The following is a 115,343-nucleotide window of genomic DNA, read 5'->3' as shown; positions in this document are numbered from 1 at the left end:
TGATTCATGGCTGGCTGAATCTCACCATTCACCAGCATTTTAGTGCGAGCTAATGCGTGATGGATTGCGTCATCCATTAAATTTTGTTCATTGCTTGGTGCTTTGCTCAGGACATGTCCTGAAACACGTTCTTTTGAGCCTGGATGGCCAATTCCAATGCGTAAGCGATGGAAGTTTGGGCCGATATGAGGAACTATGTCACGTAAACCATTATGTCCACCATGACCACCACCTGTTTTTAGGCGAATGACACCAGGGTTCATATCGAGTTCATCGTGAGCAATCAGTATTGCTTCTGGAGCAATATTGTAGAATTTTGCGAAGGGAACAACACTTTTACCAACAAGGTTCATAAAGGTTGTGGGTAATAACAGACGGACGTCTTGACCTTCGATATTACCACGCCCACTCATTCCATTGAATTTTGGGTCTTTTTTTAGCGTAATGCCATATTGTTCTGCAAGGCGTTCAACAAACCAAAAGCCTGCATTATGGCGGGTTTGGGCATACTCAGAACCTGGGTTGCCCAAACCAACAATCAGTGAAATATTTGACACTAATTACACCAATAACACTTATGCGCGAACGAAGTCAGCGTGCATAGGTGTGTTTTTAGCTGGGTGACGTTGTAACGCTTTGATTTTAACGCTTTCAACTTTATCGCCAACTTTGATTTCAACAACTTCTTCGAAGAAAGCATTGCTTTCTAAAGCTTTAACAAGCTCACGAAGTTCTAAAGTAACAGCTACAGGTTCAGCAGCACCACCGTAGATGATTGCTGGAACTTGAGCAGCATGACGAAGGCGGCGGCTCGCACCTTTCCCTTGGTTAGCTGCTTCACGCGCTTGAGCGTTTAATACGAAGTTTGCCATGATAGACATCCTTAATTTAAGTTTTAAATAAACTAGATCTGCGACCGACCTAGTGAGACAAAGCCCTGCACAGAGCAGGGCTTTTAAAATTCAGCGCTATATTATAGATAAGAATCAAACATTGCGCTAATAGATTCTTCGTTGTTAATACGACGAATTGTTTCAGCAACCATACTCGCAACTGAAACTTGGCGAATCTTACCAAGAGCTTGAGCTTCTTCAGAAAGAGGAATGGTGTCTGTAACAACCAATTCATCAATCACAGAATTTTTCAAGTTTTCGATAGCCTTACCTGATAAAACAGGGTGAGTTGCATAAGCAACCACTTTGCGCGCACCAAATGTTTTCAATGCATCAGCAGCTTTACATAACGTACCAGCAGTATCCACCATGTCATCTACGATCACGCAGTCACGGCCTTTAACATCACCAATCAAGTGCATGACTTGTGATTCATTTGCCTTTTGACGACGTTTGTCGATGATAGCAAGGTCAATATCGCCCATTTGTTTAGCAACAGCACGGGCACGAACGACACCACCAACGTCTGGAGAAACCACCATGAGGTTATCATGTGATTGTTGACGAAGGTCAGCTAAAAGCGCTGGTGTACCGTAGATGTTGTCTACAGGGATATCGAAGAAACCTTGGATTTGGTCAGCGTGAAGGTCGATCATTACCACACGGTCAATTCCTACAGTTGTCAGCATATCTGCGACAACTTTTGCAGTAATTGGAACACGTGATGAACGAGGACGACGATCTTGACGCGCATAACCGAAATAAGGAATCACTGCGGTAATACGGCCAGCACTTGCACGACGCAAAGCATCGGCCATGACGAGGATTTCCATAAGGTTATCATTCGTTGGGGCGCAAGTAGGCTGTACGATAAATACGTCTTTACCACGAACATTTTCAGTAATTTCGACAGCAATTTCACCGTCAGAAAATTGACCTACAGATGCAGCACCTAGAGGGATGTGCAGGTGGCTTACGACTTTTTGGGCGAATTGTGGATGTGCAGATCCACTAAAAACGACAAGATTGGGCATGAAGCACCCTTGGCGGTTGGCAATTTGGAAATTAGATGGCAGGGGTAGCTGGATTCGAACCAACGGATGCCGATATCAAAAACCGGTGCCTTACCACTTGGCGATACCCCTAATGCGGCAGAACTTTAATATTTTTGCGTCTTTTTGTCAAGGTAAATTAACAGTCAAACAGCAAAGTGATGCTCTGTCTTTTTTAGAAAATGGCAGGGGTAGCTGGATTCGAACCAACGGATGCCGATATCAAAAACCGGTGCCTTACCACTTGGCGATACCCCTAAATTTGATCACTGTAAAATGGCAGGGGTAGCTGGATTCGAACCAACGGATGCCGATATCAAAAACCGGTGCCTTACCACTTGGCGATACCCCTAGTACAGTCATCTACAGGTGAAATAAATGGCAGGGGTAGCTGGATTCGAACCAACGGATGCCGATATCAAAAACCGGTGCCTTACCACTTGGCGATACCCCTATCAGGTAACTTTGAAATGTCGCATTGGTGACTCGTTCAAACTATTGACCAAGTAAGCTTTACATGGTGCATTTGCCAGAACATCATCAATGTTTATATCATTCGTTACTTCAGTAAAAACACAAGCACCTGTACCTGTAAGTTTTGCAACACCGAACTGGTCGAGATATTGCATCGCTTCATCTACTTCTGGATATAAACTTCTTGCCAAAGGCTCAAAATTATTTCCAAAATCAGACGGCTTTAACTGATAGGCGCAAAATGTAGAGCTCTTCGTGTTTCTTGTCAACGTTTTTTGTGAAAAAAGCAGTTGAGTGCTGATAAAACAGTCAGGTTTTAACACAATGTATTGTTTTTGATCTAAGTCTATGAATGTTAAGTGTTCACCGATGCCTTCAGCCCATGCATTTAAGCCATGTACAAAGATGGGAACGTCCGCACCCAACTGAACGGCTAAGTCTGCTAATTGTTCAGTATTGAGTCCGCACTGCCACAGTTGATTGACCACGATTAATGTCGTTGCAGCATCCGATGAACCTCCACCTAAGCCTGCACCCATTGGAATATTTTTTTCAAGATGAATAGATAAACCCGTAGGTGTTTGTGCATACGGTTTAAGTATCTGCGTCGCTTTATAAATCAAATTTTGATTCAAATCGACACTGTTTAAGCCTTCAATATAAATCTGTTGATCCGGACGAGACTCAAATTCTAACCAATCACATAAATCGACCAGTTGGAAAATACTTTGCAACTCGTGGTAGCCGTTTTCACGTCGACCTGTAATGTGCAAAAACAAATTCAGTTTTGATGGAGCTGGGACACGGATCATAACGAAGCAAATTAACGGTTTTGAATGACCATTGTAATACGGTTTTCTGCACCATTTTCAAGTGCTTGTTTTAAAATCAACCGATTTGGCATTTTAGCTTGCTCGTTATAGCTCAGTTCCACGTTCCAGCCATCTTCAACAATTTGAGTTGCACGTTTTTCAGCATCTCTTTTTATTTGAGCCTGAACTGTCGCAGGTTTGGCTTGAACCCAATTGACCAAATGGGTGATCGGTGCTTGCCAACCTGTGGCTATTTTTAAGAGTTCTTCGGGTGTTTCTGCTTGAATCAACCCAGTTTTAGCACTATTGAGGCTGACTTCACCCGGACGGCCTGTAATTTGTGTTTTACCCACACCTAAAATGCCACTCAGTTCAATATCAAACTCTTGTTGCTGTTGTACCCAGGTAAAAAAAGCACTACCTGTTTGTTCAGGTGTACGTACCCCAATTTTACCTTGTAAGCTAAATTGTTGATCTGTTTCGGTTTGTATGGTGTTTGGATCAAGCTGCGGTTTGGTAAATTGTTGACAGCCTGTTAGTGCCAAGCTACTTGCAGCAAGTAGGCTTAAACTCAGATTTGAGAAAATACGCATAAAAACTATGAGCTCTTTTTCAGTTGTTGGGGTAACAATAAAGTATTGAGTTGATCCAATTGAGGATCATTTGGATGTTTTTGTTTGAGTTGTTGTAACACCGTAGAGAATTTTTGCAGATCACCTAACATATATACAGAACGTGCATAACGCACTCCAATATTGACACTGCCACTGAGAATGTAGGCTTTTTCTAAGACTCTGGCTGAGGTGCTAAAGTCATTTTGTAAATAACAAATAAAGCCTAGAGTATCTAAGATGGAAGCTTGCTCAGGTGCATACTCTAAAGCGTGTTCAACAAATCTTCGAGCATCATCTAAGCGTCTGTTTTGTAATGCTAAAGTGTAAGCGTATGCATTTAAGTATGTCGGGCTATTGGGCTCAATGCTTAAAAGTTGATTGAGCAGTTTTTCAAGTTTTTCCTTGTCTGTATGTGCATCTAGCATCAGCACTTCAGAATAGACCAGCTCAGGGTCATCTGGTATGTTTTTAATCGCTTCATCCAATAGACGCATAGCAGCAGCTTTGTTATTCATACGCTTTAATATATCGGCTTGTGCTTGATACAAAAAACTTGCATGTTGCGGATAATTGACCCGTTCTTGGGTTAAAAAACGCAGTGCGTCATTGAGTTTATTTTGTTCACTATAAATGCTGATGAGGCTACGACGTGACACCGTATACAAGCTACCATCGACTAAACGATAGTAGGCCTTTGCTGTTTCAAAGTGTTGCTTTCGTTCAGCATTTACAGCAAGGTAGTAGTAGGCTTCATTTTGATATTCGGCTGAATTCCGTAGTTCAACCAAATATTTTTCTGCTTTTTCGTACTGTTTTAGGTCAATACTGGTTAAACCGGCAATAAATAAGGCATCTTCATTATCAGGCCACTTTTTAATAAGACTTTCAAGTTTGCCTAAGGCTTCATTGGAAGCATTTACTTTAATTAAGTATTTAGCTTCTGCTAAGCGAACTTCGACATTGTCACGATGCTTACGACTCGATTTTGCATACCAATTACGCGTTTCTTCCTCTAGACCCAGAGCACTGAGTAAATTGGCTTTCATAAGAATATAGCCTGTAACACGACCACGCTTTTTTAGGGCTTTATTGATCGTGATTAGTGCTTGTTCAAGCTGCCCATTTTGCGCTTCTAAACCTGCAATCAGAGCTAAAATAGAGGGATTGTTGCGCTCTTTACTTGAACGCAAGGCTTGAATTAAGACTTCTTGATCTTCAGGTTCTTCTGGGGCAATTCCTGCAAAAATTTGTTCCAAATCGGCATTTGCGTCAATATTGAGAATTTTGTCTAATGTTTCAGCAGCAAGCTCATATTCATGCGCTTTCAGTGCAATGTGGGATAGATAAAATAATGCAGGAACGTCAGTGGGTTCTTGCACCACCCAATGCGTCGCAATGTCGAGTGCGGCACGTAAGTCATTTTGTTCAAGGGCAATATTTAAAGCGCGTTGTTTAATGGTCGTGGAATTACTTTTAATTGCAAGGACCGTATAATTATGCAATGCCGTTGCATTATCTTGGTAGGCCAGTGCAAATTCGGCAATCATACTTTGTTGAATTGCATCATAATTAGATAGCGAAAATTCTCCAGCTGCTCTAAGATGAGCACTAGATGCCATGCTACCGACGAGTAAGAATGTGGTAGAATATTGCTTAATTCTCGCGCCGCTCAGTCGGCAATGTGTTTGACGCAATTTTTCTTGATCCAAGTATGCTTTTTATGACACCGTTATTGCACAATAGCATAAATTTAGCGAAATGATGATCTGATATGTCTTTCTTTGCATTGGGTGTCAACCATCAAACCGCCTCCGTAGAGTTGCGTGAACAAATTGCATTTAACCCTGAAAAGTTAACGCAACTGCTTGAGCAACAAGGCCAAAACCATGACTTAAATGAAATGGTGGTGGTGTCTACGTGTAACAGAACAGAAGTGTATGCTATGTCTGAAAACTCAGATATGGTATTAAACTGGCTCGCCCAAGCAAATGGTATAGATGTTAAACAACTGTTGAATCATGTATATCGTTATGAAAATGCGCAGGCCGTGACACACTTAATGCGTGTTGCAAGCGGTTTAGACTCACTTATGCTTGGTGAACCGCAAATTTTGGGACAGGTTAAATCTGCACTGTCGCTCGCTAAATCGGCACATACAGTTTCCCCTCACTTAAACCGAATTTTTGAATATGCTTTTTATGCAGCGAAGCGTGTACGCTCGGAAACAGCCGTTGGCAGTCATGCTGTATCCATGGGTTATGCTGTTGCTCAGCTTGCTTTGCAAGTTTTTAGTAAACCTGAAAAGTTGACGGTCATGGTGGTTGCTGCGGGTGAAATGAATAGTTTGGTGGCAAAGCATTTGGCTGAAATGGGAGTCGCAAAAATCCTGATTTGTAACCGTACCCGTGAGCGGGCTGAAAGTTTGGCTCAGGAAATTGCACATCGGGTAGATGTTGAAATTATTGAGTTTGATCAACTGGCGAACAATCTTTCACGCGCAGATGTCATTTCTAGTTGTACGGGAAGCTTGCATCAAGTCATTCATTATCCAGATGTGAAGGCGGCCTTAAAAAAGCGTCGTTATCAACAAATGTTAATGGTGGATTTGGCTGTTCCGCGTGATATAGACCCGAAAGTTGAAAGTTTGGATGGCGTCTATTTATATGGCGTGGATGACTTGCAATCGGTGATTGATGAAAACCTTGCTCAGCGTCGTCAGGCGGCGGTTGAAGCTGAGGTGATGGTGAATCAACTGGCAACGGAGTTGGTGACACAGCAAAAAGTCAATCTAGCAGGCGAAACCATTCATGCCTATCGCGAGCAAGGTGAACAGCTAAGACTAGAAGAATTACAACTCGCATTAGCTCGTATTGCAAAAGGGGAACAAGCAGAACAGGTGATGCAGGATTTTGCACATCGTCTGACACAGAAATTACTGCATCCAACCTCGATTATGCTACGTGAAGCAGCTAAAGCTGAAGATCCAAGTTATTTTGAACATATGCAAAATTGTTTAAATGAGACTTTTGCTAAACGACGTAAAACTAAAAAGTAAATCCAAATACAAAAATCTAATAGGTTTAAGTAATCAGTCTCAAGCCTATTTTTTTGGTCAGTTCAAAGAGTTTATGTTTTAAATTTCGTGTCTCAATTAATGAATTTGGGGCTTTAAGTTTAAGTTTTAAATATTTTTCTTCAAGCGACAGGGCATATTCACTAGCCAGTTTATCCGCCAGTTCTGGTGTTTTGGTTAGTTCTTCAATGTTGGTGCGCTGCATAATATCGGCAATTGCATTCGCATAACGGCTACACGCACCCAAAACATAATAGGTTGCCAGTTCTTGGTCATCGGGCAAATCATCAAAGATACCATCTAAGACTTGTAGCACATGTGCCAAAAGTTCATCTTCAGGTAGATAAGCGCGCAAAGTTTCAAAGTGAATATACAAAAATGGATGGTGGATCAGAACGGCGAGCGCGAAGTCTTCATCTTTGGTGCGAATATTAAAAGACAACGAGGCATCATTGCTAACTTGAGGTGTCCAGCGGCGACCAAAACCGAGTTTTTCTTTGAAGGATTGATTCAGCAAATAACGGAAAGAGCCCGTTTTCGGCAATAAGTCCGTCAGTTGACGCAACTCACTCATAACCTGACTTTTGCCTTCAGGACTACTGATGTCATGGTTCTGCGTCAGGTGGGCAAAAACAAAGTCTGAAAGTAGAGGAGCTTGTTGCAATAGTTTATTAAATTTTTCAATACCTTCACGACGAATCAATGAATCAGGATCATGATCACTCGGTAAAACAAAAAACTTCAGTTCACGACCATCATTGAGTAAAGGCAACGCGATTTCTAAAGTACGACGTGCTGCTTTTTGTCCTGCCAAGTCACCATCGAAGGCGATGGTAATACGGTTGTTTTGCTTAAACAGAATATTTAAATGTTCGGTGTTACTGGCAGTCCCTAAAGTCGCCACGGCACCTGCGATGCCATACTGCTGTAGCGCAATCACATCCATATAGCCTTCGACCATTAGCCAGTCTTGAGCCTTTTGTTTGCGACCTTCATATAAACCATAAAGTAACTGGTTTTTATGAAATACCTCAGAGTCTGGTGAGTTGATGTATTTGGGTTTGATTTCGTCATTCAGGGCACGACCACCGAAACCCACCACGCGGCCTTTGGCATCACGAATTGGGAAGATGACGCGGTCACGGAGTAAGTCAAAGTCCCGTCCACTGTCACTAGTACGAATCAATCCGAGTAGCTTTAAGCCTTCGATATCTTGCGGGAAGGCTTTTTCTAAGTGTTGCCAGTCTTCAGGTGCATAGCCTAAACGCCAATATGCAATAGTATCTCGACTGAGTCCACGTTGTTTAAAATACTGCTGTGCTGTACGACTATGTGGGAGTTGTTGTTCATAGTACTGTGCAATATTTTCTAATAGGTCGTATAAATTACCTTCTTGAACAGGGGCGGTGTTAAAGCCCTCAAAAGCTTCAAAATCTGCATAGCTCTCTTGGTAGTCCATGGACTGAAATTCAGCAAATGGATCATGTTCAACCTGAAATTCGGCTTGTGCAGGAGTACGTTCAAGCTTAGCTTCCGTCGCTTCTACTTTGGGTTGTTCGACCGGTTTGGCTTCGCGTTTATATACCAGTTTTTTCGAGTCACGATTGTCTTTAGGCAGTTCGATGCCTGTTTGACTCGACAAATCCTTCATCACATCTATAAAACTACGACTGTCGATGTCCATTAAAAAACGAATGGCATTTCCATTGGCCTGACAACCAAAACAGTGAAAATACTGTTTGTCACGGTAAACGTGAAAAGATGGTGATTTTTCCTGATGGAATGGACAACAACCTGAATAGGTACGACCTGACTTTTTAAGTTTCACCCGTTGACCAATCAGGTCGACAATGTCGGTCCGATCTAGAATTTGATCAATAGTATGTTGAGGAATAGCCATGTCGAGTCGTCAATCGCTGAAGTCTTTAGAAACGTGAAAAAAATAGAGAGATGGATGCTTTAAAAATGCAAAAAACCATCAAAGTTAAATTGTTTTGTATACCTTTTGAGCGTTTTGATCAAGCGAAAACAGCATAAAACAAAAGGGCAAGTATGATAACTTGCCCTTTGTAAAATAGCGAATATTTCAAATGAATTATTCAGCTCCAGTGCTTGCGTTGTCTGGTGTTTTAGGACGGTCGAGTAAACCGAAGCTGATGCGGTTGGTAAAACTGCGCTCAGTCATTTCTTTCGGTTGTTCAATTTTTTGCTCAGAACTATTTTGCTCTTCACGACCAAACACACCTAGAGTTGCACGGTTGATCCAACTTGCTTCTTTACGTGCTGCGCGTAAGTTTACTTCACCATTTGATTTTACTAAATTTGGATAATTCAGTTTGAGTACATCAATGTACTGTTGAGCGGTTTGTTTATCGCCCAATTGCGTATAAGAGTATGCCACTGTCGCTAAAGCTTCAGGTATTTGCGGGCTTTGAGGATAATGTTCAATCACCCATTGCGAACGCTCTAATGCTGCAACCCATGCTTTACGTTTGATATTAAAGCGTGCTGCATTCATTTCACTTTCAGCCAACTCATTGCTGATAAACTTCATACGCTGAGCTGCATCTACCGCATAAGTGCTTGAAGGATAGCGACGAATGAAATCTACAAAGTTTTGATAAGCAACTTTCAAATAACTCACGTCACGGTGTGACTGCTTTAAAGAGGTATAGCGTAGTAAACCATCATAGTTTTGCTCCATATTGGCTACACCACGTACATAGTAGGCATAGTCCACGTTTGGATGTTGAGGGTTTAAACGAATAAAACGGTCAGCCAGTGCAATGGTGCCTTCATAATCTTTCTGCTGGAATTTCACATAGAGCAATTCAAGTTGTGCTTGTTGTGCGTATTCGCCTGTTGGATAGTATGTATCTATGGCTTCAAGGTGTTTCGCAGCGTCGGTATATTGACCACTTTTTAGTGCTGTTTCTGCTTTTTGAATATAAACCTGTTCACTCGATTGTGGACCGGTATCTACCACTTCTTTCTTGGGATTGCTGCTACAGCCTACCATTGCCGATGCAATGCCAACCGTAAGAGCAAGCATTGTCATTTTATAATGTGGTAGCGACATAAAAATTCCTCTGTTAATGCGGGCAATGAGCTACAATTGCACTATTAAATCACTTTTGTTTGAATGATCAAATGACTCAAGCACAATCTTCCGATCCAAATTTCCCTGAAACTGATTTCAATTTACTTGAAGATTCTGAGGATGCAGATAACCATACTTCAAGCTCTACTGCAACACGTTTATCGTTGCAATTTCAACTGGATGAATCTTATCTAGGACAGCGTATAGACCAAGTTGCAGCACTGATTTGGAGCGACTTTTCGCGTGAAAAGCTCAAACAGTGGCTGAAAGAAGGCCATTTGTTGGTAAATGGTAACAGTGTCAAACCTAAATATAAATGTGAAGGATTTGAACTGTTAACCCTTGAAGTTGAACTAGAAGCACAAACTCGTAGCCTGCCTGAAGATATTCCACTGGATATCGTCTATGAAGATGATGACATTATTGTCGTCAATAAACCCGTTGGTATGGTGGTGCATCCAGGTGCGGGCAACTCATCAGGAACCTTGGTTAATGCATTGTTACATCATTATCCAAAATCGTCAGAACTGACTCGTGCGGGCTTAGTACATCGGATTGATAAAGATACGTCTGGTTTGTTGGTCGTTGCAAAAAACTTAGAAGCACAATTTTCACTGAGCAAGCAGTTGGCTAAAAAGTCGGTCTATCGCGTATATGACTTAATTGTATATGGCAATGTAATTGCGGGCGGTACGGTGGATGAACCGATTAAACGTCACCCTGTAGATCGTGTCAAAATGGCGGTATTGCCAGGCGGTAAAGATGCTGTAACACATTACAACGTGAAAGAACGCTTCCAACATTTCACCCGCATCCAAGCTCGTCTTGAAACTGGACGTACGCATCAAATTCGTGTGCATTTTAGTTATATTGGTTTTGGTTTAGTTGGTGATCCTGTGTATATGCCACGTGTACGTGTGCCTGCAGGTGCATCGGAGCTTTTAGATGAGACTTTACGTGGTTTCAGACGCCAAGCGTTACATGCAGCAGAGCTCGGTTTGAAACATCCTCGTACAGGGGAAGAAATGCTGTTTAAAGCGCCGTGGCCAGCAGACTTGGCGACCTTGGTCGATGTACTACGCACGGAAAATAAAGCTTACTGATTTATAGCTGAATCATCATAAGGACAGTATATGCAATTTGTTCAAGGACTTCCGGCAGGTGTTTTTGTGGGACAAACCCGTGTGCATCATGATCGTGCTTTAGAGACCACTCAAACTGAATTGCAAGGTTTTAATTTGGCTTTGCATGTACAGGATGATGCCGCACGTGTGCAACAGCATCGTATGATTTTGCTTGAAGAGTTTGCAGGCTATGGGGTCGATAAAATCACATGGATGACGCAAACTCACAGCACTATATGCCGGGTAGTGAATGAGCAAATTGACTTTGATGCTCAAGAAGGGGATGGTTTGGTGACACAGCGAGCAAACCATGCCCTGATGATGATGACTGCAGATTGTTTACCCGTAGTTTTAGGCAATGCTGACGGTACCGAGGTTGGGAACTTACATGCAGGTTGGCGTGGGTTGGCGCATGGCATTATTGAAAATACCATTGCCAGTATGAACACTCAGCCGACATGGGCTTGGTTGGGTGCAGCTATTAGCCAATCATGTTTTGAAATTGGCGCTGAAGTTAAAGATGCTTTTTGCTCAAAATATGCTGCGCTTGAATCTGCATTTCAAACAGGTGAGCAAGCTGGAAAGTATTATGCTGACTTATATGCAATCGCAAAATTCATTCTAAAACAGCACGGTGTTGAAGTAGTCTCTGGCGGTGATCAGTGTTCCTTTAGCCAGTCGGATGAGTACTATTCTTATCGACGTCATGCCAAAACTGGGCGTATGGCGACTTTTGTGTTTATGCAATAGTTTTGGCGTGTGATCAAGTGCTTGGCTGTTTTAATCCTTGTACTTACTCCCCACTCAGCGAGTGGAAGTGTTAAACTTAACTCAATTCTTTGCTCTTAAAAATTTCCATGTCTGTACCTGATCTTGTTTCTGTTGCACCTGTTCATGTGTGTGTGGTTTATCATAGCGCCTATGGTCATACGGCGAAAGTCGCTCAGTATATTGCACAAGGTGCAGAGCAGGCGGGTGCTGACGTGCATTTGATTTCTGTTGCTGCAGTACAATGGGACTTGTTAGATCAGGCCGATATTATTGTAATGGGTTGCCCAACCTATATGGGGAGTCTCACAGCGGCACTAAAACAGTTTATGGAAGATTCCTCTAAGCGTTGGTTAGCACGGGCTTGGCAAGGAAAATTAGCTGCAGGCTTTACCAATGGTGGTGGCTTAAGTGGCGATAAACTGGCGGTATTACAACAGATTAATCTATTTGCAATGCAACATGGTATGTTGTGGGCAGGTTTACCGTTTATGCCGACGGGACGTAGCCAACACGATATTAATCGGATGTCGAGCTTTTTAGGTTTGATGACTCAGTCAGACAATGCCAGTGTTGAAATAACCCCACCCGAAGGCGACTTGGAAACTGCTCGAAAGTTCGGAAAATATTTGGTCGAGCTAAAAGCGGATTATTAACAGTTCCAATAAGAAAAAACCTCCACATGGGAGGTTTTTTCTTACTTATGCATAATACGGGCTTTATCGCGTTGCCAGTCACGATCTTTTTCCGTGGCACGTTTGTCATGTAGCTGTTTGCCTTTCACTAAAGCGATTTCTAATTTCGCACGTGGCCCTTTCCAATAAGCAACAAGCGGAACGCATGAATAACCTTTTTGATTCACTGCGCCGAGTAACTTATCGAGTTCACGACGGTTCAACAGTAACTTACGGGTACGGGTCGCTTCAGGAACAATGTGCGTAGATGCACTGAGTAAAGGCTGAATTTGAGCACCGAACAGGAAAGCTTCGCCATTTTTAAAGGTAATATAACTCTCAGACAACGTCATACGACCTGCACGTAACGATTTTACTTCCCAGCCTTGCAGTGACAGGCCAGCTTCAAATTTTTCTTCAATAAAATAGTCGTGACGTGCACGTTTATTCTGTGCAATCGTCCCGCTGGTATTTTTTTTAACTACAGTTGCTTTCGCCATAATCAATTACTTCCAACAATGTACCTATTGTGCCTTAAAGCAGGGTTAAGGTGAAGTTTTTTCAAATTTATGGAGTTTCTTCACCTATAAAACAAGTTTTTGCTAAAATATGGCTCTACAAAATCAACAGAGTAAAAATGGATGTCTAAAACTCGCGTCATTTATCCGGGGACTTTTGATCCAATTACCAATGGTCATATTGATTTGGTCACACGTGCATCACGTATGTTTGATGAAGTGGTGGTTGCCATTGCCATTGGTCATCATAAAAACCCTGTCTTTAGTTTAGAAGAGCGTGTGAGCTTGGCTAAAGCATCATTAAGCCATCTTGATAATGTTGAGTTTGTAGGTTTTGATGGTTTGTTGGTGAATTTCTTCCGTGAACAAAAGGCAACGGCTGTGCTGCGAGGATTGCGTGCAGTGTCTGACTTTGAATACGAGTTCCAGTTAGCTAATATGAACCGTCAACTTGATTCACACTTTGAGGCGGTGTTTTTAACGCCGTCAGAGCAGTATTCATTTATTTCATCGACGTTGATTCGTGAAATAGCACGTTTAAAAGGTGATGTGACCAAGTTTGTACCGCAAGCTGTGGTTGCAGCTTTTGAGCGTAAACATCAACAAGGTTGGTAGAGTGTCTTTATATATAACCGATGAATGCATCAATTGTGATGTTTGTGAACCTGTGTGCCCCAATGAAGCCATCTTCATGGGGGAGCTGATTTATGAAATCAATCCAGACTTATGTACAGAGTGTATCGGACACTATGATAAACCCCAGTGTCAATTGTTCTGTCCAGTGGATTGTATTCCGCTTGATCCTAATCATGCGGAAACTGAAGATGAGCTCATGGACAAATATAAAAGGCTGATTGCTCAAAAAAGCGCAAGCAATTAAGTCTAAGATTTGATACTATGCGCCTCGAAGTGAGCCAGACGATCGCTGCTGTGGAGATCTCCGTGATTGAAGCAGGGGAGGAAAGTCCGGGCTTCATAGGGCAAGGTGCCAGGTAACGCCTGGGCGGCGTGAGCCGACGGAAAGTGCAGCAGAGAGTAGACCGCCTTCATTATGGTTTCGAGCAATCGAAATCGGAGGTAAGGGTGAAAGGGTGCGGTAAGAGCGCACCGCATGGCTGGTAACAGTTCATGGCATGGTAAACCCCACCGGAAGCAAGACCAAATAGGGATCCTTTAGGCATGGCCCATGCTGGATCCGGGTAGGTCGCTTGAGCGTATGAGTGATTGTACGCCTAGAGGAATGATCGTTCTCGACAGAACCCGGCTTATCGGCTCACTTCAACAAATTTTGATCAATTAAGCGCGCAAGGTACTTGACGTACTGGTGAGAACACCACATAATGCGCGCACAGTTTACGGCTATGTAGCTCAGTTGGTTAGAGCACCGCACTCATAATGCGGGGGTCACAAGTTCAAGTCTCGTCATAGCCACCATTTTTATAGATCATGCTCTCAGCATGATCTTTTTTTTTGTGGGAAATAAAGGCTGTAAAACTGTTTTTATTGACTGGTTATTTCTGAAGTGGCTTTGTGGTTTGTTGTACTGTTATTTCGATATTTAAAGCAAAGCTGTGACTACTGATATATTTTATCTTCTAAAATTTTCCCTCGCAGTTCATGTTTTCAGGCGTTAAATTGATCTGCATCTGTAAGTTGTGAATGTGTTGCCAGTTGGCTTGATGTTCGGGCAATGCAAAAATTTGATGATCGACTAAATTGAGTTTTTTTAAAGAGATGTGCTGACTTGCACAGTAGCGTCCTTCGGCTCTTTCTAAAGCTAAGTTTTGCTGTGCTGTTGGACTTAAGCGATCTGCGGTTAGTATTTGTTGTTGTCCTTTGGCATAGTTGACCAGTATCTCTCGGTCTTTTAGGCTAAAGAGTAGATTTGAGTTGATATAGGCCGCTACATCACGCCGTACACCGTTATAGTTGGTGATCATGGGGGAAATCAGCTGACAACTGCTCAATGCTACAGTGCTCAGGATGATGAAAAGACTAAAGTCTTTTTTCATTATCTTTCTCGTAAATATGTTTAAGTTAAATACAGCTTGCAGCATAAAAATAAGTTTAAAAAGAGTGGTTTGCTGAAAAATTGCTAGTTTAAAGTGTATTTGTTTATGGAATAACCATTTGTGTGTAAAAAGGGTTGACGCTTGTCTTTGAACTTTGCATAATGCGCGCACAGTTTACGGCTATGTAGCTCAGTTGGTTAGAGCACCGCACTCATAATGCGGGGGTCACAAGTTCAAGTCTCGTCATAGCCACCATTTTTATAGACCAAGCTCTCAGCTTGGTCTCTTTTTTTGTGTGTGAAAAATATATTTTTATTTTTTAAATGAAAAATAGCCCAAACATTTGTTTGGGCTGTTTTGATTGGGAGATAGCTTATACGCCAGCTTTCCATCCATTTACGATTGGGTAGCGACGTTCACGACTAAATGCACGTGAGCTGATACGTGGCCCAATTGCACCTTGGCGGCGTTTGTATTCATTGAAATCGACCAAACGAATTACTTTTGCAACCACTTCAGCATCAAAGCCTTTGGCAATGATGTCATCTTGGCTCATATCTTCTTCGATATATGCATACAAAATGGCATCCAGTACATCATACGGTGGTAAAGAGTCTTGATCTTTTTGATCTGGACGTAGCTCTGCTGAAGGTGGACGAGTAATCACACGCTCAGGAATCACAGGCTTGTCGGAAATGCTGTTACGGTATTTTGCAAGTTCAAACACAATGGTTTTATACACATCTTTCAATACGGCAAAACCACCCACCATGTCGCCATAGAGCGTGCAGTAGCCCACAGCCAATTCTGATTTGTTGCCTGTAGATAGCACTAAATTACCAAATTTGTTTGATAAACCCATCAGCAGTGTACCGCGGGCACGTGCTTGCAAGTTTTCTTCAGTTGCATCCGCAGGGCTGTTGCCAAAGAACGGATAAAGTGTTTGCATAAAGCTGTTCACAATCGGGTTGATTTCAGCAATCCCGAAAGTTACCCCCATACTTTTTGCTTGTTCAGCCGCATCTTCTACACTGATTTGAGCGGTATAGGTATATGGCATCATTACGGCTTGGACTTTGTCTGCACCAATTGCATCGGCAGCAATGGCAAGAGTCAGAGCTGAGTCGATCCCGCCTGATAAACCAAGAATCACTCCAGGGAAACCTGAGCGCTGTACATAGTCACGGGTCGCCATCACTAAGCTTTGGTAAATCTCGGCCATAGTGTCTAGAGCAGGCGGTAGCGCATTGACCTTAAAGGCTTGTTGTTCTGCTTCATATTCCGCGAAATATAGGGCTTCTTTAAAGCTTTCTGCTTGAAGTGTAATAGAACCATCTTTAGCGATTACAAAGCTTGTACCATCAAAGATCAGGTCATCTTGACCACCGACTTGGTTCACATAAACCAAGTTGAGGTTCATTTGTTTCGCAAGGGCAGACATGGTTTCAATGCGATGCTGAGGTTTACCTACTTCGTATGGTGAAGCATTTAAAATCAAAGCCGTTTCAACATTCAGTTGTGCCAGTTGTTGTACGGTTGAAAGTGACCAAACATCTTCACAAATCAACACACCAAACTTATGTTCAAGATATTCAAAAACAAGGTGTTGATGTCCTTCAGTGAAGTAACGCTTTTCATCAAACACGCTGTAATTTGGCAAGTTTTGTTTGTTATACACACCCAAAACCTGTCCATCTTTCATGACCGCAGCTGCGTTATAGCGTTGACCGTCTTCAGTTTGATTGACAAAACCAAAGACCATCACAATGTCTTTTACTGTTTTAAGTTGTTCAAAAACTTGTTGCGTGCGTTTGGTTAGGCTTGGACGTAGAAGTAAATCCTCTGCTGGGTAACCAATGCTCGAAAGTTCTGGAAAAATAATTAAATCAGCATTTTGTTTTTTTGCTTCATTGGCTTGTTCCACCATTTTCAGGGCATTTGCTTCGAGGTTGCCAATGTGCGGAGAGAACTGTGCAAGTGCAATTTTAAAACTTTTCATTTCCAACTAAATCCTATACCTATAGGGATATATACACGACGATTGAGTTTGTTATAGCTATAAGTTCAACGTAGTGCAATTGACGAAAAACAAATAGAAGTATTAATCAATAATAAGTGCGAATACTATATACGAAATGCGATTTTTTTTAAGGGATATTCTAAAAAAAATCCGTAAATGTCCTTAAAAAGAACAAATTATTCTAATGTCTTTATGGAGTGTGATTGTGTGGTTTCAACCGCTTTTACAAAAAATACAGCAAAAGTTTGAACTTAAAAACCGTCCTCTGACTGAAGCTGAAAAAAAGCTCGCCAGCAGTATTTTCGGGAACAGTCTGAACATGGATTCGGTTCGAATTATCGCACATCGAGCAGTGCTGCCGCATTATGCGATTAGCCCGAATGGACATGTCTATTTTAATATCAAAGACTGGTGCGAAAACTTTGCCGACCAACCGATTCATCAACAAGCTTGGTTGATTCATGAGCTGACACATGTTTGGCAAATTCAGCAGGGACTCGCTGTAGTCCGTAAGGCGCTTTTTAACCGTCAATATCGTTATGCATTAAAACAAGGGAAGCAGTTTTTAAGCTATGGCATCGAACAACAGGCGCAAATGGTGCAAGACTATTTTCTTAAAAAACACTATGGTGAAGAGTGCTCGGCCTATGAGCAGTGTATTCCTTTTGTGGCACACAAAGCCTCGTTTTGACCCCGATAGATAAATCTGCAGAGTGATTGTTAGACAACAGATTTTAAAGTCATAAATTGCAAATTATTTGAAGAAAAATGCCAGTGGCATAGGGGAAGTGGACTCTTATTTTGAATGCAAAGCACAGGTAAAAAATCGTGAGATTGAGCCTGAAAACGAGCTAAAAATAAGAAGGAATGTCCTATGCGTATCGCTCTTCCATTAAAAGGTAAAGCCAGCCGATTTTTTGCGGGACCAGTATTCGATGCTGAAAAACAGTCTGCGATTATTCCGATTCGGCATATGAAATTTGACTTTGAAGCGGAGAAAATTGATCCCAAATTCTACTTAAATGCCGAGTTGGCGAGTGCTTACTTTGCATCACTCTCGATCTTTCTGACCTATGGTGAAGACTTGGTGATTGATACCGCCCGTTATCACCGCGATTTCCTCACAGACTCTGTATTAAAACAACGTGTGACGTCTTTGATTGGTCAGGAGGCACTGCATTCAAAGTTACATGAAGAATTGAACGATACTTTCAAACAGGTGGATTTGCCGGTTGGCATTTTTCGTTATTTAGCCGAAATCGTTTTTGACTACGGTTTTAACCGTTTACCACAACCGATGAAATTGTCTTTGATGGCGGGCATTGAACATTTTACCGCAGTGCTGTCCGAATACATGATGAATCATGAAGAGATTTTCTTCGATTCTCAAGATGAAAAACAACGGGCGATTTGGATGTGGCACATGTTAGAGGAATCTGAGCACAAAGACATTGCGTATGATGTGTTTCAATCGCTTTCCAATAACTATGCTTTGCGTATTGCAGGCTTTTTTCCAGCGCTGATCACTATTTTACTGCTGATTTCTGTGGCATCAGTTTTTGTCCCGTTTTATCGCAAACCGTCTAATTTGCTGAGTCTCAGTTATTGGAAGGATGTGCCGCGGAGTTTCAGTCTCTTGTTTGGGCTGAAAAGAGGTGTTTATGGCAGTAGTTGGATGCATATTTTTGACTATTTACGTCCGAGCTTTCATCCGAATGATTATGATACCTCTGCATTTTTAGATTATTACAAAGAGCGTTTACTACATCCAGAAACAGGAATGTTAACCCCCTATTTCACCAAAGAATTTACTCCAGTACTGAAATCATAGAAGGGGGCGATGACATGGGACTGTTGAATAAAAAAAATAAACCAAGTCAAAAAGCTTATGCGGTTGTAACGGGTGCAGGCAGTGGTATTGGTCGTAGCTTTGCACTGGAATTGGCCAAGCGTGGTGGTGATGTCATCTGTGCAGATATTGACTTAAGCTCGGCACAGGAGACGGTAGATTTGATTCAGTCGATGACATCTTCGTCAGCCTATGCGGTGCACTGTGATGTTGGATTAAAAGAATCTGTACACACTTTGGCGGAGCAAGCGGAACAGTTTTTGGGGCATCCTGTTACCTTGCTCATCAATAATGCAGGAGTTGGGTTGGGTGGCAAGTTTGATGAGGTGTCGCTAGAGGATTGGCAGTGGTGTATGCACGTCAACTTGTGGGGGGTAATCCATGGTTGCCACTACTTTGTACCCAAATTTAAACAGCAAGGTTTTGGTGCCATTATCAATGTGGCATCGGCTGCGGGCTATACTGCAGCCCCTGAGATGACAGCGTATAACGTGACCAAGTCTAGTGTTTTGGCACTATCGGAAACACTAGCTTCAGAACTTCATACTTATAACATTGCAGTCAATGTGCTGTGTCCAACCTTGGTGCCGACCAATATTATGAAGAATGGGCGTTTGCCGAGTCGCTATTCTGGACTGGCTGACAAACTGCTGATGAACCATGCGTTTACCACCAGTGATGCTGTGGTCAGAAAAACCTTGAATCGTTTAGATGCAGGCAAGCTTTATACCATTCCACAACCTGATGCCAAATTGTTTTGGTGGATGAAACGCGCATCGCCAAGCTTATACGTCAAGCTTTTAGGTCTGGGTTATCCACTGTTTAATCAAATCACAAAATAAGAACAGAGAAAAATGAATATAGAAATGCAATTAGAGATAGAGCAAGCAGATGTGCAAGAGCCGTCTGATCAAATGCAAGATCAAACGACAACGTCAAAAAGTGCGGAAGCTCAACCTAAGCAGGCTCGTAAAAAGGCTGTACTTAACCCTAAAGCCGTACATACATACGATACTATTGTTGTGGGTGCTGGGATTTCGGGCATTGCTGCGGCTTATAAAATGAAACAAGTCGGCTATCAGGACTATCTGGTATTAGAAAAAGCGGAGAGCGTTGGTGGCACGTGGCGTGATAATAATTACCCTGGCTGTGGTTGTGATGTACCCTCGGCCTTGTATTCATTTTCCTTTGCACCTAGTCATCAATGGAGCCACTTATTTGCGAAACAACCTGAAATTTTAAGTTACTTGGAACAGGTGGTTGAGCAGTTTGAGCTGCAAGACAAAATCCGTTTTCAGCATGAGTTGCTCAGCGCAAAGTGGAATGAAGAGGCGAGTATTTGGCAACTCAAAACCTCTCAGGGGGCATATCAAGCACGAACCGTGATTTTTAGCACAGGGCCGATTACAGAACCATCCTTACCTAACATTAAAGGGATAGCGGGATTTAAAGGAGAAATGTTCCATTCAGCCCGTTGGAAGCATGATTATAACTTAACGGGAAAGCGGGTTGCCGTGATTGGAACTGGCGCATCGGCCATTCAGTTTATTCCACAAATTCAACCGTTTGCGAAGGAGCTGATCGTATTTCAGCGAACTGCGCCGTGGGTTTTGCCCAAAGCGGATATGCAATTGAATGCTAGCGTGAAATCGCTGGTGGCCAAATTCCCGATGATTCAGCAAGGTTGGAGGAAGAGTGTTTCCAGTATTTTAAATGGGATCAACTTTGGGCTACGTCATCCTTCACTGCTTGAGCCAGTCAATTTTTTAAGCCGTCAATTATTGAAATTGCAAATACAGGATGACGCCTTACGTAAAGCTGTAACGCCTGACTTTTCGATTGGCTGTAAGCGACTTTTATTTGCCAATAATTATTATCCAGCACTGCAACAAGACAATGTAACGCTGTTGCCACAAGGTTTGGTTGAGATTGATGGGCAGACTGTCATTGCTGCAAATGGTGAGCGATTTGAGGTCGATGTCATTATCTGGGGAACTGGTTTTGAAGTGGCACACCCTCCGATTGGACAACGGGTATGGAATGCCCAGTGTGAGCGATTGGCTGACCTTTGGAAGGGCAGTTCTCCAGAAGCGTACTTGGGGACAAGTTTGGAAAATGTACCGAACGCATTTTTGGTATTGGGGCCAAATATCTTGGTGTATGACTCTTTTATTGGGATTGCTGAAGCGCAGATTCAGTACATTGTAGATGGTCTACTAAAAATGAAGCAGCAAGGCTTTAAACGTATGATGGTCAAGCGAGATGTTCTGCGTTATCACAATGCCAAGGTGCAAACTCATTTGAAAACCACAGTATTTAACCGAGGTGGCTGCTCAAGCTATTATTTAGATCAAAATGGGCGTAACTTCGCGGCTTGGCCGTGGTCCTTGGCTGAGTTAAAGCAACATTTATCTGCACTTGAGCTAAAACACTACGATGTTGTTAAAGCTTAGAGTAGCTTTATTAACAGTAAAATCGCCTGAATTTGCACAGACTGCGAATATTCAAATGATGTTATTGATACATTGTTGATTTGAATTACGCCATATAAAAAAACCACCCATGCGGGTGGTTTTTTATCTATCAACGCAGACCGAATTAACGGTTGATGTCGCGTTGAACTTCGCCAGTGTAAAGCTGACGAGGACGACCGATCTTGTACGGACCGCTGTGCATTTCTAACCAGTGGCTGATCCAACCAACAGTACGTGCAAGCGCGAAGATCACTGTAAACATTTCTGTCGGGATACCAATCGCTTTAAGGATGATACCTGAGTAGAAGTCTACGTTCGGGTATAAGTTACGTTTGATGAAGTACTCATCAGAAAGCGCGATACGTTCAAGTTCCATAGCAAGAGCAAGCTGTGGATCGTTGATGCCAAGCGCACCAAGAACTTCGTCGCAAGTTTCTTTCATTACTTTCGCACGTGGATCGAAGTTTTTGTACACACGGTGACCGAAGCCCATGAGTTTAACTTCTTTAGTTTTCACTTTTTCCATGAAGTCAGCAACGTTCTCTACAGTGCCGATTTCATCAAGCATTTTAAGAACAGCTTCGTTCGCGCCGCCGTGAGCAGGGCCCCAAAGTGCAGAGATACCTGCAGCGATACATGCGTATGGGTTAGCACCAGTAGAACCAGCTAAACGTACTGTAGACGTAGAAGCATTTTGTTCATGGTCAGCGTGAAGAGTGAAGATACGGTCCATTGCTTTAGCAAGGATAGGATCTACTTTGTAATCACGGTCTGCTGGAGTAGCAAACATCATGTACAAGAAGTTTTCAGCGTAGCTTAAGTCATTACGTGGGTAAACGAATGGTTGACCTACAGTGTACTTGTAGCTCCACGCAGCCAAAGTAGGTACTTTAGCAATTAAGCGGATTGCTGTAATTTCACGGTGATCAACATTTTCGATGTCTAAGTTGTTGTGATAGAACGCAGAAAGCGCACCAACTACACCAACCATGATCGCCATAGGGTGAGCATCGCGACGGAAACCATTGAAGAAACGGCTAACTTGATCGTGAACCATGGTATGGTTACGAACTTTAGCATCAAATACTTCTTTTTGCTCAGCTGTTGGAAGCTCGCCATTGAGAAGTAAGTAGCAAGTTTCTAAGTAGTCAGCTTTAGTTGCTAACTGGTCGATTGGGTAGCCACGGTGTAAAAGCACACCTTTGTTACCGTCGATGAAAGTGATTTTAGACTCGCATGCAGCAGTAGCCATAAAACCAGGATCAAAAGTGAAGTGACCTGCGGCCAATACATCCTTAACGTCGATTACATCTGGGCCCAATGTGCCGCTGTAAATTGGTAATTCAATTTCTTTGCCATCAAGCTGTAAAACGGCTTTTTTGCCAGTTGCTTCAGACATTCAATAGATCTCCTGTCCTGGTGAATGTTTTATCTGACTCGAAATACTCATCTTTTAATGCACGAATCAGACGGATTAAAAATTTGCTCTAAGAGTAGAGAGTACTGAAATTTTGTCAATTATACTTATGGATAAAATGATAACTGCCGAGTTTATAGTTAAGATTTAATCCGTTAAAATTTGCATAAAATCACAGCACCGACACACTATAATAAGTTAATTCATGGAGCAAGTGCATAAATAAAAAATGTTGCTGGTGGAATTGTAAGCAGTTTTATATTCAAAAAAGTTCTTTAAAAGAGTAAAAAATCAAGTTGCAGTGTATTTACATTTATTATGATTCTCGTAACTTACGATAAATTTTTTACTGAAAATGGTGCTTTATTACTCATTGTTAAAAACAATAAATCCACTCAAAAAAAATATTTATTTGTATAAAAAAACAGCTTATTTACCATTTCGAAAACGATATATCAGTCACTTTTTTTATTTAAATGCATAGGGTAATTTTGTTTTAATTAAAATTTATTACGAGATATTTCAAGCTTGTAAGATATTAATCCATTGCACCAACATCATGCAGATTTATACCATTATATTAAAATAAAATAATGAACATTTTATATAAAAATAAAAAATGATTAAAATAATGCGATGAAATTTGTGACTCATAAAGCCAAATTTTTTTTGTTCATCTTTAGTCTAAAGTTGTTTTTTGTCGGTTTGGAGAAGGATTGTTCTTATAAAATTTATGTTTAATTTATAAAAACCAATCATATAGCTTAATAAAAAGCATAGAAGTGGATTGAGAATGGTATTTTTACACATGTTAATGATTCTTATTTAAAGAATTTTTATGCAAAAAGGCAAAGGGCATTGTTTGTATTTTGACAGTTCACGTCTTATAATTCAGTGTCGTTTTAAGTTCAAACGCTATTTAATTTAGAGTTTTAAAGTAGCTGCTGAACAATGCCAGCTTTCCTTCGAATTAATTCCAACAAACTCCGGATGGAGTTTTTACTTACAGGATGCCCGCTGTGAAAAGCAACAGACCTGTCAATTTGTCCATGGGTCAAGTTTTAGAAGTAAACTTAAAATCCCCTGTGGCTATTGCATCAATCTTACACCGTCTATCAGGTGTCATCGTATTTTTACTCGTACCGGTACTTTTATGGATCTTAGACAAGTCTTTGTCTTCGCCTGAAGGTTTTGCTCAAGTTCAGGCTATTTTTAATAGCTTCATTGTGCGTTTTGTCGTATGGGTATTTGTAGCCGGCTTAATTTTCCACTTTATTGCGGGTGTTAAGCACTTACTTGCTGACCTAGGTTTTGCTGAAGAGCTACAAAGTGGTCGCATCGCAGCTACTATTTCATTGATCTTGTCTGCAATTGGTATCGTTGCGGCATTTGTATGGATTGTTATCTAATGAAAAGTGCTACTGGTTTAACGGGTTCAGGTTCTCGCGATTGGTTTATCCAACGTGTAAGTGCTGTCGTATTAGCGGTTTATACAGTTGTTGTTCTAGGTTGGATCCTATGCAATGGCGGTTTTAGCCATGAACAGTGGTACGGCTTTATGATGACAGCTCCAATGAAGATCTTATCTTTATTAGCCGTCTTATCTCTTGTTGCACATGCTTGGATTGGTATGTGGCAGGTATTCACGGATTATGTGACTACTCGCCAAATGGGTCCTTCAGCTTCAGGTTTACGCCTTGTACTGACTTCAGCAGTAATTATTGCTGTATTTGCATATGCGATCTGGGCAATCCAGATTTTTTGGGCGAATTGATAGGAAGAGATCATGGGCGCTATAACCCCTAAAGAAGATTACACAAATATTCCACACGAAACTTTCGATGCTGTCATCGTTGGTGGTGGTGGTTCTGGTATGCGCGCGTCTTACCAACTTGCTCAAGCTGGTTTGAAAGTTGCTGTTTTAACTAAAGTATTCCCAACTCGTTCGCACACTGTTGCAGCGCAGGGTGGTATTGGTGCATCTCTTGGTAACATGCAAGAAGATAACTGGCACTACCACTTCTACGACACTGTTAAGGGTTCTGACTGGTTAGGCGACCAAGACGCAATCGAGTTTATGACGCGTGAAGCGCCGCAAGTGGTTTATGAGTTAGAACACTTGGGTATGCCATTTGACCGTAACGCAGATGGTACGATTTACCAACGTCCATTCGGTGGTCACTCTGCAAACTACGGTGAAAAAGCAGTGCCACGTGCCTGTGCTGCTGCTGACCGTACAGGTCACGCACTTCTTCACACGCTTTATCAAAGCAACGTGAAAATGGGCACTCAATTCTTTGTTGAATGGATCGCACTTGATCTGATTCGTAACGAAGCAGGTGATGTTCTTGGTGTAACAGCAATCGACCAAGAAACAGGTAAAATTGCAGTATTCCAAGCCAAAGCAACATTATTTGCTACAGGTGGTGCGGGTCGTGTTTACCGTGCATCTACCAATGCTTATATCAATACGGGTGATGGTCTTGGTATGGCGGCTCGTGCAGGTATTCCATTGCAAGATATGGAATTCTGGCAGTTTCACCCAACGGGTGTGGCTGGTGCAGGCGTATTGTTAACTGAAGGTTGTCGTGGTGAGGGTGCAATCCTTCGTAACGATGCGGGTGAGCCGTTCATGGAACGCTATGCACCAACTTTAAAAGACTTGGCGCCACGTGACTTCGTATCACGTTCGATGGACCAAGAAATTAAAGAAGGTCGTGGTTGTGGTCCGAAGAAAGACTATATCTTGCTTGATATGACGCACTTGGGTGCTGAAACGATCATGAAGCGTCTTCCATCTGTATTTGAGATTGGTAAGAAATTCGCGAACGTGGATATCACGAAAGAGCCAATTCCAGTTGTACCAACAATTCACTACCAAATGGGTGGTATTCCAACGAATATCCATGGTCAGGTGGTTGTGCCTGAAGGTTCTGAAACTGAAGCATTTACAGCACATTATGATAAAGATAGCGATATCTATTCAACTAATGCGGGCGATCGTAACTTTACCAAGCCTGTGAAAGGCTTCTATGCAATTGGTGAGTGCTCTTGCGTATCTGTGCATGGTGCAAACCGTTTGGGTACGAACTCACTACTTGACTTGGTTGTATTTGGTAAAGCTGCAGGTGAACACATCATCGACTACGTGACTAAACACCACGGTGATGAATACCAACCGCTTCCTACGACTGTACTTGAGCAAACTGTTGCGCGTATCCGTAAATTGGATGACTCAACATCAGGTGAAAATGCTCAAGAAGTTGCAGATGCAATTCGTGACATCGTTCAAGACCATGCAGGTGTATTCCGTACGACTGCGCTTCTTGAAGAAGGTGTGAAGCAGATTCTTGCGATCGAGCCGCGTGTACGCAACATTCACTTAAAAGACAAATCTAAAGTATTTAACACTGCACGTGTAGAAGCTTTAGAAGTTGAAAACTTGTATGAAGTGGCAAAAGCGACATTGATTTCTGCTGCTGCTCGTAAAGAGTGTCGTGGTGCGCATACAGTTGTAGACTTTGAAGAGTCGCCAGATCACCCAGCTTACCCGTATGGCCGTCGTGATGATGAGTGGATGAAACACACATTGTGGTTCTCTAGCGATAACCGTCTTGAGTACAAGCCTGTACGTTACAAGCCATTATCGGTTGCTGCAATTCCACCTAAACCACGTACATTCTAATTGGGAGAAGTAAGATGAGTAGAGGTACTCGTACATTTAATATCTACCGCTACGATCCTGATAAGGATAAAGCACCGTACATGCAAACGTTTAAGCTAGAGTTGACTGATAAGCACCGTATGTTGCTTGATGCACTTCTTGCATTAAAAGTTCAAGATGAATCATTAACATTCCGTCGTTCATGCCGTGAAGGTATTTGTGGTTCGGATGGTGTGAACATCAATGGTAAAAATGGTTTAGCGTGCCTTTGGAACCTAAATGATTTACCAGAAGTGATTACAGTTCGTCCTTTACCTGGGTTGCCAGTAGTTAAAGATTTAGTTGTGGATATGAATCAGTTCTACGATCAGTACAACAAAATTCACCCATTCTTGATCAACAACCAACCTGCGCCACCGAAAGAGCGTTTACAGTCTCCTGAAGATCGTGAACACTTAGATGGTTTATATGAATGTATTCTTTGTGCATGCTGTTCAACATCATGTCCATCATTCTGGTGGAACCCAGACAAGTTCTTGGGTCCTTCAGCGTTGTTGAATGCATACCGTTTCATCATCGACTCTCGTGATACAGCAACTCAAGAGCGTTTGGCTCGTCTTGACGACCCGTTCTCGCTCTTCCGTTGTAAAGGTATCATGAACTGTGTATCAGTATGTCCTAAAGGTTTGAACCCAACGAAAGCAATCGGTCACATCCGTAACATGCTTTTAGATGCTGCTGGTTAATCTTTAGACTGATATATTGGTCACAAAAAGCACACCCATGAGGTGTGCTTTTTTATTTTTGGTTAAAAATTTTTCTATTGCGTTAAATTTTTATGAAAAGACCGAAGTTGGCATTATTTTTGTTTATGGTGTGAGACTTTTACTGGAAATGCACCAGATCAGTGAAAAGCACAGTGATTTAAAACAAATGTCATAAATAAGTGCAAGGATGAGTCTGCAAAAAAGTTATGAAGGTGTTAAGATGGGGCTTGTAAATGAGAGGGCATATTGAAAGATGGTGCTCTCTTTTCGTATGTGTTTTTTAGAGTAGACTTTGGTCTACGTTGAAACTCATTTTTATTTAAAGCACCATATATTAGATGAAATTTTGATATGTGTATTTCGCCAATTTATGAAAGGTATATGTCAAAAAAATCAATTGAAATATAGGGAGTATGCTAAAATTTTTACACGTTTATATTTAAAAAATGTGTGTTAAATATGTACATTAATTCAACATTTAAGCTGGACCAGAACGCGTATAAATGAGTGGATTAGTCGCTTTAGAAAAAATAATGTAAGGCTTTATTTTTTCTAAGTCGATTTGCAAAAAATTGCTCGGTTTTGGCCGGGTATGAATGAGTGATGATGCCGCTGAGGGCGTTATGATTCATTGTCACATTGGGTAATTCTAATGTAGTGATAACGCCTCATGGCATACGCCTTATGGGGACTAATGTCATGTTACCAATTTGACATTAATAATCATGGGGTTGCTTAAAAAGCATCCTGAAATGTTTTTGCAATAGGAAATGGGTCCACAAATGCAAGAAGTTGCTGACGCATTGCGTCTTGACACTGAACTTTCCGCTGATAGTGCAGCGTATATTGAAGAACTTTATGAGCAGTACTTGGCTGCACCAGACTCAGTAGAAGCTGACTGGCGTGCATACTTCGATAAATACCCGAAAGGTGATCAACCACACAGCAATGTACGTGAGCAATTCTTATTACTAGGTCGTAATTCAAGTCGTGTTCAAGCAGTGGTACAAAGTTCTGTTAGTACAGAACATGAACGTCGTCAAATTGGCGTACTACAACTGATCGCAGCGTACCGTAACCGTGGTCATCAAAAAGCAAAGCTTGATCCTTTAGGTTTGGCAAAACGTGAAATCGTACCTGATCTTGACCTTGCGGCACACGGCTTAACCCAATCTGATTTTGATACTGTATTCAATACAGGTAATCTTTTGATTGGTAAAGACGAAGCAACTTTAGGTGAAATGGTTCAAGCCATGGAAGCGACGTATTGTGCTTCGATTGGTGCAGAATACATGCACATTGTTGATACCAAAGAAAAACGTTGGATTCAACAACGTCTTGAAGGTGCACGTGGTCAATTCAATTTTACAGCAGATCAGAAAAAACACGTATTAGAACGTTTGACTGCTGCTGAAGGCCTAGAAAAATTCCTTGGTAATAAATACGTCGGCGCAAAACGTTTCGGCGTGGAAGGTGGTGAATCTTTTATTCCAATGGTTGATGCTTTGATTCAGCGTGCAGGTTCTGTAGGTTGTAAAGAAGTAGTCATTGGTATGCCACACCGTGGTCGTTTGAACCTTCTTGTAAACATCATGGGTAAAAACCCAGCAGACCTATTTGGTGAGTTCGAAGGTAAGAGCTTACATAAAAAAGGTTCTGGTGATGTGAAGTACCACCAAGGTTTCTCTTCAAACGTAATGACTCCAGGTGGCGAAGTTCACTTGGCATTGGCGTTTAACCCATCGCACTTAGAAATCGTTGGCCCTGTGGTTGAAGGTTCAGTACGTGCACGTCAAGTTCGTCGTAAAGACATTGGTGGCGATGATGTATTGCCAGTCATTGTTCACGGTGATGCTGCATTTGCAGGTCAAGGTGTGAACCAAGAAACCTTCCAAATGTCACAAACACGTGGCTATACAGTGGGTGGTACGGTTCACATTGTGGTGAATAACCAAGTTGGTTTTACAACATCTGACCCACGTGATGCGCGTTCTACAGAATACTGTACAGACATCGCGAAAATGATCCAAGCACCGATTTTCCATGTGAACGGTGATGATCCTGAATCAGTATTGTTTGTTGCGCAATTGGCACATGACTTCCGTCATACTTTCCGTAAAGACGTTGTCATTGATATGTTCTGTTACCGTCGTCGTGGTCACAACGAAGCGGATGAGCCAGCTGCAACTCAGCCAATGATGTATCAAGTCATTAACAAGAAAACGACAACCCGTGCATTGTATGCAGATCAATTGGTTCAAGAAAGCATATTGGACCGTGCTAAAGCAGATCAAATGGTAGAAGACTATCGTTCTGATCTAGAAGCAGGTAAGCATGTTGCCAATGCGTTGGTACTTGAGCCAAATACAAAAATGTTTGTAGATTGGGCACCGTACTTAGGACATGACTATACAGACGTATGGGATACCACATGTTCTGAAGACCGTCTAAAAGAACTGGGTCGCAAAATGCGCGAGCTTCCAGAAGGTTTCGTGATGCAGCGTCAGGTTGCAAAAGTGATTGATGATCGCTTAAAAATGCAAACTGGTGAAATGCCATTGAACTGGGGTGCTGCGGAAACTTTGGCTTATGCATCTATTTTAGATGATGGCTATTTGGTTCGTTTGACTGGTGAAGACGTAGGTCGTGGTACTTTCTCACACCGTCATGCAAAACTGCATAACCAAGTTGATGGTTCGACTTATATTCCGCTTTGCCATATCAAAGAAAACCAACCACGTACAGCGATTTATGACTCATTATTGTCTGAAATGGCGGTGTTAGGTTTTGAGTATGGTTATGCAACGACTCTGCCTAAGAGCTTGGTGATTTGGGAAGCACAATTTGGTGACTTCGCAAACTGTGCACAGGTTGTAATTGATCAGTTCATCGCATCAGGTGAAACCAAGTGGGAGCGTGTATGTGGTTTAACGCTACTTCTTCCTCATGGTTTTGAAGGTCAAGGTCCAGAGCACTCATCTGCACGTTTAGAGCGTTTCTTACAGCTATGTGCTGAAGACAACATGCAAGTGATGACACCGACTACACCTGCACAGATTTTCCATGCTTTACGTCGTCAAGCGATTCGCCCAATTCGTAAGCCTATGATTATCATGTCACCGAAGTCTTTGCTTCGTCACAAGCTTGCAACGTCTACTTTAAGTGAACTTGCAAACGGTACATTCCAAACAGTGATTGATGAAATCGACAACATCAACAAAGCAGACGTAACACGTTTAGTGCTTTGTGGTGGTAAGGTTTACTACGACTTGCTTGAGAAACGTCGTGAGCAAGAGTTGAATAACACTGCAATCGTTCGTATTGAACAATTGTATCCATACCCTGAACAACGTATTGCTGAAGTTCTTGCTCAATATCCAAATGTGAAAGATATTGTTTGGACCCAAGAAGAGCCGAAGAACCAGGGCGCTTGGTTATTCATTGCACCGCGTCTATATGATGATGTAATGAAATCTGCGAAACCAGTACGTATCAGTTATGCAGGTCGTGAAGCTTCTGCTGCACCGGCTTGTGGTTCACCATATTTGCATGCAAAACAACAAGCTCAGCTCGTAAATGACGCTTTAGCGATCGTAGCTGAATAACAGGAGATTCTTAGTAATGGCAACCGAAATTAAAGCACCGGTATTCCCAGAGTCAGTTGCTGACGGAACAATTGCAACTTGGCACAAACAACCAGGTGAAGCAGTATCACGTGACGAAGTGATTTGTGATATTGAAACTGACAAAGTTGTTTTAGAAGTTGTTGCTCCTGCTGACGGTACAATTGCATCCATCATTAAAGCTGAAGGTGACACTGTTCTTTCAAACGAAGTGATTGCAGAGTTTGAAGAAGGTGCTGTATCTGGCGCGGCACAAACTGAAGCTGTTCAGTCTGAAGCGAAAGTGGAAGTTGCTGCTGCACAAACTCAAGCAGGTGCTGCGCCTGTTGTTGAACGTGCTCAAGTTGCTGATCAAGCACCAGCAGTACGTAAAGCATTGACTGAGTCTGGTATTCCAGCAGCAGATGTTGCAGGTACAGGCCGTGGTGGTCGTATCACGAAAGAAGATGTAGCAAATCATCAAACTAAACCAGCAGCTCCAGCTGCAGCGCCTTTAAGTGTTGCTGTGGGTGAGCGTGTTGAGAAGCGTGTTCCGATGACACGTCTTCGTAAGCGTGTTGCTGAGCGTCTGCTTGCTGCAACTCAAGAAACTGCAATGTTGACTACGTTTAACGAAGTGAACATGAAGCCAATCATGGAAATGCGTGCACAATATAAAGATGCGTTTGAAAAGCGTCATGGTGCTCGTCTTGGCTTTATGTCTTTCTTTGTTAAAGCAGCAACTGAAGCACTTAAACGTTATCCAGCGGTTAATGCTTCAATTGATGGTGATGACATTGTTTACCATGGTTACTATGACATCGGTGTAGCAGTATCTTCTGAGCGTGGTCTAGTTGTACCTGTGCTTCGTGATACAGACCGTATGAACTATGCTGAAGTTGAAAATGGTATCCGTGATTACGCTTATAAAGCGCGTGATGGCAAATTGGGTATCGAAGACATGACTGGCGGTACGTTCACGATTACCAATGGTGGTACATTCGGTTCATTATTATCTACTCCGATCTTAAATACGCCTCAAACAGCGATTTTGGGTATGCATAAAATCCAAGAGCGTCCAATGGCTGTCAATGGTCAAGTAGAAATCTTACCGATGATGTATTTAGCGCTTTCTTATGACCACCGTCTAATTGATGGTAAAGAAGCGGTAGGCTTCCTTGTAACAATTAAAGAATTGTTAGAAGAACCAGCTAAATTGATCCTTGACCTTTAATCTAAAGAATAAAACATGGGCTTAGGGCGATCCTCTAAGCCCATTTTTGGAGATAAACATGTCTCAACAATTTGATCTTGTTGTAATTGGCGGCGGCCCTGGCGGTTATGAAGCAGCGATTCGTGCTGCGCAGCTTGGTTTCAAAGTTGCGTGTATCGAAAAACGTGTACACAAAGGTAAACCATCTTTAGGTGGTACTTGCTTAAATGTGGGTTGTATCCCTTCTAAAGCATTGCTTGATTCTTCACATCATTATGAAGATACACTCCATGGCTTAGACGTTCATGGCATCACAGTTGAGAATGTACAACTTGACCTTGCTAAACTTTTAGCACGTAAAGATAAAGTTGTAGATAACTTGACAGGTGGCGTTGCTCAATTACTGAAAGGTAATGGTATTGAATGGTTGCAAGGTACTGGTAAATTACTTGCAGGTAAAAAAGTTGAATTCGCACCATTAGATGGCGGTGAAGTACAAGTTTTGGAACCTAAATTTGTCATTTTGGCAACGGGTTCAGTTCCTGTAAATATTCCAGTGGCTAAAGTTGATGAAGATCTTATCGTAGATTCAACGGGCGCATTAGAATTCCAAGAAGTTCCTAAACGTCTTGGTGTCATTGGGGCAGGTGTTATTGGCCTTGAACTTGGTTCAGTGTGGCGTCGCCTAGGTTCTGAAGTTGTTGTATTTGAAGCAATGGATGCATTCTTACCAATGGCTGATAAAGCGTTGGCAAAAGACTACCAAAAGCTTTTGACTAAACAAGGTTTAGATATCCGTATCGGTGCAAAAGTTGCTGGTACTGAAATCAACGGTCGTGAAGTGACTGTTCAATACAACCAAGCGGGTGAAGACAAAACTGAAACTTTCGATAAGTTAATCGTTTGTGTAGGTCGTAAAGCTTATGCTGAAGGTTTATTGGCTGAAGACTCAGGTATTAAGTTGACTGAGCGTGGTCTAGTTGAAGTAAATGATTGGTGTGCAACGTCTGTTGACGGCGTATATGCAATTGGTGACTTAGTCCGTGGTCCAATGCTTGCGCATAAAGCAATGGAAGAGGGTGTAATGGCGGTTGAGCGTATGCATGGTCATGCTGCTCAAGTAAACTATGACACCATCATTTCTGTGATTTATACTCACCCTGAAGCGGCGTGGGTTGGTTTGACTGAAGAACAAGCCAAAGAAAAAGGTCACGAAGTTAAAACTGGACAATTCCCATTTGCTGTAAATGGTCGTGCTTTAGCTGCGAATGAATCTGCTGGTTTTGTGAAGTTTGTTGCAGATGCAAAAACTGACCGTCTATTAGGTATGCATATCATTGGCCCAGGTGCTTCTGATATTGTTCACCAAGGTATGATTGCACTTGAGTTTGTATCTTCTGTTGAAGATTTACAATTGATGACTTTTGGTCATCCTACTTATTCAGAAGTGGTTCATGAAGCTGCACTAGCAGTGGATGGTCGAGCGATTCACGCAATTCAGCGTAAACGCAAATAAGATAAAAAAAAGAGCGACTACGGTCGCTCTTTTTTGTTTCAGGTGGTTGTCTTATTTTGCAGAATCATCTAAAAATAAAGAGAAGAAGTTTTTTAAAAAATCCAAAATGTTTACTGTGATAGTAAACAGCTTCGGTGCAACAAAAAGTAAATAAGTAGTAATAAAAAGGTTAGTCGATGAATTTACATGAATATCAAGCTAAAGTGCTATTGAAAAAGTATGGTATGCCAGTCCAAGAAGGCGTACTTGCAACCACTCCACAAGAAGCAGTTCAAGCCTTTGAACAAATGGGCGGCAAGTTTGCTGTAATGAAAGCACAAGTGCATGCAGGCGGCCGTGGTAAGGCAGGTGGTGTAAAAGTTGTTAAGTCAGCAACAGAAGCTGCAGAATATGCAAAGAGCATCATCGGGACCAACCTTGTTACCTATCAAACAGATAGCCATGGTCAACCTGTCAACAGTGTGCTTGTCGCGGAAGATGTTTATCCTGTAGAGCGTGAACTGTATTTAGGCGCTGTGGTTGACCGCTCAAGCCGTCGTGTGACTTTTATGGCATCGACTGAAGGTGGTGTTGAAATTGAAAAAGTTGCAGAAGAAACCCCAGAAAAAATTATCAAAGTAGAAGTTGATCCTTTGGTTGGCTTACAGCCTTTCCAAGCACGTGAAGTTGCATTTAAGTTGAATTTGAAGGATGGACAAGTAAATCAATTCGTCAAAGTGATGTCTGCGGCATATCAAGCCTTCATTGAAAATGACTTTGCTCTTTTTGAAATTAACCCACTTTCAGTACGTGAAAATGGCGATATTTTATGTGTAGATGCCAAAGTTGGAATTGACTCAAATGCTTTATATCGTTTGCCTGAAATTGCGGCGCTACGAGATAAATCGCAGGAAAATGAACGTGAGTTAAAAGCATCTGAATTTGACCTGAACTACGTTGCACTTGAAGGCAACATTGGGTGTATGGTCAATGGTGCAGGCCTTGCGATGGCCACTATGGACATTATTAAACTTTACGGGGGGCAACCTGCGAACTTCCTAGATGTGGGTGGTGGTGCAACCAAAGACCGTGTCATTGAAGCGTTTAAAATTATTTTGGCAGATACCTCTGTGCAAGGGGTGTTGATTAATATCTTCGGTGGAATTGTACGTTGTGACATGATTGCTGAAGCGATTATTGCAGCGGTTCAAGAAGTAAATGTAACTGTGCCTGTGGTTGTTCGTTTAGAAGGGAACAATGCTGAATTGGGTGCCAAATTACTTGATGAATCAGGTTTAAAACTTATTTCTGCAAATGGTTTGTCAGATGCCGCAGAAAAAATCGTTGCTGCAGTAAAAGCGTAAGGAGTATCAATATGAGCGTATTAATTAATAAAGACACCAAAGTATTGGTACAAGGTTTTACAGGTAAAAATGGTACTTTTCACTCAGCACAAGCGCTGGATTATGGAACAAAAGTTGTTGGTGGCGTAACACCTGGTAAAGGTGGCACAACGCACCTTGATTTACCTGTATTTAACACGATGAAAGATGCAGTTGCTGGTACAGGTGCAGATGCAACTGTGATTTATGTCCCAGCTCCTTTTGTCTTGGATTCAATTATTGAAGCAGTGGACTCAGGTGTTGGACTGATTGTGGTGATTACCGAAGGTGTACCGACTTTAGATATGCTCAAAGCTAAGCGTTATCTTGAAACCAATGGTAATGGTACGCGTTTGATTGGTCCAAACTGTCCAGGCATTATCACACCAGGTGAATGTAAAATCGGGATTATGCCAGGTCATATTCACCAACCCGGTAAGATTGGAATTATCTCACGTTCTGGTACCTTGACCTATGAAGCGGTTGCACAAACGACGAAACTTGGTTTAGGGCAATCAACTTGTATCGGTATTGGTGGTGATCCAATTCCAGGCATGAACCAAATTGATTGTTTGAAACTGTTCCAAGACGATCCGCAAACTGAAGCGATCATTATGATTGGTGAGATTGGTGGTACTGCTGAAGAAGAAGCAGCTGAATATATTCAGTCTCATGTGACTAAACCTGTCGTTGGTTATATCGCAGGTGTAACAGCGCCGAAGGGCAAACGTATGGGACATGCTGGAGCAATTATTTCGGGTGGTAAAGGGACTGCTGAAGAAAAATTCGCGGCATTTGAAAAAGCAGGAATGGCTTACACGCGTAGTCCCGCAGAATTAGGCTCTACAATGTTACAAGTACTTAAAGAGAAAGGTTTGGCTTAAGCACAGACTTAAAGCTTTAGAGAATCCCCAAAATTGGGGATTTTTTTATTATTTCATAGACATATCTAATAGAGTCCCGTAAAAAATCTCCGTTTTTCTTACATTTTTCATGACGAAAATTGGTTGGATTTCACTTACTACGAAAATACAATGTGATTGAAGTCACATAATTTAATTATGTGGTGATCTTTATTTACATAGTGTGAAAAGTATATGAATTATAAAAAGCCAATATGGATGATTTGTATTTTAGCTAGCACTTGCCCTGTAACACTTTTGCAAGCAGCAGATAACATTGATCAACTCCGAGAAGAGAGTGTTGTTTTGATTCGATCAGGTCAAGTTGATCAAGGTCTCGAACGGTTAAGGGCTTTATTGGCACAACAACCACAAAATCAAAAGCTCATTGCAGATTATATGGTCAGTGCCTATGCGCATCAGAAAGTAACTGCATCAGATCTAGCCCATTTACAAGATATTAGTGTTCAACGTTTTCCTGAATATGCATGGTTAAGTGTTGTGAAGGCTCAGCGCGATTTAAGACAGTTCAATACCGCTGCAAACTGGGCTGAAATGTTTTACCAACAGAGTAAACAACAGCAATGGTTAGTGTGGCAAGTTGTATTAAATGCAGAGGCTGGACAAACGGTTCAAGCAAAAAAATTACTGGCACAAGTCAAAACAGAACAACTCAGCCCTGACTATTTAGCACAAATGTCATATGCCTACCGCGTTCTGAGTATGCCGATTGAAGCATTGGAAAGCTCAGAGGCAGCACTGAACCAACAGGTCAATCCTGATCTACAAGAGCAATATGTTTTAGCCCTGATGGTGAATAGTGCTTATGTTGAAGCTGAGGAATATATTCAAAGTCATGGTTTAAATGAATTACGTCCAAACTTACGTCATAGTGTAAAGCTTAATGAGTTTTCTCAACGTATCCAAAATGCAATTCAGTCCCAGCGTATGTTGACCTATCGTGATCAAGGTATGCAAGCCTATAACAAGCTTGATCAAGTGATTGCGGCAATGCAGCGTTATGAAACTGAGTTACCCGAAGATCAGGCGCTTCGTCGCAAGTTTTATTATGACTACAGCTATGCTTTAAATGCACGACAAGCATCTCATGAGGTTTTAGCTGAATTAAAAAAAGTGAATTTGCCAATTGCGGATATGCCTGCTTATGTACGTCATGCTGCGGCAGACAGTTATTTGAGATTGCGTCAGCCTAAGCAAGCGGAAGTGTATTATCGCAGTTTACTATTAGAAAAAAATTATCCTAATTACGACGTCTATGCAGGTTTGTATTATTCTCTGATTGAACAAGAAAAGTTTAAGCAAGCTGATCAGTTGATTGTTCAGATGGATCATTTATTACCGACTTTTAAATACAGCAATGCAAAAGGTGTAAATAGAACAACACACGATGACCGTTTTGAATATTTGGGTTTAAAAGGTCTGAACTATGCCTATCGTAATGAACATGCCAAAGCTGAACATTATTTTGAGCAGTTGGTGGCACAAGCACCTAATAATGTGAGTTATCAAAACAATCTTGCTTTAATTCAGCGTTGGCGAGAAAAACCAAAACTATCTGAAAGTAACTTATCCCAACTACAAGGGGTAGAGCCGATTGATCAGGCAACGCGTATTAACCATATGCAAAATAACCAAGCTCTTGGAAATATTCAGGCTTGGCGTGCTCAGAATGCAGATTTAATGCAACGCTCACCTTTAGATACAGGGGTTCGACTTAGCCAGAAAGAGTTGAATGACCGTAATCGACCAACTATTCAGCACCAAAGTATGCTTTCAAAAAGCAAATCTGACAGTCGTGACTTGCTTGGGCAGTTAAAAGGTTCGCGTGAGCGCGAGCATCAAACGCGTCTGAATAGCCCTTGGTTTTATGATAACTATCGTGCTTATGCCATGCAGGACTATCGTTGGTCTGAGTTTGATGACGGCAAGGTGAAAGATAATCGGATTGGACTTGGACTTGAATGGGCATCAAAACGAAAATCAGCAAGTATTGCATTATCGCAGACTACAAACGGAGATCGTCTAGGTGCTGAACTACAATGGTCACAGTGGTTGAATGATCATTGGAACTATCATTTGGCTTATAACAGCCAAGCCGATATTCCCTTACAAGCTATACGCAATGGTGATGAAGGACAGTCTTACAGCTTGGGTTTTGACTGGCAGCAGAATGAGTCTCGTAAGGCAGGGGCAACTTATCAACTGACGGATATTGATGATAACAATACGCGCCAAGAAGTGGCTGCCTATTTTAGGCAACAGATTTATCAAGCACCACATCATATTACGCAAGCCATTTTACGGGGCTATTACGGTCAAAATGATGATGTCCGCGTGGATTATTTTAATCCTGAGTCGAATTACAGTTTAGAAGTCGGCTTAGAGCATGAGTGGATGACATGGCGTCATTATGATCGCCATTTTAGTCAGCACTTTGAAGCAAGTGTAGGGACGTATAAGCAAAAAGACTATTCGGCAGAAGCAATTTATAACATTTATTACCAACATGATTGGCAACTGTCGAGAACATGGAAGCTCAATTACGGCATAGGTTGGGGAATCCATCCTTATGATGGTGATTCTGAGAAACGTACTTATGGGGTGATTGGCTTTGAGGGGCGCTTCTAATGAAAAAATTCATCAATATATTAATCGCAATGAGTTTAACGGGAACACTTGTTGTTCCAAACCTTTCATATGCAGAATTGCAAAAACCTAAACAAATTAAATTACAAGATAATCAGTTTGTGACTTTAACTTTTCATGATGTACGGGATGATGTTGCAAAAAGTGGTGATCGTGATGTGTACGCGATTAGCACCAAAAATCTGGCGCAGTATCTAGAGTGGATACAGCGTGAAGGGTGGCAGCCGATTCGTCTAGAAGATATTTGGCTGGCAAGGCAGGGAAAAAAAATATTACCTAACAAGGCTTTACTATTAACTTTTGATGATGGGGCATTGAGTAGTTATAACCGGGTTTTTCCACTGTTAAAGCAGTATAAAACGCCAGCAGTATTTGCAATACCAACCAGCTGGATTAATGGTAATACCAAAGATGCCTATGAGGCATACGGTGTAGGCAACTTAATGACATGGCCACAAATGCGTGAAATGGCTGCATCAGGTTATGCTGAATTTGTATCTCACTCTGATAATTTACACCGTGGCATTTTGGCGAACCCACAGCAAAATATGGAACCAGCAGCCATTACTCGTCAATATTTTGAAAAACAAAAAACTTATGAAACAGAGGCTGAATATCGCAGTCGAGTGGTTGCCGACTTAAAAAAATCAAAACAGGTATTAGATCGTGAGCTGGCTATAAATAGTCGCGCTATTTTCTGGCCTTATGGTGCAGTCACTGCGGAAAGTGAAGAATTGGCAGCTAAAGCAGGCTTACCGATGTCTTTTAGTTTAGGTAGTGTTGCACCCCTGGCAGACTCGGTAAAAACATATCAACGTGCTTTGATTATGGATAACCCAACACCTGAAATGATTAATCAGGAAATGTTGGAGTTTTTGAATTATGTCCGAGCACCTTATAAGCAGCGGAAGAGTTTTTTGCGTTTTGATTTAGCAGAAATGCAATCGGCCGATAATGAGCAGTTTAATCAGAAACTCGGACAGTTATTGGATCGTGTTGACGGTTTAAAAACCAATACCTTGATTCTTAAAGCCGTGTCAGATAGCAACGGTGATGGAAAAATTGATGCTGCATATTTCCCCAATCGGCAGTTGAAAATGCAGCAAGATATGCTGAATCGTGTGGTATGGCAGTCACGAACACGTATTGCTAACCGTGTTTATGCCGAGCTCCCAATCAGCTTGGAAACTGAACAGAATGTAGACCTTGCGATGTTGACGGCTGACTTGGTAAAGAATAATAGCTCGATTGAAGGGTTAATGTTGGATACGGGTTCGATGCTAGACTGCGCGATCGGTCAGCAAAAATGGACTCCTAATTGCGAAGCTCAAGTAAATCGCGTCTTTAAAATCAAAGAGCGAAGCAAGGAGCAGGCAAAGTACTATGCCAATATCAGTAATAATTACCAAACAGCGCTGAAAGTTAATTTAGAAAAAACCCAGTTAGACGGTTTAAAGCCTTTATTAGACTATACCTTAGAGTATGCAGATTTTCTTTATGTTGAGCTAGATCCTATCCAACAACCAGAGGTATTTAATGCCTTTGTTAAACAACTTAAAACTTTGAATGAAAAAGAGCAGCAGTATTTGATTGCGAGCTTTAATGTCCAAACTCCGCTTAGCACCCAACAGGTAAAACAGCTCAAAAAGAGTTATCAACAACTGAGAAGTTTAGCGATTCAAAAAGTAGGTGTAAATAATTACAGCTTTAATCTTGCGAAAGTGATTCATCAAAATTTTTATCCTGAGCTGAGTTTAAATAGCAGCCCATTGAATTACCGCGATCCATTTACTCAAAAAGTTTTGGAGAAAAAATAATGCAATGGTTATTTAATTTAAGATTTAGCGACTACTATTTTGGTTTTGCATTTTTATATCCACTCTTTATGGCTTGGCTATGGATTGCAGGCGGAATATGGTTCTATTTAAAACGTGAATATCGGGAGAATGATGTTCCACAACCAAGTGAGCATGCCTGTAGTATTTTGATTCCTTGTTTCAATGAAGAAGATCAAGTTCGAGAAACCATTAAATACGCCATGCAAACGCAATATCCTGACTTTGAAGTGATTGCGATTAATGATGGCAGTAGCGATAAAACCGCTGAAATTCTAGATGAGTTACAGCAAACTTACTCACGTTTACGTGTGGTGCATCTGGCTGAAAACCAAGGAAAAGCTTATGCACTAAAAGCGGGAGCTATGGTCAGTCAGCATGAATATCTGATTTGTATAGATGGTGACGCTTTATTGCACCCACATGCTGTGCTATGGATGATGCACCATTTAACACGATTTCCACGTGTGGGGGCTGTGACGGGGAACCCTCGAATTATCAACCGTTCAAGTATTTTAGGCAAAATTCAGGTGGGCGAGTTCTCATCTATTATTGGTCTCATTAAACGTTCACAACGGACTTATGGTCGGATCTTTACAGTGTCTGGGGTATTGGTCGGATTCCGTAAAACTGCTTTGGATCGTATTGGATACTGGCGTGACGACATGATTACTGAAGATATTGATGTGTCATGGCGTTTGCAATTTGACCATTGGGATCTGCACTATGTGCCAAATGCACTCGGCTATATTTATATGCCAGAGACCTTTATCGGCTTATGGAAGCAACGTTTACGTTGGGCGCAAGGTGGAATAGAGGTCTTATTGGCCTATAGCAAACAAATGTTTAACTGGCGTTTACGCCGTATGTGGCCAGTCGCGATTGAGTCTATGATCAGTATTCTCTGGGCCTATGTGATGTTCGGTATCATTATTTTATATCTCTACGGTTTGTTTTTTCCATTACCTGGTGAGTGGGCGATTCAGTCCTTTATCCCGCAGTGGTATGGGGTAATTTTAGGGGTTACCTGCCTTATTCAGTTCTTTGTCAGTTTGATGATTGATAACCGATATGATCGTGGTCGTATTTTGAGAAATTATTTTTGGGTGATTTGGTATCCACTGTTCTTTTGGCTGTTAACCATGATGACAACAGTCGTTTCTGTACCGAAAACCTTATTGAAAACGCAAAAGCGTGCTCGATGGGTGAGTCCAGACCGTGGTTTTAGAGGAGAGACCAAAGATGCAAAAAACTGAAAACTTTAAAATAATTACTGATGAAAACTTACTAGACATCCCTAGCTATATAGACCGACCAGAATATGTTCGAAATAAAACAGCAGGTTATAGTCTGTTGGCGCTTGGATGGATCACGTGGATGTGGTTGTTTTTACCATTACTCACAGTTCTGTTTTGGTTATTTGAAGGAAGCTTGGTTTATGAGCAATTGATTGTGGCAGAAATGCCACGGAAGCCCTTGAATCTGTTTCATTTAACAGGGTTGATTACGTTTTTCATTCTGTGTCTGTTTATTTGGGCGAGTTATAATTGGTATCGGTTTCATAATAATGAAAAGCGCTTATTTCCGAGCAATGTCATGCCATCTGAACTTGCGCATAGTTTTCGTGTCAGCACGACAGATATTAAACGTTTGCAATATGCAGACAACATTACCTTACACTACAGTGAGGATGGTGAACTGACTACTTATGATCTAAATGATCAGGCGAAAACACTGGATTCAAAGCCGCTGCGTGTGGATGTTGTTGTACAAAATCATCTGGATAATAACCAAAATGCTTAACGCCGTGTTGTTTAAGTAACTGCATGGTTTCAGCGAGCTCAGAGCTGGAAATTTTCTGATTATTTTTCCAGTTGATGGCTTGAAGTTCAAAAATAGTACGATCCAAGTTTGGGTCGTATTTTTTGGCCTGAGCAATCAGGTCCAAGTAAAATTGACGATGATTCGGACTATCCTCCATATAAGGCATCGCCATAATTGCATTATAGTCATAATAGGCTAGGGTACTGGCTTGGGATTGACTAAACCACTGTTCACTCTTTGGATTGAGCACAACTGGTGCATACATGTTACGAGCAGTGAGTAAATTCGGCTGCTGTTTTCTTAAAACTTGGCTTAAGCCCGCTGCAAACTGGTCCAAATAAGCAGTTTTATACTGTGCAAATTTAAACTGTTCAGGGTGCTTTGGATCACGGAGCATAGATAGATCTTTAAATCCCCATGCTCCATACATTTTTTCGGCTACGATAGATACATCTTCATGATCATTAAGGGTTATGTCGTCATGGTACAAAATGCCGTCGACTTTATTTCTGCTTATAAAATCATTGAATATCTCAGTAACCAATTTTATATTCTTAGGCTCAAAGGGGCTGATACGAATATAAGCATTTGAAACTTTTTGACTGTTTTCCACATATTGTAATTGGTCTTGTCGAGGAAATTCCCATGCGATGAGAGGAAGCCATGCATAGACTTGCTTTACCTGAGTTTGTTGTCGAATTTCGCGCAAAACTTGCGGGAATAAATTATCACGCGTTGGAATATGTCTATTTTCAAAATAAACTTGGTCTGCTGAACCATTAGCATCTGGGTCGGCAAAAGCTTGTAGAAAAATGGTATTCGGCTGAATCTGTTGAATGCGAGAAATTAGGGTTTGAATATTTTGCTGTTGCTGTTTTTTATTGGGGTCGAAAACATAGTCTAGATCAATATGCATAATGCGCATCTGATCAATTTTTGTTGCGGTAGAAAGTTGAATATTTTGTGCTTGATACTCTGCAACAATGGTATCTATTGGGTGGTTTTTGATCAGAACGGGAGGCGTTGGTTGATGTATAACATTACATGCGAACAGGGGCAGTGTGGTTATACAGGTGAGTAATATGTTCAGTTTTTTATGCTTTAAAAAATAAACCATGGTGTTTCATGAAAAACAGAGTATGAATAAATACTGTAATCGAAAAGCCAAGCGTGAGGGGCGTTTTTATGTATGCTTGTGTGAGCTTAAATTTGTAGGTAGATTAAACCGCAAGGCATTAGAACTCTTGCAAAAGTTAAAAAATGATCATTCATTGGCAATAAAATAAGTGTTGAACATCACTTCTCTCTTGTTGAAAAGGTTAGAATGAAGGTGGATTCTTCCTATAAATCCTCTCTCTAGCCCTTTCCTTTACAAAGGAGAAGGAACTTTCATTGTGATTTCAATACAGCTCAAAAAATGACTGATGCAAGAAATCTATTGTATGGTCATAAGCTGCTAAAGCTGTTGAACAAAAACAGTGAGGATTGCAGCTAAAGCCAAAGTCATGGATATTTTGTATTGCTTGCGATCGCTATTTTATTGAATGGCTATGTTATATTCTTTATTTATATACTAATTTTTCGTAGAACAGTATTACAGATGTTGAATTCCATTCATTTGTGCTTTTGTCGTTTTTTATTGTTGTTATGGTTACCGATTAATACGGCCTATGCTGAAAATGAAGATGTCTATTTGGTTGAGTTTATGGGCGATGAAATCTTTCATCATTATCAGGACTTAGCGGAACAACATGAAGAAGAAGAAAAAAATTATACACTGATGAATAATGATTTTTATGAGAATGAGTATATCCGAGTATTTAACTATACAGCCTACAATGTAGATAGTTTGAGCCATAAATTAGGGACTGGAGAGTTTCACAGTTCTGATTTGGATGCGCTTAGCATTTCATTTGGTTATGGTGTAGAAATTAAGGTTAACAAAAGAAATAAAATTGGATATGAGTACCTTTCAAGTTTTCCCTATGATCGTGGGCAGTTGATACGAATTTTTTGGGTGCGACTGTTTTAAAGATTACGTGTGAATACAGAGTGTAGCTCAAATAGGTTCAGCATATTCTCAATAAGAATGCTTGCATAGGCTCCGTATAGGAGACTTTAAACATCAAAAATATGATGTTAGGTTTCGGCTAAACAGTGCTTTAATTTCAGTAGGGATGAGGGCAGTTTGGAATTTAAATCAGATGTTTAGTGGATTTTTTGAAATGTCTGTTTCCCTCTTTTAAGCGATAAAGCTGTGATAACGGAATAAAAAACGCGACTCATCGTCGCGTTTTTTAGATATGAAAATTTATGCACTTTTTACATTTTGTGGTTTTAAACTTTGGGTTAAGCCATTAATGTCACCGCCTTGAATCCCTAGTTCATTCATTAAACTATCAATCAAAGGTGCTTGAGTGCGATAGCGTAGGGCACTGTTTACCACCTGATCGGACAGTGCTACAGAGGATTGTTCTGTGCCATCTGCGGATGTTGATGATACTGCGCCTACATTTCCTAAGCCATTGACTTGTAAGATCTTAATGTCATCAATGTTTTCCATTGGTTTAACGCTTTCACGAATGATTTCTGGTAAGTATTTCAATAGCGCCAAACGAATTTGCATTTCCACCTGTTCAGGGGACAGTACATTGTTAGCTTCATTCACTGCACGTGTACCATCAGCATCGACTTGGTATTGTTTTTCCATCGCCTGCGCTAAAAGAATTTTGGCATCTGATTCACCTTTAGCTTTTAAGCGAGCTTGCTCGGCTTGAGCTTCTGCTGCAATACGAACTGCTTCGGCATCATCTGCAGCGGCTTGCTTACCTGCTTCAGCAGCCACGGTAATCGCAATTGCATCTTTCTCAGCGGCTTGTTTTGCAGCGACCAATTCAACAGCTTTTTGACGCTCAGCACGTTGTGTTTCACGGACTGTAATCACTTCTTCTTCAGCTTTAACCGCTTCAGCACGAGCACGGTCAGCAGAGGCTTTGGCTTCGGATTCTTCACGCGATTTTTCAGCAATTGCAATGGCACGAGACTGTTCTGCAAGTTCAATAGTTTTCTTCTGTTCAACCTGAGCTTGTTCAATAATTTGTGATTTTTGAATATTTTGACTTTCTACATCTCGTGCAGCACTGATGCGTTTTAGTTCAACTTCACGTTCAGCTGCAATACGTGCCTCTTCTGCTTCACGTTTTTTCACAGCTTCTTGAGAAGCAATCTCGGCCAGTTGTTCTGCACGACGAACCGCAATTTCACGTTCTTGTTGTAGTTTTGCGTATTCTTCTTCGCGTAAGATCTGCAAGCGTGCTTGTTCTGCTTCTAGGTTTTTGGTTTTAATGGCAAGGTCAGCATCTTGCTCGATGTGATTTCGTTTACGACGGCGGTCTTCAATGGTTTCAGTTAGCTTGGTTAAACCCTCAGCATCGAAGGCATTTTGCGGGTTAAAATATTTAAAGCCTGTTTGGTCTAGACCTGTTAAAGACACAGTTTCAAGTTCTAAGCCGTTTTTATGCAAGTCTTCAGACACCACTTGTTGTACTTTTTGCACGAAATCTACACGCTTTTCATGTAATTCTTCCATCGCCATTTCTGCGGCAACGGCACGCAGTGAGTCCACAAATTTACCTTCGACTAAGTTTTTTAACTCATTCGGCGACATGGTTTTTTGACCCAAGGTTTGCGCGGCAATTGCAATCGACTCAGCCATAGGCTTTACACGAACATAGAATTCTGCCATCACGTCGACGCGCATACGGTCACGAGTAATTAGTGCTTGGTCATCGGCACGACGAACTTCTAAGCGCAGGGTATTCATATTGACAGGGATAATTTCATGCAGGACTGGTAGTACAATTGCACCTCCACCTAAAATGACTTTTTCACCACCAAAACCAGTACGAACAAAAGAAATTTCTTTGCTTGAACGACGGTATAAACGGGCAATAATAATGCCGATAATGACGAGGGCAGCAAAGATAATCCCTGCAAGAATAAGAATGTTATAGAGATTGTTTGTGAGCATAATGATCTCGATTTTATTTAAAGTTATAAATGAAGAATTAAAAAGTGACTAAACGGAAATGGCCTTAAAGCCAATATGGGTTTTTTGGGTCAAAATGACTTCTTGACCTTGTGAAAAATGAATATCAGCTTCGGGTTCAACCATAATATAGTGGGTTTGTCCAAATTGGTCTTTTACGCGTGCCTGCGCAGGCGAGTTGACTTTCGCTTCTCCCAAAACAATCAAAGCTGTGCGACCAATCAGCTCTTCACTATAAATGGCTGTGGTTTCATCTTGAGGTAAAATCTTGGCAATCAGCATTGCACTATAGCGAATGAAAGGCATCGAGACGACAAGACAAAGTGGTGCGATAATCCATGCACTAAAATATGTAGCAGTGAAGCTCTGAATTATGGATTGCAGAATAAAGCCAGTTAAACTATATAAAGTCAGAAAGATAATCAGCCAGACCAATAAAGGAACACGACCGATAAAGAGCCAGTCTAATAAAGCATTCAGCCAGCCCTGATCAGCATCTAAAGCAATATCAACATCTTTAGACGTACTGAGATCATCGGGTAAGAATTGGTCGAGTAAACCTTGTGAACCTCCACCAAAAACCAATAAAATCAGTTCCAGAAGCCCCAATAGAAACATGAGGCATAAACAAATGCTAAAAATTAAATTAGAAGGGTGAGTAAATAATTCCCACATTTGAAAGATTCTCTATTTTTATGCTGTTGTCTGTTAAGTATAAATTTTTAAACAAAATTGTATTAAAACTGAACTTTAGCATAGCACCCAAATTAATGAATGTCTAAGCGAGTTACAGCATAAATTGGCAAGAGTTTGCATGTGGTTTTATAAAATTCAGACAAAAAAATACGCAATGATTGGGGTTTTCATTGCGTAGAACTACGAATCTGTTGTTACACAGTTTCGGTAAAAAGGAGAAATGTTATATCTCAGAGGTTAATCTAAGCTATGAAGTTATAATAATCGCTGAGGACGGTTATTTCATGAGTATTCACGTTAAGTACTGTAAATTTAGGTTAACAAGCGACGTAAAATGTCACTTTTAAGTTGAAAATAGCTTATTTTACATTCAAAAAAAGCCTTTCTCAAAGAGAAAGGCTTTTAGTTGCTCATTGAAACGTATTTTAATTGCGAATCAATTTAGAAGTGAAATACGCCTAAACCAGATTTCACTTCATCTAAAGTTTGTTGCGTAATGTCGCGACATTTGTCTGTGCCTGTTTTCAAAATATCCATGATGTAATCAGGATCTTTTGCAAGTTCCATACGACGTTCACGAATTGGGGTAATCAGTTCCTTCAACACGCCTTCAAGGCGTTTTTTCACAGTACCATCACCTAAGCCACCCCGACGATAATGTGCTTTGAGTTCTTCAACTTCTTCTTTGTTTGGATCAAAAGCATCTAAATAAGTAAATACAATATTGCCTTCGACTTGACCTGGATCTTCAATACGTAAGTGGTTCGGATCAGTGTACATTGCATTAACTGCTTTTTTGATGTCTTTATCTGATGCATCAAGCACAATCGTATTACCCAACGATTTAGACATTTTGGCTTTGCCATCAAAGCCTGGTAAACGGCCTACGTTCGAAAGTAGCGCTTTACACTCTGGAAGTAATTCTTGACCAATTTGGCGGTTTAAACGACGCACGATTTCATTGGTCTGTTCAATCATTGGAATTTGGTCTTCACCCACAGGTACAACCGTTGCTTTAAATGCGGTGATATCTGCTGCTTGTGCAACTGGGTAGCATAGGAAACCCGCTGGGATATCACGCTCAAAACCACGCATCTGAATTTCAGATTTGATCGTGGGGTTACGCTCTAAACGAGATACGGTCACAAAGTTGAGATACAACATAGTCAGTTCATTCAGTGCAGGTAAGCTGGATTGCACACAAATGGTGGTTTTGGTTGGGTCAATACCCACGGCTAAGTAATCAGTAGCAACTTCAATAATATTGCGGCGTACTTTTTCAAAGTTATCTGCATTGTCTGTGAAAGCTTGTGCATCTGCTAAGAGTAAATGCTGATGGTGAGAATCCTGTAAACCTACGCGAGAACGTAAAGATCCTACAAAGTGCCCTAAATGAAGTTGTCCCGTTGGACGGTCGCCTGTCAAAATCACAGGACGGTTGTCTTGATTACTCATTACTTTTTTCCAAAGTCGTCTTAGCGACATGCTATTTTCAAAGAATGCAGACATTGTACGGCATAATCTTTTTGAATGTCAGTGTTAAAAAAATGGGAGCGAAAAAAATATAAAATTCAGGCAAATTTCAAAAAACAAATATTCAAAAGGCTAAATCACAGATTAAAATGTCAAAATTCTTAAGATGGATAAAAATAAATGGCGAGTAGCTTATTAATATTACTAGACGATATTGCCACGATATTAGATGACGTTGCTGTCATGAGTAAAATGGCAGCGAAAAAAACAGCAGGGGTTCTTGGTGATGACTTAGCTCTAAATGCGCAGCAGGTGAGTGGAGTTCGTACTGACCGTGAGTTGCCTGTAGTTTGGGCGGTGGCCAAAGGCTCATTTATTAATAAACTGATTTTAGTCCCTGCTGCGCTGTTGATCAGTGTGGTTGCCCCGTGGTTGATCACGCCTTTACTTATGATTGGTGGTTTATTTCTATGCTATGAAGGGGTGGAGAAAGTTTTACACAGCCTGCATCATAAAAAAGCCAAAACTGAAGAAGAAGCTAGTCATGAAATAGCAGCGATTGAAACGGATTTGGCAACTTTTGAAAAAGATAAGGTCAAAGGGGCGATTCGTACCGACTTTATTTTGTCGGCAGAAATTGTGGTGATTTCATTAGGAACTGTAGCTGCTGCTACTTTTTCGACCAAAGTCATGGTGCTATCCGTAATTGCTATCATTATGACAGTAGGGGTATATGGTTTTGTCGCAATGATTGTCAAAATTGATGATTTGGGATTGTATTTGACTGAACAGGCGTCTTCTGTGAAGCAAAGTATTGGTCGTGGTTTATTGGCTTTTGCACCGAAGTTGATGAAGACTTTGACCATTGTGGGAACGATCGCGATGTTTTTGGTGGGGGGGGGCATCATTTCGCATGGTGTGCCTTTATTACATCATTTCACTGAAGGTTCAGTGGATTATGCTGAACATATCCCAACTGTGGGTAGCATCGTAGGTGCATTGACACCAACACTGATAAATCTGGTGATTGGTTTTGTGGCGGGTTTGATTGTTTTAGCTATCATAAGTTTGATTAAAAAAGTTTGGCCGACGTCAAAAAAGGCATAAACTGAATCAGTTAGGCATGAATTAGAAAAAGGAAGCGTGCTATGCGTTGGAAGGGACGTCGAGTCAGTAGTAATGTAGAAGATCGTCGCGGTGGTGGCGGTGTTAAAGCAGGTGGGATCAGCATCTTAGGGTTGATTGTGGCATTTGTGGCATGGAAGTTTTTGGGCGTCGACCCACAGCAGGCGTATCAAGCCACCAAGCAAGTGACGGCTCAAACGGGAGCATCTGAAACTCAAGGTTTGGAGAATCCGACACCTGACCAGCAAGAGGCTATTGAATTTGTTGGGACAGTACTGGCAGATACCGAGGACACGTGGAGCCAAGTGTTCCAACAGCAGTTAGGGCAGCAATATGTCCCACCGAAGTTGGTGATGTTTTCTGGCGCGGTGAATTCAGGTTGTGGTACTGCTCAATCTGCGATGGGACCGTTTTACTGCCCTGCAGATCAAAAAGTATATATCGACACCGCTTTCTTTAAAGATATGCGTACGCAGATGGGGATTGGTGGTGAACAAAACCAAACAGAACTGAACCGTCAAGACCAAGCGGGTGACTTTGCTCAAGCTTATGTCGTCGCGCATGAAGTCGGGCATCATATTCAGACGCTTTTGGGTATTTCTGAACAGGTGCAGCAGGCACGTGCGCAGGGTTCACAAACTCAAGGCAATGCTTTATCAGTACGCCAAGAGTTACAAGCTGACTGTTTAGCGGGTGTCTGGGCGCATCATAATAATCAACGTACTCAGTTCTTAGAACAGGGGGATATTGAAGAAGCCATGGATGCTGCAAATAAGATTGGCGATGATTACTTGCAAAAGCGTGCAACTGGTCAGGTTGTGCCAGATAGCTTTACCCATGGAACCAGTCAGCAACGTATGAAATGGTTTGAGACAGGATTCAAATCTGGCCAGCTCAACAGTTGTGATACCTTTAATCAGGCAATTTAAGCTATTTGTAATAAAAAAGGCGATTAAACGCCTTTTTTTATTTCGATATATTGGATTTTTATCGGTTTAAGAATTGTTTAAAGTTTCGTGCAATACGCACGCTCACATAAAGTGCGATGAGTGCAAATAGCAATACACCAAAAATCACATACTTTAAGTTACTCACATCCGCACGGTAAAATTGTTGAATCTGCTCTGCTGTGTAACGCAACGTTTTGATTTGCTGAGTACGAGTGTCGAGATAACTGACTTGTTGGATATAATTAAACGGACCTGCTTTGAAAAGTTCAATGGATTGAATTTGACGGGTATGTTGTTCGTTGTAGTCATCCACACAAATGTCAGTTAAATAATGATCGCAACTGAGTTTAGCAATATAGCCTTGATTCGCCACATGCAAATAAATATGCTCATCTGGGGCTTTATTATTTGAAAGTAAAACCAAAGTTTGCTCAGGGCTAGAGTTCATTTTAAAAGTTTGTGTTGCGGCAAAATTCTGGTCTGCTTGCCAGATATCTTTGCCTTTAGCAAAACAAGTCAAAAACAACGCAAAAGTTGTTAAGAAAATAATCAGTGCGAAGAACATTCGAAAGACTGTTTTAAAGGTGAATGGCATAGGAGATCAAACTTTAAAAATGGGGAAGATCACGCATAAAAGACATGCATCGGCACTATGTTAATTCATCATCAAAAGAAATGTTAAAAAAATTATTTTTTTCGGGCGTTGAACTGAAAAATGATTAGAATATTTTGACGAAGCATGTTTATGGCATCATTATTTATGGTCTAAATAAGGATCTAAAGTCGTAATCAGCCCCACCGCCCAATTTGGAAGTTCAATGGGAAATTATTTTTTTCTACAAGTTTTTACCGTTATTTTTGCATTATCTATTGCAACCACTATTTTTAATAAACGTATTTTAGGTTTTCCCCAAGCCATCGGCGTGCCGATTGTTTCTGCTATTTTTGTCTTTATTTTGCAGTGGGGTGCAAGTCTGCTAAGTGGCAATCAGTTTATAACCATCAATATTCATAACATTGAAGATGCTGTACGGCACATTGATTTTTATGACTTTCTAATCAATGGTGTGATCTGCTTCATTTTGACCTCATCCGCATTGAAGTTCAAAGTTTCAGATTTACGTAGTCATTGGAAACCGATCAGTATTTTAGCCAGTATTGCGCTGGTATTGTGTGCCGTGTTCTTTGGGGTGGCGCTCTATGGTTATCAGTTCCTGATTGGGCAGCATGTCGATTTATTGGTACTTTTACTGTTGGGTGCCGCATTGGGTGCAACGGATCCGATTGGGATCAAAGGCGTGCTCAGTTCTATACGTGCACCACATCATTTAATGGTCAAGCTCGAAGGCGAATCACTGTTTAATGATGCGATGTGTATTGCCTTGTTTATGACTTTATTAAATGTCTTACAAGGTGAAAACTTTACTGTTATAGGTGTATTACAGACCTTACTCTATGAAATCTTTGTCGCTGTTATTATTGGTTGGGCATTTGGTTTAGGAATTCTACGTTTACTGCGTGGTAAGCACGAAATGGAATCCCTCATTTTAACCACAGCACTCTTGGCTTGTGGTTCGTATTTGGTTGCATTGTTTGCGCATGCCTCAGCACCGATTGCATGCGTTATAGGTGGTTTGATCGTAGGGAACAAGTGGAAAGAAATTTTACAAGAACGTGAAATACGTGAAGTAAACCATTTTTGGCATACGGTTGAAGGGATTATCAACTCGTTCTTATTTACCTTAATTGGTTTGGAACTGTTTATTTTAGATCTCAGTTTTAGTTTGATCTTTGGTGGCATCGTCGCTTTTATTATTCTGCATGCTTCACGTTTTGCAGCCAACTATTTATCTTTTGCTTTTTTCCCATCTTTCCGTAAGAAAAGCTATAACGGTAGTTTGGCTATTCTGTCATGGGGTGGGGTGCGTGGGGGAATTTCTCTAGCGCTGATCTTAGCTGTTGCCAACGTACCCGAGTTGAGCGAATACAGCAGTATCCTGATCGGCTATACCTTTATCGCAGTGTTGCTCTCAGGGGTTGTTTGTGGTTTGGGATTACCGGCAGTTATGAATGCTTTTTACTACAATCCGAATGAGGAAAAGACTGGTTTTAAGGGCTGGTATCAACGATTATGCAATAGAATGAACCGTAAAGGGTTTAAATACATCATAGGTGAAGATACGCAAGGCAATGAAACTATTATTGTTTATCAGCCAGAGGCCTTGATTGATATTAAAGCCGATGATGGTATTGCAGCAGTGCATAATCCTGAGCGAGTCCAAGAAGTGAAACGTTTGGAAAGCCCTGATAATTTTTAGTTATTTGGCTGTACTAATACCATAATTGAGACATAGATGTTCTTTTATACATTTAATAGATGATGAAACGTATTGAGTTTCATTTATATCAGGCATTTTCAGAGAATATTAAATTTCAATGAAAATGCTTTTTTGTTTGATTACTTTTGATTTGGGAAAGAAATGGATTAGATGCAGTCTGCATGTAATGGTTATTTGACTGTATTAGAGCTCTTACAAAAGTCAAAAAATGATTATTCACTGGCAACAAAATAAGTGTCGAAAGTCACTTCTCTCTTGGTGATAAGGTGAGGATGAAGGGATATTCTTCATATAAATACTATCTCTAACCTTGCCCTTTAAAAAGGAGAGAGAACGTTCATTATGATTTCAATACAGCTCAAAAAACGACTTATGCAAGAACGCTATTAATCTGCTCGTATTGTGGATGGTGAGCCGTAAATATAAGGATGAGTAAGAGAATAAAAAGATGGTATGTGAAACGAACTAAATGACACAATCGAATAAAGTGGCACTTACAGGGTTGTAAGTGCCAAATCGAGTTATTCTGTTACTTCTACAGTCACGCTATAGGTGTAGGTTTGAGCGGCAGGTTGTTTGGTACTGTCTGGGCTTGCTTCTGGATAAGCTGTCGTAATTAAATAAATACCAGCTTCATTAAATTTAACCTCCACTTCACCTTTAGCATTGGTTTTTACAGGTGGTTGGTCGCGTTTTGCATTTGGTTGGTAACTACTTGCACCTTTAAATACATCAACCTCTAAGTTAGGAACGGCTTTGCCATTCATCAAAACTTGTGCTTTTAATGATTCGCCAGTAAATAGCTCATTAGGATGAGTTAAAAACTTAAACTCAAAGCCTTTGTTTTCAACATTCGGGATTGGGCTTGGTTTGCCTTTCGTCACAAAACTTTCAGCAATATAGATATTGGTTGTTTGTACAGTTTTTGCATTTGCAGGAACTTGGTCTTCCGCAACAAAACGAGGTGGCTGATTTGCAGGGGCTTGTTGAGGGGCTTTTTGTTCAGCATTTGCTGGCGGTTGTTGCATTGGTGCTGCATTTGCAGGACGTGGTGGGCGTACACGTAGCCAATGCCCATCAACTAAAGCGTATTTGGTTGGGTTCCCCGTCGCCTCTTTTGTACGGATCCGATAGGTGCCGTCATCGTTTAAATTGAACTCAGCGATATTAAATTTTTTCAGTTCTGCTGCGGCGTTGATTGATTCAGTTTTACCATTGGGATTTGTAACTTGATAACTGGTTTTGAAGTTACGGCTTGGAACAAAGAATTTTTCTACAGTGATACTACTTTGGAAACTTACACTATCAGATTTACTATCAAATACTTCTGGCAATAAAAAAGGGCTAGCGGTATGAGCAAAACTTAATGTTGGTAGCGCAGACAGTAATGCAATCGTAATGAACTGACGCATGAGACTTCCTTATAAAGATAAATAAGCAAAAATGGCAAATATTTGTGACAATTTACTTGATAACGAGTATCAATTTCAATATTATTTCGATAAATTTTTAATCAGCCATCTGAAAAAATAGATGATCAATTAAAAGTTATTTCCCTTGTTTGTGTAGCGTCTAAATTTTGATTGATCTTATTGATTTTACTAAAAATATGGTCAGCATTTAAACTGTGATATCGCTAAACACCAGATGAGCATTAAGATAGAGTTAAGAACATTACTTTAAAATTTATACAGCACTAAATTTGAAGTAAGTCTTGGAGCATGGAACCCCTAGTATGTCATCAACTCAACAACTTTTCCGCCCAGTACAGATAATCTTCCGTTTATCACCGTTGATGGCAGCGTTGGCTGTATTCATGTCACCAATCACAGCGACTCAAGCCAATGAGCAAAGTCTCAGTGAGAATGCAATACAACAGTTATCCGAGTCAGTTCAAGCCCCAAGTTATCGTTTCCATCAAGATCATGTGCTAGGCACTTCTTTAGATGTTGTGGTTACGACATCTCAGCAACAAGATGCAGAAAAAGCATTACAAGCGATTCAGACAGAAATTGCTCGACTTGATCAAGTTCTCTCGGTTTGGCGTGATGATAGTGAAATTAGCCAATTAAATCGTGAACACCAAATTTCGGCTTCATCTGAGCTTTATGATGTTATCGCAGCTTGTGAACAATGGCGCAGTGCAACGTGTGGCGGCTTTGATGCACGTTTGGGGCAATTGACCCAGCTATGGGAACAAAGCAATCAAGTTCAACGTTTGGATGACAATACTCAAGAATCATTATTGCGTCAGTTACAAACTCAGAGTATTGAACTGAATCCTGTAACCAAGCAGATTAAAACACCATCAGCAGTTAAAATCGTACCTGATGCTTATGCCAAAGGTTATGTGATTGATCGTGCTTTGTTGGCGGCAAAACAAGCTGTGCCACATTTACAAGGGATTCTGATTGATATTGGTGGTGATATGCGTGTTTGGGGGCAATCACCTCAACAAGCAGGCTGGAAAGTCGGTATACAAGACCCGAATGAACGTTTTGATAATGTTGCACCAACTCAGGTACTCAACCTGAAAGATCAAGCAGTGGCTTTTAGTGGTCAAGGCTACCGTGGATTCGCAGATCAATCACATTTGTTAAATCCACATACAGGACAACCGATTCAGAACGTTGAACAATGTGTTGTGGTTGGACAATGTGCTGCTGATTCAGATGCATTGGCAACGGCATTAACTGCAATGCCTGCATATGAAGGCATGCAATTGATTGAACAACTCGTTGGTTATGAGGCTCAACTGATTGCAACTGATGGCACACGTTATCAAAGTTCAGGATGGTCATCATTATTAGATGCCAATCAACCTGCTCTAATGCGTCATGTTGCGGCGAATGGCGCAGCAACCGCTTGGCCAAAGGGCTATCAAGCTCAAGTAGAAGTAAATATTCCAAAGATTGCTGTCGACAACTATCGTGCACCTTATGTTTCAGTTTGGGTCACGGACAGTGATAAAAAGATTGTGCGCACTCTAGCGGTTTGGGGTAAAGATGAGAAGTGGATTAACTCTAACTATGTTTGGTGGCGTCGATATGGTCGTCAAATGCCAAACCTAGATGCAGTTGCAAAACCTTCACGTCAACCAGGACAATATAAGTTGGCGTGGGATGGTAAAGACGAAGTGGGTAAAATGGTGAAAGCGGGTAAATATATCATTCATATTGAAACCTCGCGTGAACATGGTGATCACTCTTATCAAACCATTGAGTTGAATGTCACACCAAAATCAGCGACACAAACGCTTCCTGCTCAAGCAGAAATTGGTACAGTTAAACTGAATTTCCAACGTGGTGCTTAAGCTTTAGCATCACTCCATCTATGAGGCTAGTCCCTTGTATCAACGCCGTGATTTTTACCGCCATGCACGTTATGTGCATGGTTGGCTTTCTGCCTTTGCCTTTATCGTTTTGATCTTCTTTGCTGCCACAGGCCTATTTCTCAATAACCCTGATTGGTTTAAATCAAAGAATGAAGAGCAGACCACCACATTCACTTTGCCGCCAACACTGGTTGAGTCTCTGCAAAAACAAGAGAACCCAAGTCAAAGTATTGTTGAATATGTTCGTACAAAACAACCTTTGATTGGTCGTTATAAAAGTAGCGAAGTGATGGATGGTGAAGTGATGATTCGTCTCGAAAGCCCAGCAGGTTCAACAGACTTATGGGTATTGCTCGACAATGGTGATGTTGAGATGACGCAGAAACCAGCCACTACTGTTTCACTATTGAATGATCTGCATCGTGGAAAAAATGTTGGAACAGCTTGGCATTGGTTGATTGATATCAGTGCAATCATCATTATTTTATTATCGTTAGCAGGCTATATTCTGTTCCTGACCATTAAAACCCGTTTAGTGACACATTTGCTTTTAACAGCATGTAGTTTATCGGCAATTATTTTGCTCATTTGGTCTGCTATTTAAGGTGAAAGGATGACTCAAGCTGTACTGACGATTATTGTGATATTGGCAATATTATTGAGCCTACATCTTTTTATAATCGTTTGGTTGTTATGGCAACAACGTCATGCTAAGCAAAAAGCGAATCAAGATCACCCTGCTTATTTAGTGGTGTATGCCAGTCAATCGGGACATGCTGAATCTTGGGCAAAGCATACGACTGAGCAATTACGTTTAATTGATCATCACACTACAATTCGTAATATTCAAGAATTGAGCATTGCTGACTTAACCCAACATCAACGTATTTTATGGGTAGTGAGTACTTATGGCGAAGGTGATGCACCTGATGCAGCTCAGTCATTTGTCCATAAAATATTGTCCCAATCTTTAGATTTATCGCACTTATCATTTGCAGTGCTCGCATTGGGTGATAAACGCTATGCGAATTTTTGTCAGTTTGGACAAACATTGGAACAATGGTTAGTGAAGCAGAAAGCTCAGGCTTTATTTCCGACGGTTCTTGTGGATCAACTCAATAGTCGTGATTTAGAACAATGGTTACTGGGCTTGGAGCAGTTAACCACCACTCAGTTTTCAGCGCTATCCATTGAAAAAGAGAGTGTGGAATTAAAATTTGCTCATCGCCAATGCCTGAATAAAGGCAGTATCGGGGACGCAATTTATAAAATTCAGTTGAGTTTCGAACAAGATTTGGTTTGGTCGTCAGGTGATATTTTAGAAATTCAATGTGAAAATAATACGACTGATATTCACGATTTTTTAGTAGCACAACAGCAAAAAGATGCAGTGGATTTCATTCCTCAACTACGCCGCTTAAATTTAAGAAAACTACCACCTAGAGCCTCGCTTCCATTTGCAGAATGGATTACACAATTTGAATCTCTAGCTCAGCGTGAATATTCGATTGCGAGTTTGCCTGAAAATGGTTTAATCGAATTGGTGGTGAGGCAGCAACAGACTGAATCGGGTTTAGGTTTAGGTTCAGGTTGGTTGACGGTGGGGTTGGAGCAAGATCAATCACTGCAAGCCAATATACGTCATAACCCAAGTTTCCACTTAGCTCATGATGAGCGACCACTGATTTTAATTGGCAATGGTACGGGAATCGCAGGTCTAGTTGCACATTTACGCCAACGTGAGCATTGGGGATATAAAAACAATTGGCTGATTTTTGGTGAAAGACAGCAGCAGTTTGATCATTTATACCAAACAGAGATTCGCTATTGGCAGCAGCATGGTTTTCTGGATCAGGTGGATTATGCTTTTTCACGGGATCAGGCTGAAAAAATCTATGTGCAAGATTGTCTAAGAACACAATCGGTTCAATTACAAGCATGGATTGCACAAGGCGCAGCGATATATGTCTGTGGTAGTTTACAAGGCATGGCGAGTGGTGTGGATCAAGTCCTCAAAGAGATTTTAGGGCATGAACACGTAGAACAGCTTAAGCAGCAACAGCGTTATCAACGCGATGTGTATTAAGGCGTTTGATTAGTCAGGTTGGGCTAAGACCAGTGCTTTAATCTTGTCAGCTTTCTCAAAATGATTCAGTCGATGTTCGATGATCCACCAATGAGCAGCTTCCATTAAGCGTTCAGGATCATCATTTTTATTGGCAAAAAAGGCATAGAAAGAAAGTCCAACGTTACTGCCTTTTTTTGCAATTTTTTCATCGCAGACCTGTACGATTTTGGCTTTTAGTTCGGCTCTCATATTATCCTCTAAGCACTGATGAAAGTAGGGTGTAGATCATAGCATTCCCAATATCAGGAATTTTCATAATTCAATTTTTAATATCTAGCTTGAAATCTAAAAAGCCAGCTATAAAAATAGCTGGCTTGTGTTGATCAAGAATAAACCTAGCAGAGAAATTTAGAACTTCTTCTCTAGAGAGAATTGGAAACTAGGCATGCCTTGGTTGGTTCTTGCTTGATATAAACTACCGTCAGACTGATTGGTCAATCGTTCTTTATAATCTGTACTTAAAACATTGTTCAGATTCAAGCTTGCCGCCCAACCATGAGTAAAGCGTTTGGTTGCGCTCAGATCCACACCAAAACGTTCATTGGTGGTTCGATCATAAGGTTGACCATCTAAACCACGCGTAAATTCAGGTGTATAGCTCACATTGATACTGGTAGAAAGTTGCCATGGCTTAAAGTTATAAGATAAACCTGCGCTTGTGTTGTAGGGTGCAACATCACTCACTAAACGCTGATTGTGTTGCTCATCTTCAACTTTGGCACGGATGGTTGATACTTGCCCATTCAGCATAAATGAATGACCCGCATCCGTTTGTTTCAACGCATAACGCCCAGAAAGCTCAACGCCGTAAGTTGTTGCTTCATTTTGGTTTTGTGGACGCTCAACATAGCGAGAGCCTTCAAGTGCAATCACTTTTTCGATGTAGTCCTTAATTTTACGGTGATACGCCGTTAAGCTAACACCACCACTTGCTGAGTCATAAGCCAGTGTTGATTCGGCAGCACGGATTTTTTCTGGTTTTAAGTTTGGATTGCCACCGCGATCAGGGTTGTTTAATGAACCCGCATCACTATCTGTAGAAACAGTCACATTCGAAACAAGGCGTTCAGTCTTTGGAGTGTTAAACGCTTGGCTGAGATTGGTTTGGATCGACCATTGCTCAGTCAAGTCAAAACGGTAAGCCAGTACAGGACTCAAATGTTGATCTTGATAATTGACTAAACCTGAGCGTTTCAACCATTCTTGGCGCGCACCCAAAGTGACAGTTTGACGATCTGTAAAACGCCAACTTCCCTCAGCATAGAGGGCATAGCGTTGTTCATCTAAGCTTTCGCTGACATTGCTCTCTAGATTATTACTACGTAGGTCAGTACCAAATTTAATTTGACGATCTGGGTCTAATTTACGCATACCATCATAAGCTAAACCATATTCATGAATGGTTTCATCGGTATAAATGGTATTTTGAGGTGAGCGTGTGAGTTGAGTTTCGGTTTGGCGTTCAGCAGATAATTTGATTTTATCGCTGAGATCTTTGTCTTTACGCTCATAACGTGTGTTTAAACGAATGCTATCATTTTTATCATCTTGAGTTTGATTGGTAGAAGAACCTTCTATTTTCATGTTGCGATAGGATAATTCAGCAATCAATTTTTGTTGATCATCAAGCTCATATTCTAAACGTGGCATAAACATCTGCATGGTACGGTTAAGAGTACGTAATTGTTCTCGCGTTTCAGTTGCAGTTTCAGTTTTAGTAAGCGACGTATTATCAACCCACATTTGATTTGCAGCAACACTATATGACCAAGCATTGTCACGGCCATCGGCTTGGACACTGATTTTCTGCTCACTCTTAGATTGTTTTTCAGAGTTTTCATACTTGCCATAACCGACTTTGACTGAACCGCTTAAGCGATTATTCAGAGGTTCTTTTAGAATAATATTGATCACGGCTGATGATGCAACGGAAGCTTGGGCAACACTTGGTTGCTTAACCACTTCAATGCGTTCAATCATTTCAGGGGTAAGGGTATCAATAATAGACATCCCACCACGAGGCCCCCCTTGTACTGGCTCACCATTAATTAGAAATGTGGGACCAGCACCGCCGCGAAAACGCATTCCAGAAGCACCACCACCACCGCGAGGATCTTGCCCAGGTGTTGGAAGCTGAAAACCTGCAGAGCGGCGTAAAGCATCCATGACCGATTGATCGCCATATTGCAGCATTTCATCTCGGGTAATGACTGTTTTGGCTACAGCACTAATATCATCATCTTTTTGCTTTTGTGGCTCGTCATCCGCTTTAAAAGAGAGTGTGGGTAAAACTTTTGGGGTCGATTCATTATCAGGGGGAGCACTTGTATCAAGTGCAAATATGGATGAACTGATACTGAGTAAGGTAGAGCTAAGTATGCTCAGCTTTCCATAGTAGAACGGATGTCCCATTAAAATACCCCAAAGAAAAATCAAATTATTTTGTATGTAGCGTAGTGTAAAATTATGTAGAAAAATGCAACTTTTTCTAAAATAATTATAGTTGCACACGAATTTTTAGAAAATTGTTATTCGTGACTTTATGGTGAGTTATTTTTAGTCGTCAAAAAAAGGATAGGTCTGCATGGCGGAGGCGATAGTTAAAGAATTGGCACCCATGATTTTTCAAGTGATTGCCCAAATTCCGTATGGTCGTGTAGCGAGTTATGGACAAATTGCACGCTTAGCAGGCATCCCAAAACATGCACGTTTGGTGGGCTATGTGCTGAAACATATGGATGCAGACAGTAGTTTGCCTTGGTATCGGGTCATTAACTCACAAGGGAAAATTAGCCTAAGTAAACTCAATGATCAGGGACAGAATATTCAAGCACAGTTACTTATGGCAGAGGGTATTTTAGTGGTTGGGGATAAAGTGAAAATGAAAGAGTTTCAATGGAATATTTAAAATAGACATGCTCTACCTCCGTGGAAGTAGAGCATTTGATATATTACTGACGAACAACTAAAACAGGAATGTGCGCTTCACCTAAAACACTTTGCGCAACGCTACCTAGGAATAAACGCTTTAAACCTGTACGACCATGAGAGCCGATCACAATCAAATCTGCCTTAGATGTTTCAGCTTCTCTGATAATTTCACGGTGAATCACCTGACCTTCAAGTAGTTTTGCTTCAACAGGAATATCGAGATCACTAAATTTAGCTGCTGCTTCCTCTAATGTTTTCAAAACTGAAGTACGCGCACGTTCAATTAAGTCATTGGTTTGAGTTGCAGAAATATATTCAGCCGCAATATAAGGGTCAAGTGCAAGCACCTGAACGACTGTAATTTTACCGCCAAATGCTTTTGCAAGTTCAGCCGCTTGCGCAACTGCTGCATATGAAGTTTCGGAACCGTCTACTGGGACTAAAATGTTTTGGTAAGCCATTGTTGTTTCTCCTTATTATCCACTCTGATTATGTACAAACTGCTGTTCTAATGTATCACTGTTCAAATACAGCCCATACCTTGATATTAGCTGTATTTTTTAAAGAATAAAACCTAGTAATTTCATACGGATATTTGTATATGAAATGCTAATTTTTCACTTCTAAATTAGCATAAAAGCGCGTGAATAATAATCAATTTAACACTAAAGTTGAATGTAAATGTAGCGTTTAGGAAACGTAGGCTTTGTCTAAAAAATAGCTTATATTTATGAATGGCTTATATGTCGTTCTCTGTATAAGGAGAAATCGTTCTGCATCAGTCGCGGGATAACGGCTGAAAACACTTTCGTCATCTTTGAGGCGGACTGAAGTGTGAAAATTTTAGCGCTTAACTTAGATTTGGTTAAATTATCACTAGATGGGGGAATGGCTTTCATTGACAATAAAATATTAAGAAATTGATGAAAAATTCTAGCCAAATGAATCAAACTCAGATGGTGAACAAATAACAACCTAATCTAAGGATATGTTTTTATTTTTAATTAATTTGTAGGTGAATAAAAAACAACCTCCTAAATAGAATATAATAAAAAATATTTTTAAATAATTCTCTTTCTTATATTTTTTATTGAAATATTTTTCATCATAAATAATATTGTTGTTTTTAAGGTAAAAAGCATAATTTCTTGAGAAAAAATTGCTTTGAATATATTTGATATAAATTTCTTGATCAATTTTATTATAAAATGGGCAACTTAATTCTGAAATTGAACATTCAACTAGAATTATTGATTTATCTTGTTTATTTTCTAATGTTAGACTGTTATAAGATGATGGTTCAATTACACTATCCCTTCCCGTCATACTCCCCATTTGCCGTGTTCTAACTTTTGTCTCTTTAATCAAGTAGTAACCTTCAAAGACTTGACCATTATTCCAATAATAATTGGGATTTTTATAGAGCAATGACAGACAAGCATAAATTAAGCTTAGTAGCATTACTAGAATGATAAAAAAAGACTGTATTTTCTTATTTTCTAGATAAGCGCTTACAGAAAAAAGTACACCTCCATTAAATATTAATATATATGAGAAATAACTTTCAAAAAATAAGAATGTAATAATTATTTGAAAACCAAAATAAATATAAATAATTTTATGTTTTAAAAATTTCTCCATATTGTGTAATTCCTAGTTTTTAAGCAACTGATTATTCTTGTTCTTGATTTTTAAATAAAATATCTGATTTATCATTTTCAAACATTGTTTCATTCGATACCATTATTTGGATCTATTTAAATCATTACTCTGATTTTGAAGGAATTATCTCATGAAATTCTCGAAAAAATAAAGGATTACTATACGTCTAAAGAAGATTTTTGATGTCCGATATGATATTTATGGGGCTAAAGAATGATAAAGTTTTTCTACATCATCTGTCTGTAACTGCTCACGCATTTTTAAAAACTGCTTTTCATCTAGGTCATAGAGCTTCAGTGCAAGCAGTTTTTCGATGTCTGCTTCGGGAAAGCGATATTTAATAATCTTGGCAGGTACTCCACCCACAACAGCATAGGGTGGAACATCTTTGGTCACGACAGCACCTGTTGCTACTACAGCACCTTCACCTAACTTCACACCTTGCATAATCATGGCACGAGAGCCAATCCAACAGCCATCCCCAATGATGGTATTACCTGCGGGAACAAAACTACGCGTATCAAAGGGAAAAGCTGAAATCCAGTCAGTACGATGCAGTTGGTTACCGCCCATCATAATGACGCATTCTGCACCAAAACAAACGAAATTGCCGATATAGAGCTGATCAATCGGTTTATCTATGGTTGAAGGCTTATCATGTAAATAACGCACGACACAACGTTCAAAACCCTGATCCCAATACGCTGAGTAGTAAGAATAATTCCCTTTAATGTGAATATTCGGATTCTTCACCGTTTTAGAGATGAACTCAAACTCACACCAGTGTTTGACAGGAGAATTGATCAAAGGTTCAGACATAGAATGATAACATTGCAGGGTGTAGGGAATTATAACAAATAAAAGTCTTGCTTTGAAAAAGAGAGGGGAATGAATGCTTTAAATCTAACACTCTCTTGTTTGATGTACCTCATCCTAACCGTATTCTTTAGATGGAAGGAGTATCCATGGTGAATTAAATTTTGGGTTTTGGTAGGCAGGTTTGTATATCTTAAACCCATCGCATTTTTGTAATGAAATTTCCCTTGTCCATAATAAGAGGATAAAGGAGAGGTATTTGGGGAAATATAAAAACAAAAAACCCCTCAATCGAGGGGTTTTACAGCCGTAAATATCAAAGAAACTTAGATATATGCAACTTTTACAATTTCGTATTCAACTTCACCTTGAGGTGTTTGAATTTTTACTTCGTCGCCTTCGCTTTTGCCCAAAAGGCCACGTGCGATAGGAGAGTTCACTGAAATTTTATTGATTTTAAAATCAGCTTCGTCATCACCCACGATCATATAGGTCTTTTGTTCTTCGGTGTCTAAGTTTTCGATAGTGACTGTCACCCCAAAAACTACACGACCGTTTTGTTCAAGTTCTTTGACATCAATCACTTGAGCTGCACCCAATTTGCCTTCGATGTCTTGAACACGACCTTCACAGAAACCTTGTTGCTCACGGGCAGCATGGTATTCCGCATTTTCTTTTAAATCCCCGTGCTCACGTGCTTCAGCAATTGCCGCAATAATACGTGGACGTTCAATACTTTTTAATTGATGTAATTCTTTCTCTAAGGCTAACTTGCCTTGGGGAGTCATAGGATAACGTTGCATTGTTGTCCCTCAAGTCTGTGAGTGTAAAAAATATAGGTTTATAAATGAAAAAAGCCCGCCACCGAGAGGTGACGGGACTTCTCGGTAAACGAATTAACCTACAGTTTGTAAATCTTGCAAACGGTATACATCCATTGGCAATTGAATTGCAAAAGCTTGGCATACAGCATCAGCACCGTTCAAGGTCGTTGTGTTATACACTTTCGCTTGAAGCGCTGAACGACGAATCGAGAACGAATCTTGTTGAGCTTGTTTGCCTTCAGTTGTATTGATAATGAGGTGAACTTCGCCATTTTTCAAGCGGTCCACGATATTAGGACGACCTTCAGTGACTTTATTTACACGTTCACACTCAATACCAGCAGCTTTAATAAACTCGTAAGTACCGCCAGTTGCAAGTACTTTGAAACCAAAGTCTACTAATTTTTTCGCAATACCAACAGCACGAGGCTTGTCTGAGTCACGCACAGAGATAAATGCATGCTTTACTTCGCCTTCTGTAGGAAGACCCGGTACGCGTTCATTCGAGCCTAACACAGCTTTGTAGAAGGCTTCACCAAATGTTTTACCTACACCCATGACTTCGCCTGTAGATTTCATCTCAGGGCCAAGAATAGGGTCAACACCCGGGAATTTGTTAAACGGGAACACTGCTTCTTTTACAGAGAAGTGAGTCGGGATGATTTCTTTCGTGAATCCTTGAGATTCTAAAGACTGACCCGCCATACAACGTGCAGCCACTTTCGCTAAAGACTCACCGATACATTTAGAAACGAATGGCACAGTACGCGACGCACGTGGGTTCACTTCTAGGATGTAAACGTCTTCGCCTTTCACAGCAAACTGTACGTTCATCAAACCAACCACGCCAAGCTCTTTCGCCATCGCAACAGTTTGACGACGCATTTCGTCTTGGATTTCAACTGATAGCGAATATGGAGGAATCGAACATGCTGAGTCACCTGAGTGAATCCCTGCTTGTTCAATGTGCTGCATAATGCCGCCAATCACAACGTCTTTACCGTCAGATACACAGTCTACGTCAACTTCGATCGCATCATCTAAGAAACGGTCAAGAAGAACAGGCGCTTCATTTGATGCTTGAACTGCATCACGTAAGTAGCGTTTAAGCTCTTCGTCGTTGTATACGATTTCCATCGCACGACCACCGAGTACATAAGAAGGACGTACCACAAGTGGGTAGCCTACTTTCGATGCTTCAGCCATACCTTCTTCAGCAGATTTTACGATGCTGTTGTTTGGCTGACGAAGTTGAAGACGTTGAATCATTTGTTGGAAACGTTCACGGTCTTCTGCACGGTCAATCGCATCTGGTGATGTACCAATAATTGGCGCACCCGCTTCTTCCAAAGCACGAGCCAATTTAAGCGGAGTCTGACCACCATACTGAACGATAATGCCTTTTGGCTTTTCAGTACGTACGATTTCAAGTACATCTTCCAAAGTGATTGGTTCGAAGTACAAACGATCAGATGTGTCGTAATCCGTTGAAACTGTTTCAGGGTTACAGTTCACCATGATGGTCTCGTAGCCATCTTCACGCATTGCAAGCGCTGCGTGTACACAGCAGTAATCGAATTCGATACCTTGACCAATACGGTTAGGACCACCACCGATCACCATGATCTTATCTTTGTCAGATGGGTTTGATTCACACTCGTCATCATAAGTTGAATACATGTATGCAGTGTCAGATTCAAACTCTGCTGCACAAGTATCCACACGTTTGTAAACTGGAGTCACGCCCAAGTTCCAACGGTGCTTACGGAATTGTTTTTGTGAAATACCCATCAAGTTCGCGATGCGAAGGTCAGATAAACCTTTACGTTTGAACGAACGAATGTTATTCGCATTCAAATCACCAAAACCTAGGGTTTTGATTTCATTTTCAGTTTTGATGATGTCTTCGATTTGGATTAAGAACCAACGGTCAATTTTGGTTGCTTCAAAAACATCGTCTAAGCTAAAACCGTGACGGAAAGCATCAGCTACATACCAAATACGCTCAGGACCCGGAACTTTAAGCTCTTGAAGAATCTTTTCGCGTGCGCCTTCAGCACCCACTTCGATTTTTTCGTCAAAACCAGAAACACCCACTTCAAGACCACGAAGTGCTTTGTTTACAGACTCTTGGAAGTTACGACCAATTGCCATGACTTCACCCACAGATTTCATCTGTGTCGTTAAAGTCGCGTCTGCTTGTGGGAATTTTTCAAAGTTGAAACGTGGAACTTTAGTTACCACGTAGTCAATTGCAGGTTCGAATGACGCAGGAGTAGTACCACCTGTGATGTCATTTTTCAATTCATCAAGGGTATAACCAACAGCCAGCTTCGCAGCGATTTTTGCAATCGGGAAACCTGTTGCTTTTGATGCAAGAGCAGATGAACGTGATACACGTGGGTTCATCTCGATGATCACCATACGGCCAGTATTCGGGCAAATACCGAACTGAACGTTAGAACCACCCGTTTCCACACCAATTTCACGAAGAACTGCTAAAGATGCATTACGCATCAATTGATATTCTTTATCTGTCAATGTTTGCGCAGGTGCAACAGTGATTGAGTCACCTGTATGCACGCCCATTGGGTCAAAGTTTTCAATTGAACAAACGATGATACAGTTGTCGTTTTTGTCACGAACAACTTCCATCTCGTATTCTTTCCAACCAATTAAAGATTCATCAATCAATAATTGTTTAGTTGGTGAAAGGTCGAAACCGCGTTCACAGATTTCAAGGAATTCTTCACGGTTATATGCGATACCACCGCCTGAACCACCCATCGTGAATGACGGACGGATAATCACAGGGAAGCCGAAGCGCGCTTGAATCTCTAAAGCTTCTTCCATGTTTTCAGCAATCGCAGCTTTTGGACATTCAAGACCAATTTTACGCATTGCTTCATCAAACAGTTTACGGTCTTCAGCTTTTTCAATCGCTTCTTTGGTCGCGCCAATCAATTCAACATTGTATTTTTCTAAAATACCGTTGGCATCAAGTGCAAGTGCACAGTTTAATGCTGTTTGACCACCCATTGTTGGAAGGACAGCATCTGGACGCTCTTTTTCAATGATTTGCGCAACAGTCTGCCAAGTGATTGGCTCGATATAGGTTGCGTCTGCCATCGCAGGGTCGGTCATAATGGTCGCTGGGTTAGAGTTAACCAAAATAACACGGTAACCTTCTTCACGAAGGGCTTTACACGCTTGCGCACCTGAGTAGTCAAACTCACATGCCTGTCCAATGACAATCGGACCTGCACCAATAATTAAGATGCTTTTAATGTCTGTACGTTTAGCCATGATCGCTTCCTTAATTACTTCTTAGATGCTTCGATAAGTTCGATGAAATGATCGAACAATGGTGCGCAGTCATGCGGACCAGGGCTTGCTTCAGGGTGACCTTGGAAGCTGAACGCTGGCTTGTCTGTACGATGAATCCCTTGAAGAGTTTGATCGAACAAAGACTTGTGCGTAGCTTTTAAGTTTGCAGGAAGTGTTTCTGCATCCACTGCGAAGCCATGGTTTTGAGAAGTAATCATCACCGTACCATCTTCGATGTTCTGTACTGGATGGTTAGCACCGTGGTGACCATGCGGCATTTTCACCGTTTTAGCGCCAGAAGCGAGTGCAAGAATTTGGTGACCTAAGCAAATACCAAAGACAGGTAAGTTGCGAGCGTCTTCTACAATTGTTTTTACAGCTTTAATTGCGTAGTCACATGCAGCTGGATCGCCAGGGCCGTTCGATAAGAACACGCCATCTGGATTCAACGCAAGTACGTCAGCAGCAGGAGTTTGTGCAGGTACCACAGTGAGTTTACAACCGCGGTCAGCAAGCATACGTAAGATGTTGGTTTTGACACCGTAGTCGTATGCAACAACATGGAATTTAAGTTCAGGTTGTGTAAAGCCTTTGCCTAAAACCCAAGAACCTTCGGTCCATTCGAAGCCTGTTGGGTCACAGCATTCTTTCGCTAGGTCTAAACCATTTAAACCACCAAAGGCACGAGCTTTTTCTAAAGCTTGTTCTTCAGTAATATTTTCACCAGCAAGGATGCAACCATTTTGTGCGCCTTTGTCACGTAGAATACGAGTCAATTTGCGTGTATCAATATCCGCAATCGCAACGACATTATGTTCTTTTAAGTATTCGCCTAAAGATTGCGTTGATCGGAAGTTGCTATGCAATAAAGGTAGGTCACGAATGATCAATCCATTGGCCCATACTTTATGAATTCGACCTGACTCAGCGTCTTCATCATTACAACCTGTGTTACCGATGTGTGGGTAAGTTAGAGTCACAAGTTGTTGTGCATAACTTGGGTCAGTCAAAATTTCTTGATAGCCAGTCATGGCAGTGTTGAAAACGACTTCACCAGTCGTACTACCCGATGCACCAATAGACGTTCCTTTAAAGATCGTACCATCGGCAAGGGCTAAAATTGCTGGGGTGCTCAAACCAAAGCTCCTGAAATTTAGGCTGTAAAAAAGCGAGTAGACGAAAAAAAAGGAAGGCTATCTAAAAACCTACCCTCCCTATGTCTGCTCGCTTGAACTTAACACGGCATTATACGCAACTGCACTATTAAAGTCCATGCCAATAACAAGGAATAAATAATATAAAAGACTTGTATTTTGAGGCGAAAGCTGTTTTTAAAGTTTTGTGAGGAAAATGTAACAACAAATAATTGTCTGACAAATCAAAATCTAAATTTTATCAAATCACGTTAAGCTGTCACTGTCTATATAACAACAGGAATAAAATCATGACTGAACCAAAAGCTGAACCAAAAAGAGTAGCTAAACCAAAGCCTGCGCTGAAAGAAGTCGTCGCAGAAAGTACTGAAAAGCTAGAGCAAGTGGCAAAAGAAGCATCAGAGCAAGTCACGGAAGCTGTAGTTGAGAGTAAAGAAAAGCTTGAGGCAGAAGCAAAGCAGTTGAATGCCAGTGTGCAAGAACAATTGCGTCAGTTTAAACAAGAATTGTTGCAGCGTTTAGAAACCATTAAAGGGCAGTTGGCAAATTCTCAAAAAGATATCTCAGAACTAAAAGAGTTTGTAAAAACTGAGTTTACTGCAGTTTTAGATGATTTAACTAAACTGGGCAAAGAGCTAAAAGGTGATGTCAGTGAAATTTCGGTGAAGCATAAAGATCAGTTAACAGAAACCTTTAAGCGCTCTAAAGAACATACGCTTGAGGCTTGGAATAAAGTTTCAAGTAAATAATGGTCTTTGTGCTGACTTGAATCGAAATATATCCATAAAAAAGTGAGGTCAATGCCTCACTTTTTTATATGCTTAGTTTGTGTATAGCTTAGAACTGATGTAGCCAATCACGTTTGTTGTGAAAGTCGGCTTGTTGACCGCTATGCTGCATGGCATAGAACTGTTCACCTTGTGAGGTATTCAACACTGCAGATAAGCCTAGATATAGGTCAGCCCATTTCAGTTTGTGTTGCAACATAAACTCAGTCAGATCAATACTGACATTTAAACCATAGTGGGTGCGCTTCAATTGATTGAGTTCAATATCGTAAGCGACCTGTGGTGGCATATCTTCAGGATAACGATATTCCTCAAACTGATAGGCTTGCCAAGCTTGAGAAGGGGAGAGATTAATCTCGCGATAGTAGTCTTCGCCTTTTACCCCGATAAAGACTTCAAAACAGGTGTTTTCCCATAAAAAGTCTTGACGAGGATTTGAATTCACGACTTCGGGCCAGTGCATGTACACATTAGGGTCGCGTAGCCAAAAGCCGATATTGAGGGTATACGGGCTTTGTTGTTCGATCGCACCGACAAGCGAAATTGCTTGAAAACGACGATCAAATGCACTGAGTTCGTAACTTGCCATAAAAAAATTACAACTATTTTGCTGCGTGTGCGAAACGAACTAAGTTAGACAATTTGGCATTTTGTTTCGCCGCTTTTTTGTAAAGCAATGCAATTTTACCAATCGTTTGTACTACTTCTGCACCCGTAGTAGATGCAATTTCTGCAATGATTGCAGCACGTTCTTCACGGTCTTCGCCCGCGATTTTGACTTTAATCAATTCGTGGTCATTTAAAGCGCGTAAAATTTCTTCAACGACATTTTCAGTCAGACCTGAACCGCCGAGCATAACTACAGGGTTTAAAGCATGTCCGATTTGACGCAAACGCTTGCGTTCCTGAATGGATAAAGTCGCCATAAAGATAACCTAATTTTAAAAACGGCTTAGTATAACAAACTGCGCAATTAAACGCTTTATATTCTGTGGAAATAATCGATTTAGATAATAGAAAAAAACATCTAAAACCCAAGATTTGGATACAGATGTATACTGCAAGCCTAGAGAATTTAACGTACAATTAAGTTTAAGAAATTTTAATGTTTTAGAGAGATATGGCAACACGCATTACCAACCAAAAGTTATCCAAAAGTAGCCGTGCGTGGATGAGAGAGCATCTCGATGACCATTTTGTGAAAAAAGCGCAAAAGGAAGGTTATCGTGCGCGTGCAGCTTATAAGTTACTTGAAATTCAAGAAAAATATAACATTATTCGTCCGGGCATGACCGTGGTTGATTTGGGTGCAGCACCTGGAAGTTGGTCTCAAATTGCAGGGAGATTGGTCGGTGATAAAGGATTGGTGGTTGCATCAGATATTTTGGAAATGGATGCTCTGCCAGATGTGACCTTCTTACAAGGTGACTTTCGCGAACAAGAAGTATTCGATAAATTGTTAAATATTTTAGATGGACGTAAAGTAGACGTTGTAATTTCAGATATGGCCCCCAATACATCAGGTAATAAGGCTGTTGATCAACCGCGCCAAATTTACCTATGTGAGCTAGCTATCGATTTTGCAACGAAAGTGCTCGGTCCAAATGGTCAATTTGTTGTAAAGGTATTCCAAGGTACAGGCTTTGACGAATTCCGTAAGCAAGTAGTCGATAACTTTGATGTGTTAAAAACAGCAAAACCTGCTGCATCACGTGCCCGATCGAAGGAAGTATTCTTAGTCGGACAAGGCCGTAAGAAGGCTTTCAAATAAAGTTTACTTGCCAAGTCGTTAAAAATTGTGCATTTTGTACCTTTTTATATTTTGCGAAGCTGATCTTCAGCAGAAACTTTAAGGTCACCCGCTAGGGCATGATCAAATTAGATTGATATGGGAATAAAGCTTTGAGCGATCTCTTCAAGAATGCCATATTGTGGCTAGTGATACTGGGTGTACTGATCCTTATTTTCAGTAACGTCAGTAGCAATGAAAAGCCGACAGCAATGAATTATTCAGAGTTTGTTGCTGCGGTGAATGCTGGTCAAATTAAGCAAGTGACAATTGATGGCGAACGAATTCATGGCCAAAAATCAAATGGTTCAGAGTTTGAAAGTATTCGTCCTGCGGTTCAAGACCCAGAGCTTATGCCTAATCTGATTAAAAATAACGTTGTCGTTGAAGGTACAGCACCACAACGCCAAGGTTTATTGATGCAACTTTTGATCGCAAGCTTCCCAGTACTTTTAATCATTTTGTTATTCATGTTCTTTATGCGCAACATGGGTGGCGGAGCTGGTGGTAAAAACGGTCCAATGAGTTTTGGTAAGTCAAAAGCTAAAATGTTGGCAGAAGACCAAATTAAAGTCACATTTACCGATGTGGCTGGTTGTGACGAAGCAAAACAAGAAGTTGTTGAAATTGTTGATTTCTTAAAAGATCCATCAAAATTTAAACGTTTAGGTGCAACAATTCCTAAGGGCGTATTGATGGTGGGTCCACCGGGTACAGGTAAAACTTTACTTGCAAAAGCAATTGCAGGCGAAGCGAAAGTGCCATTCTTTAGTATTTCGGGTTCTGACTTTGTTGAAATGTTCGTGGGTGTGGGTGCGTCTCGTGTCCGTGACATGTTTGAACAAGCGAAGCGCCATGCGCCATGTATCATCTTTATTGATGAGATTGATGCTGTGGGTCGTCACCGTGGTTCAGGTACAGGTGGTGGTCACGATGAGCGTGAGCAAACCTTGAACCAAATGTTGGTTGAAATGGATGGCTTTGAAGGCAATGAAGGGATTATCGTCATTGCTGCAACAAACCGTGCAGACGTACTAGATAAAGCTTTACTTCGTCCAGGTCGTTTTGACCGTCAAGTTATGGTCGGTCTACCAGACATTAAAGGTCGTGAGCAAATCTTAAATGTTCACATGAAGAAATTGCCTTCAGTGACTGGTGTCGATGTACAAGTACTGGCACGTGGTACACCGGGCTTCTCAGGTGCGCAATTGGCAAACCTTGTGAACGAAGCTGCACTTTTTGCTGCACGTCGTAACAAGAACACTGTCGATATGCATGATTTTGAAGATGCAAAAGACAAGTTGTATATGGGCCCTGAACGTAAGTCGATGGTGATTCGTGAAGAAGAACGTCGCGCAACCGCGTACCATGAAGCGGGTCATGCGATTGTGGCTGAAATTCTACCGGGCACAGATCCTGTGCATAAAGTGACCATTATGCCACGTGGTTGGGCGTTGGGTGTAACATGGCAGTTGCCTGAACATGATCAAACCAGCCACTATAAAGACAAAATGTTGAATGAACTTTCAATTTTGTTTGGTGGTCGTATTGCCGAAGAAATCTTTATCAACCAAATGTCGACAGGTGCTTCAAACGACTTTGAACGTGCAACTAAAATGGCACGTGCGATGGTCACTAAGTACGGTATGTCTGACAAACTTGGTGTAATGGTGTATGAAGATGATTCTCAGCAATCATTCATGGGAAGTATTGGTAGCCGCACCATTTCTGAAGCAACTCAACAGCAGGTTGATGCTGAAGTCCGCCGTATCATTGATGAGCAATACCGTGTTGCACGTGACATCTTGGAAAATAACAAAGATATCGCGCATGCGATGGTGAAAGCCTTGATGGAATGGGAAACGATTGATCGCGAGCAAATTCGTGACATTATGGAAGGCCGTGAGCCACAACCACCGAAAGTGTATGTTGCAGAAAATCCTGTGATTGATGTAACACCAACAGATGGTCCAAGCACACCACCACCGTTGCCATCAGCAACTTAAGATTTAAATCTTGAAATAAAGGACCACCTTCGGGTGGTTTTTTATTGTGCATATTTTTGATGTTTTAAAGAAAAATAAGCACACAGCTCTGCTACACGCGTTAAGATAATCCTAGTTGAACTGGAGTAAATTAGATGCAATTGATGGATTTACCAAAGAAAATCCTACATTGTGGTGAGCTATCACTCGATTTGTCGGTACCGCAGGTGATGGGTATTCTGAATGTGACGCCAGATTCGTTTAGTGATGGTGGAGAACATAATGGTAAAGTGCAGGCGATTGCACATGCGAAGCAAATGATTGCAGATGGAGCAACGGTGATTGATGTAGGGGGCGAGTCCACACGTCCAGGTGCATCTGTGGTTGAGGTCGAGGAAGAAATTCGTCGTGTTGTTCCAGTGGTGGAAGCCTTGGCTGAACTTGATGTGGTTATTTCGATTGATACTTCTCAACCTGAGGTGATTCGAGCCGCTGTTGCCGCTGGTGCGCACATTTGGAACGATGTCAGAGCTTTGACACGCCCGAAGGCATTAGAGACTGCTGCTGAGCTGAATATTCCTGTAATTATTATGCATATGCGTGGTGAGCCGACCACCATGAATGGCTTAGATCACTATGATGATGTCACTCAAGATGTAATAACGGAGCTTTCCCAGCGTGTGGACGATGCCTTAAAAGCAGGGGTGCGGCCAGAAAATATTATGATTGATCCCGGTTTTGGCTTTGCTAAAAACGCAAAGCAGAACCTTAAACTTTTAAAAGAATTTCATCAACTGAACCAACTGGGTTATCCTATTTTGTCCGCATTGTCACGAAAACGCTTTATCGGCGAAGCTTTAGGTGGGGCTGATGCAAGGCAACGAGCTGTGGGTTCTGTAGCAGGACATTTAATGAGTATTCAACAAGGTGCGTCTATGGTACGTGCCCATGATGTCAAAGCGATGAGCGATGCGATTAAAGTTTGGAATGCAATGAACTTAGCTTAGCAGAAAATGCAGTAATGATAGCTTGAGCTATTAGCGCAGTTGACCTGAAGCATTTATTTAAACAAGCAGGATCTTGGGGTTCTGCTTTTTTATTTGGTGATTTGTTTGGTTTATGTTATACAGACTCGTTTTTTAAGTTTCTCGTTTTGAGTGCCTGTATGTTTGCAGATTTACTTCTCCCTATGTTTGATGATGAATACTATCCAGATATTCTTGTTGCCGAAGTGAAACAACATGTTGAAGCTTTTGCCAAGAAAATTGTGAAAGCAAAGTCTGAAGATGATATTTATCAATATGCCAATGCAACTGTCGCTGAAATAAATGAAATGAAGCCCCATTTTGAAGATCTGGATTCATCTTTGGATGATACTGCTGCAGACTTTATTGCAGAAGCCATGATGATGGTGGTGCAAGGTGCAGGTTATATGGATATTGAAATGGAAGAGTTGGTGGTCAATAGAGAGTGGTGAATCACTCTCTATATTCTTATGTTCGTGAGATAGACTGGATGAACGAAAGGTTTAAAGTTCATCTAAAAGGTCACTTAGATGACAGCTTTGATTTAGGTGCTCATTTTCAATTGCATCAACCGTCATCACATATTGATCTTGAATCATTTCAGCATTTGCACTGAGATTCAGCCAAAACTTTGGATAAGTTTTTATGAGTGTGCGTATGTGTTGTTCATCACGTGTATGGTTAAAACTTAATTTAAACTCTGCATCTACAGATTTACACGCATGTAAGTAAAGCTGTTGGTCTTTTTCAATGATGGTCCCTGCGAACAGATCATAAAATTTTTCAGTATTTATCTCTGAAGTCTTTGTTTCTGCGTGAGTGATGTTTGAAAGGCTCAGGATTAAAGTAATAAAGCTTAGAATTTTTTTCATATTGTTGTGGTTTAGTGATTTTGATTTATAAATTATAGGTATAAAAAAACCAGCATTATGCTGGGTTCTTTTATTGCACCATCTTAATTGTTTTAAGAATGGTGCCCGAGGCCAGACTCGAACTGGCACGCTTTGTGGGCGGGGGATTTTAAATCCCCTGTGTCTACCGATTTCACCACTCGGGCATGAGCGCAATAATAGATGAGGAAATAAATATTGGCAAGTCTATTTGTGCTTATTTGCTTTCTTTTCAATCAATTCAGCAGTTTATGTTTAAAAACTAGCACAATCATCTGTACTGCACTCGTTCAGGCTTCATAAAAATGTCATCGACTTGAGATATGCATGTCATCTTTTTCGCATAAATTTCAAGTCCATATCGTCTTTAGGCTATCCACATGACAAAAAAAATGAACCGCCGAGAACTGATTCAAAAAACTTTGGCTGGATTTGGAGCGTTATCTTTACCGATTTCACTGACTGCATGTGGAGGAGATGATTCAGATTCCGACACACAGCCGACAACTCAAGCACAGTTTTTACATGGGGTGGCAAGTGGAGACCCCTTACAAACGCAGGTCATCATTTGGACTCGTTTGACGCCTAGCGATACCAGTGCACGTTTAGAAGTACAGTGGGAAGTAGCAAAGGACACGGACTTTAAACAAATTGTAGCAACTGGGACGGTGCTGACCACTGCCACACAGGATTTTACCGTGAAAGTCGATGCCACTGGCTTAGTTGCAGGGCAAGGTTATTTCTATCGTTTTAAATATGCTTCAAATTATTCGATGATCGGACAAACCAAGACTTTAGCAGATGAGGTGCAAGCCGTTCAATTTGCAGTTTGTTCATGTTCAAACTATCCAGCGGGTTATTTCCATATTTATAAAGAAATGTCAAAACAGGATGTGGATGTTGTCATTCATTTGGGAGATTACATCTATGAGTATGGTATGGGGGGCTACGCAACAGAAGAAGCAGTAGCGATGGGACGTGCGCTGGCGGATGATAACAACTTAGAAATTATTCACTTAGATGACTATCGTAAACGTTATGCCTTATATCGCTTAGATCTAGACTTACAAGCTGCACATCAACGCCATCCGTTTATTGTGGTATGGGATGACCATGAGTTAGCCAATGATACATGGAAAGATGGTGCTGAGAACCATCAGTCAGACACAGAAGGTGATTTTGCAGAACGTAAATTTGCCGCGCTGGCTGCGTATTTTGAATGGATGCCGATCCGTCCGCTTTCTGAAAAAGATCATTTAAATATTTATCGCCAGTTTAACTTTGGTAATTTGGTGCAGTTGAATATGTTGGATACGCGCATCTTGGCGCGGAGTAAACAGTTAGATTATGCGGACTATTTAACCGCATCGGGTTTGGATGCTGTACGCTTTACTACAGATATGCAAGACCCAAATCGAACGTTACTCGGGTTGAATCAACGCGCATGGTTAACACAGCAACTTGCGAGCTCAAAAGCCACATGGCAAGTTTTGGGTCAGCAGGTGTTGATGAGCAAAATGCTCGTTCCAGCCGAAATGTTACAAGTACTCAGTGCAATCAGTAGTGGCGCGGTAACTCCAGAAGTTTTGGTGCAGGTGAATCAACTGATTAAAGAATTGGTCGAAATAAAACTGCGTTACTTAAATAATGACCCTTCTTTAACGGTAGAGCAGTTGTCTCGTATTAAGACTGTGGTTCCTTACAATTTAGATGCGTGGGATGGTTATGCAGTTGAACGCGAGACGTTGTACGGCACACTGCAGTATTTGAATAAAAAAGTTGTGGTCTTGGCTGGTGATACACATAATGCATGGGCATCGGACTTACATGATTTAACAGGGCAGTTTGTAGGCGTGGAGTTGGCGACAAGCTCAGTTTCCTCGCCCGGTATGGAAAAGTATTTGTCTATTCCGATGCAACAACTCAAAGAGTTTGAGTTTGCTTTTACAACCTTGATTGATGAGCTGAATTATTGCAATTTAAATCAGCGTGGCTATTTGAAAGTCAGTTTTACTGCTGAGCAAGTACAGGCAGATTGGATATTTGTTGATACCATTAAGCAAAAAGAATACAGCGTAGATGAAACACGATCATATCAAGTGATACTGGATCCAAGCTTATTGCCAGTCGGCAGTTTAAAGCAAACGGCATAAATGCTGTCTATAAAAAACCGAGCATCATTGCTCGGTTTTTTTATAATTTTTCATCAATATAACTATCCAGATCGAGATGTTTGATCTGTTTGCAATAAGCCTGTTCATACTTGAGAAGTTTTACATATAAATCTGCTTCATGTCCCAATTGTATTTTTCTGGCTTGGTAATGGCTAGATTGACTCGAAATTAGACGTAATTTAAGGCGCGATTTGACCGTTTGCTTGTAGGCCCAAAAGCAGATGCGTCTAAGTTGTTGTAGTTGATAATGCTCAAGCGACTGGCTATGGTCACGAAATAAATTCTCTTTATAGAAGCGGACAAAACCAAAGTTAACGCCAAAATAAAACAAGATCCACATCAGCAAACTGCTTTCAGTGAACATTAAATTCAGCCCACTCAAGAGAATTACAACTGCAAGCTTGATTGGTGCGTGACGTAACAGTTGATAGAGCGAGTGCGATGAGTGTTTAATTTGTTTAATGACAAAGGGTAGCACCCACATTAGTACCAATAAAATACTAATAATGGCATAGCTCTGACTTTGAAATGCATCCAACTTTTCCAGATGATTTGAGAAAAAATTTTGTAAAATAAGGCTGATCGGAATAAAAATCATCACCGCCAAGACCCAAGGAACGAGTTCTCGCCAGTCATCTAAAATACCACGTGTTTTGATTTGGCTATACAATAAAAAATTGCGCTTAAATGCAGCAGGGTAAAGGGTCTCTAATTGTTGCAGTAACAGTTGGACTTGTTTAGATTGCATCGTCAAAAAAAGAGCGTATGAAAAAATAGCCTTTACTATAGAGGATTTGCGTCGTTATCGTGCAAAAAAATACGATAATCAGAATATTCAGTATGAAATGATGAAGAATTTAATTTTTTCATGCCAAATTATGCGAAAATAGACGATTCAATTTTTTTGTCTAAGGGCAGTTCATGACTGATCAATCTCCTGAATCTTTAAGTGATATCGAAATTTTAGACATTTTGCAGTCTATGAAAGACGATGTGCTTGATACAGAGGCAAAAGAAGAGATCCGTAAAGGGGGGAAAGCAGGTCGTCAAGAAGCACATAAACTTGCGATTGTGGCTTTGAACCAATCTTTTGAAAGTAAGTTTGTTGAAGCTGTAGCTTTGGCATTGGGTCTTAATGATGCCCAAGCCAAAAAAATTCGCTACAAGAAAGACCGTATTCGCATTTTAAAAGTGCGTGGTATCGACTACATGGCAATTGATGGCGCGGAAACAGCACAAGTCTTGTCACAAGTTGCGCAGGCGATTGTACGTGAAGATGCAACCGTGACCCATGATTTACACAACATCTTCCCATTTTGGAAAGAAGGCTGGCCAATGGTTCAGTTTGACAGTGCCTATAAAATCTTAGCTGAAGATATTACCATTCATTATCAAGCGACTTTAGATCAATTACTTGAATTATATGGTCGTTAAGATCGCAGGATTAAAAGCACCTTCGGGTGCTTTTTTATCGACTAGTATTTAGGAGTTGAAAATCCACGCCAATAGTAGGCTGATAGGCCAAATAAAAAGTCGCCACCATGTGATGAGTGGATTCCAAAAATATTGTCCAAAAGACAGAGTATCGTTAAAGCTTCGTTGTCCACGTTCATAAGCATAAGGTGTGATACGCCATGCCAAAATCAGTAAAACAACAGCAGCAACAATCAGTAAGGTGTGACTGTACTGGAAAAAATAGTAATAAATTAAATACAGTGCAGAATAAAAAAAGGTACATGCCAGCACAGCAGGCAATGAAAAAGACATGAGTTTGACTCTATTTGTATAGTTATTTCAACGTATTATAAATGAAAAAATACCCGATGTGATCCATCGGGTATTTATGTGTGAAGATGATTCAAAATGGTGTGTTTTGAATCATTGCATGCTGTTTATTTAGCCCAGAGTTGAATAGAGTGGGAAAATACCAAAGATCACTGCAGTGACGAGCATCACTAAACACGTAATGATTGCCCATTTGATGGTAAATTCTTGGTGTTCACCAAAGTTAATACCGGCTAATCCACAGAGTAAATAAGTCGATGGCACCAAAGGTGAAAGTAAGTGTACGGGCTGACCGACAATCGAAGCGCGCGCCATTTCCACAGGGCTGATACCATAGTGTCCAGCGGCTTCAGAGAGCACAGGCAGTACACCAAAATAGAAGGCATCATTCGACATAAAGAAAGTCAGTGGCATACTAATCACCGCCGTGATTGGCGCTAAATATGGTCCCATACTTTCAGGAATAATGGCAACCAGTTCTTGAGACATGGCTTCAACCATACCTGTACCAGATAGAATGCCGGTAAAAATACCTGCTGCAAAGATAATCCCGACTACAGCTAAGGCACTGGCAGAGTGGTTACCCACCAAACGCTTTTGCATATCCAAATCAGGATAGTTCACCACTAATGCAATACACAGTGCAACCATGAATAGAATTGCTGCAGGCAATAGTCCCATCACTAGGCAGACCATAAGTACTAAGGTCAATAGTGCATTGAACCATCTTAAGTGTGCGCGGTTGGCTTCAGGTTCTTGTGAAATTTGAATACTGTCACCATGGCTAATGTCTAATTCCACAATACCAATACGCTTACGTTCCATACGACCATACATAAAGCCGAGGAAGTATAGCCATCCAATAGCAACGAGCATTGGCAAAATCATAGGAACAAAGACATCATTTGGATCGACATGTAATGCGGTTGCTGCCCGCGCTGTTGGTCCACCCCATGGCGTTAAGTTCATGATGCCGCTCGCAAGCATCATTAAACAAGCCATGATTAAAGGGCTCATACCAATACGCTTATACAGCGGTAGCATTGCAGCGACACAGATCATGTAAGTGGTTGAACCATCACCATCTAAAGACACAATTAAAGTTAGGGTAATGGTACCGAGGGTCACTTTTAAAGGATCGCCTTTAACCTGCTTTAGAATCCATTTTACTGAAGGATCGAAAAGCCCAGTGTCGATCATGATGGCAAAATACAGGATAGCGAAAAGTAACATCACACCAGTCGGTGCAAGTTTTTTAATGCCTTCCATCATCATATCGCCAAGTTCGGCAATATTAAATCCAGCTAAATTATCAACAAAGAGACTTAAAACATAAGTAAGTAAAGCGAAAATGATAGGGATTAGAGTTAGGGCAACGAGGGCGCTCAGACGTTTAGACATGATTAAGTACATGAAGCACATAATCATGCCTAAACCTAATATGGTCAGCATGAATCAATCCTTTGAACGTGTTAAGTCTGTTTATTAATCAAGTGATAGCGATAGTATGCAATTCAACAGAATTTTTAAATGCTCTTAAACAAATGTGGTTTTCCATTCTATTTTTCTAAAAAATAATATATATCTATAAAGTATGGTAGAGATACTTAATTTGTATAACTCAAAAGATGCTTTGAGTATTTCAAAAAAAAACCTTGCACTGGAGGCAAGGTTTTTTATTAAAAGAAGAGTAGCTTATTCTTCATCACTTTTACTTTCAGATGTTTTGATTTCTTCAAGTAGGCGTGTGACTAAGAGTTGGTCAATTTTAAAATGATCGACATCCACGACTTCAAACTTAAAGCCTGCATATTCAACAGTGTCGGCAGGACGTGGAATTTTTCGCAGACGGTACATCATAAAACCTGCAAGCGTTTCATAATTCTCTTCATCTGGCATTTCATCAATTTCAAGTGCGTGCTTAATATCTTCAATGGGTGTACTGCCATCAATCAACCATGAATTATTATCGCGTTTAATAATTTGTTGCTCAGCCTCAATAGGTGTAACCCAGTCACCCATCACGGTAATCATAATGTCTGAGAGGGTAATCACACCTACGACCAAAGCATATTCGTTAATCACGACTGCAAACTTTTCTTTGGTGGAGCGGAAACGGTCTAATAACTCAGATAAGGTTAATGTGTCTGGAATGGTGAGTACATTACGAATGGTACTTTCGTTGAGTTGCAGTAAAGATTGATTATTTAGAATACGGACTAGAATGTCTTTGGCATCGACATAGCCAATCACATCGTCAATATTTTCACTGCAAACAAGAAATTTAGAATAAGGATATTGAGCTAATTTTTGGCGAATACTTTCTTCAGGTTCATTCAACGTAAAGTAAATGACATTTTCACGAGTGGTCATACTAGATGGAACATTTCGTTCTTCTAGCTCAAATACGTTTTCAATGAAATGGTGTTCTTGCTTTTGTAGGACTCCCGCTTGCGCACCAGCATCCATCACCGCAGAAATATCATCAAAGGTAATGTTATCATCCCGTGTCGTGTTGACCTTAAACAGGCGGAACAGCAAATTGGCCACTGCGTTAATAATCCAAGCAAGTGGCTTACAGACTTTAATAAAAACTTGAATCGGGTTGATCACCGCAATCGAAATTTTCTCAGGTGCAATCATAGCCAAACGTTTTGGCATGAGGTCTGCAAACAAAATGAACAGGGAGGTAACTAAGGTAAATGACAATGCAAAGCTAATGGTTTCCGCCCATGGTCCTGTATAAAAACGAGAAACAAAGGTCATGAAATAAGGACGAAAAGCCCCCTCACCTAAAATACCGCCCAAGATCGCCACTGCATTTAAGCCAATCTGCGAAGCAGCAAAGAAGTCGGCAGAATTTTCTTGTAAATTCAAAACTTTCTGTGCTCGATCATCGCCAGACTCAGCCAAGATTTTTAGCTTGACTTTACGTGCTCCTGCTAGTGCTATTTCTGTCAGAGACAAGAAACCCGCCCCAGCAATTAGGACTAGAATGATAACTATGTTTTGAAAAAGGCTCACGGAATCCACCTGTGATTCATCGTTATTATGAATATTTTTAACACAAAAAATGAAGGCAGTAATAAATTACTGCCTTCTATCATACCTGAGTATTGGTATGAAAATGAATTATTTAGAACTTGAATGCTTAATAATGTGAGAATTGTGAGTTATTGCCCAGAAACTCACGATTTTCTTCCTCAATCATTTGACGTGCCACATATAAAATGAGTTGTCTGAGCCAACGGTGCGCAGGATGATGATGGAGTAGAGGACACCATGCCATCTTGAGCTCAAACTCTGGAATGTAAAACGGAGGGTCTTTGATGAGTAGGCTTTGGCTCTTGGCTTGTAAGCGTGCAATACGTGTTGGTAAGGTTGCAACTAAGTCGACATTAGATGCCAGTAGAGCAGGCATTTGGTAGTGGCGAGTAAAGACCGAAATTTTACGCTTTTGCCCAATCCGTTCCAAAGCTTGGTCAATCCAGCCGAGTCCAGCTTGTTTTTCAGGGTTGACGCCGAAACCAACGCCCATACCAGTTTTAGAGACCCAAATGTGTTGAGCATCTAAATAGCTTTTTAAGTTCAAATTGCCAGCAGCAGGGTGTTTACTGTTAAGTAGGCAAGAGAAACTGTCACGCCAAACAAGAACTTGGTGGAAGCTTTGTGGAATTTCATTGAAGCGGTTGATGGCTAAATCGACTTTCCCTTGTTCCATGTCGCGATAGGACACGTCACTTGGGGTTAAAAAGTCTAAAACGACGTTGGGTGCTTCAGAGCGAAGCGCTTTCACGAGACGAGGAACCAAAGTTGCTTCAGCATAGTCCGAAGTCATAATACGGAATACGCGATTTGAGGTATAAGGACGGAACTCGGTACGAGGTTCCAAAATCATGGAAAGATCGGAAAGTGCGTCGCGAATGCGCGGTTGTAATTCTAAAGCACGTTCTGTGGGAGTCATCCCTTCGGAAGAGCGAATCAGGAGAGGGTCGTTAAATAAGTTACGAAGGCGACGTAGGATATTACTCATAGCTGGTTGGGTGACACCCAATTGTTCAGCAGCTCGGGTTACATTTTTTTCACGTAAGAGTACGTCCAAGTAAATTAATAGGTTTAGATCAACCCGCTCCAGATTCATAAAAAAAATACCGAGAATAAAATCATGAAATTGTTTGCATTATGCCATAAGCCATCGGGCTTGTGTGAGAAACTGATGAAAAAAAAAGCATCAAAGTGTATTCGGAATTCTTCTTAAAAGGTGCGCTAAATAGAATGTTTTTAATCTGAAAATCTATTGGAATTTGGGTCAATATTTAGATTGGGAAGGCACGATGGTTGATGGTAATTTAGGCAAAAAAAATAGCTTGAAATTACTATTATTAGTGGAATAAATGTGTGAAAAATACACTTTATCCCAAGCAAATGGTTTTTGTTATTTGAGCTAAATGAAACATTGATTTCTAGTTTAAACTGTTTTTTTGAACTGCCGAGACTTAAGTCTAATGAAGAAATATTGAACTTAATGTTTAAATTTAAAGCATTTTATATTTTATATAAAATAATAAATAACATGCACTTAAAGTGAATTGAGTAAAATATAATTCGACTTTTATCTACCCATTTTTTAAATAAATACCGAAAATTAATGCAGAATATTGGATTAATTTTTTCTGCCAATCTAATCTGTATTCATCGCAACGAAGCGCTCTAAATCTAAGCAAAAGCTCGAGGGTCTGATTTTAGCCATTCGTTGAAGAAAATCCTAATATTATTACAGGAAATATCATGACTACATACCAAACAGCGATTGATGCAATCCGCGAATTAAAAGCAAAATTCGGTAGCACTTGGGCAGACATCAGTCCTGAAGATGCTGCGCGTATGCAATTACAAAACCGTTTTAAAACTGGTTTAGACATTGCTAAATACACAGCTGCGATTATGCGTCGTGATATGGCTGCTTATGATGCTGATTCTAGCAAATACACTCAATCTTTGGGTTGCTGGCACGGTTTCATCGCACAACAAAAAATGATTGCGAACAAAAAATACTTCGGTACAACTGAACGTCGTTATATCTACCTTTCTGGTTGGATGGTTGCTGCACTTCGTTCAGAATTTGGTCCACTTCCTGACCAATCTATGCACGAAAAAACTTCAGTACCTGCTTTGATCGAAGAAATCTACACTTTCCTTCGCCAAGCTGATGCGAAAGAACTTAACGATTTATTCCGTGCACTTAAAAAAGCAAACGAAGCGGGTGATACTGCTAAAGCTGCTGAAATCACTGCTCAAATCGACGGTTTCCAAACTCACGTTGTGCCAATTATTGCGGACATCGACGCTGGTTTCGGTAACGAAGAAGCGACTTACTTACTTGCTCGTAAAATGATTGAAGCTGGTGCTTGTGCACTTCAAATCGAAAACCAAGTATCTGACGCGAAACAATGTGGTCACCAAGCTGGTAAAGTAACAGTTCCACACGAAGACTTCATCGCTAAAATCCATGCATTACGTTATGCATTCTTAGAAATGGGTCTTGATGACGGTATCATCGTTGCGCGTACTGACTCTGAAGGCGCTGACTTAACTCAAAAAATCCCAGTGGTTAAAGAGCCAGGTGACATTGCTTCTCAATACATCAGCTACTTAGACACAACTGAAATTGACATCGCTGATGCTCAAGAAGATGAAATCTTGATCAAGCGTGATGGTAAATTACACCGTCCTAAGCGTTTAGCTTCTGGTTTATACCAGTTCCGTGCTGACACTCAAATTGACCGTGTTGTACTTGACTGTGTATCTAGCCTTCAAAATGGTGCGGATCTTCTTTGGATCGAAACTGCAACTCCAAACGTTGAAGAAATCGCTCACATGGTTAACCGTGTACGTGAAACTGTTCCAAATGCTAAGCTTGTTTACAACAACAGCCCATCATTCAACTGGACTTTAAACTTCCGTCAACAAGCTTACGACCGTTGGGTTGCTGAAGGTAAAGACGTTTCTGCTTACGACCGTGCTAAATTAATGAGCGCTGAGTACGATGCAACTGAATTAGCTGCTGATGCTGATGAGAAAGTACGTACATTCCAAGCTGATGCTTCTCGTGAAGCGGGTGTGTTCCATCACTTGATCACACTTCCTACTTACCACACTGCTGCTCTTTCTACTCATGAGCTTGCACAAGGTTACTTCGGTTCTGAAGGTATGTTGGCTTATGTTGCTGGCGTACAACGTAAAGAAATCCGTGGTGGTATCGCTTGTGTTAAACACCAAGCAATGGCGGGTTCTGACATCGGTGATGATCACAAAGAAATCTTCTCTGGTGACAACGCTCTTAAAGCGCACGATGATGCTAAAAACACAATGAACCAATTCTCAGCTCACTAAGCTTTGACTTGATTCAAAAAACCCTGCGAAAGCAGGGTTTTTTTATGGTTGGTGATTTTAATTGTGATTAGATATCAACTGAGCGATCAGATTTGAAATCTTAAGGGATTAATATAAATAGCCATACAATAAAGATCATACTCAAAGAAACGAATTGTGCAGCACTGCCCATATCTTTGGCATTTTTTGAAAGTTCATGACGTTCAAGAGAGATTCGATCCACCACGGCTTCAATTGCCGAGTTGAATAGTTCAACAATGAGCGCCAGTAAACAGACTGCAACCATTAAAGCTTGTTCAAAACGGCTCACATCACATAAAAAGCTCACAGGAATAAGAATGAGATTAATCCAAAGAACTTGACGAAAAGCAGCTTCATGGGCAAAAGCGGCTTTGAAACCAGAAAGAGAATATTGCGTTGCATTTAAAATGCGTTTAACGCCAGAGCTACCTTTAAATGGGGAATATAGAGTCATAGCTGCCATTATTTTAAAATTTTAAACACAATACCCAAGTTATATTAAAAGTCGCTTAAAGATGTGATGAATGCCGTTGTGCTTTTAGATAAAGCTAGATAAAGAGTGTAGAACCATATACTCATATTTTTATTTTTTACCGAATGCCATTGAAAAACGAAGCGAGGCGCGCTGAGCAGAAAATATAATCTAATTGCTTCGGGAATGTAAATAACGAGCTTCTTTGCTTCTAAAAGCTGTGAATTGCTTTATAACCGAGAGCTGCGTAATTAGTGAAAATACAATCTAAACTTGCTTTAATAAATGTTTAAAACGTTGCCAGTGTATCTTTCTCTTATTTATAACCGAGATTGTACACCAGTCTAAAAGGGGGGAATCGTTTTCAGCGAGAAGGATATAAAGATGGACTGTTAGCCTTATGGCATGCACATGACCATAAAGTCGGATGGTGTTGCTTGTTGTATGTTGGATTCGATTTAAGTCTGGTTAGGTCGTACCTATTTTTTGCTCTCGATGCCCGATAATCAGTTATACAGCCTGAATGTATTCATTATTGATGGGGTATTGTAGCTACGACTGTACCGTTTTTATTATCCTGCTGATTGTCAGCTAAGCCTAGAGGCCTTGTAAGCGATAGCGCATTTTTAGCCTTTTGCCCTCAAAGTTTAGTTAGTGTTGTGTCGTTAGTATTTGGATTAAACATGTCAAATTCATGCCTAACTACAGAAAATTAGTGGTTGTCATCAAATGGTCAAAAATATTTCTTCATAGTTTCTTCATATTTCGCTTTAATGTTCTCTTTCATGTTGTTAGGTCTTGTTTTTTAATGATTCGTCATGGAAGATCATGCATGTAGTTACATGAAGTTTTTAGATTCAGACCCTAACCCTAGAGTAACACCATTCCATGCTCTCTAAGTTTTTTATTCATCGGCCAATCTTTGCAGGTGTGCTCGCAATTATTGTCATGGCATTTGGTTTGTTTGCCACCTTTCAGTTGCCTGTGGAACGTTATCCAGATATTGCACCGCCTAGAATTACGGTAGGTGCAACATACACAGGGGCATCGGCTGAGACTGTAGAAGAAAGTGTCACTCAGGTCTTAGAACAACAAATAAAAGGGATTGATCATTTACTTTATTTTAGCTCCAGTAGCGATTCAAATGGTCGTAGTCGAATCAGCATTAGCTTTGAAAATGGTACCGATCCTGATACTGCTCAGGTTCAAGTACAAAATGCGGTCAATGGTGTGATTAACCGTTTACCTGAAGATGTACAGCGTCAAGGGGTTAATGTTTATAAGTCTTTGGGCGATACGCATATGGTGATTGGTCTATATGACCAAACAGGAAAAAGCAATAATATTGAGTTGTCAGATTATATGATGACCCACTTAGAGCAAGACTTAGCCCGTATTGATGGCGTTGGAGAGGTTGATGTTTTTGGTTCTCAGTATGCTATGCGTATATGGCTCAATCCACATAAACTACGCCAATATGGACTGATGCCCAGTGATATTCGTGCAGCGGTTGAAGCGCAAAATACCCAAGTTGCGGCAGGGGCAATCGGCGATTTGCCAACCCTATCAGATCAATATTTGAATGCTAAAGTGACATCTGGAACACGGTTAAAAACTGTTGAAGAATTTGAAAACATTATTGTGAAATCGAACCGTGATGGCGGTTTTATCTATTTAAAAGACGTGGCTCGGATTGAACTGGGCGCGGAAAATTACCAGTCGTTTAATACCATTAATGGGTTTCCTTCAGCTGGGATTGGGATTTCTCTGTCCTCAGGTGCCAATGCCTTAGCAACGTCTGCATTGATTAAACAAGAAGTTGCCCGCTTGTCTTCTAAACTGCCTGAAGGTTATCAAATTGTTTATCCACGTGATAACACACCTTTTGTGCAAGAGTCGATTAAGGAAGTCGTCAAAACACTATTTGAAGCGGTGCTTCTGGTGATTGTGGTCATGTTTGTATTTTTACAAAACTGGCGTGCAACACTGATTCCGACCATTACAGTACCTGTCGTGATTTTAGGCACACTTGCTATTTTATACGTACTTGGGATGAGTATTAATACCTTAACACTATTTGCATTGGTCTTAGCGATTGGTCTTTTGGTGGATGATGCGATTGTGGTAGTGGAAAACGTTGAACGGTTGATGCATGAACAGAATATGAGTGCAGAGCAGGCCTCTATTACATCTATGCAGGAAATCAGCGGAGCATTGATCGGGATTACTTTGGTGTTAACTGCTGTATTTATTCCCATGGCATTTTTTGGTGGTTCAACGGGAGTGATTTATCGTCAGTTTTCCATCACTTTAGTGGCGGCCATGGCACTGTCTTTATTGGTGGCATTGGTGCTTACTCCTGCCTTATGTGCTCTCATTTTAAAACCGAATGATAAATCTGCCCGCTGGGCAACGTGGTTCAACTTAAAGCTAGATCAATTAAAACAGCATTATTTACGATTAAGCACTCAGACGATTCAACACAGTAAAATCATGTTACTCATCTTTGTGGCACTCATTACCGTGTTTGCGTTGTTTTACCGGGCTTTGCCGACCAGTTTTATTCCAAGTGAAGATCAAGGTATTTTAAGTGTGCAATTTAAATTGGCTGATGGTGCACCACTGAGTCAAAGTCGTGTCGTTGGAGAAGAGATTCGCCAATATTTCTTAGACCAAGAACAGGCCAATATCAATTTGGTAATGATCCGTTATGGGCGTAACTTCTCGGGGACAGGACAAAACTTGGGTCAAGGCTTTATTGCACTCAAACATTGGGATGAGCGTAAGGGGAAGGACAACTCAGCGCAAGCGATTCGAGAGCGTGCAATTGCTCATTTTAATGCACATCGAAATGCACAAATTAATATTAATTTGCCGTCATCGGTGAATGGTTTGGGGCAAACCGATGGTATGGAGTTCTGGATCCGAGACATTAATGGTGAAGGTCGTGCTTATTTAGAAGCACAGTTCAAGGCTTTGCAGGAAGCATCCAAGCAGTACTCTAGTTTTAGCAATTTAGATAAACGTTCTAACCCCGATAAAGCTGAACTCAAGGTTGATATTAACCAACAGCAGGCATTAGCCAATGGGCTTAGTCAAACTGCGATTAACAGTACCTTGTCGAGTGCATGGGGTGGAACTTATATCAATGATTTCATTGACCGTGGTCGGATTAAGCGGGTGATTATGCAGGCTGATGCCGCGTTCCGTTCTAAACCTGAAGATCTTCAGGCTTGGACGGTGCGCAATGATCTGAACCAAATGATTCCATTTAGCAATTTTTCCCAAGTATCTTGGAGTGGTGGTCCTGAAGTGGTAAATCGTTTTATGGGTTATACCGCCCTAGAAATGGAAGCAGATACCGCCAGAAACGTCAGTTCGGGTCAAGCCATGCAAGATGTCCAGAAAATGCTACAAGCACATGAGGGGATTGATCTGGCTTGGAGTGGTTTATCTTATGAAGAAAATAAGTCTAATAACCAAGCATTGCTCCTGTATTTGGTCTCCATCGGCTTTATTTTTTTATGTTTAGCAGCACTGTATGAGAGTTGGAGTATCCCAACGGCAGTGATGAGTGCGATTCCATTAGGGATTGGTGGTAATATTTTGTTTAGTTATCTGACGGGCTTTCCAAATGATATTTATTTCCAGATCGCATTACTCACCACGATTGGTTTATCCTGCAAAAATGCGATTTTAATTGTGGAATTCGCCTCATTGGCACAGCAAAAAGGTCAAACAGCAATTCAAGCTGCATTAGAAGGGGCCAGCCTACGTCTACGTCCGATTTTAATGACATCTTTGGCTTTTGGGGCAGGTGTGACTCCTTTGGTTTTTGCCTTTGGTGCAGGGGCGGCAAGTCGTCAGGAAATTGGAGTAAGTGTACTCGGTGGAGTGATTTTTGGAACCGTGCTGGTATTGTTGTTTATACCTTTAATGTATGTTCTGGTTCGTCATGTGTTTCATGGGCGAACTCAGCAGGATGAAGTCTAAGTCCAAGCCGAAACATGTATAGAGTTTAATATGCATAGCGGATCTTTAAACTGTAGCCACAGGAAGCTCCAGATATTTAAAGATCCTTTGCTATACTCGGACAAATAAAGAAGAACAATATTTGAGTGGTATATGCCAAATCCATCATTTTCACAGCAAGATTTTGAAGATCAGCTAAATCAGCCCGATAACCATGCTTTTATCAAAAGCCTAAAACAGTACAGCACTGCGGATTTGGCTGATATTTTAATGGGTCTGCCTATACATGCGCAAATTCAGCTATTGGAACAATTACCTCAAGCCAGTTATGTTTTTGAGTTTTTAGCGTTGACCGAGCAGCAGCAGTTAGCAGCGCAGTTACCTCGGGCTTTGCTGTTGAAGCTACTGGCTCATATGCATTCGGATGATCGTACCGATTTATTTCAAAGCTTGCCTCTCGCGCTTCAAACTCAACTTTTTTCTAAATTAGATGCGCAGATTCAAGTCCAACTGAAGACGTTGATGGATTATCCTGCTGAGTCCGCGGGCGCCATCATGACCACTGAGGTCATTACGGTACATGCTGAAATGACTATGCAACAGGCGATTCAACATATACGGTTACATGCAGCGGAAAGTGAAACTTTATATCTAATTTATGTCATTGATACATTGCATCGTCTGCAAGGGGTGATTTCGCTGAGACAAATCATCCAAGCCCCGCCTGAGCAATCTATTGGACAGGTTATGACTCACCATGTCATCACGGGTTTAGTCAGTGAAGATCAGGAAAGCATCGCACAGAAACTGGCCCATTATGATTTTATGGCTTTGCCAATCGTTGATGAGCAGCAGCGTCTATTGGGGATTGTGACCTACGATGATGCAATGGATGTGGTACAACAAGAAACCACAGAAGATATTTTAAAAAGTAGTGCGGTTGCGGCCAGTCCGCAGATGAGTATTAAAACGGCTCCAATCCTCTTACTGTATAAGAAGCGGGTGTTTTGGTTGGTATTTCTGGTTTTTGGCAGTTTACTCTCAGGGCTGGGAATTGCGCATTTTGAAGACTTGATTGCAGCACATATCGTTTTGGTATTTTTTCTCCCTTTACTGGTGGGAAGTGGCGGAAATGCAGGGTCCCAGTCCGCAACTTTAATGGTACGCGCACTAGCAACGGGTGATGTACATTTTAAAGACTGGTTTTATTTGCTCGGACGTGAAAGTCTGGTTGCGCTGTGCTTAGGTGGAACCATGGCAACGGCAGTCTCTATTTTGGGCTATTTCCGTGGGGATATTTTGGTCGCCGTGGTTTTGGCGCTAAGTATGATGGGTATTGTGTTGATGGGGTGTCTGATTGGTATGAGTCTGCCGTTTATCTTAAACCGCCTAAAACTCGACCCAGCCAGTGCATCTGCACCTTTGGTCACTTCAATTTGTGATGCATCAGGCGTGGTGGTATATCTGCTGATTGCATCGCAAATTTTAAGCTTGTCCTAAGCCTATAAGCACTTGTTTCAGCACAAAGTTAGCACAGAAAAAAGTGATAAAAACCAGCATAATTCAGTGGTTTTATGATGTTAATGTGGTTGAAATAATGGAGGTCAGTACCAACATGCCTGAACCCTTAGAACAAAAAAAAATGAGCCAGCAAGATGTCATTCGTTTAGAGCGTGATTTGGCCAAATATGCCAATATGATGGATTCGGTGGTGCGTATTCCGTTCACCAAGCAGGGTGTAGGTGCCGATGCAGCGCTGAGTACTGTTCCCATCGCTGGGGATATCGCGGGTTTTGCCTTGACTTGTTATGCCATTTATAAAGCTAAACAAATTGGCGTGCCGCAAGAGAAATTAAGTCCAGTGTTGAAGCTGGCTATGATTGATGCCGTCGTTGGTTTTATCCCTGTATTAGGGACATTGTTTGATATTTTTATCCGTCCGAGTCGTAAAGCACTGGATGTGGTTCATGACCATATTCGGGAAGAATACCAAATTCATTCAGAGCATCATGTGACTCATCCCTTTCTTCATGAAAAATTGGAAAAGAAACAGCAACAGTCCGCATTTTGGCGAAATCCAGTAATTGCATGGCTTTGGCTACACATCCCCGATTTGTTTGGCCTGATCTTTTTGGTCTGTTTTATTGGCTTATTATGGTGGGGTGGCAGTGTGATGTGGCATTGGTTACAAGGACTAAACCTAGGATAGCTGCTGATGAAATTTGAAGGTCAGATTACGGCGAATTTGCCAGTGATTGATTTGGTATGCACGGCTTCATTTTACTAAAGCTTGGGCTTTGATTTGATTTATCAGTCCGCAGAGTGGATGATTTTGCGTTTGGGTATGATGACACTGGAATTTTTCCATCATCCACATTTAGATCCAAACAGTTCATGGCATAGTGCCTGTATTCGCGCAGCGAAGATTCACCCCTATTATGAATATTGGTCTAAAGTGAATTGGGCGTTGTGGGGCACTGCCCGTATGACTGATATTCAGGATTTTGATGAGATCCGCCAGTTTTGTATCATTGACCCAAATGGTAGTTTATTACGCTGTATCGAAGTGACGATTGAATGAAGATGCTCTGTGATGCAGAGTCACAAAAAAGCCTCCAAGTGGAGGCTTTTTAAAATCTAGTGAACGAGTTTTTTATGGACAATCGAGCTGTTGTAAAGCAGCAACACGTTGTTCAATCGTCGGGTGGGTTTGGAACAAAGCGGCTAAACTAAAGCCTTGTTCTTGACCTGCCGCGATCGCAAACGCTTTCATTTCTTTAGGCATAGCATCTGGAAGTTGTGATTCTGCTTGTAAACGCAACAAGGCTGAAATCATCGCTTGTTTGCCTGCAAGACGGGCACCTGCTTCATCTGCACGATATTCGCGGTAGCGGGAGAACCACATCACGATTGCAGAAGCTAAAACACCAAAGACAATATCAAGCACAATAGTAATGGCAAAATAAGCTAAACCAGGTGCTTCTCCGTCTTCACGTCCAAAGACGTTACGATCAATAAAATCACCTGCAACACGTGCAAAGAACATCACAAAGGCGTTCACGACACCTTGAACGAGCGCCAAAGTCACCATGTCACCATTGGCCACGTGACCAATTTCGTGAGCCAAGACTGCGCGAAGCTCGTCTTTATTCATACGCTCAAGTAAGCCAGTAGAAACGGCAACTAATGCATCGTTCTTGTTCCAACCTGTAGCAAAGGCATTCGATTGGTAAGAGGGGAAAATACCGACTTCTGGCATTTTAATACCAGAACGTTGCGCCAATTGAGCGACTTCTTGTAGCAACCATGCTTCAGCTTGGTTACGTGGGGCATTGGGGTCAATTAACTCTGTACCAGTTGTTTTCTTCGCCATCCATTTTGACATGAATAGAGAAATCATTGAGCCAACCATACCAAAGACAAAACAGATAACCAAAAGGTTACCTAGATTTAAGCCACCCGCGCCATGGTAACTACCGACACCGAAGAGTGACAAGATAATGCCAGCTACAACCAGTACCGCGAGGTTGGTTAGCAAGAACAAACCAATCCGCATCATTGAGAAAATCCTCTTATAATAAAAAAATAATCTGATTTATAAATCAAAAATCATAGATCTCAATATGAGGTGAAATTCTTCAAAATTCAAGAAAAAATAATAAAACTGCTATAAAAATTATTCAGAAATATGAATACGGGCGGAGGCGGTTGCATTTGTGGTGGCATAGGAACCCGGGGCATCAGTATAACTGCCATCAGAGGCTAGAATGATTTGGCGTGCAGGCGCAGTGCGACTCACGCTCAACTGTGTGCTTGGGGCTGAGTCTTCATTATAGTTAGCAGATTGCGCAATGACTTGAGTATTGCTTGCTGGACTATTTGAACTGATATTTAAGCTGCCTGAATATAAATTGCTATATCGACTGCTGACACGTCTCACGTAGTCTTGCGTTTCACGAAACGGTGGAATGCCACCATACTTTTGCACATTGCCTTCGCCCGCATTATAGCCTGCAAGGGCAAGGCTGGTATTACCATTAAAGCGTTTCATCAACCACGCAAGGTATTTTGCACCAGCGTTAATGTTTTGTTGTGGATCGTATGCATTCGAGACATTGAAGCGACGAGCAGTTGCTGGCATCAGTTGCATTAGGCCTTGTGCACCAACAGGAGAGCGGGCATTCACATTAAAGCCTGATTCTGTATGCATCACGGCTTTGATTAAGCCTTCTGAAACACCATGGGTTTGCGCTGCTTGGCGAATAATGTGGTCAAAAGCATTTTTGTTGCGACTATAACTGGGTAATACCGAGGATTCAGATGCTCCCCAATTGCTATAGCTGTGGATGTTGCTGTCTGGATAATAGGTTTTCTTTTCGACTTTTAAATTGCTATAACGACTTTGTTTATTGGTCAACAAAGTCGTGCCGTTCGAATCTTTGAGTTGATAGATGGTTTGACCTGCGTGACAATTCAGTGCCATGAACGAAATCGTCATACACCCCAAAACATAAAAATGAGTCAAAAGCAGCTTATTTTTCATTATCTATTATTAATCGTAAAAAATCGTTTTCAGTGACTAGAATTGAGTTTAGCAAAAAAATAACAGCCTGAAACTATTTTAAGTTCAAAAAATCTATGACTTTGTAAAAATCAAGTCCAATTGCTGAGAGAGTAATCAAAAAAAATAATTAATTTATTTTTAATGAGGATTGCTTGACTAAGATAAGGTATTGAAATTAAACAAAAAATAAATTGATCAAAAAATGATCAATTTAAATAGAAGCCTTAAAGTATGGGATGAACACCTTGTCAAGCCTGCTAGAATCCACAAAGTTATCCACAGCTTTTGTGGAAAAATGTGGAAAAGTCCAAAAGATAAGCAGTTCAGCCAGAAAATGAACGCAATCGTTCAAAGTTAAACCGATTTTAATACATGAATATGACAGCAATGACAATTCATGAGAATTTACATTCTTTAGGTGCGAGATGACGACGAATCGGATAAAATTGCGCGGTATTTTTTTTAAGGTTTAACTCGTCTATGTTCTCGCCAGTTGAGTCCGATCAGGGATTTAATTTTAAACCAGAACTACCCACTAGCTCTGCGTATTATCGTTTGTTGAAAAAGCTACGCCGTCAGGTGGGTCATGCCATTCGTGATTTTAAAATGATCGAAGAAGGCGATAAAGTGATGGTCTGCATTTCAGGTGGTAAGGACAGTTACACCTTACTCGATATTATGTTGCAGTTTAAACGCATTGCACCGATCAATTTTGATGTGGTGGCGGTGAATTTGGACCAGAAGCAGCCTGGTTTCCCAGAAGATGTATTGCCGCGCTATTTAGAAGAAAATAATATTCCTTATTATATCTTAGAAAAAGACACCTATAGCATTACCAAACGCTTGACGCCTGAGGGCAAGACCTATTGTGCAGTGTGTTCACGTTTACGCCGTGGTTCTTTATATGGCTTTGCACAAGAAATAGGGGCAACCAAAGTAGCATTGGGACATCACCGTGATGATATCTTGGCGACGTTCTTCTTAAACTTGTTCCATGGTGGCAGTTTGAAAGCGATGCCACCCAAGTTGTTGTCTTCTGATAAAAAGAATATCTTGATTCGTCCACTGGCTTATGTGGAAGAAAAAGACATCATCAAATATGCCGAAATGCGTCAGTTTCCAATTATTCCGTGCAACTTGTGTGGTTCTCAGGAAAATCTGCAACGCGCTATGTTGAATGACATGCTGCGAGAGTGGGATAAGGCCCATCCAAAACGCCTACACAGTATTTTTGGTGCCTTGCAAAATGTATCCCCATCACAATTGGCCGATCGTGAGTTGTTTGACTTTGAAGCCTTAGACAGTGAACGAGAGTTCGACTTTAAAGGTGAAAGTTGTTCAACGGAAGATGAACCTGAAAGCAAACGGATTAACATGGTCAATCTTGGCTTTGTGGCAGATTAATTTTGTCATTTCAGCCAATGCAAAACACCAATCATTGATTGGTGTTTTTTTTATGTGAATGATTTTGATAAACTTTGTATAAGAAATATAAAATATGAACGGTACGTACAAAAAACTTTAGGCACATATAAGATATACATGCTATAACAATCTGCAAGCGTATTTAGCTTCACAATGATGCCGTCTGGATAGGCAGCACACAACGAACAAAGAATTGAGGAAACATCATGCCTGCTTTTTTAACTGATGATTGGTTTTCAACCGTAGAAACATTAACTGCTCAAGCGGGGAATCTAAACCTTCCACCTGCACTTGCAAATCTTGCAATTAACTTAGTTGTTGCTGACAATGCGGGTAATACCGAATTATCTTTAGATGGTGGTGCAATTAAAAAAGGCTTGTCTTCAAATGCGAAAACAACCTTGAACATGGACGCTGAAACTTTACGTAAAGTCTTCCTTGAGTTTGATATGGCAGCAGCAATGCAAGCATTCATGACAGGAAAAATAAAAGTTCAGGGTGATATGTCCCAATTAATGGCATTGCAAACGGCAAAGCCAAGCCAAGAGCAAAAAGATTTATTTAAGAAAGTACTTGAGCTAACAGCTTAAGTATTCTGAAACAAAAAAAGCTTACCTCAAAAGGTAAGCTTTTTTTTTGCGATGATGATCAATTCTGGGTATTCAAAGTTTAGATATTGACCAACTGTGGCGTGGTTTTAATGTGCTCAAGATAGGCACGGATACGTGTCACATACTGAAGCGCTTGTCGGTAGCGCCCATTTTTGGCTTGGTTATGCTCTAAATAAGCATAAAGATTGAGCCAGTTATTTGGGTCTTTACCTTGCGCTTGAATGCGTTTTTGAATCTGGCTCACCGCACCTGGCCCCATATTGTAGGCAACTAGTGCATACCAGTTGCGGTCAGGGAGCGGAATATCGGTATAGCGGCTCAGCATTTGGTCGTAGTACTTAGCACCGCCTTGAATGCTTTGTGCAGGGTCGGTACGGTTATTCACGCCCATTGCTTTGGCCGTGCTATTGGTCAACATCATCAAACCACGAACACCTGTAGGAGAAACAGAGTTCGGTTTAAGATAAGATTCTTGATAACCAATGGCCGCTAACAAGTGCCAATCTAAGTCGTATTTTTGCGCTGTGCTTTTAAAACTGGCCTTATAGATCGGCATACGTTGACGCAAATCACGTTGAATCGTATTCCAGTTTTCAGGCTTCACGACATTGCGGTTGTAAAAAGAGGCCAATTGACCAATTGAACCTGATTGTTTACTTTGACATACGAATCCGCTGGCTGTTTGGGTGAGTGGATCATTCGCATGTTTAAAGACCCAATTCAGCTCAGTATTGAGGCCATTTTTACGTAAAACGTTCAAATCACCACAAGTTGCAGAAAAAGTAGACAAATGCTTTTGTTCAATCGTTTGAACGCTGGCGGTTGTCATTGCAAAATTTGCTTTGCCTTGAGCGACCCATTTGAGTGCCGTGGCATTATCAGGAACCGTTTTGAAGTCTAGCTTTACATTTAAGCTATCTGCATAGTTACGTGCAAGGTCATAACCAAAACCATGCAAATGTTGACCATCTTTAAAAACGGTCGTTGGATTTTCCACTGAAACGACAGTCAATTTATTATGATTGACGACATTATCATATTGGTAAGTCTTACTTGCATTAATACTATGAAAAGGAATTAACAGAGTACTTAAAGCAAGGGCTTTCAACGGGAGAGAGAAAGTTAATGAATTAAGGCAAAGCCTCGATCCAGAAGTTGAACTACTGTGCATGTTGTCTCCGCTACAAGTAATTTATGCCCCAGAACGCAAAGGCAAAACCATGCCTTAAAACGAGTTCAAGTTTGCTAAATTCAATAAGGGGTTGGGCATTCATGACGTCATTCAAAATGACATGGGATTAAAGGAACTATGTAGAAAAACTACATAGATTAAAAAATAAGCAGCTAATTTAAGATGTGCGCATAATATCGGGCAAATTCTAAAGTGTCAAATTTTGTGCAATATTTTTTTAAAAAATGTAACATAACGATTTAATTTAATTAGGGAATTTATTTTATAAACTTCTGTTGTGAAGAAATAAGGGATAAAATAAATCTTTGTTGTAAATAAACCAGCTGATTTAGACGACATTCATCATGAAATCAAACTTAATTACACGTGTTGGTCACGACAAATTAGTGGCAGAATTAAAGCACCTTTGGCATGAAGAACGGCCTGAAATTACCAAGAAAGTAAACTGGGCAGCAAGCCTCGGAGACCGTAGCGAGAACGCAGATTATCAGTACAACAAACAGCTGTTACGAAAGATTGATCGACGTGTTCGTTACTTAGGGAAACGGCTTGAAGAGTTGCGAATTATTGATTTTTCAGAAGAGCAAGCGGGCAAGATTTATTTTGGGGCTTGGGTAGATATTGAAAATGAAGCAGGTGAGCAAAAAACTTTACGGATTGTGGGGGTAGATGAAATTTATGATCATCACCCACAGCATATTTCAATCGATTCGCCTATGGCACGAGCTTTACTATCCAAGCAAGTTGATGATGAGGTTGAAGTCGTGACACCAACGGGCAAAAAACTTTGGTATGTGAATGCGATTCGTTATGAAAACAGTGAAAATTTAGAGAACTAAATGATTTTGTTTTAATTTTAGCCACTTAGTGCGGTTTTTAAAGAAAAGTATTTGCCAAGTAGATCGAATGTTTATATTATGTCGCCCATGGAAGCGTGGCAGAGCGGTTTAATGCACCGGTCTTGAAAACCGACGAGGGTGTGAGTCCTCCGTGAGTTCGAATCTCACCGCTTCCGCCAAATATCTAAATAAGCCCTTGTAAAAACAAGGGCTTATTTTTTATCTGTGCTTTTACCCCTCAACTTACCCCATATCAAATTTTGGATTGGCCCAAACTAGAAATAACAATATAAAGCGATGCTGGACGGATAATTTATTTGGTCAAACTTATTCTTAAGTGCTCGAAGTTTGATTAATACTGAGATTATTCTTTCAATATTAATCATATAAGGTTTTGTTGTATAAACCTTCAAAGAGCTAAGGTTCGGCTAAGTGACTTAAGGTTTAAGTAATGACATTGGTAATGTAATCTACTAGATTTGGTGAATCTTTGTATTTTTACTAGCTGAGATGGCTGCATCTGTCAGATACCCAGCAGATATGTAGGTTAGTTTTTCTTATGTTTCGATATACATTGCTAGAATTTTCAAACCATTCTTGTAAATGAGTAGATGAAGCTAGGCACTATTTTTTAGATAGCTAAGCCCAGTATTCGTCTATTTAGGCTTTTTAACAAAGGCATGAAAAACCACAGGCTTTATGAAACTCTGAATATAGCCAGTGATTATATCTACAGATAGGCGAACTAAAAATTCAATTCCCAAATAACATTAGGTCATTGTATCTGGATCATTGCGATTTTAACCATGTTGACTTTGTGATTTAGCATAGTACTTATGAGTATGCAACCAAATCACATATCTCTCATTTGATTCGAACTTACGTATACGCATAACCACCGACTAGTAGTCTGCTAAATTTCAGGTTCGAGTGTATTTGTGTTGCAAGTGTAGGGTTGAATCAGTATTTATCAGATGATTTATATAGCAAGGATGAGTTTTCTAGTAACGAACTTATTTGCTTAACTCACTTGCATATTTTTTCACATCTTGTAAATTGGGTATATCGGTCTACCTATGTAAAGCATTATGAATACCAAAACAGCAAAACAGAAAATTTTAGATGCAGCTGCAATTTTGTTTTATAACGATGGCATTACAAATACTGGCATTAATACCATTACGGACAAAGCGAAAGTTGCCAAAATGTCTTTATATAATAATTTCCCGACTAAGTCGGATTTGATCAGTTCTTATATTGAAGCGCGGCATCAAGAATGGCTAGAGCTGTACGCTGTGCGAAACCGTGATGCACATACACCAGTGGATAAAATTATTGCGGTTTTTGAAGCCTACCAAGATCATGCTGAATTTGCCTATGAGAAGGGCTTCCGCGGATGTGGTTTGTTGAATGCTGCGGCCGAGTTTCCTGCACACAGTGCTGAGCGTTTGGCGGTGAAGCAGCATAAAGATGAAATTGAAAAGATTATCTCCACACAACTGGCGCTGTTGATTGAAGAGCCAGAGCGAGTACAGCAAATTGCTTTGATGCTGTCTTTTTTACTCGAAGGTTCAATTGCTCGTGCGGGGCTTGAGAGTTCCAGTGAAAAAGTTTTAGCTGCAACGCAAATGGTAAAAACGATTTTAGCGCGAGAGATCATAGCGTGAGTCAGTCTATTTCTGCTGTTCCAAATTATGGTTTCATTGCGGTTCTTCTAGCTGCTTTTTTGTGGGGAACTACAGGGACGGTAGCATCCTTTGCACCTCATTTGAGTCCGTTGACAATTGGGGCTGCCGCGATGGGGGGTGGTGGTTTATTACAAGCACTGTTAGCACGTAAAAGTATCATCAGCCATCTGCCACACATCAAAGCCAATAGTGTGATGCTTAGTGTTGGTGTAATTTCCGTGTTTGTTTATCCTCTGGCTTTTTATTCGTCGATGCACTATGCGGGGATCACTATTGGCACGGTGGTTTCGATTGGCACAGCACCATTATTTACTGCGCTTTTAGAACGGGTATTTGACAGAAAACCGCTTTCCATGGCGTGGTTGGTGAGTTTTGTTTTGGGGGTAACGGGGGTGGTATTGTTGTCTTTGGGAGAGTCGCATACTACAGCAAATACAGAAGGCTTATCTCAACATAGACAGATATTGGGTATCGGCTTGGGTGGAGTGGCAGGCTTAACTTATGCTTTATATTCTTGGGCTGCAAAAAGAATGATTGACCAAGGATTAGATGCAAAAGCTACTATGGGAATGATTTTTGGACTCGGTGCTTTATTATTACTTCCAACTTTATGGATGACAGGCTCAAACTTGTTTGAAGAAAACATCAACCTGTATGTCGTTGGTTATATGATGCTTATTCCGATGTTTTTGGGTTATGTCTTATTTGGTTATGGTTTAAAAACCGTGCCTGCCAGTAAAGCCATTACCTTAACTTTATTTGAGCCTTTGGTGGCTGCGGTATTGGCAATTCTGTTGGTGGGAGAGCAAATTGCACCAATCGGCTGGTTCGGGATGTTACTAATTTCGATTTGCTTAGCACTGCTGAGCAAAGCAAAGTAAGTTTTTTGAAGCAGCCTGAAACAAAGAACAGCACTCAGTCATGCTATTGTAAATTTTTAGCTTCAGAAATTTACTGGTGTATAAAACATTTTAGCTGGGTGTTGGAAAAGCCGATACCCATTGATGCTTAGTTGAGCTAAGCATCAAGATGTGTACGGTAAATTTTATGATGCTTTATCCATAATTATAGATATTTCAAAATACGGATATGCTTGTTTTTATGTTTAAAAGCAGAGAATTTCAACATCAAAGGATAAAGTGCCACAGTCAAAATAATTGAGATCAGCCAAAGGGTAGAAACGTGATCGACACCAAAATATTCACCATGAGTTTTGCCAAATAGTGCGACCGCAATGAGATAGAGGGCTTTAAGTGCATATAAATGGACGATATAAAAGAACATGGGTACGGAACCAAATACAATCAAGGGCTTGATCCAAGGTTTACTTTCAACTTTTTGAAGTAACACCAACAGGACTAAGCCGAGTCCGACATTCCATAAAATAAACAGTAGCGATGGCGGATACTTGGTCAGATTTAAAAAACTCATAATCGTTTCAATACTGGTCGGCATGATTGACCATGCTTGATCGCCATAGATATTGAGCATTCTTAAAACGATAAATAAAGCAACACTGCCAAGTCCGAAGAACAAGAGGGTTTGATTTCTTTTTGTGATGTCTTGAGTCGTATTAAATACGCTATAGCCGATACAATAACCCAAAGTAATCACGCCAACCCAAGGGAGTACAGGGTAAGAGGTTCTAAAACGAATTAGATCTCCAAACTCAATCCAACCGCGTTCATGCAAAATAAACCAAAGGTTCTGTACGATAGGCAGATGTGGAAATGACACTTGATCGAGTAAATTATGTCCAAAAATAATGCTAAGACTAATACCCCAAAGCCATTTTTGCGACAAGCCAATTAAGCCCGCCAAGGCCACCATACTTAAACCGATAGCCCAAATTACCTGTAAATAGATGACATCGGGCGGGAACTGTCCTGTCCAAGCGAAATTAATCACAATCAGTTCGAGAAAAATCAAGAAGAGTCCACGCTTGAGTAAAAATTCGCGAGTCATTTGAACGCTGTTGTTTTTTGCTTGATAGAGATAAGCCGATAGACCCGTTAAGACCACAAAAACAGGAGCACATAAGTGGGCCAAAATTCGGCTAAAGAACAGGGGTTCTTCAGTGCCAGGGATTAGCATCGGGTCGGGGACTTGTTGATGGAGATAAAAAGTTTCTCGGACATGATCGACCATCATGATCAAAATGACGAGTCCTCTGAGGGCATCAATGGCTTGTAAACGTTGTGAAGGTGTAGACATAAATAAAGTTAAAAATGTTGTTATGGTATAATGTAACATTTGTTTTAATTCTTTGTAACTTAAATATCATCATTAAAACTTATATGTATGAACTAAATGGATTATTTAGAACGAAAATTTTTCTATTATTTTTTATAGACGACTGGTCTATTATTGATTTATAGTGTGGACATGAAACGATCAGACAAAAGTGAAGCCACACGACAACATATTTTAAATAGCAGTTTCGAACTGGTATTACAGAAAGGTTTTGTTGGCGTAGGCTTACAGGAAATTCTCAAAAACTGTGATGTGCCGAAAGGTTCATTTTATTATTACTTTGCTTCAAAAGAGGCATTTGGCTGTGCGCTTCTGGAACAGTACCTTGCTGACTATAAAGTCAAAATTGACCAACTGATGCAGCAAGAGCAAGGATGTGCTTATGCTCGTTTGGTTGCGCTTTGGCAGGCATGGATTGATAACCCATCTCATATTGAAAGTAATGTTGAACATCATAGCGATGGGGGATGGGCGCAGAACTGTCTGATCGTCAAATTGGCAGCAGAAGTCTCAGATTTATCTGAAGATATGCGTCGGATTTTGAACTTCGGGGTACGTAAGTTAACAGAACGCATATCAGGTCTAATCAAAGCAGGGCAACAAGACGGTTCAATTCCATCGCATATTGATGCTGAAAAGATGGCTCAGACGATGTATCAGCTGTGGTTGGGCGCAGCTTTATTGGCAAGACTTGCACAAGATAAGCAGCCCCTTTATTTGGCTATGGAAACTACTCAACAACTCTTACAACCCATCAAGGAATAAATAGATGCAAAGTATTATACATCATCATTTTGGTGAGCCTGTCGACGTATTGGAAGCAGCAGATATGCCAATGCCTGAGCCAAAAGCAGGTGAAGTGCGTATTAAAATGATTTTATCACCTATGCATAATCATGACGTGTGGACAGTGCGTGGTAGTTATGGCTATAAGCCGGCACTACCCGCGATTGGTGGTAGTGAAGCTGTTGGTGTGGTTGATGCACTTGGTGAGGGTGTGCAAGGTGTATCATTGGGTCAGCGTGTGGCAGTTGCAGCGGTTCATGGTAGTTGGGCGGAGTATTTTATTGCACCAGCACATGGCATTGTCCCTTTAACGGATGCAATTGAGGATGAAACGGCAGCTCAGTTGATTGGCATGCCGATTAGTGCCTTGATGCTGCTTGAATTTGTTGACTTAAAAGCAGATCAATGGATGATTCAAAACACCGCCAATGGTGCCGTAGGGAAAACTGTAGCAATGATTGCAGCAGCACGTGGTCAAAAGGTAATTCATTTGGTACGACGTACCGAGGCTGTGGCTGAAATGCATGCTTTGGGCATTCAAAATGTCGTGGCAACAGACCAAGCTGATTGGAAAGCACAAGTCAAAGCTATTCATGCAAATCAGCCCCTGATGGTAGGGGTGGACTCGATTGGTGGAAAAGCCAGTGGTGAAATGTTGGCTCTACTGAGTGAAAATAGTCTCTTGGTGTCTTTCGGTAGCATGTCGGGAGAAGTGATGCAGATTTCTTCGGGAGATTTAATTTTTAAACAAGCGACTGTCAAAGGCTTCTGGGCAAGCGTGGTGAACAAACAGTTGTCTTCTGAGCGTAAAAAAGCCTTAATTGTTGAGTTATTGACTTTAGCTGCCCAGAAAAAACTGTTATTACCTGTTGAAGGGGTGTTTAGTTTTACACAAATCAAAGATGCTGCCCTAAAAGCGACGCAAGGTGCGCGTCAGGGTAAAGTGCTTTTGAAACCTTAATCATTTTCGACCTAGATCAGCGAAGTTGTTGATCTATCTATCATTCATAAAAATAAAGGATAAAGCGTATGGTGGGACAAGTTCTAATTGGCTTAATTGCACTGTTGCATGTGTATATTTTAGTTTTAGAGATGTTTTTATGGGATAAGCCCTATGGCTTAAAAGCTTTTGGCAATAGCCCTGAGAAAGCGCAGTTAACGAAAGTTATGGCTCAAAATCAAGGCTTATATAATGGTTTTCTGGCTGCAGGTTTATTTTGGTCATTATGTGCACCTGAAAGCTATGCACTTGCTTTGGCGAACTTCTTTTTAGGCTGTGTTTTGGTTGCGGGAATTTATGGTGGGCTAACCGCTAGCAAGAAAATTATTTACATTCAGGCAGTCCCTGCCATTTTGGCACTGCTTGCAGTGAATTTTCTTTAAGTCGATTGAGTAGTCACTTATTGGATACACATGGAAAAGCCAACGTGAAGACGTTGGCTTTTTTGATGTGTGGCTAGTTATTTTACTTCAGGTAAGTCAAACCAAATGACCTGAGCATCGTCCAGTGCTTTGATTTCAGTAACATCTATAAATGCAATCGCATCACCTGCATGGATTGTATGTTCAGCCACTTGGATTGAGCCAGAAATCACATGTACATAGTTAACATGTTGTGTGGCTTTAATCGAAAGGGTCTGATCTTTTTCAAGTACAGCCGTTTTCACTTCTGCATCTTGACGAATATGCATTGGTGCATTGTCGTTTGGACCACAAATCAGATGCCATTGGTTGGGTTGCTCATGCGGATCAAGACGAATCTGTTGATAATTTGGGGCTGCATCTCGTTCATTTGGAATGATCCAAATTTGTAGTAAATGCACTTGCTCATCACCTTGATTCATCTCACTGTGTTGTACGCCAGTACCTGCACTCATCAGTTGCCATTCCCCCGCAGAAATACCGCCATGGTTGCCCATGCTGTCTTTATGGGTAATCGTGCCTTTGAGTACGCAGGTTAAGATTTCCATATTGTCATGAGGGTGTTGTCCAAAACCTTGATGTGCTGCAATGAGGTCATCGTTGATAACACGTAGAGCACTGACGCCCATGTATTTCGGATTATACCAACTGCCAAATGAAAAGCTGTGTTTAGACTCTAGCCAACCAATATTGACATGACCACGGTCTTGGCTACGATGAATGAAAGCATCCATTTTGAACTCCAATCTTATTTTTAATCTATGGCGTAATTTTAGTGTTTTATATTTGTTGATGAAATGGTGAATTTGCAATGTTGCGTTTCAATATTGAAATGATAGCTCTGTCTTAATTTAGATCACAATACTGTTCGCGAAAATCTTTCCAAATGTAGTTTTTGCCTTGCGCATATTCAGCTAAAAATTGTTGATGTAGCTTCGGTTGGGCTTGCATCCAATTATTTCCCCATTTCACACCGAGTGGGGCCGCTTTATCTTTAAAAACAAAATAATCATCAAGGCAAGTACTGCTTTCAACGTAGAAGGCTGTATCTTGATCGTCGAGATAATTTTCGTAATTAATAGAATTGGGTGGGTTTTTTAAGAATACTTTATCACTGGCGGTGAGTAGAATTTTCTGTTCAAAGTGCTTTAATTGACCTTGTTTGTACTCATAGCGGGTTTCAATATTATAAGGATGTACGGTTTGATAGTCACCTGGGGACTTGGTGCTGTATTCCAGTATTGCGTTATTGTAATCTGATAAATCTTTATCCCATTTGGGGCCAAAACTCATTCCATCTTCAATAACAGGAGCCACGAATTGCACGCGGTGGAGCTGTTGACCATTCGTGTCGATTTCAATAATTTCGTAGCTGTATCGGTAGCGATTGTTGGCATAGATAGAGTTTATCTCTGCATTGGCTTTTAATTCCGCAGAGGTATAGGCATAGCGGGTACGAAAGATCAGAGCAATGTATTTGTCTGTTGGCATAATTGCAAATAGCTCATGGTCTTTGACGGTGTGTTTGAGCTGTGGTTGTAGAGTAATTTTTTCTCGATTTTCCGCATAAGCATCGCCAATAGCGAATATGGCTGAGTGCGGCTGGTTTAAATAAAACAGTTTAGGCTTTTGCCCTGTTCGAATCGCGTAATAGTGAATCGGAGATTTGCCTGCGATGACATAATAGCGTGTATTCAAAAGTGGCTCTCTGAGACTATCTTGCTCTGGAATGTATTGGGGATGACGGATTTTTTCCTGATCCTCCAGACTGTCAAATGGGTTGTCAGATTCCACCGCATAAGCAGAAGCATCCACGCTGGTCACGATTTCCTCATCTAATTCAGCAAAAGTCGGTGTCGAAAGTGACAGTAAGCAAGCCAAAGGCATTATTCTTTTTAAAGTGTTCATCGTCATTTTTATGTTGTTATGATTGATAAAAAAGGTGTTCTCTTGAGAACACCTTTTATAGCGTAAATACTTTAGAAAACCAATTATTCTAAGAATTTAACCGTTACACCTGGCTTCACTTTTTTACCTAGATCGTTCGCATCCCAGTTGGTCAAACGAATACAACCGTGTGAAGCTGTCTTGGAAATGGCCGATGGGTTTGGCGTACCATGAATACCAAATGATTTTTTACTTAAACCAATCCAGATATTCCCTACTGGGCCATTTGGACCTGGTGGTAAAGAAAGAGGTTTTAAGTTTTTACCTTGAACAAAGTTGCTTGGTGAGTAGCTATACCATGGATTTGGTGCAACACCTGTAACTTTATAGGTACCTGCTGGTGATGGCGTGTCCGAGCTACCGATGGTTGCAGGGAATGAACCGATCATTTGGTTGCGGCTGTTAAATAAATACAGCTGTTTTGCGCCTTTGTGCGCAACAATCAAGTGAATATCTTCTGGCACTTCATTACGAATGTTGGCAACAATAATTTTTTCGCCTGCTTTTTTGAAAGTTGCTTTTGGATTCAACTTTTTCAAAAAGTCTTCATCCATGTGGAACTTTTCACCGAACATTTCAGTCACACGCGTGTAATACAAACCTTTCATTTTTGACTGTAAGGCATAATCGTGTGGAATTGACGCTGCATAAGGCCCTTTCAGGTCTGCATCGGTGATAGTGTATTCAATAAATGCAGGTTTAGACCCTTGACTAGCAAGTAACGCATCCCAAGTTTCTTTGGTGAGCGTACCCGTTGCTTTTAAGCCACTCATTTGTTGGAAAGAGGCAATTGCTTTAAGGGTATTTTTACCGCTCATGCCATCAATTGCACCTGGAGATGCATGTGCATTGTTGAGCATGACGTGAGCACGTGCATAAACAGGAAATTGACCTTTACCAATATTGTCATACCAATCTGCACTGTTTAAACCATTTAAAGTCCACGATGCTTTTGCAGCAGCAGGATTCGTCGGGCTTGTTGTCGGTGCAGTCGTTGTTTTGCTTGGTGCAGCGCCAACGTCAGCAGTTTTATCTTCAGACTGTTCAAGTTGGTCTAAAGTTTGTGAAGCTTGGTTTAAGTCTGCTTGTTCTTTTGCTGTAATTTGAGTGTTTGCAACCGCAGTAGAAGCTGAAGCGACATCTGTTGCTAAAGGATCAATGGGATCTTGGACTGAAGTATCAATGATCTTTTTTGGCGTCAAGGGTTGTTCAGTAGTAGATGCAGCAAACGCTGTACCAGCAAGAATGCAACTTAAACTCATCGCGAGTATTGTGCGAACGAACATGTAATTCAACCTTAAGAATTATTCATTTACAAAGTAAAAACCAGCCAAGTATTACAGAAAAAAGATAGAGATGCAGTATTTGTTTTGTGTAAATATCTGTTTTAAGCATCAACTGGATCTAATTTTAGTGTGATGAGAAGTTATTAAAAATTCGACCTTTTTGTTATGATGGTGAGCAAATTTAATTGAGATGGGAAAGTAAATGACGACCCTTAAAAATGATCGTTTTCTACGTGCTTTATTACGTGAACCTGTAGATACCACACCCGTCTGGATGATGCGTCAAGCAGGACGTTATTTACCAGAATATCGTGAGACCCGTGCTCAAGCAGGTGATTTCCTCTCATTATGCAAAAATACTGAATTTGCCTGCGAAGTGACGCTACAGCCTTTACGTCGTTATGAGCTTGATGCAGCTATTTTATTTTCAGATATTTTAACTGTACCCGATGCTTTGGGTTTGGGGCTTTATTTTGAAGCGGGTGAAGGGCCTAAATTTCATAAAACGGTTCGCACTGAACAAGATGTGGCGAATTTACCTCAGTTTAATGCTGCATCTGATCTCGACTATGTGATGAATGCGGTCAAAACGATTCGTTCGGCCTTGGGTGGTCAAGTGCCATTAATTGGTTTTTCGGGCAGTCCTTGGACACTAGCAACCTATATGGTGGAAGGTGGTTCAAGCAAAGATTTCCGTTTCACCAAGCAAATGATGTATGCGCAACCCGAAGTTTTACATGCGTTGCTCGATCGTTTAGCAGATGCAGTAATTGACTATTTGAATGCGCAAATTGATGCAGGTGCACAAGCTGTACAGATTTTTGATAGCTGGGGTGGGGCACTAGCACACCGTGAATATTTAGAATTTTCTTTAAAATACATGCAAAAAATTGTTGCTGGTTTAAAACGTGAAAATGAAGGACGTAAAGTTCCTGTGATCTTATTCACCAAAGGCGGTGGTCAGTGGTTAGAACCGATGGTGGCAACAGGGGCTGATGCATTTGGTTTAGATTGGACGACGCCGTTAAATGTAGCTCGCCAAACGGTGGCGGGTCGTGCGGCACTGCAAGGTAACTTAGACCCTGCTACTTTATATGGTTCGCATGAGACCATCGTGAAAGCGACCAAAGCCATGCTAGATGATGCTTATGCAGATGGTGAGAAAACGGGTTATGTTGCAAACTTAGGTCACGGCATTACCCAGTGGGTTGATCCAATTAATCCGAAAGCCTTTGTCGATACTGTGCATGAATATAGTGCTAAATATCTCTAAGTTTCACTGGATCAATTTAATTAGGATTCATACGTGATCACAATTTTAAAATCATGTTTTGAGTTCTCATCTAAGGCAGCTTCGGCTGCCTTATTTGGGATATTATTGTTGTTGGCTTTCGCATTCACAGCAAGTATGGCAAATCAGGAATATTGGGGTTTTTTCCGTTATGACTATTTATTGTTCTATGCGGTGCTGATTCAGGTATGTTTACTGTATTTAAAACTTGAGTCTTGGGCCGAAGCCAAAGTGATTGCGCTATTTCATGTGATGGCAATGCTGATGGAAATTTTTTTGACCCATCCGCAGATTGCATCATGGCAGTATCCACATCCCGCCGTGTTTAAAATTCTCACCGTGCCGTTGTTTGCAGGTTTTATGTATTCGGCTGTGGGCAGTTTTTTTGCGCGCTCATTACGTCTTTATCATGTTTCTTTTGAATACTTGCCTCGTTTTTCCTCCATGTTGATATTGGCTGTGTTGTCTTATATCAACTTTATGTCCAAGTTTTTTATTCCAGATATTCGTTATCTATTATTTGCATGGAGTGTAGTGCTGTTTTGGAAAACCAAGATTGGCTTTGAGTTACAGCAGCATCGTTTTCAACTGCCGATGTTACCTGTACTGCTCTTGTTGGCTTTTATGATTTGGATTGCGGAAAATATCAGTACGTTTTACCAAATTTGGTTGTACCCAAGTCAAGTCGATGCATGGCATATGGTGGGTTGGGGTAAATTAGGCTCTTGGTATTTATTGCTACTCTTGAGTCTTGTTTTGGTGCTAAAAATTTTAGGGAAACGAGACCTACGTGGCAACTGGGCGCTACACCGTTAAAATTGAGATTTAATGTCTGTTTTACTTTAGTGTAAATTGTTTTGCGTTATGCGCTTGTTACAGCTATCTTACAAGTGTGTAGCTCAAAATATACACAAACAATAGGAACAATAAAAAATACTCGGAGATAATCGAGTCTGGAGAAACCTTATGTTGAAAAAAATGGCATTGGCTGCAGTTTTGGCCATTGGTTCTACCGCTGCATTTGCAGATAAAGATGTAGGTTGTGGTATTGGTTCACAAATTTGGGAAGGGCAGTCTGGCAAAGTCGCTAAAATTTTAGCGGGTACCACAAACGGTCTTTTTGCTAACCAACTTTTCGGTATCACCTTTGGTACTTTAGGTTGTAGCGGTACAGGTACGGTGACTGCTCAGGCAGTAACATTTACCAATGAAAATGCAGAGTCTTTGGCACGTGATATGGCAGTCGGTGAGGGTGAAAGTCTAAATGTACTGGCTGAACTGCTCAATATTCAGTCTGAAGATAAAGCGCGTTTCTTTGAAGTATCTAAACAAAACTTCGCAAAAATCTATTCGGCTGAAAACCAAGATGCACTTCAAGTGTTAGCATCTTTACAAGCCGTTATGGCAACAGATAGCGTATTAAAAGCATACGTTTAATTGCACTATAAGACCCTGTCTTTAAGGCAGGGTTTTTCATATCTAAAAAGAAGAAGACTCAACTCTGCATGAAATCGCTTCTCCTCTTTTCCAGTGCGCTGTTTAGCACCACGATCTTTGCTCAGGCACCCCGCTCAGCAGAGTTTTATATTGAAAAAGCCCATCAGCTTGAGCTTGCCTCAAATGTGACTTGGCAACGTTTGATGTATGCGAATACTTCGGGAAATAGTGAAGTGACCTATCGCCCGTTCTTCTATAGCGAACACGGACAAACCCAACTCAAGCAAGAACTTGATGCAAATATTGTGGCACTTTTTACACAGGCTGCCGTGAATGAATCCATTCAGTGTCGCTTTCCTGCACGTTCAAAATGGCTCATAAGACAACTTGATATTGCACCGAATCAACTTCCTAAAGCATCCTGTCCTGAACTGGATGAATGGATTGGGCAAATTAAGCCGTATAAGGCGACTTTAATTTACGCCACAGACTTTATGGGTAATCCCAGTTCAATGTTTGGACATACTTTGTTAAGGCTCGATCCTAAAGACCAAAAACAACTAAACTTAGTCTCTTATGCGGTAAATTATGCAGCGACAGTGGCCAATAGCGACAGTTTTTCTTTTGCGTGGAAGGGATTAACTGGGCAGTATCCGGGTGAGTATTCGCTCATGCCGTACTACCGAAAAGTGAAAGAATATGGTGATTTGGAAAGCCGTGATCTGTGGGAGTACGAGTTAGCCCTGACTCCTGAAGAAACCAAAACCATGGTTGAGCATATTTGGGAGCTCAAACATGTGCAATTTCCTTACTACTTTATCAGTGACAATTGTGCTTATCGTGTACTGGGTTTAATTGATTTGGTTCGTCCAGATATCAATTTACAACAGCAATTTAAAACCACAGCCATTCCAGTTGAGACCATTAAGGCTGTGGATGACAATGATTTAATTGCAGAAAGTGCTTACCGTCCTGCCTTAGAAACTCAATTACTCGCACAGGCTAAACAACATGGACAGAGCTTGGCTGTGGCTGCAAATCATATTGTGCAATTAACACCTGCTCAAATGCCAACATTTTTAAATCAGTATTCTTTGGTTGATCAAGCGCGTATTTTAGAGATGGCTTACGATCATCTATATTTACAATTGATTGCGCAAAAAGTTACAGCAGAAGAGGCTCAGCCCCGCATTCGAGAATTATTGGGTTTGCGTAGTCAAATTGATTTGGAAAAACAGCGAAAAGTGGTTGAAACTCCCAAAGTAGATCCTGTCAAAGGACATCATGCACGGACTTTGCAACTGGAGGGAGGTAAGTTACAGGGAGACTCGTACTTCCAACTGAGTCATCGACAGGCCTATCATGATTTGATCGACCCACAAGGCGGTTTTCGTTTAGGCACACAGCTTAAGTTCCTCGCAGGTAGCCTAGAGTACCGTGATGACCGACTGAAATTGCAAGAGTTAAATTTGTTAGAAGTGAATGCTTATAGCCCATTAACTGCATTTAAAACTCCTTTAAGTTGGGGCTTTAATGTGGGATGGCAGCAAGAATCATTGGAGCGAAATGGTGAATTTAGTGAGCAGGATCAACACGGTGTATTCAATCTATCCAGTCAGTTTGGTTATAGTGTAGCAGACCAATATCGCAAGCATTTATGTTATGTCCAATTGCAAAACCGGATTCAAGTTGGTAAAGCGCTAGAGCGTGATTGGCGAATGGGGATTGGACCAACATTGGGCTGTCAGAACATTTGGACTGAACATGTCAATAGTTTGGTACAGGTAGAATTGCCATATTGGGAAGATAGCCATCAATGGCAAGTCAGATTGAACACTCAACTGCAATATGTATTGAATCAGCAAAATGCATTACGGATTCATTGGCAGTATCAACAGCAAAAAGGCAAAGATTGGGATCAGACTGGGCTGAGTTATATCCGTTTTTTTTAGTACAACTTAGTTTTAGAGCTCCACGAATGGAGCTTTTTTTATGTCTAGAATCGCTGTTAAAACAAACAAATATCAGTGTTTGATTTTTATAAGACCTTGAAAGCTTACCTTGATGATGAAAATATGCATTAAAATTTGTTATATTAATCACATAAATTTCGAGCGATTCTCAAAATATATAAATAGGTAGGCTTTATGAATGATGAATGCATGGCTAAGTTGGCCGAGCAGTGGGGTAAAATTTGCCAACATTATTCAGTGAATGATCACATTAAAGCGCAAAATTTCATACAGCAGCATTCATTTGTATTGGTCAATGAATTTTATCGCAATATTGTTTTGGAGCCTGAAGCGGCTGATTTCTTTAAAGATGACATTATTCAACAACGCTTAAAAAACAGTTTAAACCAATGGTTGATTGAAAGCTTTGATGTAGCTTTGAATCAAGCTTATTTTACTGCAGTCGAAAAACAACAAAAAGTGGGACAGGTACATGCGCGGGTAGGCATTCCTTCATGGTTGATCATGCGTGGTATTCGTGAGATTGAAATCAAGATTTTGCAACTACTAGATGAACTTCAGCTCAAAAACAGTCATCAAATGCTCAGTTATATGCTGCAAATTATGGGTTTTGCCACTGAAATTATGTGTAGGTCTTATGAGGCAAATACCGAACAGAGCCATGAAGTAAAACATAGCTACCGTTTATTTTCTGCAATGCAAGATGTAGCCGTGCAAAAAGATAAGCAGCGCAGTATTTTACTCGATTGGGAAAATGAGTTGATGTTCAAGGTTTTTTCCGAGCATCCGCAGTTACAGCATATTGCTTTATCCAAGTCTGAGTTTGGTTTGTGGTTTGTGCATAAGGCCGCGTATGCGTTCACAGGTGCAGAACAGGTTGAGACTATTATTGGTTTGATTCAGCAAGTAGATGCACTGAATTTACATGTACTTGACTGCCAGGATCAAACACAAAAGATCGAGCGTATTCAAGACATTCGTGAAATGAACCGACAGATTCAGCACTTGGTCGATCAACTGTTTCAAGTGACTGAATATATAGACTCAGGTAATGACTCTCTGACTCAGCTTCTTAATCGCCGTTATTTAAGTACAATTGTATCTCGTGAAATTAATTTTGCTCGTAGAAATGATGCACCTTTAAGTTTGCTGGCGATTGATGCAGATTATTTTAAAGGGATTAATGATAAATATGGCCATACGGCAGGGGATTTGGCCTTACGTTTTATTGCTGAAGTCTTGTTGGATGTGGCGAAGGGGAGTGACTACGCTTTCCGAGTTGGCGGTGAAGAGTTTTTATTACTTTTGGTTGACAGTAATCTCCAAAGGGCTTCGGATGTTGCTGAAACGATTCGTAGCCGTATTCAAGAGACATCCATTCGAACGCCTTTAGGACAAAGCTTTAGCTTTACGGTGAGTATTGGTTGCACCATTTATAATGGTCATCCTGATTATCAGCGCTTTTTAGACACCGCTGACGCAGCACTGTATACGGCTAAAAATAATGGCCGTAACTGTATTCATGTAAGTGAAAAACTTTTGAGTGTTTAAGGTATAGGTTAAAAAACTCAGAACACAAAACAATTTAAAGTCGTTTCTTGAGGCACTTATACCTCAACAATTACATAGTATTTTTTGACAGCTTCAACGACTTCAAATGTGCCAATAAAACTTGGTGGAATAATGCCTGCCTGTCCTGCTTTTACTTCAATGACGTTTTGTGTGTGGGCATCATGAATACGGACACATCCCTCCATGACTTGAAAGAATTCTTGTTTATTGTCTGCAAAGTGAATATTCCATGCCCCAACTTCACAATGCCAAATTCCGCAAGCCATATGTGGATGCTCATATAGGCTGTAGGTTTGACGTTCAGGATTTCCTTGCACTAAACGGTCTGGACGTGGAAAATCAATACTGTGTTCGCCTTGGGTTAAACCATGACCTGCTAACCAAATTACTGACATTGTTCATTTCTCTAAACAAAAAAGAATCATGCGATAAGTTTTGCATAAAAAAGCCCCAACATCTGTTGAGGCTGAATACCGCAGAGATTAATAACTTTCAGGAACCGCACTTAAAAACTCGCGACGTTCTTCTTTATTGGTTTTAAAGTCGCCAATAAAAGAAACCGTACGAGTCGTCGATTCTTGCTTACCAACACCACGCATCATCATGCACATATGAGCTGAGTCAATCATAACAGCAACACCACGTGCACCTGTCACTTCTGCAACTGCTTCTGCAATTTGTTGGGTGAGGTTTTCTTGGATCTGTAGGCGACGTGCAAACATTTCGGTAAT

100 protein-coding genes, 8 tRNA genes and 1 other RNA gene (2 of these 109 only partly in view) are annotated in these 115,343 nt (G+C 40.8%); 60 read left to right on the top strand and 49 right to left on the bottom strand.

All coding sequences use genetic code 11. The annotated features are described in order from the left end of the window. The 10 genes from pth to B9T36_RS03135 form a co-directional block, all read right to left on the bottom strand. Positions 1-557: the 5' portion of an aminoacyl-tRNA hydrolase gene (gene pth / locus B9T36_RS03180; protein ID WP_004695508.1), read on the bottom strand. It extends 25 nt beyond the left edge of the window; only the first 557 of its 582 coding nucleotides appear in the window; its start codon is at positions 555-557; its stop codon lies beyond the left edge, outside the window. An 18-nt stretch (positions 558-575) separates the two neighbouring features. Next, the gene (rplY, locus tag B9T36_RS03175; protein ID WP_058870099.1) at positions 576-872 is read right to left on the bottom strand and encodes a 50S ribosomal protein L25; all 297 of its coding nucleotides are present in this window, start codon (positions 870-872) and stop codon (positions 576-578) included. 101 nt (positions 873-973) lie between these two features. Beyond that, a complete protein-coding gene (locus B9T36_RS03170) occupies positions 974-1,927 on the bottom strand; it encodes a ribose-phosphate pyrophosphokinase (protein ID WP_086208099.1) in 954 nt (317 codons plus the stop codon). A 36-nt stretch (positions 1,928-1,963) separates the two neighbouring features. Beyond that, positions 1,964-2,038: transfer RNA gene (locus B9T36_RS03165), tRNA-Gln, on the bottom strand. 90 nt (positions 2,039-2,128) lie between these two features. After that, positions 2,129-2,203 (bottom strand) — tRNA-Gln (locus B9T36_RS03160). 19 nt (positions 2,204-2,222) lie between these two features. Further along, positions 2,223-2,297, bottom strand: a tRNA-Gln gene (locus B9T36_RS03155). A 27-nt stretch (positions 2,298-2,324) separates the two neighbouring features. Then, positions 2,325-2,399, bottom strand: a tRNA-Gln gene (locus tag B9T36_RS03150). 1 nt (position 2,400) lies between these two features. Beyond that, positions 2,401-3,231 carry a 4-(cytidine 5'-diphospho)-2-C-methyl-D-erythritol kinase gene (gene ispE / locus B9T36_RS03145; RefSeq protein WP_086208098.1) on the bottom strand — a complete coding sequence of 277 codons (831 nt, stop codon included), beginning with the start codon at positions 3,229-3,231 and terminating at the stop codon, positions 2,401-2,403. Between the two features lie 11 nt (positions 3,232-3,242). Then, positions 3,243-3,824: a lipoprotein insertase outer membrane protein LolB gene (gene lolB / locus B9T36_RS03140; RefSeq protein ID WP_086208097.1), complete on the bottom strand. Its 582-nt coding sequence runs from the start codon at positions 3,822-3,824 to the stop codon at positions 3,243-3,245. 5 nt (positions 3,825-3,829) lie between these two features. Continuing rightward, positions 3,830-5,539: a tetratricopeptide repeat protein gene (locus B9T36_RS03135; RefSeq protein ID WP_086208256.1), complete on the bottom strand. Its 1,710-nt coding sequence runs from the start codon at positions 5,537-5,539 to the stop codon at positions 3,830-3,832. Positions 5,540-5,616: 77 nt separating this feature from the next. Between B9T36_RS03135 and hemA the strand changes: the two genes are divergently transcribed. Beyond that, positions 5,617-6,900 carry a glutamyl-tRNA reductase gene (gene hemA / locus B9T36_RS03130; protein ID WP_086208096.1) on the top strand — a complete coding sequence of 428 codons (1,284 nt, stop codon included), beginning with the start codon at positions 5,617-5,619 and terminating at the stop codon, positions 6,898-6,900. Positions 6,901-6,925: 25 nt separating this feature from the next. Here hemA and B9T36_RS03125 read toward each other — a convergent pair whose 3' ends face one another. Then, positions 6,926-8,818: a DNA primase gene (locus B9T36_RS03125; protein WP_086208095.1), complete on the bottom strand. Its 1,893-nt coding sequence runs from the start codon at positions 8,816-8,818 to the stop codon at positions 6,926-6,928. Between the two features lie 195 nt (positions 8,819-9,013). Next, a complete protein-coding gene (locus tag B9T36_RS03120; RefSeq protein ID WP_086208094.1) occupies positions 9,014-9,997 on the bottom strand; it encodes an outer membrane protein assembly factor BamD in 984 nt (327 codons plus the stop codon). Between the two features lie 71 nt (positions 9,998-10,068). Here B9T36_RS03120 and rluD point away from each other — a divergent pair, with 71 nt between their 5' ends. The 3 genes from rluD (at position 10,069) to B9T36_RS03105 (ending at position 12,566) form a co-directional block, all read left to right on the top strand. Next, entirely contained in the window at positions 10,069-11,121 is a 1,053-nt protein-coding gene (gene rluD / locus B9T36_RS03115) for a 23S rRNA pseudouridine(1911/1915/1917) synthase RluD (protein ID WP_086208093.1), read from the top strand. A 30-nt stretch (positions 11,122-11,151) separates the two neighbouring features. After that, positions 11,152-11,892 (top strand): peptidoglycan editing factor PgeF, encoded by a 741-nt coding sequence (pgeF, locus tag B9T36_RS03110; RefSeq protein WP_086208092.1) that lies wholly within the window; start codon positions 11,152-11,154, stop codon positions 11,890-11,892. A gap of 107 nt (positions 11,893-11,999) precedes the next feature. Then, a complete protein-coding gene (locus tag B9T36_RS03105; protein ID WP_058870093.1) occupies positions 12,000-12,566 on the top strand; it encodes a flavodoxin family protein in 567 nt (188 codons plus the stop codon). 41 nt (positions 12,567-12,607) lie between these two features. On the opposite strand, the gene smpB is transcribed toward B9T36_RS03105, so the two are convergent. Further along, positions 12,608-13,084, bottom strand: coding sequence for an SsrA-binding protein SmpB (smpB, locus tag B9T36_RS03100; protein ID WP_004695532.1), 477 nt, complete (start codon positions 13,082-13,084; stop codon positions 12,608-12,610). Positions 13,085-13,225: 141 nt separating this feature from the next. Between smpB and coaD the strand changes: the two genes are divergently transcribed. The 4 genes from coaD to B9T36_RS03080 all read left to right on the top strand — a co-directional run bounded on the left by coaD (position 13,226) and on the right by B9T36_RS03080 (position 14,536). Further along, positions 13,226-13,717 (top strand): pantetheine-phosphate adenylyltransferase, encoded by a 492-nt coding sequence (coaD, locus tag B9T36_RS03095; protein WP_058870092.1) that lies wholly within the window; start codon positions 13,226-13,228, stop codon positions 13,715-13,717. Position 13,718: 1 nt separating this feature from the next. Continuing rightward, a complete protein-coding gene (locus B9T36_RS03090) occupies positions 13,719-13,982 on the top strand; it encodes a YfhL family 4Fe-4S dicluster ferredoxin (protein WP_086208091.1) in 264 nt (87 codons plus the stop codon). Positions 13,983-14,008: 26 nt separating this feature from the next. After that, an RNA gene (gene rnpB / locus B9T36_RS03085) (RNase P RNA component class A) lies at positions 14,009-14,386 on the top strand. A gap of 73 nt (positions 14,387-14,459) precedes the next feature. Continuing rightward, positions 14,460-14,536 (top strand) — tRNA-Met (locus B9T36_RS03080). A gap of 161 nt (positions 14,537-14,697) precedes the next feature. Here the strand turns inward: B9T36_RS03080 and B9T36_RS03075 are convergent. Continuing rightward, positions 14,698-15,114: a hypothetical protein gene (locus B9T36_RS03075; protein ID WP_086208090.1), complete on the bottom strand. Its 417-nt coding sequence runs from the start codon at positions 15,112-15,114 to the stop codon at positions 14,698-14,700. A gap of 178 nt (positions 15,115-15,292) precedes the next feature. On the opposite strand from B9T36_RS03075, the gene B9T36_RS03070 reads away from it, so the two are divergent. Continuing rightward, a tRNA-Met gene (locus B9T36_RS03070) sits at positions 15,293-15,369 on the top strand. A gap of 118 nt (positions 15,370-15,487) precedes the next feature. Here B9T36_RS03070 and B9T36_RS03065 read toward each other — a convergent pair. Beyond that, positions 15,488-17,113, bottom strand: coding sequence for an NAD+ synthase (locus tag B9T36_RS03065; RefSeq protein WP_086208089.1), 1,626 nt, complete (start codon positions 17,111-17,113; stop codon positions 15,488-15,490). A gap of 205 nt (positions 17,114-17,318) precedes the next feature. Here B9T36_RS03065 and B9T36_RS03060 point away from each other — a divergent pair, with 205 nt between their 5' ends. The 4 genes from B9T36_RS03060 (at position 17,319) to B9T36_RS03045 (ending at position 21,436) form a co-directional block, all read left to right on the top strand. Further along, positions 17,319-17,825 (top strand): type IV secretion protein Rhs, encoded by a 507-nt coding sequence (locus tag B9T36_RS03060; protein ID WP_086208088.1) that lies wholly within the window; start codon positions 17,319-17,321, stop codon positions 17,823-17,825. Between the two features lie 183 nt (positions 17,826-18,008). Next, positions 18,009-18,965 (top strand): metal-dependent hydrolase, encoded by a 957-nt coding sequence (locus B9T36_RS03055; protein WP_086208087.1) that lies wholly within the window; start codon positions 18,009-18,011, stop codon positions 18,963-18,965. Positions 18,966-18,979: 14 nt separating this feature from the next. Next, complete coding sequence (locus B9T36_RS03050; protein WP_086208086.1) at positions 18,980-19,825, top strand: SDR family NAD(P)-dependent oxidoreductase; 846 nt, start codon at positions 18,980-18,982, stop codon at positions 19,823-19,825. Between the two features lie 18 nt (positions 19,826-19,843). Beyond that, positions 19,844-21,436, top strand: coding sequence for a flavin-containing monooxygenase (locus B9T36_RS03045; protein ID WP_086208255.1), 1,593 nt, complete (start codon positions 19,844-19,846; stop codon positions 21,434-21,436). Positions 21,437-21,581: 145 nt separating this feature from the next. On the opposite strand, the gene gltA is transcribed toward B9T36_RS03045, so the two are convergent. Beyond that, entirely contained in the window at positions 21,582-22,856 is a 1,275-nt protein-coding gene (gene gltA, locus B9T36_RS03040; protein ID WP_004695551.1) for a citrate synthase, read from the bottom strand. Between the two features lie 1,028 nt (positions 22,857-23,884). On the opposite strand from gltA, the gene sdhC reads away from it, so the two are divergent. From sdhC to pgaD, 13 genes are all read left to right on the top strand, one after another. Next, on the top strand, positions 23,885-24,283 hold the full coding sequence (gene sdhC / locus B9T36_RS03035) for a succinate dehydrogenase, cytochrome b556 subunit (protein WP_086208085.1): 399 nt from the start codon (positions 23,885-23,887) through the stop codon (positions 24,281-24,283). Beyond that, positions 24,283-24,648, top strand: a complete 366-nt coding sequence (gene sdhD / locus B9T36_RS03030) for a succinate dehydrogenase, hydrophobic membrane anchor protein (RefSeq protein ID WP_086208084.1) — start codon at positions 24,283-24,285, stop codon at positions 24,646-24,648. The genes sdhC and sdhD overlap by 1 nt, the downstream gene beginning before the upstream one ends. Positions 24,649-24,660: 12 nt before the next feature. After that, complete coding sequence (sdhA, locus tag B9T36_RS03025) at positions 24,661-26,559, top strand: succinate dehydrogenase flavoprotein subunit (protein ID WP_086208083.1); 1,899 nt, start codon at positions 24,661-24,663, stop codon at positions 26,557-26,559. Positions 26,560-26,573: 14 nt separating this feature from the next. Further along, on the top strand, positions 26,574-27,284 hold the full coding sequence (locus tag B9T36_RS03020) for a succinate dehydrogenase iron-sulfur subunit (protein ID WP_086208082.1): 711 nt from the start codon (positions 26,574-26,576) through the stop codon (positions 27,282-27,284). Between the two features lie 803 nt (positions 27,285-28,087). Then, positions 28,088-30,910, top strand: coding sequence for a 2-oxoglutarate dehydrogenase E1 component (locus B9T36_RS03015; protein ID WP_086208254.1), 2,823 nt, complete (start codon positions 28,088-28,090; stop codon positions 30,908-30,910). A 16-nt stretch (positions 30,911-30,926) separates the two neighbouring features. After that, positions 30,927-32,141 (top strand): 2-oxoglutarate dehydrogenase complex dihydrolipoyllysine-residue succinyltransferase, encoded by a 1,215-nt coding sequence (odhB, locus tag B9T36_RS03010; RefSeq protein WP_086208081.1) that lies wholly within the window; start codon positions 30,927-30,929, stop codon positions 32,139-32,141. A 58-nt stretch (positions 32,142-32,199) separates the two neighbouring features. Then, positions 32,200-33,636 (top strand): dihydrolipoyl dehydrogenase, encoded by a 1,437-nt coding sequence (gene lpdA / locus B9T36_RS03005; RefSeq protein ID WP_086208080.1) that lies wholly within the window; start codon positions 32,200-32,202, stop codon positions 33,634-33,636. Positions 33,637-33,812: 176 nt separating this feature from the next. After that, entirely contained in the window at positions 33,813-34,979 is a 1,167-nt protein-coding gene (gene sucC / locus B9T36_RS03000; RefSeq protein ID WP_086208079.1) for an ADP-forming succinate--CoA ligase subunit beta, read from the top strand. Positions 34,980-34,990: 11 nt separating this feature from the next. After that, positions 34,991-35,881, top strand: a complete 891-nt coding sequence (gene sucD, locus B9T36_RS02995) for a succinate--CoA ligase subunit alpha (RefSeq protein WP_086208078.1) — start codon at positions 34,991-34,993, stop codon at positions 35,879-35,881. A 213-nt stretch (positions 35,882-36,094) separates the two neighbouring features. Next, a complete protein-coding gene (gene pgaA / locus B9T36_RS02990; protein WP_086208077.1) occupies positions 36,095-38,548 on the top strand; it encodes a poly-beta-1,6 N-acetyl-D-glucosamine export porin PgaA in 2,454 nt (817 codons plus the stop codon). After that, positions 38,548-40,383, top strand: coding sequence for a poly-beta-1,6-N-acetyl-D-glucosamine N-deacetylase PgaB (pgaB, locus tag B9T36_RS02985; protein WP_086208076.1), 1,836 nt, complete (start codon positions 38,548-38,550; stop codon positions 40,381-40,383). Before pgaA ends, pgaB (B9T36_RS02985) begins: the two co-directional genes overlap by 1 nt. Continuing rightward, positions 40,383-41,657, top strand: a complete 1,275-nt coding sequence (gene pgaC, locus B9T36_RS02980; RefSeq protein ID WP_086208075.1) for a poly-beta-1,6-N-acetyl-D-glucosamine synthase — start codon at positions 40,383-40,385, stop codon at positions 41,655-41,657. Before pgaB (B9T36_RS02985) ends, pgaC begins: the two co-directional genes overlap by 1 nt. Then, positions 41,644-42,204: a poly-beta-1,6-N-acetyl-D-glucosamine biosynthesis protein PgaD gene (pgaD, locus tag B9T36_RS02975; RefSeq protein ID WP_086208074.1), complete on the top strand. Its 561-nt coding sequence runs from the start codon at positions 41,644-41,646 to the stop codon at positions 42,202-42,204. Before pgaC ends, pgaD begins: the two co-directional genes overlap by 14 nt. Here pgaD and pgaB (B9T36_RS02970) read toward each other — a convergent pair. Then, complete coding sequence (gene pgaB / locus B9T36_RS02970) at positions 42,104-43,342, bottom strand: poly-beta-1,6-N-acetyl-D-glucosamine N-deacetylase PgaB (protein WP_086208073.1); 1,239 nt, start codon at positions 43,340-43,342, stop codon at positions 42,104-42,106. The genes pgaD and pgaB (B9T36_RS02970) overlap by 101 nt on opposite strands. 483 nt (positions 43,343-43,825) lie before the next feature. Here pgaB (B9T36_RS02970) and B9T36_RS02965 point away from each other — a divergent pair, with 483 nt between their 5' ends. Then, positions 43,826-44,257: a hypothetical protein gene (locus tag B9T36_RS02965; RefSeq protein WP_086208253.1), complete on the top strand. Its 432-nt coding sequence runs from the start codon at positions 43,826-43,828 to the stop codon at positions 44,255-44,257. Between the two features lie 279 nt (positions 44,258-44,536). Here B9T36_RS02965 and B9T36_RS02960 read toward each other — a convergent pair whose 3' ends face one another. From B9T36_RS02960 to trpS, 3 genes are all read right to left on the bottom strand, one after another. Further along, the gene (locus tag B9T36_RS02960; protein WP_086208072.1) at positions 44,537-46,255 is read right to left on the bottom strand and encodes a flotillin family protein; all 1,719 of its coding nucleotides are present in this window, start codon (positions 46,253-46,255) and stop codon (positions 44,537-44,539) included. Between the two features lie 48 nt (positions 46,256-46,303). Next, the gene (locus B9T36_RS02955; RefSeq protein ID WP_086208071.1) at positions 46,304-46,948 is read right to left on the bottom strand and encodes a YqiJ family protein; all 645 of its coding nucleotides are present in this window, start codon (positions 46,946-46,948) and stop codon (positions 46,304-46,306) included. Between the two features lie 462 nt (positions 46,949-47,410). Beyond that, positions 47,411-48,424, bottom strand: coding sequence for a tryptophan--tRNA ligase (trpS, locus tag B9T36_RS02950; protein WP_086208070.1), 1,014 nt, complete (start codon positions 48,422-48,424; stop codon positions 47,411-47,413). 198 nt (positions 48,425-48,622) lie between these two features. Between trpS and B9T36_RS02945 the strand changes: the two genes are divergently transcribed. Next, positions 48,623-49,549 carry a DUF808 domain-containing protein gene (locus B9T36_RS02945; RefSeq protein ID WP_086208069.1) on the top strand — a complete coding sequence of 309 codons (927 nt, stop codon included), beginning with the start codon at positions 48,623-48,625 and terminating at the stop codon, positions 49,547-49,549. A 41-nt stretch (positions 49,550-49,590) separates the two neighbouring features. Next, positions 49,591-50,496 carry a neutral zinc metallopeptidase gene (locus B9T36_RS02940; protein WP_086208068.1) on the top strand — a complete coding sequence of 302 codons (906 nt, stop codon included), beginning with the start codon at positions 49,591-49,593 and terminating at the stop codon, positions 50,494-50,496. Positions 50,497-50,554: 58 nt separating this feature from the next. On the opposite strand, the gene B9T36_RS02935 is transcribed toward B9T36_RS02940, so the two are convergent. Then, complete coding sequence (locus B9T36_RS02935) at positions 50,555-51,112, bottom strand: hypothetical protein (RefSeq protein WP_086208067.1); 558 nt, start codon at positions 51,110-51,112, stop codon at positions 50,555-50,557. Positions 51,113-51,335: 223 nt separating this feature from the next. Between B9T36_RS02935 and B9T36_RS02930 the strand changes: the two genes are divergently transcribed. Continuing rightward, entirely contained in the window at positions 51,336-52,835 is a 1,500-nt protein-coding gene (locus B9T36_RS02930) for a cation:proton antiporter (protein ID WP_086208066.1), read from the top strand. A gap of 542 nt (positions 52,836-53,377) precedes the next feature. On the opposite strand, the gene B9T36_RS02925 is transcribed toward B9T36_RS02930, so the two are convergent. Then, positions 53,378-54,268 carry a DUF4198 domain-containing protein gene (locus tag B9T36_RS02925; protein ID WP_086208065.1) on the bottom strand — a complete coding sequence of 297 codons (891 nt, stop codon included), beginning with the start codon at positions 54,266-54,268 and terminating at the stop codon, positions 53,378-53,380. Positions 54,269-54,591: 323 nt separating this feature from the next. Between B9T36_RS02925 and B9T36_RS02920 the strand changes: the two genes are divergently transcribed. The 3 genes from B9T36_RS02920 to B9T36_RS02910 are packed head-to-tail and all read left to right on the top strand — an operon-like array spanning position 54,592 to position 58,276. Further along, complete coding sequence (locus B9T36_RS02920) at positions 54,592-56,169, top strand: DUF2271 domain-containing protein (protein WP_086208064.1); 1,578 nt, start codon at positions 54,592-54,594, stop codon at positions 56,167-56,169. Positions 56,170-56,203: 34 nt separating this feature from the next. After that, positions 56,204-56,794, top strand: a complete 591-nt coding sequence (locus B9T36_RS02915; protein WP_086208063.1) for a PepSY-associated TM helix domain-containing protein — start codon at positions 56,204-56,206, stop codon at positions 56,792-56,794. 9 nt (positions 56,795-56,803) lie between these two features. Further along, positions 56,804-58,276 carry a sulfite reductase subunit alpha gene (locus B9T36_RS02910; protein ID WP_086208062.1) on the top strand — a complete coding sequence of 491 codons (1,473 nt, stop codon included), beginning with the start codon at positions 56,804-56,806 and terminating at the stop codon, positions 58,274-58,276. 9 nt (positions 58,277-58,285) lie between these two features. On the opposite strand, the gene B9T36_RS02905 is transcribed toward B9T36_RS02910, so the two are convergent. Both B9T36_RS02905 and B9T36_RS02900 read right to left on the bottom strand, forming a co-directional pair. Beyond that, the gene (locus B9T36_RS02905) at positions 58,286-58,507 is read right to left on the bottom strand and encodes a DUF6500 family protein (RefSeq protein WP_086208061.1); all 222 of its coding nucleotides are present in this window, start codon (positions 58,505-58,507) and stop codon (positions 58,286-58,288) included. Positions 58,508-58,666: 159 nt separating this feature from the next. Beyond that, the gene (locus B9T36_RS02900; RefSeq protein WP_086208060.1) at positions 58,667-60,730 is read right to left on the bottom strand and encodes a TonB-dependent receptor plug domain-containing protein; all 2,064 of its coding nucleotides are present in this window, start codon (positions 60,728-60,730) and stop codon (positions 58,667-58,669) included. 172 nt (positions 60,731-60,902) lie between these two features. Here B9T36_RS02900 and B9T36_RS02895 point away from each other — a divergent pair, with 172 nt between their 5' ends. Beyond that, positions 60,903-61,226: an MGMT family protein gene (locus B9T36_RS02895; RefSeq protein ID WP_086208059.1), complete on the top strand. Its 324-nt coding sequence runs from the start codon at positions 60,903-60,905 to the stop codon at positions 61,224-61,226. A 43-nt stretch (positions 61,227-61,269) separates the two neighbouring features. Here the strand turns inward: B9T36_RS02895 and B9T36_RS02890 are convergent, their stop codons facing one another. From B9T36_RS02890 to carA, 6 genes are all read right to left on the bottom strand, one after another. Then, entirely contained in the window at positions 61,270-61,710 is a 441-nt protein-coding gene (locus tag B9T36_RS02890; RefSeq protein WP_086208058.1) for a universal stress protein, read from the bottom strand. A gap of 514 nt (positions 61,711-62,224) precedes the next feature. Further along, positions 62,225-62,890 (bottom strand): hypothetical protein, encoded by a 666-nt coding sequence (locus tag B9T36_RS02885; RefSeq protein ID WP_086208057.1) that lies wholly within the window; start codon positions 62,888-62,890, stop codon positions 62,225-62,227. 219 nt (positions 62,891-63,109) lie between these two features. Beyond that, entirely contained in the window at positions 63,110-63,730 is a 621-nt protein-coding gene (locus B9T36_RS02880) for a CatB-related O-acetyltransferase (protein ID WP_086208056.1), read from the bottom strand. A 323-nt stretch (positions 63,731-64,053) separates the two neighbouring features. Further along, positions 64,054-64,530 (bottom strand): transcription elongation factor GreA, encoded by a 477-nt coding sequence (gene greA, locus B9T36_RS02875; protein ID WP_004695598.1) that lies wholly within the window; start codon positions 64,528-64,530, stop codon positions 64,054-64,056. 93 nt (positions 64,531-64,623) lie between these two features. Beyond that, a complete protein-coding gene (gene carB, locus B9T36_RS02870; RefSeq protein WP_086208055.1) occupies positions 64,624-67,857 on the bottom strand; it encodes a carbamoyl-phosphate synthase large subunit in 3,234 nt (1,077 codons plus the stop codon). 14 nt (positions 67,858-67,871) lie between these two features. Continuing rightward, on the bottom strand, positions 67,872-69,014 hold the full coding sequence (carA, locus tag B9T36_RS02865) for a glutamine-hydrolyzing carbamoyl-phosphate synthase small subunit (protein WP_086208054.1): 1,143 nt from the start codon (positions 69,012-69,014) through the stop codon (positions 67,872-67,874). 308 nt (positions 69,015-69,322) lie between these two features. On the opposite strand from carA, the gene B9T36_RS02860 reads away from it, so the two are divergent. Then, positions 69,323-69,781: a hypothetical protein gene (locus tag B9T36_RS02860; protein WP_086208053.1), complete on the top strand. Its 459-nt coding sequence runs from the start codon at positions 69,323-69,325 to the stop codon at positions 69,779-69,781. Positions 69,782-69,869: 88 nt separating this feature from the next. Here B9T36_RS02860 and B9T36_RS02855 read toward each other — a convergent pair whose 3' ends face one another. Together B9T36_RS02855 and yhbY are read right to left on the bottom strand one after the other, a co-directional pair. Continuing rightward, the gene (locus B9T36_RS02855) at positions 69,870-70,409 is read right to left on the bottom strand and encodes a DOMON-like domain-containing protein (protein WP_086208052.1); all 540 of its coding nucleotides are present in this window, start codon (positions 70,407-70,409) and stop codon (positions 69,870-69,872) included. A gap of 13 nt (positions 70,410-70,422) precedes the next feature. Then, positions 70,423-70,746 carry a ribosome assembly RNA-binding protein YhbY gene (yhbY, locus tag B9T36_RS02850; protein WP_086208051.1) on the bottom strand — a complete coding sequence of 108 codons (324 nt, stop codon included), beginning with the start codon at positions 70,744-70,746 and terminating at the stop codon, positions 70,423-70,425. A 194-nt stretch (positions 70,747-70,940) separates the two neighbouring features. Between yhbY and rlmE the strand changes: the two genes are divergently transcribed. From rlmE to B9T36_RS02830, 4 genes are all read left to right on the top strand, one after another. Beyond that, positions 70,941-71,591: a 23S rRNA (uridine(2552)-2'-O)-methyltransferase RlmE gene (gene rlmE, locus B9T36_RS02845; RefSeq protein ID WP_086208050.1), complete on the top strand. Its 651-nt coding sequence runs from the start codon at positions 70,941-70,943 to the stop codon at positions 71,589-71,591. Between the two features lie 131 nt (positions 71,592-71,722). After that, positions 71,723-73,615 (top strand): ATP-dependent zinc metalloprotease FtsH, encoded by a 1,893-nt coding sequence (gene ftsH / locus B9T36_RS02840; protein ID WP_086208049.1) that lies wholly within the window; start codon positions 71,723-71,725, stop codon positions 73,613-73,615. Positions 73,616-73,749: 134 nt separating this feature from the next. After that, entirely contained in the window at positions 73,750-74,601 is an 852-nt protein-coding gene (gene folP, locus B9T36_RS02835) for a dihydropteroate synthase (protein ID WP_086208048.1), read from the top strand. Positions 74,602-74,759: 158 nt separating this feature from the next. After that, positions 74,760-75,071 carry a DUF5713 family protein gene (locus tag B9T36_RS02830; protein ID WP_086208047.1) on the top strand — a complete coding sequence of 104 codons (312 nt, stop codon included), beginning with the start codon at positions 74,760-74,762 and terminating at the stop codon, positions 75,069-75,071. A 51-nt stretch (positions 75,072-75,122) separates the two neighbouring features. Here the strand turns inward: B9T36_RS02830 and B9T36_RS02825 are convergent, their stop codons facing one another. Further along, entirely contained in the window at positions 75,123-75,491 is a 369-nt protein-coding gene (locus B9T36_RS02825) for a hypothetical protein (protein WP_086208046.1), read from the bottom strand. 99 nt (positions 75,492-75,590) lie between these two features. Continuing rightward, positions 75,591-75,676: transfer RNA gene (locus B9T36_RS02820), tRNA-Leu, on the bottom strand. A 213-nt stretch (positions 75,677-75,889) separates the two neighbouring features. Here B9T36_RS02820 and B9T36_RS02815 point away from each other — a divergent pair. Next, entirely contained in the window at positions 75,890-77,662 is a 1,773-nt protein-coding gene (locus B9T36_RS02815; RefSeq protein WP_086208045.1) for an alkaline phosphatase D family protein, read from the top strand. A gap of 40 nt (positions 77,663-77,702) precedes the next feature. Here B9T36_RS02815 and B9T36_RS02810 read toward each other — a convergent pair whose 3' ends face one another. Beyond that, positions 77,703-78,431, bottom strand: a complete 729-nt coding sequence (locus tag B9T36_RS02810) for a hypothetical protein (protein WP_086208044.1) — start codon at positions 78,429-78,431, stop codon at positions 77,703-77,705. A 173-nt stretch (positions 78,432-78,604) separates the two neighbouring features. Between B9T36_RS02810 and B9T36_RS02805 the strand changes: the two genes are divergently transcribed. Next, positions 78,605-79,117, top strand: a complete 513-nt coding sequence (locus tag B9T36_RS02805; RefSeq protein WP_086208043.1) for a hypothetical protein — start codon at positions 78,605-78,607, stop codon at positions 79,115-79,117. A gap of 48 nt (positions 79,118-79,165) precedes the next feature. On the opposite strand, the gene B9T36_RS02800 is transcribed toward B9T36_RS02805, so the two are convergent. From B9T36_RS02800 to B9T36_RS02785, 4 genes are all read right to left on the bottom strand, one after another. Continuing rightward, positions 79,166-79,450 (bottom strand): hypothetical protein, encoded by a 285-nt coding sequence (locus B9T36_RS02800; RefSeq protein WP_086208042.1) that lies wholly within the window; start codon positions 79,448-79,450, stop codon positions 79,166-79,168. A 129-nt stretch (positions 79,451-79,579) separates the two neighbouring features. Continuing rightward, complete coding sequence (locus B9T36_RS02795; RefSeq protein ID WP_086208041.1) at positions 79,580-80,920, bottom strand: CitMHS family transporter; 1,341 nt, start codon at positions 80,918-80,920, stop codon at positions 79,580-79,582. Between the two features lie 243 nt (positions 80,921-81,163). Continuing rightward, positions 81,164-82,492 (bottom strand): hemolysin family protein, encoded by a 1,329-nt coding sequence (locus B9T36_RS02790; protein WP_086208040.1) that lies wholly within the window; start codon positions 82,490-82,492, stop codon positions 81,164-81,166. Between the two features lie 127 nt (positions 82,493-82,619). Next, positions 82,620-83,609, bottom strand: a complete 990-nt coding sequence (locus tag B9T36_RS02785) for a LysR family transcriptional regulator (protein WP_086208039.1) — start codon at positions 83,607-83,609, stop codon at positions 82,620-82,622. A 647-nt stretch (positions 83,610-84,256) separates the two neighbouring features. Between B9T36_RS02785 and B9T36_RS02780 the strand changes: the two genes are divergently transcribed. After that, complete coding sequence (locus B9T36_RS02780; protein ID WP_086208038.1) at positions 84,257-85,861, top strand: isocitrate lyase; 1,605 nt, start codon at positions 84,257-84,259, stop codon at positions 85,859-85,861. A 100-nt stretch (positions 85,862-85,961) separates the two neighbouring features. Here B9T36_RS02780 and B9T36_RS02775 read toward each other — a convergent pair whose 3' ends face one another. Next, entirely contained in the window at positions 85,962-86,336 is a 375-nt protein-coding gene (locus B9T36_RS02775) for a diacylglycerol kinase (protein ID WP_086208252.1), read from the bottom strand. A gap of 906 nt (positions 86,337-87,242) precedes the next feature. Between B9T36_RS02775 and B9T36_RS02770 the strand changes: the two genes are divergently transcribed. From B9T36_RS02770 to B9T36_RS02755, 4 genes are all read left to right on the top strand, one after another. Then, positions 87,243-90,347 carry a multidrug efflux RND transporter permease subunit gene (locus B9T36_RS02770; RefSeq protein WP_086208037.1) on the top strand — a complete coding sequence of 1,035 codons (3,105 nt, stop codon included), beginning with the start codon at positions 87,243-87,245 and terminating at the stop codon, positions 90,345-90,347. Between the two features lie 132 nt (positions 90,348-90,479). Next, positions 90,480-91,826, top strand: coding sequence for a magnesium transporter (gene mgtE, locus B9T36_RS02765; RefSeq protein ID WP_086208036.1), 1,347 nt, complete (start codon positions 90,480-90,482; stop codon positions 91,824-91,826). Between the two features lie 115 nt (positions 91,827-91,941). Then, positions 91,942-92,535 carry a DUF4112 domain-containing protein gene (locus B9T36_RS02760; protein ID WP_086208035.1) on the top strand — a complete coding sequence of 198 codons (594 nt, stop codon included), beginning with the start codon at positions 91,942-91,944 and terminating at the stop codon, positions 92,533-92,535. 93 nt (positions 92,536-92,628) lie between these two features. Beyond that, the gene (locus B9T36_RS02755) at positions 92,629-92,907 is read left to right on the top strand and encodes a hypothetical protein (protein WP_228146959.1); all 279 of its coding nucleotides are present in this window, start codon (positions 92,629-92,631) and stop codon (positions 92,905-92,907) included. Positions 92,908-92,979: 72 nt separating this feature from the next. On the opposite strand, the gene htpX is transcribed toward B9T36_RS02755, so the two are convergent. Beyond that, complete coding sequence (htpX, locus tag B9T36_RS02750; RefSeq protein ID WP_058870051.1) at positions 92,980-93,885, bottom strand: protease HtpX; 906 nt, start codon at positions 93,883-93,885, stop codon at positions 92,980-92,982. Positions 93,886-94,002: 117 nt separating this feature from the next. Continuing rightward, positions 94,003-94,869 carry a lytic transglycosylase domain-containing protein gene (locus tag B9T36_RS02745; RefSeq protein WP_086208034.1) on the bottom strand — a complete coding sequence of 289 codons (867 nt, stop codon included), beginning with the start codon at positions 94,867-94,869 and terminating at the stop codon, positions 94,003-94,005. A 501-nt stretch (positions 94,870-95,370) separates the two neighbouring features. Here B9T36_RS02745 and ttcA point away from each other — a divergent pair. Together ttcA and B9T36_RS02735 are read left to right on the top strand one after the other, a co-directional pair. Further along, positions 95,371-96,294 carry a tRNA 2-thiocytidine(32) synthetase TtcA gene (ttcA, locus tag B9T36_RS02740; protein ID WP_086208033.1) on the top strand — a complete coding sequence of 308 codons (924 nt, stop codon included), beginning with the start codon at positions 95,371-95,373 and terminating at the stop codon, positions 96,292-96,294. Positions 96,295-96,521: 227 nt separating this feature from the next. Continuing rightward, positions 96,522-96,905, top strand: coding sequence for an SCP2 sterol-binding domain-containing protein (locus B9T36_RS02735; RefSeq protein ID WP_086208032.1), 384 nt, complete (start codon positions 96,522-96,524; stop codon positions 96,903-96,905). 79 nt (positions 96,906-96,984) lie between these two features. Here B9T36_RS02735 and B9T36_RS02730 read toward each other — a convergent pair whose 3' ends face one another. Then, positions 96,985-98,097, bottom strand: a complete 1,113-nt coding sequence (locus B9T36_RS02730) for a transglycosylase SLT domain-containing protein (RefSeq protein ID WP_086208031.1) — start codon at positions 98,095-98,097, stop codon at positions 96,985-96,987. A 365-nt stretch (positions 98,098-98,462) separates the two neighbouring features. On the opposite strand from B9T36_RS02730, the gene greB reads away from it, so the two are divergent. The 4 genes from greB to B9T36_RS02710 all read left to right on the top strand — a co-directional run bounded on the left by greB (position 98,463) and on the right by B9T36_RS02710 (position 101,526). Next, a complete protein-coding gene (greB, locus tag B9T36_RS02725; RefSeq protein WP_086208030.1) occupies positions 98,463-98,957 on the top strand; it encodes a transcription elongation factor GreB in 495 nt (164 codons plus the stop codon). A gap of 89 nt (positions 98,958-99,046) precedes the next feature. Continuing rightward, positions 99,047-99,136, top strand: a tRNA-Ser gene (locus tag B9T36_RS02720). A 909-nt stretch (positions 99,137-100,045) separates the two neighbouring features. Continuing rightward, a complete protein-coding gene (locus B9T36_RS02715; protein WP_086208029.1) occupies positions 100,046-100,624 on the top strand; it encodes a TetR/AcrR family transcriptional regulator in 579 nt (192 codons plus the stop codon). Beyond that, complete coding sequence (locus B9T36_RS02710; RefSeq protein WP_086208028.1) at positions 100,621-101,526, top strand: DMT family transporter; 906 nt, start codon at positions 100,621-100,623, stop codon at positions 101,524-101,526. The genes B9T36_RS02715 and B9T36_RS02710 overlap by 4 nt, the downstream gene beginning before the upstream one ends. A gap of 184 nt (positions 101,527-101,710) precedes the next feature. On the opposite strand, the gene B9T36_RS02705 is transcribed toward B9T36_RS02710, so the two are convergent. Further along, a complete protein-coding gene (locus B9T36_RS02705) occupies positions 101,711-102,859 on the bottom strand; it encodes a DUF1624 domain-containing protein (protein ID WP_086208251.1) in 1,149 nt (382 codons plus the stop codon). Between the two features lie 171 nt (positions 102,860-103,030). On the opposite strand from B9T36_RS02705, the gene B9T36_RS02700 reads away from it, so the two are divergent. The 3 genes from B9T36_RS02700 (at position 103,031) to B9T36_RS02690 (ending at position 105,067) form a co-directional block, all read left to right on the top strand. Further along, positions 103,031-103,663: a TetR/AcrR family transcriptional regulator gene (locus tag B9T36_RS02700; protein ID WP_086208027.1), complete on the top strand. Its 633-nt coding sequence runs from the start codon at positions 103,031-103,033 to the stop codon at positions 103,661-103,663. 4 nt (positions 103,664-103,667) lie between these two features. Beyond that, positions 103,668-104,645, top strand: a complete 978-nt coding sequence (locus B9T36_RS02695) for a zinc-binding dehydrogenase (protein ID WP_086208026.1) — start codon at positions 103,668-103,670, stop codon at positions 104,643-104,645. A 68-nt stretch (positions 104,646-104,713) separates the two neighbouring features. Then, positions 104,714-105,067 (top strand): DUF1304 domain-containing protein, encoded by a 354-nt coding sequence (locus tag B9T36_RS02690; protein ID WP_086208025.1) that lies wholly within the window; start codon positions 104,714-104,716, stop codon positions 105,065-105,067. Between the two features lie 77 nt (positions 105,068-105,144). Here B9T36_RS02690 and B9T36_RS02685 read toward each other — a convergent pair whose 3' ends face one another. The 3 genes from B9T36_RS02685 to B9T36_RS02675 all read right to left on the bottom strand — a co-directional run bounded on the left by B9T36_RS02685 (position 105,145) and on the right by B9T36_RS02675 (position 108,339). Next, the gene (locus B9T36_RS02685) at positions 105,145-105,840 is read right to left on the bottom strand and encodes a pirin family protein (protein ID WP_086208024.1); all 696 of its coding nucleotides are present in this window, start codon (positions 105,838-105,840) and stop codon (positions 105,145-105,147) included. A 112-nt stretch (positions 105,841-105,952) separates the two neighbouring features. Continuing rightward, positions 105,953-107,014, bottom strand: coding sequence for a hypothetical protein (locus B9T36_RS02680; protein WP_228146958.1), 1,062 nt, complete (start codon positions 107,012-107,014; stop codon positions 105,953-105,955). 83 nt (positions 107,015-107,097) lie between these two features. Next, positions 107,098-108,339 (bottom strand): L,D-transpeptidase family protein, encoded by a 1,242-nt coding sequence (locus B9T36_RS02675; RefSeq protein ID WP_086208022.1) that lies wholly within the window; start codon positions 108,337-108,339, stop codon positions 107,098-107,100. Positions 108,340-108,541: 202 nt separating this feature from the next. Between B9T36_RS02675 and hemE the strand changes: the two genes are divergently transcribed. The 5 genes from hemE (at position 108,542) to B9T36_RS02650 (ending at position 114,591) form a co-directional block, all read left to right on the top strand. Continuing rightward, positions 108,542-109,612 (top strand): uroporphyrinogen decarboxylase, encoded by a 1,071-nt coding sequence (hemE, locus tag B9T36_RS02670; RefSeq protein ID WP_086208021.1) that lies wholly within the window; start codon positions 108,542-108,544, stop codon positions 109,610-109,612. A gap of 36 nt (positions 109,613-109,648) precedes the next feature. Further along, entirely contained in the window at positions 109,649-110,446 is a 798-nt protein-coding gene (locus B9T36_RS02665) for a DUF817 family protein (RefSeq protein ID WP_171264404.1), read from the top strand. Between the two features lie 150 nt (positions 110,447-110,596). After that, complete coding sequence (locus tag B9T36_RS02660) at positions 110,597-111,067, top strand: DUF3015 family protein (RefSeq protein WP_086208019.1); 471 nt, start codon at positions 110,597-110,599, stop codon at positions 111,065-111,067. A gap of 68 nt (positions 111,068-111,135) precedes the next feature. Then, complete coding sequence (locus B9T36_RS02655) at positions 111,136-113,019, top strand: DUF4105 domain-containing protein (RefSeq protein WP_086208018.1); 1,884 nt, start codon at positions 111,136-111,138, stop codon at positions 113,017-113,019. A gap of 195 nt (positions 113,020-113,214) precedes the next feature. Next, positions 113,215-114,591, top strand: coding sequence for a diguanylate cyclase (locus B9T36_RS02650; protein WP_086208017.1), 1,377 nt, complete (start codon positions 113,215-113,217; stop codon positions 114,589-114,591). A gap of 56 nt (positions 114,592-114,647) precedes the next feature. On the opposite strand, the gene B9T36_RS02645 is transcribed toward B9T36_RS02650, so the two are convergent. After that, positions 114,648-115,007: a cupin domain-containing protein gene (locus B9T36_RS02645; RefSeq protein WP_086208016.1), complete on the bottom strand. Its 360-nt coding sequence runs from the start codon at positions 115,005-115,007 to the stop codon at positions 114,648-114,650. A gap of 87 nt (positions 115,008-115,094) precedes the next feature. Further along, positions 115,095-115,343: the 3' portion of a GTP cyclohydrolase I FolE gene (gene folE / locus B9T36_RS02640; RefSeq protein WP_171264403.1), read on the bottom strand. The gene runs 300 nt beyond the window's last position; the window shows 249 of its 549 coding nt (coding positions 301-549); its start codon lies beyond the right edge, outside the window — the gene reads right to left on this strand; it ends in the stop codon at positions 115,095-115,097.

Origin of the sequence: Acinetobacter sp. ANC 4204, assembly GCF_002135205.1 — a bacterium.
Taxonomy (GTDB): domain Bacteria; phylum Pseudomonadota; class Gammaproteobacteria; order Pseudomonadales; family Moraxellaceae; genus Acinetobacter.
Note: the sequence above shows the minus strand (reverse complement) of the source record. Positions and strands in the feature narration are given on the sequence as shown.

What these genes read in the sequence shown, in the direction of transcription:
- rplY (WP_058870099.1), bottom strand. Translation starts at nt 872, where the DNA reads ATGGCAAACTTCGTATTAAACGCTCAAGCGCGTGAAGCAGCTAACCAA.
- B9T36_RS03170 (WP_086208099.1), bottom strand. Translation starts at nt 1,927, where the DNA reads ATGCCCAATCTTGTCGTTTTTAGTGGATCTGCACATCCACAATTCGCC.
- ispE (WP_086208098.1), bottom strand. Translation starts at nt 3,231, where the DNA reads ATGATCCGTGTCCCAGCTCCATCAAAACTGAATTTGTTTTTGCACATT.
- lolB (WP_086208097.1), bottom strand. Translation starts at nt 3,824, where the DNA reads ATGCGTATTTTCTCAAATCTGAGTTTAAGCCTACTTGCTGCAAGTAGC.
- hemA (WP_086208096.1), top strand. Translation starts at nt 5,617, where the DNA reads ATGTCTTTCTTTGCATTGGGTGTCAACCATCAAACCGCCTCCGTAGAG.
- B9T36_RS03125 (WP_086208095.1), bottom strand. Translation starts at nt 8,818, where the DNA reads ATGGCTATTCCTCAACATACTATTGATCAAATTCTAGATCGGACCGAC.
- B9T36_RS03120 (WP_086208094.1), bottom strand. Translation starts at nt 9,997, where the DNA reads ATGTCGCTACCACATTATAAAATGACAATGCTTGCTCTTACGGTTGGC.
- rluD (WP_086208093.1), top strand. Translation starts at nt 10,069, where the DNA reads ATGACTCAAGCACAATCTTCCGATCCAAATTTCCCTGAAACTGATTTC.
- pgeF (WP_086208092.1), top strand. Translation starts at nt 11,152, where the DNA reads ATGCAATTTGTTCAAGGACTTCCGGCAGGTGTTTTTGTGGGACAAACC.
- B9T36_RS03105 (WP_058870093.1), top strand. Translation starts at nt 12,000, where the DNA reads ATGTCTGTACCTGATCTTGTTTCTGTTGCACCTGTTCATGTGTGTGTG.
- smpB (WP_004695532.1), bottom strand. Translation starts at nt 13,084, where the DNA reads ATGGCGAAAGCAACTGTAGTTAAAAAAAATACCAGCGGGACGATTGCA.
- coaD (WP_058870092.1), top strand. Translation starts at nt 13,226, where the DNA reads ATGTCTAAAACTCGCGTCATTTATCCGGGGACTTTTGATCCAATTACC.
- B9T36_RS03075 (WP_086208090.1), bottom strand. Translation starts at nt 15,114, where the DNA reads ATGAAAAAAGACTTTAGTCTTTTCATCATCCTGAGCACTGTAGCATTG.
- B9T36_RS03065 (WP_086208089.1), bottom strand. Translation starts at nt 17,113, where the DNA reads ATGAAAAGTTTTAAAATTGCACTTGCACAGTTCTCTCCGCACATTGGC.
- B9T36_RS03060 (WP_086208088.1), top strand. Translation starts at nt 17,319, where the DNA reads ATGTCTTTATGGAGTGTGATTGTGTGGTTTCAACCGCTTTTACAAAAA.
- B9T36_RS03055 (WP_086208087.1), top strand. Translation starts at nt 18,009, where the DNA reads ATGCGTATCGCTCTTCCATTAAAAGGTAAAGCCAGCCGATTTTTTGCG.
- B9T36_RS03050 (WP_086208086.1), top strand. Translation starts at nt 18,980, where the DNA reads ATGGGACTGTTGAATAAAAAAAATAAACCAAGTCAAAAAGCTTATGCG.
- gltA (WP_004695551.1), bottom strand. Translation starts at nt 22,856, where the DNA reads ATGTCTGAAGCAACTGGCAAAAAAGCCGTTTTACAGCTTGATGGCAAA.
- sdhC (WP_086208085.1), top strand. Translation starts at nt 23,885, where the DNA reads ATGCCCGCTGTGAAAAGCAACAGACCTGTCAATTTGTCCATGGGTCAA.
- sdhD (WP_086208084.1), top strand. Translation starts at nt 24,283, where the DNA reads ATGAAAAGTGCTACTGGTTTAACGGGTTCAGGTTCTCGCGATTGGTTT.
- sdhA (WP_086208083.1), top strand. Translation starts at nt 24,661, where the DNA reads ATGGGCGCTATAACCCCTAAAGAAGATTACACAAATATTCCACACGAA.
- B9T36_RS03020 (WP_086208082.1), top strand. Translation starts at nt 26,574, where the DNA reads ATGAGTAGAGGTACTCGTACATTTAATATCTACCGCTACGATCCTGAT.
- B9T36_RS03015 (WP_086208254.1), top strand. Translation starts at nt 28,088, where the DNA reads ATGCAAGAAGTTGCTGACGCATTGCGTCTTGACACTGAACTTTCCGCT.
- odhB (WP_086208081.1), top strand. Translation starts at nt 30,927, where the DNA reads ATGGCAACCGAAATTAAAGCACCGGTATTCCCAGAGTCAGTTGCTGAC.
- lpdA (WP_086208080.1), top strand. Translation starts at nt 32,200, where the DNA reads ATGTCTCAACAATTTGATCTTGTTGTAATTGGCGGCGGCCCTGGCGGT.
- sucC (WP_086208079.1), top strand. Translation starts at nt 33,813, where the DNA reads ATGAATTTACATGAATATCAAGCTAAAGTGCTATTGAAAAAGTATGGT.
- sucD (WP_086208078.1), top strand. Translation starts at nt 34,991, where the DNA reads ATGAGCGTATTAATTAATAAAGACACCAAAGTATTGGTACAAGGTTTT.
- pgaA (WP_086208077.1), top strand. Translation starts at nt 36,095, where the DNA reads ATGAATTATAAAAAGCCAATATGGATGATTTGTATTTTAGCTAGCACT.
- pgaB (WP_086208076.1), top strand. Translation starts at nt 38,548, where the DNA reads ATGAAAAAATTCATCAATATATTAATCGCAATGAGTTTAACGGGAACA.
- pgaC (WP_086208075.1), top strand. Translation starts at nt 40,383, where the DNA reads ATGCAATGGTTATTTAATTTAAGATTTAGCGACTACTATTTTGGTTTT.
- pgaD (WP_086208074.1), top strand. Translation starts at nt 41,644, where the DNA reads ATGCAAAAAACTGAAAACTTTAAAATAATTACTGATGAAAACTTACTA.
- pgaB (WP_086208073.1), bottom strand. Translation starts at nt 43,342, where the DNA reads ATGGTTTATTTTTTAAAGCATAAAAAACTGAACATATTACTCACCTGT.
- B9T36_RS02965 (WP_086208253.1), top strand. Translation starts at nt 43,826, where the DNA reads ATGTTGAATTCCATTCATTTGTGCTTTTGTCGTTTTTTATTGTTGTTA.
- B9T36_RS02960 (WP_086208072.1), bottom strand. Translation starts at nt 46,255, where the DNA reads ATGCTCACAAACAATCTCTATAACATTCTTATTCTTGCAGGGATTATC.
- B9T36_RS02955 (WP_086208071.1), bottom strand. Translation starts at nt 46,948, where the DNA reads ATGTGGGAATTATTTACTCACCCTTCTAATTTAATTTTTAGCATTTGT.
- trpS (WP_086208070.1), bottom strand. Translation starts at nt 48,424, where the DNA reads ATGAGTAATCAAGACAACCGTCCTGTGATTTTGACAGGCGACCGTCCA.
- B9T36_RS02945 (WP_086208069.1), top strand. Translation starts at nt 48,623, where the DNA reads ATGGCGAGTAGCTTATTAATATTACTAGACGATATTGCCACGATATTA.
- B9T36_RS02940 (WP_086208068.1), top strand. Translation starts at nt 49,591, where the DNA reads ATGCGTTGGAAGGGACGTCGAGTCAGTAGTAATGTAGAAGATCGTCGC.
- B9T36_RS02935 (WP_086208067.1), bottom strand. Translation starts at nt 51,112, where the DNA reads ATGCCATTCACCTTTAAAACAGTCTTTCGAATGTTCTTCGCACTGATT.
- B9T36_RS02930 (WP_086208066.1), top strand. Translation starts at nt 51,336, where the DNA reads ATGGGAAATTATTTTTTTCTACAAGTTTTTACCGTTATTTTTGCATTA.
- B9T36_RS02925 (WP_086208065.1), bottom strand. Translation starts at nt 54,268, where the DNA reads ATGCGTCAGTTCATTACGATTGCATTACTGTCTGCGCTACCAACATTA.
- B9T36_RS02920 (WP_086208064.1), top strand. Translation starts at nt 54,592, where the DNA reads ATGTCATCAACTCAACAACTTTTCCGCCCAGTACAGATAATCTTCCGT.
- B9T36_RS02910 (WP_086208062.1), top strand. Translation starts at nt 56,804, where the DNA reads ATGACTCAAGCTGTACTGACGATTATTGTGATATTGGCAATATTATTG.
- B9T36_RS02905 (WP_086208061.1), bottom strand. Translation starts at nt 58,507, where the DNA reads ATGAGAGCCGAACTAAAAGCCAAAATCGTACAGGTCTGCGATGAAAAA.
- B9T36_RS02900 (WP_086208060.1), bottom strand. Translation starts at nt 60,730, where the DNA reads ATGGGACATCCGTTCTACTATGGAAAGCTGAGCATACTTAGCTCTACC.
- B9T36_RS02895 (WP_086208059.1), top strand. Translation starts at nt 60,903, where the DNA reads ATGGCGGAGGCGATAGTTAAAGAATTGGCACCCATGATTTTTCAAGTG.
- B9T36_RS02890 (WP_086208058.1), bottom strand. Translation starts at nt 61,710, where the DNA reads ATGGCTTACCAAAACATTTTAGTCCCAGTAGACGGTTCCGAAACTTCA.
- B9T36_RS02885 (WP_086208057.1), bottom strand. Translation starts at nt 62,890, where the DNA reads ATGGAGAAATTTTTAAAACATAAAATTATTTATATTTATTTTGGTTTT.
- B9T36_RS02880 (WP_086208056.1), bottom strand. Translation starts at nt 63,730, where the DNA reads ATGTCTGAACCTTTGATCAATTCTCCTGTCAAACACTGGTGTGAGTTT.
- greA (WP_004695598.1), bottom strand. Translation starts at nt 64,530, where the DNA reads ATGCAACGTTATCCTATGACTCCCCAAGGCAAGTTAGCCTTAGAGAAA.
- carB (WP_086208055.1), bottom strand. Translation starts at nt 67,857, where the DNA reads ATGGCTAAACGTACAGACATTAAAAGCATCTTAATTATTGGTGCAGGT.
- B9T36_RS02860 (WP_086208053.1), top strand. Translation starts at nt 69,323, where the DNA reads ATGACTGAACCAAAAGCTGAACCAAAAAGAGTAGCTAAACCAAAGCCT.
- B9T36_RS02855 (WP_086208052.1), bottom strand. Translation starts at nt 70,409, where the DNA reads ATGGCAAGTTACGAACTCAGTGCATTTGATCGTCGTTTTCAAGCAATT.
- yhbY (WP_086208051.1), bottom strand. Translation starts at nt 70,746, where the DNA reads ATGGCGACTTTATCCATTCAGGAACGCAAGCGTTTGCGTCAAATCGGA.
- rlmE (WP_086208050.1), top strand. Translation starts at nt 70,941, where the DNA reads ATGGCAACACGCATTACCAACCAAAAGTTATCCAAAAGTAGCCGTGCG.
- folP (WP_086208048.1), top strand. Translation starts at nt 73,750, where the DNA reads ATGCAATTGATGGATTTACCAAAGAAAATCCTACATTGTGGTGAGCTA.
- B9T36_RS02830 (WP_086208047.1), top strand. Translation starts at nt 74,760, where the DNA reads ATGTTTGCAGATTTACTTCTCCCTATGTTTGATGATGAATACTATCCA.
- B9T36_RS02825 (WP_086208046.1), bottom strand. Translation starts at nt 75,491, where the DNA reads ATGAAAAAAATTCTAAGCTTTATTACTTTAATCCTGAGCCTTTCAAAC.
- B9T36_RS02815 (WP_086208045.1), top strand. Translation starts at nt 75,890, where the DNA reads ATGACAAAAAAAATGAACCGCCGAGAACTGATTCAAAAAACTTTGGCT.
- B9T36_RS02810 (WP_086208044.1), bottom strand. Translation starts at nt 78,431, where the DNA reads ATGCAATCTAAACAAGTCCAACTGTTACTGCAACAATTAGAGACCCTT.
- B9T36_RS02805 (WP_086208043.1), top strand. Translation starts at nt 78,605, where the DNA reads ATGACTGATCAATCTCCTGAATCTTTAAGTGATATCGAAATTTTAGAC.
- B9T36_RS02800 (WP_086208042.1), bottom strand. Translation starts at nt 79,450, where the DNA reads ATGTCTTTTTCATTGCCTGCTGTGCTGGCATGTACCTTTTTTTATTCT.
- B9T36_RS02795 (WP_086208041.1), bottom strand. Translation starts at nt 80,920, where the DNA reads ATGCTGACCATATTAGGTTTAGGCATGATTATGTGCTTCATGTACTTA.
- B9T36_RS02785 (WP_086208039.1), bottom strand. Translation starts at nt 83,609, where the DNA reads ATGAATCTGGAGCGGGTTGATCTAAACCTATTAATTTACTTGGACGTA.
- B9T36_RS02780 (WP_086208038.1), top strand. Translation starts at nt 84,257, where the DNA reads ATGACTACATACCAAACAGCGATTGATGCAATCCGCGAATTAAAAGCA.
- B9T36_RS02775 (WP_086208252.1), bottom strand. Translation starts at nt 86,336, where the DNA reads ATGACTCTATATTCCCCATTTAAAGGTAGCTCTGGCGTTAAACGCATT.
- B9T36_RS02770 (WP_086208037.1), top strand. Translation starts at nt 87,243, where the DNA reads ATGCTCTCTAAGTTTTTTATTCATCGGCCAATCTTTGCAGGTGTGCTC.
- mgtE (WP_086208036.1), top strand. Translation starts at nt 90,480, where the DNA reads ATGCCAAATCCATCATTTTCACAGCAAGATTTTGAAGATCAGCTAAAT.
- B9T36_RS02760 (WP_086208035.1), top strand. Translation starts at nt 91,942, where the DNA reads ATGCCTGAACCCTTAGAACAAAAAAAAATGAGCCAGCAAGATGTCATT.
- htpX (WP_058870051.1), bottom strand. Translation starts at nt 93,885, where the DNA reads ATGATGCGGATTGGTTTGTTCTTGCTAACCAACCTCGCGGTACTGGTT.
- B9T36_RS02745 (WP_086208034.1), bottom strand. Translation starts at nt 94,869, where the DNA reads ATGAAAAATAAGCTGCTTTTGACTCATTTTTATGTTTTGGGGTGTATG.
- ttcA (WP_086208033.1), top strand. Translation starts at nt 95,371, where the DNA reads ATGTTCTCGCCAGTTGAGTCCGATCAGGGATTTAATTTTAAACCAGAA.
- B9T36_RS02735 (WP_086208032.1), top strand. Translation starts at nt 96,522, where the DNA reads ATGCCTGCTTTTTTAACTGATGATTGGTTTTCAACCGTAGAAACATTA.
- B9T36_RS02730 (WP_086208031.1), bottom strand. Translation starts at nt 98,097, where the DNA reads ATGCACAGTAGTTCAACTTCTGGATCGAGGCTTTGCCTTAATTCATTA.
- greB (WP_086208030.1), top strand. Translation starts at nt 98,463, where the DNA reads ATGAAATCAAACTTAATTACACGTGTTGGTCACGACAAATTAGTGGCA.
- B9T36_RS02715 (WP_086208029.1), top strand. Translation starts at nt 100,046, where the DNA reads ATGAATACCAAAACAGCAAAACAGAAAATTTTAGATGCAGCTGCAATT.
- B9T36_RS02705 (WP_086208251.1), bottom strand. Translation starts at nt 102,859, where the DNA reads ATGTCTACACCTTCACAACGTTTACAAGCCATTGATGCCCTCAGAGGA.
- B9T36_RS02700 (WP_086208027.1), top strand. Translation starts at nt 103,031, where the DNA reads ATGAAACGATCAGACAAAAGTGAAGCCACACGACAACATATTTTAAAT.
- B9T36_RS02695 (WP_086208026.1), top strand. Translation starts at nt 103,668, where the DNA reads ATGCAAAGTATTATACATCATCATTTTGGTGAGCCTGTCGACGTATTG.
- B9T36_RS02690 (WP_086208025.1), top strand. Translation starts at nt 104,714, where the DNA reads ATGGTGGGACAAGTTCTAATTGGCTTAATTGCACTGTTGCATGTGTAT.
- B9T36_RS02685 (WP_086208024.1), bottom strand. Translation starts at nt 105,840, where the DNA reads ATGGATGCTTTCATTCATCGTAGCCAAGACCGTGGTCATGTCAATATT.
- B9T36_RS02680 (WP_228146958.1), bottom strand. Translation starts at nt 107,014, where the DNA reads ATGAACACTTTAAAAAGAATAATGCCTTTGGCTTGCTTACTGTCACTT.
- B9T36_RS02675 (WP_086208022.1), bottom strand. Translation starts at nt 108,339, where the DNA reads ATGTTCGTTCGCACAATACTCGCGATGAGTTTAAGTTGCATTCTTGCT.
- hemE (WP_086208021.1), top strand. Translation starts at nt 108,542, where the DNA reads ATGACGACCCTTAAAAATGATCGTTTTCTACGTGCTTTATTACGTGAA.
- B9T36_RS02660 (WP_086208019.1), top strand. Translation starts at nt 110,597, where the DNA reads ATGTTGAAAAAAATGGCATTGGCTGCAGTTTTGGCCATTGGTTCTACC.
- B9T36_RS02655 (WP_086208018.1), top strand. Translation starts at nt 111,136, where the DNA reads ATGAAATCGCTTCTCCTCTTTTCCAGTGCGCTGTTTAGCACCACGATC.
- B9T36_RS02650 (WP_086208017.1), top strand. Translation starts at nt 113,215, where the DNA reads ATGAATGATGAATGCATGGCTAAGTTGGCCGAGCAGTGGGGTAAAATT.
- B9T36_RS02645 (WP_086208016.1), bottom strand. Translation starts at nt 115,007, where the DNA reads ATGTCAGTAATTTGGTTAGCAGGTCATGGTTTAACCCAAGGCGAACAC.